This is a genomic window from Chryseobacterium sp. sg2396 (assembly GCF_042610505.1).
Classification (GTDB): Bacteria; Bacteroidota; Bacteroidia; order Flavobacteriales; family Weeksellaceae; genus Chryseobacterium.
This window is the reverse complement of sequence record NZ_JBHGAQ010000002.1, coordinates 230687-346029: the sequence shown is the minus strand read 5'-3', so window position 1 is coordinate 346029 and position 115343 is coordinate 230687. Positions and strand designations below refer to the sequence as shown.

Genomic DNA, 115343 nt, shown 5'->3' with positions numbered 1-115343 from the left:
GCACCAACGGCTCCAAGGGAAGCGGATATACTTCGCCGGCGGACGGAATTCCGGCAGGTGATAATTTCGACATTGATTACGTAGCGCATGAAATGGGCCACCAATTCGGAGGAAACCATACCTTCTCCATGAGCAACGAAGGAACTGGAGCCAATATGGAACCGGGATCCGGCTCAACGATCATGGGATATGCAGGGATTACCTCTCAGGATATCCAGCCACATTCGGATGCATTTTTCCATGCGATCAGTATTCAGCAGATTACCAATAACATCAAAGCAAAAACCTGCCCGGTAAGTACCAGCACAGGAAATTCGATTCCAACCGCCAATGCAGGCCTAGATTATACCATTCCGAAAGGAACACCTTTTATGCTGACGGGATCAGGAACAGATGCCAATGGAGATTCCCTGACCTATATCTGGGAACAGATGGACAATGCATCTTCTTCCCAAACAGGGGCAAGCTCTGCAGCAAGCGCCACGAAAGCATCAGGACCAACTTTCAGATCGTTTACACCACAGACCACGCCGGTGAGATACTTCCCAAGAATGGCTTCCGTATTGGCCGGAGCCACTACAACGGCAGGTTCAGAGATTACCGTGGAGGCTTTATCCAGCGTAGCAAGAACCTATAACTTCAGGTTTACCGTCCGCGACAACAGAGCCGGCGGATCCGGGAACAATTCTGACGATGCGGTAATCACAGTGAACGGAACGGCCGGACCTTTCAGTGTAAGTTCACAAAATTCTGCAACCACCTATACCGGCGGAAGCAGCCAGACCGTAACATGGAATGTGGCCGGGACAACGGCTAATGGAGTCAACGCATCCAACGTAGACATCCTCTGGTCTGCAGATGGCGGAAATACATGGACTACCCTGCTTTCAGCAACACCAAATGACGGATCCCAGGCTGTGACGATTCCTAATTCATCCACTTCCACAGGACGGATTATGGTAAAAGGCTCCAATCATATTTTCTTTGATGTAAACAACGCCAACATTACGGTAAATGCAGGTTCTTCCACATCCGATACGGTTGCTCCGACTGCTCCTACCCTTGCCGCATCCGGAACTACTTCCACCAGCACCAACCTTTCATGGTCCGGTGCTACCGATAATGTAGGCGTAACAGGGTACGAAGTCTACCAGGGAAGCACAATGATCGGTACTACCTCCTCCGCTTCCTATACGGTAACGGGATTGACTCCTTCCACAACATACAGTTTCACCGTAAAAGCTAAAGATGCCGCAGGAAATACTTCGCCTTCCAGCAATACAGTTTCCGTAACGACATCTGCGGGAAGTACAGTAACTTACTGTTCGGCCTCTGCCACAAACACGGGTGACGAGAGAATCGGAAATGTGACATTCGGAAGTATTAATAATACTTCGACAGGAACAGCGGGATACGAAAACTTTACTTCAGTTTCAACCAATGTTACAAAAGGTTCGGCTTATACGATTTCCGTAACGCCTGTATGGACATCTACCAAATATAACGAAGCGTATGCCGTATACATCGATTACAATGGAGATGGTGACTTTGCAGACAGCGGAGAATTGGTTTGGTCCAGATCGGCTTCCACCACTTCCCCCGTAACCGGATCCGTAACGATTCCTTCCACAGCAAGTACCGGAAGTACAAGAATGAGAGTGATGATGCAGTACAATGCCATCCCTTCATCTTCCTGCGGATCTTATACTTACGGACAGGTTGAAGATTACACGGTAAATATCGTTTCTTCCGGAAGAGCGGATGTAACGGGTACAAAAGATCTGCTAACCGACATTAAATTGTATCCGAATCCGGCAAAAGATATTTTACATATTTCAAATTCGACGAACGAAGATTACAGAATCTTCGATATGGGTGGAAAACTAATCAATTCAGGAAAACTTGAAAGAGGCTCCGTGAATGTAAGCAGCCTTATTAAAGGTGCCTACATGATCCAGATCGGGGAGGTCTCCAGGAGATTCATCAAAAACTAATTTCTTCCTCAATTTAATCTTGTGATAAGGCTGCCCGCAAACGGGTGGCCTTTTTCATGAGCAATGGGTAATAAACGATAATTGATGAATGATAAGCAAAACAGTGCTGAATTGGGGTTTTATGAGAGTTTGTATGTTCTATTTTATAAAAAATTCAGGTAAAATTAAATTTTGTGCTTTCGAAAAACCTTTGTCCTGATTCCCGAATTGTAAAACCGAATTTTTATATTTGCCTAAATAAAAAATATTCATGGATAAAATTGACAGTCTGAACCAGGTAGCAGAATTCCACACCACTTTTAAAGCCCCTATTTTAGAAACCCCGCAAATTCCTTCCAAGGAAAGATGCAATTTGAGGGTTGAACTTTTACAGGAAGAGCTGAATGAGCTGAAACAGGCCATCGCCGATAACAATATCGTCGAAATCGCCGATGCTTTGTGTGACCTGCAGTACGTTTTGAGCGGTGCAGTGCTTGAGTTCGGACTTGGCAGCAAATTTGTAGAACTGTTCAACGAAGTTCAGCGGTCGAATATGTCCAAAGCCTGCGACAATGAAGAACAGGCACAGGAAACCGTTGAGTTTTATAAAGCGAAGGAGGTAGAATCCTTTTATGAAAAATCGGGTGAGAAATTCAATGTATATCGACAGGCAGATCATAAAGTCCTGAAAAATAAATACTACTCTCCCGCCGATTTAAAAACAATTATTGAGAAATAAAGCATGAAAAAAATTATTATAAATATTTTTGCCGTTTCGGCCCTGTTTCTTGAGGGTCAGCAGCTTTCCGCACAAAAAGCAGTGGTAGGCCGTGAGGTGGAAACAACGAACGACGGCAAGATGCTGTTGGGAATGCAGCTGAAAAGCAAATTTACGGAAGCCCCTTATTCGGAATGGTACACGAAAGAGCATGACGAATATGCCATGGATCAGAAAGCCGTAGGTGAACTGAAGAAGCGTAAAATCAACTCTTATAATATCGTGGTTTTCATCGGAACATGGTGTGAAGATTCCCACCGCGATTTTCCGAGGCTGATGAAAATTCTGGAAGAGGTAAATTACCCGGAAGGTAAAATGAAAATCATTGCCGTTAACCGGAAAAAAGAGTCTCCGAACGGTGAAGAAAGCCTTTATAACGTTCAGAAAGTCCCAACCATTATTGTACAGAAATACGGTAAGGAAATCGGAAGAATTATTGAAATGCCTACTACAGGATACATTGAAAGAGATCTTGTAGAAATTCTTAAAAAAGATGATAGCTCAGTAATTAAAGAAATTTTCAGCAAATAAAAAAGATTTGAGAAATATTAAAATTATAGTTCCGTTTCTGGCAGGAGTAATCGTAATGGTTATTCTGTTCTTCAGTTTCAGATCATGTTTAAACCCTGCTAAAAAAACAGAAAAATCAGATTATTATATTCTGACGAATCAGATTGCCAAAATGAATAAGATGGTGGTCCTGGAGCAGAATACATCATCTATCCAAAAGACCAAAATGGGCTATGAGTTTTTCGGCAAAGAAGTATCCAGCAACAGCATTATTACGTATACCAAAACCAATGCACAGGTTTCATACGATTTGAATAAGATGAAGATAAAAGTGGATTCCGTAAATAAAAAACTGCTGATTACCGAGTTGCCGGATGCGGATATCAGGATTACACCAAGCGTGGAAATCCAGTCGGTAGATGATTCTTTTTTTAACAGGATCTCTGAGAAAGACATTAAAAACGTCACCCAAAAAGCAAAAGATACCGCGCTGAAAACAATCGATCAGAATAAGTTAAGAACGGAAGGGCGTGAACAATTAATGGAAAATCTCAATAATATTTTTGTTTTGGCAAAAGCTTTGAATTATAGTATAGAAGACCAGACGGGTAAGCTGGGTATTTTAGGACTATAAAATTTAAGCTATGAACACACAGGACGACAACAAAAAAGGTAAAGAGTCCGCCAATCAAGCGGAAACCAAAAAGCAGAATGAAGATTTTCAGAATATTCCCGCTTCTTCTGAAAAAACAAATTCTTCGGATGTAGATAAAGAAGATGTACAGAAATCTTCAAAAAACAATATCTCAGGAAAAACCGATAACACGGAAGAATAGAGGTAAATAAAAAAGGTTCTGTCTCAGATGAGGCGGAACCTTTTTTCAGAAAAAAAATATACAAATAAAAATCAAACCATATTAAAAAGCAATTCGCTCCGCCAGTGAATTTTTTATGGACTATTGAATGTATCTAAATATAAGCGAAGCGAATTTTGCTATAATTATTTAAACAATAGTGGATTTCCCAAGTTTTACGTTTTCAAAATTATAATAGGACTTCTCGGAATAGGTAATGTAATCTGCAATAAAACTTCCTACTTCACCTGTAGAATATGGCTGTTCGCTGTTCAGGTCCACCGTTACATATTTATTTTCAATGGCATATTCAACGGACTGGCGCAGTTTTTCGGCCGCCTGGTCAAGCTGCAGGTAATCCAGCATCATCGCCGTGCTCAGGATGGAAGCGATCGGATTCGCAATCCCTTTCCCTTTTGCCTGCGGATAAGAGCCGTGGATAGGTTCAAAAAGCGCATTTTCATTTCCGATGGAAGCCGATGGCAAAAGTCCTATGGAACCACCGATAACACTTGCTTCATCCGAAATAATATCACCGAACATATTTTCAGTAACAATTACATCGAACTGCTTCGGATTCAGAATCAGCTGCATGGCAGCGTTGTCGACAAACATAAAATCGAGTTCAACATCAGGATATTCTTCAGCAATTTCTTTGCAAACCTTCCTCCATAATCTTGAAGTATCAAGAACATTCGCTTTATCAATTAAAGTTAACTTTTTTCTTCTTTTCTGTGCTTCCCGGAAAGCCATGTGAACGATCGGAGCGATTTCATCACGGTGATACTTACAGTTGTCGTAAGCATATCCTGCTTCTTCATCGGTAAATTTTTCCCCGAAATAAATACCACTTACCAGCTCCCTGAAGATCTGGATATCCGTTCCGTCGATGATTTCTTTTTTCAGCGGACTTTTCTCTACCAGTGAAGCATATGTTTTCAACGGGCGGATATTGGCGAAAAGGCCAAGTTCCTTACGAAGTTTCAGAAGGCCCTGTTCCGGACGTACTTTAGCATCAGGATTATTATCAAACGATGGATCCCCAATGGCTCCGAACAGTACCGCATCAGACTGCTTACAGATCTCCAGTGTTTCGCCCGGCAGAGGATTTCCCGTTTTGTAAATAGCTTCCGCACCCATCAGTCCATAGGTAAAATCAAACCGGTAATGGAAGGCTTCGGCTATGGCATTTAAAATCTTAATGCTTTCTTCCACGACTTCGGGCCCGATCCCGTCACCGGGAAGAACGGCAATATTAAAATCAGTTTTCATATACTTTTTGTGTTTTAAGTTCAAATTCCGTGATGGCCTGTTTTCTGCTGATGAGAAAATCAATGTCATCATACCCGTTCATCAGGCATATTTTTTTGTACGAATCAATTTCAAAGTTTTCCATTGTATTTCCGAAAGTGACGGTCTGCTTTTCCACATCCACGACAATTTCATTTTCAGGATTTTCCGTAATGCCATTTAAGATCTCCTGTAAAAACGGTTCGGAAACTTTTACCGGAAGCAATCCGTTATTTAAGGCGTTTCCTTTAAAAATATCCGCAAAGAAACTGGAAACAACAACTTTAAAACCATAGTCCGTCAGTGCCCAGGCAGCATGCTCACGGCTGCTTCCGCATCCGAAGTTGTTTCCGGCCACCAGAATTTCACCGCTGTATTTCGCATGGTTCAGCACAAAATCAGGATTAGGATTTCCGGTATGGACATCATACCGCCAATCCCTGAAGAGATTTTCTCCGAAGCCTTTTTTATCAATACTTTTTAAAAAGCGGGCCGGAATTATCTGATCCGTATCTATATTTTCCACCGGTAAAGGAATTGCGCGGGATGTTAGTTTTATTAATTTTTGCATTTTATTCAGTTTTTTAAAGGTCAATAGTCAATTCCTGTGGGTCAATGGTCAATTTAAACCATTTTAAAAATTCACTTGCGCAGCGACATTGACCATTCACTATTCATTTATCCCATCAGTTTTCAAAGACCGAAATTTTTCCTTCAACCGCTACTTTTGCAGCTGTAAGCGGACTTGCCAGGATCGTTCTTGCCCCCTGCCCCTGCCTGCCTTCAAAATTTCTGTTGGACGTGGATACGCAATATTCGCCTTCGGGAATTTTATCGTCATTCATTGCCAGGCAGGCCGAGCATCCCGGCTGACGGATCTGAAACCCGGCTTCATTGAAAATAGAATCCAGTCCTTCCTCATAAATCTGCTTCACCACCTGCTGGGATCCCGGAACAATAAGCGCCTGTACATGCTCCGACTTTCTTTTTCCTTTGATATAATTTGCCGCAGAACGAAAATCTTCAATTCTGGCATTGGTACAGCTGCCGATAAAAACGTAGTTTACTTTGATATCAGAAAGCGCCTGCCCTGCCGTTAGCCCCATGTATTTCAACGCTTTTTCTTCCGAATCGTTTTGAGGAGCCGGAATCTGCTGATGAATGGAAATTCCCATCCCCGGATTGGTTCCGTAAGTAACCATAGGATAAATATCTGCGGCATCAAAAGAAAATTCAGCATCAAAAACGGCTTCATCGTCAGTCTTCAGGGTTTTCCAGTATTCGAGTTTTTCTTCCCATTCTTCTCCTTTCGGTGCAAAGGTTCTGCCTTTTACATATTGGAAAGTTGTCTCATCCGGAGCGATCATACCGCCACGGGCACCCATTTCGATGCTCATATTGCAAATAGTCATTCTTCCTTCCATCGACATTTCTTCGAAGACACTTCCTGCATATTCACAGAAATAGCCTGTTCCGCCATCGGTCCCTACCTTTGAAATAATGTATAGAATCACATCCTTAGGTTGGACATTCTGATTTAATTTTCCGTTGACGGTGATTCTCATGGATTTCGGCTTATTCAGCAACAGGCACTGGCTGGCAAAAACCTGCGCCACCTGGCTTGTTCCAATTCCAAAGGCGATCGAGCCGAAAGCACCGTGCGTAGAGGTATGACTGTCGCCGCAAACAATGCTCATTCCAGGCTGGGTAACCCCCAGCTCCGGAGCTATGATGTGAACAATCCCCTGGTACTGATGTCCCAAACCATACAATTCGATATTGTTTTTCTTACAGTTTTCCGTCAGCTGCTGCACCTGATTTCGCGAAGATTCATCACGGATCGGTTGATCCTGATCCCATGTCGGAACATTGTGATCGGCAGTAGCCACAATCTGTTTCGGCCTGAAAATTTCCAGATTTCTGGATTCCAGTTCGGCAAACGCCTGAGGGCTTGTCACTTCGTGGATCAGGTGTTTATCAATGTATATAATCTGAGGTCCGTCGGGAATCGTTTCTACCACATGAGCATCCCAGACTTTATCAAAAAGTGTTTTCTTATCGTTCATTTCGGTTCTGTTACAATCAATGCTTCTATCCTATTTTCCTTGTTACCTTCTCGATGATCGCGCTGAGATCGTCATTATCGACTTCTTTCTTACGGTCGGCCACTTTCAGGAATTCTTCATACAGGAAATCAAGTTCGTTTTTGGTTACTTCAAATCCAATATGCTTGTACCGGTACGCCAATGCAGAACGTCCGCTGCGGGCTGTCAGAACAATCGTTGAAGCATTCACGCCCACTTCGGAAGGATCGATGATTTCGTATGTTTCCCGGTTTTTGATGACACCGTCTTGATGGATTCCGGAACTGTGCGCAAAAGCATTAGCTCCTACGATGGCCTTATTCGGCTGCACAGGCATTCCCATCAGTTCAGAAACCAAAAGACTCATTGGATTCAGCATTTTGGATTTAACACCGGTATACAGATTTAAATGCGGATGCTGTCTGAGAATCATCACCACTTCTTCCAATGCTGTATTTCCGGCTCTTTCACCAAGTCCGTTGATGGTGCATTCGATCTGCCTTGCCCCATTGATGACTCCTGAAATAGAATTTGCCGTAGCCATTCCCAAATCGTTGTGGCAGTGGCAGGAAAGAATGGCTTTTTCGATCCCCTTTACATTTTCTTTCAGATATTTTATTTTTTCGCCGTATTCTTCAGGAAGACAATAACCTGTCGTATCGGGAATATTCAATACCGTTGCTCCCGCTTTGATCACTTCCTCGCAGACTTTTGCCAGGTAATCGTTATCTGTCCTGCCGGCGTCTTCCGCATAAAATTCTACATCCTCTACAAAGGTTTTCGCATATTTTACAGCCTGTACTGCCCTTTCGATAATATCCTCACGGTTGGAGTTGAATTTAAATCTGATATGTGAATCCGAAGTTCCGATCCCTGTATGAATTCTTGGTCTTTTAGCAAAACGTAAAGCTTCTGCAGCCACTTCGATATCTTTTTGATTGGCTCTGGTCAATCCGCATACTTTTGCATTTTTTACCAGCTTTGAAATTTCCGAAACGGAATGAAAATCCCCGGGACTTGAAACCGGAAAACCGGCCTCGATAATATCTACTCCCAATTCGTCCAGCTTTTCGGCGATCATTAATTTCTGTTCCGTATTCAGCTTACAGCCAGGGACTTGTTCCCCATCCCGTAACGTGGTATCAAAAATTTCAATTTTTTCGGAATTCATAATGAAGTTTTTTACTTAATTTTGAATCAAAACTAGAAAGATGAAACGTTTAGTCGATCCCGTTTTTTACGAAAAATACAACATCCGAAATGTTGCATTTTAATTTTAACCGATTGATATTTAAATTATTAAATTTCAAAAATTTACAATGGCAGAATTGCATAAAGATTTTTTATTTATACTGATCAAATCCCTGACAACGTCAGAAAAACGGCAATTCAGGCTATACGTAAACCGTCTTGGCATTAATGTGGACGCCAAATTCCTCCTCCTTTTTTCCGAAATGGATAAGATGAATGAATATGATGAAAGCATTATTCTGACAAAGAAAATATCAACCAAGCAGCAACTGTCTAATCTCAAAGCCCATCTTTACAAGCAGATCCTTGTCAGTTTAAGACTGAACCCAAGCCATCAGAATTACCGGATCCAGCTGCGGGAACAACTGGATTTCGCCAATATTCTCTATCAGAAAGGCTTATATAAGCAAGCCCTGAAGATTCTCGATAAAACCAAGCAGTCGGCCCTTGAACTTGATGAGAAAACGATTGCTTCGGAGATTATCGACCTGGAAAAAGTAATTGAATCCCAATTTATTACACGGAGTATTGAAGGGCGCGCCGATGAACTGATCCGCCAGTCAAAAGAGGTCAGCACGCAGAATCACTACGCCACTGAATTATCCAATCTTTCCCTGAAGCTATACAGTGAAATGCTGACCCATGGCTATGTGAAAAATGATGAAGACCGGGCCGAAATCATGGATATTTTTAATGCCAAGATTCAGAAAATTAATTTTAAAAAGCTGAATTTTACTGAAAAGCTGTGGTACTTTAAAGCCCATGTCTGGAAAAACCAATTGCTTCAGGAGTATAAATACACCTTGAAATATGCTTTCCAGTGGGTAGACCTTTTTCATAAAAATCCCGAGATGATCGTCAGCCATCCCGTATGGTATATCAAAGGTAATACGTATCTGCTTAAAATACTCTTTCTCTATGGCAATATTGATATCCTGGAGAACAGTTTCCGGCAATTCAATGAAACGGTCCGATCTTCAAGCTTTGCTCAAAATGAAAATCTGCAATCGCTTATTTTCCTTACGTATTACAACACGTTAATGAATATTCACTTTGTAAAAGGGGAATTCTTTTCCGGCTCCAAACTGATCCCCGAAATCGAGCTGAAAATGGAAAAGCTCCGTGATAAAATAGACGAGCATCATTTCATGATCTTATACCTGAAAATGGCGGCTATGTTTTTCGGAAGCAAAAAGTTTGAAGAATCGGTGCAGTATTCATTAAAGATTATCGAATCCAAAGGAAACGTCCAGGAAGACCTTCTGTTCCATACCAGAATTTTGATTTTTATGGCCAAATACGAATCAGGGAACGACGAAGATTATGATGACTTTATTAAAGCGACCTTGAAGTTCGTCAAAAAAATGAAAAAGCCGGATGAGTTCCATTTAGAAAGTGTGGCTTTTTTTAAAAACCTGAATGATGTAATGCCTGACCGGCGATTAGAATCTTTTAAAAAATTCGATACTAAGCTGGAACTTTTTGCCAGTAACGAATATTACAGGAGATCTCTTTTATATATTGATATTCACGGGTGGGTAAAGTCTAAGGTGCGGAACGTGGATGTTATTGAGATCATCAAGGAAAAGGTACGGTATAAACGGCGAGATTGATTTAACTGATACTTTATAGATTTCACCCTTTCAGAGCTTGGGAAGTTTTTGGATTTTTAATTTTCAGATTAAATTTAATTTTAAATCACTCGATATAAAGCATTTAAATATTATAATTATTTTATGTAATAAAGGGAGTTATCAGATTTTATTCAAATAATGTAAACCTAAAAAAATAAATTTAGCTCCAATAATTTACAAATCCCTTTGAAAATAGCGTACTAAGTAAAATTTTCGTATTTTTGCGTCTTAAAATTTCTTAGTAAACAATGATAAAAATTACACTTCCAGACAATAGCGTCAAAGAATTCGAGGCGGGCGTAACTCCGCTTGACGTGGCAAAATCTATAAGCGAGGGATTGGCTAGAAATACCATTTCCGCAATTGTTAACGACAGACAAGTAGAGACGACCACGCCTATCACCACGGATTCTACGGTACAGCTGCTGACCTGGAATGACGATCTTGGAAAGAAAGCCTTCTGGCATTCGTCTGCCCACCTTCTGGCGCAGGCGATCCTTGAGTTTTATCCGAATGCTAAGTTAACCATCGGTCCGGCAATCGAAAGCGGGTTCTATTACGATGTGGATTTCGGTGACGAAAGCTTATCTGAAAAAGATTTTGAAAAGATCGAGAAAAAGGTATTGGAAAACGCAAAAAAAGGTTCGACGTTCTCTCTGTACCCTGTTTCCAAAGAAGAGGCTTTAAAGGTTTATGCTGATAATCCTTATAAAGTGGAGCTGATCTCGAATCTGAACGATGGTGAAATTACTTTTGTAACCCATGATGATTTCACGGATCTTTGCCGTGGAGGGCACATCCCGAATACAAGTATTGTAAAAGCGGTAAAGATTTTAAATGCCGCCGGAGCGTACTGGAGAGGAAACGAGAAAAATCCTCAGTTGACAAGGGTTTATGGGGTATCTTTCCCTAAACAGAAAGACCTTACCGAATATCTTGAAAGACTGGAGGAAGCCAAAAGAAGAGACCACAGAAAACTGGGTAAAGAGCTTGGTATTTTCGCTTTCTCTGAAAAAGTAGGTGCCGGTTTGCCGCTATGGCTTCCGAAAGGAACCGCTCTCAGAAGAAAACTGGAAAATTTCCTTTCTGCCGCCCAGAAAAAGGGTGGTTATGAATTCGTAATGTCTCCGCACATCGGAGCTAAAGAGTTGTATGTAACCTCAGGACACTGGGATAAATACGGAGCCGACAGTTTCCAGCCGATCAAAACGCCAAACGAAGGAGAGGAATTTATGCTGAAGCCGATGAACTGCCCGCACCACTGTGAAATCTACAAGACTTCACAATGGAGCTACAGGGATCTTCCTAAAAGATATGCCGAATTCGGAACGGTATACCGATATGAGCAGTCGGGAGAGCTTCACGGTTTAACCAGGGTGCGTGGGTTTACCCAGGATGATGCCCACCTGTTCTGTACTCCGGACCAGCTGTTGGGGGAATTTGAGGCAGTGATCGATCTTGTGTTGTACGTATTCAGATCATTGGGTTTTGAAGATTTTGTGACTCAGGTTTCTTTGAGGGATCCTGAAAACAGAGAAAAATATATAGGTTCCGATGAGAACTGGGAAAAAGCGGAAAATGCCATTATTACTGCAGCTAAAAACAAAAACCTGAAAACGGTAATTGAATATGGTGAAGCGGCATTCTACGGACCGAAGCTGGATTTCATGGTGAAAGATGCCTTAGGAAGAAAATGGCAGCTGGGAACCATCCAGGTAGATTATAACCTGCCGGAAAGATTTGACCTTCACTATATCGGAAACGACAATGAGAAGCACAGGCCGGTCATGATCCACAGAGCACCTTTCGGTTCGATGGAACGCTTTATAGCGATTCTTCTTGAGAATACGGCCGGAGATTTCCCGCTGTGGCTGAGCCCGGATCAGTTTATCATCCTTCCGATCAGTGAAAAGTATGCAGATTATGCTAAAAAAGTTTCAGAATTTTTAGAAAATCACGATATTAGCGGTCAGATTGACAACAGAAACGAAAAGACGGGTAAAAAGATCCGTGATGCGGAATTGAATAAAATCCCGTTCATGCTTGTGGTAGGGGAAAATGAGGAGAAAGATGGCACAATTTCTGTACGTAGACGTGGGGAAGGCGATCTTGGAGCGATGAATCTTGAAGATTTCGTTTCCTACTTCAAAAAAGAATCGGCGATCTAGGATCAAAGATCTGAAAATTCAGAAGAAGGATTTTAATATTCTCTTCTGAATAAAATTAAATTAGAATTAACCAATAAAATTATATTACAATAGCACAGAGATTTAACAACAGGGGCCCACAGAGACGTCCGGTACAGGAGGACTTACACTTGATCAACGATAAAATTCGTGTGAGAGAGCTTCGTTTAGTGGGCGATAACGTAGAGCCGGGAGTATATCCTACTGAAAAAGCAAAGCAGATTGCCCAGGAACAGGAACTGGATCTGGTAGTGATTTCCGACAAGGCTGAACCGTTTATTGCTAGGATACTGGACTATAAAAAGTTCTTGTACGAGCAAAAGAAGAAAACAAAGGAATTAAAAGCCAAGCAGGTAAAAGTGGTGGTAAAAGAGATCCGTTTCGGGCCTCAGACCGACGAACACGATTACGAATTCAAAAAGAAGCATGCTGAAAAATTCCTTGAAGAAGGTTCAAAATTAAAGACCTACGTATTTTTTAAGGGACGTTCGATTATCTTTAAAGACCAGGGAGAAATCCTGCTTCTGAAACTTGCCCAGGAACTTGAGCATGTAGGAAAAGTAGATCAGCTTCCCAAACTTGAAGGAAAAAGGATGATCATGATGATGAGTCCTAAAAAACCGGCTAAATAATCGATAGCATGGATCTTGTGATCCGATAAACATATCAACAAAACCGTCCCGTTATTGGGACGGTTTTCTTATACTGGTGTATTATGATGTGAACTTGAAAGAGAAGCTGGTTTAAAACACTGGATGCCGGAAATATCTTCTGTTGATATGTTGTTAAAGCTCTTATATGGTATATGATCTTTACATCTGTGAGAAAAACGATATATATACTAGTCCTATTTCTGCGTTCTTCCTTCAGATCATTTGGAACAAATTAAATAACGTGAATTCGATGGTATTTAGATTACTTTCAATGCTTTAAACTCGTTGATGTGCTTGTTCAGCCCTGAAGAGGCGATATCAATAGCCCCGGGGTTAAATGATTTATAGACTCAAGCCCTGCAAGGGCGTAATCATTAAACACAGATTGTTGTCCGGATCAGCCTGCGGTATTACCCCCCTTTCATTTCTATAAAAAGGTTTCGCCCCTTCAGGGCTTGGGCTGTCGTCCGCTTTTGTTAACCCCGGGTTTCACCCTGGGCTATGATTATGATGCCCCCCCGCTCGGGCAGATTTACTTGTTATTCCTTTCTACTATATTTATCCTGTTAATATTATCTTTTCTCCGAGTTCACGTTAAATAACATCAAAGTAACGTTCAAATTTTATTTCAATTCGAGCATCATCGGCAAAATGAAATGAATGGATTGCTGGTACTCCGGAAAAAGAAATATTTTCAGAAAGTCGGGAATTGCAACAGAAATATTAATATTTTTTTGTAATTTTGCACCCTATTATTTCCGTGAAATACCGGAACCCAAAAACAGATATTGATAACAAAACCATAAATAGCAAAACAATGCCAAAATTAAAAACGAAATCAGGTGCTAAGAAACGTTTTGCTCTTACCGGTTCAGGTAAGATCAAAAGAAAGAATGCTTACAAAAGCCACATCTTAACGAAGAAAGAAACGAAGCAGAAGAGAAATCTTACTTCAACTTCTTACGTTGCTGCGGTGGACGAGAAAAGCGTACTTCGTCAATTAGCCATTAAGTAGTTTTTATAAATCTATATCCGGTTTATAAGAATTCAAACAAATTCAACATTTTAACCCTGAAATGGAGCCTCTAAGAGTAATGAAACAATTACCGCACATTTCAAAAAAACAATTTAAATTATGCCAAGATCAGTAAATTCGGTAGCTTCAAGAGCTAGAAGAAAGAAAATTTTTAAGCACGCTAAAGGTTATTTCGGAAGAAGAAAGAACGTTTGGACAGTAGCTAAAAACGCGGTAGAAAAAGCAATGCAATATGCTTACCGTGGTAGAAAAGAGAAGAAAAGAAATTTCAGAGCGCTTTGGATTACCCGTATCAATGCAGGAGCCAGACAGCACGGAATGTCTTACTCTCAGTTTATGGGAGCTCTTAAAAAGAACAACATTGAGCTTAACAGAAAAGTTTTAGCCGATTTAGCAATGAATCACCCTGAAGCTTTCCAAGCAGTTGTAGATCAAGTAAAATAATGTAAAATTTTTGTTATCAATATAAATCCTGGGTTTTTTGCTCAGGATTTTTTTATTATCTACATTTGCTCATTATTAATTCTGTAAAATTTTCTTCACCCGTGAAAAAAATAACGACATTATTGCTTATTTCTTTATCAGCATACAGCCTGCAGGCACAAAGCTTTATCCAGGCTTATAAAAACAGAGCCGACCAGGTTTCACAGACCAACATTACTAATATTTTACAGGATTTCCAGAATCTCGGAATAAAGACAACAGGTTCTGTAGCTAACGCCAATACACTAAACTGGCTAAAAGCAAAGTATCAGGCGTATGGCTATACCGCCAGTCAGATTACGGAAGATCCTTTCATCTTCGGGAATAATGTAAGCTCAAAAAATTTGATTGTTACCAAAACGGGCACCCTTTATCCTAATATATATGTGATTATCTGCGGACATTACGATACCATCACGGGGCCGGGGGTAAGCGACAACGGCAGCGGAACGTCAATCATCCTGGAAGCGGCACGGATTTTAAAGGATATACCGACTGAATATTCCATCAAATTCATTCATTTTTCAGGAGAAGAACAAAACCTTCAGGGAAGCGCCCATTATGCAGATAATGTAGTATTTCAGAATAGCATCCGTCAGTTTGATATCAAAGTAGTTTTTAATATCGATCAGGTTGGTGGTAAAATTGGAAATAACAACAATGCCATTAAGTGCGAAAGCGACCAGGCAGGTCTGACTTCAAATAATGCGCAGTCACAGGCTTTCACTCAGCAGCTTGCCAACTGTACGACCCTCTACTCTCCTTTACAGACCGTGATATCGAACGCTTATTCTTCAGATTATATTCCTTTTGAACAGAACGGCGAAATTATTACCGGATTTTACGAAAATGTAAGAAGCTATAATGAACATACTGCGAACGATACTTTTGCCAACGTAGATCCGGTGTATGTATACAATGTCGGAAAAGCGGCAGTAGGTGCTTTACAGCATTTTGCAACAGCATCCTCCAGTCTGTTGGCTACAGATGAAGCAAAGCCGAGTTCTTTGGAATCGGTGAATGTATATCCGAACCCGGCCAAGGATTATCTGAACGTGGAACTTCCGAAACATATTAAAAATTTCAGACTTGAGATTGCAGATATGAACGGCCGTTTACTATCGAATCATGAAAATGAGACCAGGGTAAATGTTTCTGGATTATCCAACGGGGCCTATATGGTAACCGTGAAAGCGGACGGGAAAACGGCGGTAAGAAAAATTATCATTGGGAAATAATTAAAACGTTCTACTGCTAATACCATGAAAAAAACGATTACTACTGCTCTTCTCATGCTCTGGATATTGCCTTGCAAGGCTCAGAATTTCATTCAGAAGTATCAGGACAGGGTAAATCAGCTTTCTAAGGATAACATTACCGCTAACCTGAAGGCATTTGAGAAGCTGGGCGTCAAAACCACAGGATCCGTTGAGAACGATAGTGCTTTACAGTGGATCCGAAAACAATATCTTTCTTACGGCTATACTGAAAATCAGATGATGGAAGATCCTTTTTCCATAGGCCGGCTCAAATCCAAGAACCTGATTATTACGAAAAAAGGAACGGTCCACCCGGATCAGTACGTTATTATCTGCGGGCATTTTGACAGCATCAATGGTCCAGGTGTCAACGACAACGGAAGCGGAACATCGGTTATCCTTGAAGCCGCAAGAATTTTAAAAGATGTTCCCACCAACTATTCGATTAAATTCATTCATTTTTCGGGTGAAGAACAGGGACTTTACGGCAGCAGACATTATGTAAATGAGGTGGTTTATAATAAGAAACAACGAAACTTAGATATTAAAATGGTATTCAATCTGGATCAGGTTGGTGGCAAGAAAGGGATGTTCAACGATACGGTATTCTGTGACGAAGACCAGGACGGAAGTTCCAAAAATAATGCAGCTTCCACTAAAGCTACGCATGAGCTTATGAAATGTACGGCTTTGTATTCTCCTTTAAAAGCGGAGATCGATCCGGCAGAACACAGCGATTATATCTCTTTTGAGAAAAAAGGAGAAGTGATTACCGGATTTTTCGAATACCTGAGAAGCGAACTTCCGCATACCAAAGATGACACCTTTGCCAATACGGATGTAATGTATGTCTATAACATCGGAAAAGCTTCTTTAGGAGCTTTACAGCATTTTGCCGGCGCATCTGAAAAGTAGAAAAAAAATAAACAATAAAAGCCGGTCGTTTCCCGATTGGCTTTTACTTTGTTCTGCACCTGACTGCTTTTAAGCTTGTTTTATTACTGCAGCATTTTTAAATATAATACTGACTGAACAATTTTAGGTTTATAAATTTCTCTTTTACATTAATCAACTGATTTTCAATTTAATACCACAATTATTTTACCGGTTTCGGGATATCAGGATTTCTTCAATATCCTGTAACGAAAAATTTTTGGCTTTCAGTAAAATTAAAAAATGATACAACAGATCTGCAGCTTCATTTTTAAACAGATTATCATTGTTATCTTTAGCTTCGATTAAAAGTTCTACGGCTTCCTCTCCTACTTTCTGAGCCATTTTATTGATTCCTCTCTGAAATAAGGAATAAGTATAAGAACCTTCTGTTTTTTCGTCGATCCTACGGCTGATTTTGTCTTCCAGTTCATACAGAAAACCTTTGGAATCCTTATTTCCGAAACAGCTGAAGCTTCCGGTATGACAGACTATGTCTTTAGGAACAGCCTTAATTAAAATCGTATCCTGATCGCAATCGATGTTGATACTTTTTACCTTTAAGAAGTTTCCGGATTCCTCCCCTTTGGTCCAGAGCCTGTTTTTGGAACGGCTGAAAAAGGTGACGGTTCCTTCCTGTCTCGTCTTTTGCAGCGCTTCTTCGTTCATGTAGCCAAGCATCAGTACCTGCAACGTTCTGTCATCCTGAATGATGACCGGAACCAGTCCGTCCTGGCTTTTATTAAAATTTATATTCATCGTACGGCAATTTTTTTTGATTTTAAATTATTTTTCAGATCCTGGATTTTTACCTCCCCGAAATGGAAAATGCTCGCTGCCAAAGCGGCGGTTGCTTTTGTAAGGCTGAATACCTCTTCAAAATCTTCTGTTTTCCCGGCACCGCCTGAAGCAATCACCGGAATATTTACATTTTCGGAAATCAGTTTGGTAATTCTCAGGTCAAATCCGTTTTTTGTCCCGTCGCCATCCATCGAAGTCAGCAGGATCTCCCCTGCTCCTGATGCTTCGGCTTTCTTTGCCCAGTCAAGGGTTTTCAGATCCGTTTTTTCTCTTCCGCCTTTGATGTGTACATAATCGGAGCCAGCCACCAGTTTGGTGTCGATAGCCACGACTACACATTGGCTTCCGAATTCTTCAGCCAGGTCTGAAATCAGGGACGGATTTTTAACGGCAGAAGAATTGATGCTGATTTTATCGGCACCTGCCTGAAGAAGCTTCCTGACATCTTCAACCGTAGAAATACCACCGCCTACGGTAAAGGGAATGCTGATTTCCCGTGCAATATCCTGTACCAACTCGGCGAAGGTTTTCCGTTCTTCGATCGTAGCAGTAATATCCAGGAAAACCAGTTCATCCGCACCTTCCTGTTCGTATCTTTTAGCCAGTTCAATAGGATCGCCGGCATTCCGTAATCCCTCGAAATTGATTCCTTTAACGGTGGTTCCGTTTTTTATGTCCAGACAGGGGATGATTCTTTTTTTTAGCATTTTTTAAATGGTTCAAAGTTTTAGGGTTAAAGTTTAGGGTTATGATTCCGGATGATCTGTTTAATACATTTCCCACAGATGACACAGATTTTCACGGATGATTATGTTCAATAAGTTTTGGCTAAAGCCAATTTCTCGTTGTGTTTTATTTTAAACGGGTTAAACCCCGTTTCTATTGATAGTAATTCCCGGATGATCAAGTACAAAAATCTTTGATTTTCTTCTTATGTGATCTAAAATACGCTATGTAATTAACTAAGAATCTCATATGACTTATGTGTTTGAAAACTTTTTAGGTTAAGCTTTTTAGTATTTTTTAATTTAACCACAGATCTTCACGGATTTTCACAGATGATGTTTAATAAGTTTTGGCTAAAGCCAATTTTTTGTTGTGCTTCATTCTTAAACGGGTTAAACCCCGTTTCTATTGATAGTAATTCCCGGATGATCAGTTATGTAAAAGGGATCTACAGAAATTCACCTTAACATCGTAATAGAGATTCGCGTGGAAAGATTCACATTTGGATTCCCTGCGGGAATGACAAACGTTATGCATATTCTGGTACTCCAATAAAAATCTTTGATTTTCTTCTTTTGTGATCTAAAATATACGTCATTCTGATGACTAAAAATCTCATTTGACTCATGTGTTTCAAAAACTTTTGTGACTTTTGGAATTAAACAAACTCCTGCAATTGTTGCAACGAAATTTTCCCTTCGTAGATCGCTTTTCCGATAATGGTTCCAGAGCAGCCGATTGCCCTCATCTGATGCACATCTTCTATGCAGGAAATACCGCCGCTTGCCACTAAACTGATCTCAGTTCTGCTTAAAATTTCAGAGTAGAGTTCTCCGGAAGCGCCCTGCAGCATTCCATCTTTTGAAATATCTGTGCAAATGACGTTTTGTATCCCTTTTTTACGGTATTGAAGAATAAAATCTATAACATCAAGTGCACTTTCCTCCAGCCAACCTGAAGTTTTGATCTTCCTGTTCTCACAGTCTGCGCCCAGGATTATTTTTTCAGAACCGTATTTTTGAATCAGTTCAAGACAAAATGCAGGATCCTGAACGGCGATACTTCCGATGGTGATTTGTTTTGCGCCCGATTCAAAGGCTGTTTCAATATCTTCTATGGTTTTCAGCCCGCCGCCAAAATCTATTTCGAGAAACGTTTCGCTAGCAATAGATTCCAGTACTTTATGATTGACGATATGCTTTGACCTGGCGCCATCCAGGTCAACCAGGTGAAGATATTTAATACCATAGCCTTCAAATTCTTTAGCCACTTCCAGTGGATTTTCATTATATATCTTTTTCGTGCCGTAATCACCTTTTGAAAGGCGGACACATTTTCCGTCGATGATATCAATCGCAGGGATAATTTTCATGTTTACAATTTTAAAAAGTTTTCCAATAATCTGCTTCCCGCCTCTCCTGATTTTTCCGGGTGAAACTGCATCGCATAAAAATTACCTTTCTGCAGGGACGCACTGAACGGCAGAATATAATCACAAACGGAGGTCGTATATTCCGAAAGTTCACAATAATAGCTGTGGACAAAATAGACATCGGTATCATTCTCTATGTTTGAAAACAGAGGTGAATTTACCGCCGAAAGCGTATTCCATCCCATATGGGGAACAATATCTCCTGCAGGGAATTTTTTAACTTCAAGATCAAAGATTCCCATGCCGGCGGTGTTTCCTTCTTCATTGTTTCTGCACATCAGCTGCATGCCGAGGCAAATTCCCAAAACCGGTTGCTGCAGTGAAGGGATAAGAAGATCAAGTCCTTTTTCTTTCAGGTTTTTCATAGTGGAAGATGCTTCACCCACGCCGGGAAAGATAACTTTGTCGGCACTTCTTAAGGTATCGAAATCATCCGTAACTACCGATTCTACCTGTAAGCGGCTGAGGGCATTCTGTACGGAACTTACGTTTCCGCCGTTATATTTGATGATGGCTATCATTATAAGCTTCCTTTTGTGGATGGGAGGTTAAAATTCTGGTCAGACTGGTTCACTGCCATTTTTAAAGCTTTGGCAAATGCTTTAAAGATGGATTCGATCTTATGGTGCTCGTTTTCCCCTTCTGCTTTGATGTTCAGGTTGCATTTTGCAGCATCGGTAAATGATTTGAAGAAGTGATAAAACATCTCCGTTGGTACATCACCAATCTTTTCACGCTTGAAATCAGCCTCCCAAACGATCCACGGACGCCCTCCGAAATCCAACGCAGCCTGCGCCAGGCAATCGTCCATGGGAAGAAGGAAACCGTAGCGTTCAATACCTTTTTTCTTTCCTAAGGCTTTTAAAAATGCTCCCCCCAGAACGATTCCGGTATCTTCCATCGTGTGGTGCTCGTCAACCTGCAGATCGCCTTTCACCTGTATGTTTAAATCCATATTACCGTGTCTTGAGATCTGTTCAAGCATGTGGTCGAAAAAGTGAAGGCCGGTTGAGATTTCAGAAGTTCCGCTTCCGTCGAGATTAAGTTCAATGGCTATTTCGGTTTCATTGGTCTTTCTGGATACTTTTGCTTTTCTCGGGATGTGTTTCAGGTATTGGTAAATATCCTGCCAGCTGGTTGTTGTTAAATCCGCTTCCCCATTCTCAGAATTGCTGATAAATATAGCTTTTGTCCCCAGGTTTTTAGCCAGCCGGATGTCCGTAAAACGGTCTCCGATGACGAACGAATTTTCCAGATCGTAATTGCCGTAAATATATTTTCCGAGCATTCCGGTTCCCGGCTTTCTTGTCGGTAAATTTTCACTTTCAAAACTTCTGTCGATCAGAATATCACTGAAAACAATTCCTTCATTTTCAAACGCCTTCAACATCTTTTCCTGAGGTTTTGTAAAATCGTCTACCGGAAAACTTTCTGTTCCCAAACCATCCTGATTGGTAACCATGACCAGCTCAAAATCAAGTTCTTTTGCAATTCGGGAAAGATTCTGAAAAACACCGGGATAAAATTCCAGCTTTTCCAGGGAATCGACCTGATAATCCAATGGCGGCTCAATGATCAATGTTCCGTCACGATCAATAAACAATACTTTTTTCATAATTCCACAGTTTTTAACATTTCCACCAGACGTACATTTTCCTCCCGTCTTCCTACATTGATTCTGATACATCCCGGAATCTTCGGACTTCTTTTGCTGGTCAGGATTTCATTTTCCAATAACAGGTCATACACTTTTTCTGCATTTCTAAATTCCACTAAAAAGAAATTGGCATCGCTTGGGTATATTTTCTTAATACATTTCATGTCCTGCAATATGTTTTTCAACCAGTACATTTCATTTAAAGTATTTTTGACATTAACCATTATAAATTCTTTTTTATCAATCAGTTCAATAATTTTATTTAAACTTAGAGAATTTACATTGTAAGGGGCTTTAACACTGTTAATGAACCTGGTGATTTTTTTGGAAGAATATGCTGTTCCTACTCTGGCACCTGCCATTCCCCATGCCTTTGAAAACGTCTGCAGTACGATAAGATTGGAATATTTTTCCAGCAGGTCGATACAGGACTCTTTTTCTGAAAACTCAATATATGCTTCATCAACCACCACAATCCCATCAAAATTCTGAATATAGAATTCAATATCTTCCACCGAATTTCCGGTTGGGTTATTGGGTGAACAGAGGAAGAAAACTTTCGGTTGCTTTTCATTTGTTATTTTTAAAAATTCCTCTTTATCAATTTCAAAATTTTCATCCAGGTCAAGCAGTAGGACGTCGTTTCCATTCACCGAAGCATAGAATCCATACATTGCAAAGGAAGGATTCATCATCAATATCGAATCATTTTTTGGTTCACAGAAAACCTTTATGATCAGATCAATCAGTTCATCACTTCCGTTTCCTATGGCAATCTGATCTGCAGGAATACCCTTTAATCGGGATAATTTCTGCTTTAATTTTTTTTGGGTTGAATCCGGATAACGGTTCAACTCTCCGGCTGCACTTTCGTTGGCATCCAGGAATACAGGGTTTTTAAATTCGTTCAGGTCCCGGAAGCTGATGTAAGGCTGAAGCTCGAGGATGTTCTGACGTACTAGATTTCTGATATTAAATTCTTTCATTCTGTTGCTTTTAATCTGATACTTACTGCATTTCTGTGAGCGGACAATCCTTCTGCTTCGGCCATCACTTCAATGGTTTTTCCTAAATTTTTCAATCCCTCTTCCGATAAATTCTGAAATGTGATCTTTTTTACGAAACTGTCCAGGGAAACCCCACTGTAATTTTTAGCAAAACCATTGGTCGGAAGGGTGTGGTTGGTCCCGCTCGCATAATCTCCGGCACTTTCGCAGGAATAATTGCCCAAGAAAACAGAACCTGCATTCTCTATTCCGGAAATGTACTGTTCCGCATTTTCCATGGCTAAAATCAAGTGTTCCGGAGCGTATTGGTTGCTGAATTCCAATGCTTCTTCAAGGGTTTTCATCAGGATAAAGTGGCTGTTTCTTAAAGCTTCTGCCGCCATTTCATTTCTGGGAAGAACGGCCAGTTGCTTTTCCGTTTCTCTTACCGTTTCTTCCAGGACCTTTTCATCGGTTGTCAGGAAAACCACCTGGCTGTCGCTGCCGTGTTCCGCCTGGGAAAGCAGGTCGGCCGCACAGAATGCCGGAACTGCCTCTCCGTCGGCAATAATCAGCACTTCGCTGGGTCCGGCTGGCATATCGATGGCTACTTTATAATTCTGGGCAAATTCTTTCGCAGCAACCACATACTGATTGCCGGGACCGAAAATTTTATACACCGCAGGAATACTTTCCGTTCCTAAGGTCATGGCTGCAATGGCCTGTGCACCACCGGTCCTGAATATTTCAGTAACTCCGCAAAGCTTTGCTGCATATAAAATGGCAGGATTGATCTTTCCTTCTTTATCGGGAGGGGTACACAGGACAATTTCTTTACAACCCGCCAGCTGAGCCGGTACCGCCAGCATCAAAACCGTAGAAAACAACGGTGCCGTACCTCCCGGGATATAAATTCCCACTTTCCCAATCGCCCTGTTTTCACGCCAGCAAACGACACCTTTTACCGTTTCAATCTTTTCCGTCTGCGGAACCTGTGAGGCGTGGAATCTGGCAATATTCTCTCTTGCTTGCTGAATCGCTGATTTTAATGCATCGCCAACCAAACTTTCGGCTTCAACTACTTCTTTCTGGGAAACTTTGATGTCTTTTATTTCAGCGGAATCAAATTTTCTAGCGAAATCAATCAGAGCCCGATCTCCGTTGTTCTTCACTTCATCGAAGATTCCGGCAACCGTTTCGGTTAGCTGTTCTCTTTTTATAGCAGGTCTTTTGGTTAATTCAGACCATTTTTCCTTTTCAGGATATCTGTTTACTAGCATATCAAATCACCATTTTATCGATTGGAATAATGAGAATATCCTGCGCTCCCTTATCTTTCAGCTCATCAATTACTTCCCAAAAGCGCGCTTCGTTAATTACAGAATGAATACTGCTCCAGCCTTCTTCCGCTAAAGGAATTACAGTCGGGCTTTTAAGAACAGGAAGTGCTTTGGAGACTTCGCCAATCTTGTCGTTCGGAACGTTCATCAGAATATATTTTGAATTTTTTGCTTTAAGAACAGCTTTAATTCTGAAGAGGAATTTTTCGAGAATCCCGGTTTTTTCTTTATCCAGTTTAAATGTTTTTGCCAGAACAGCTTCAGAAGTAAGAATCGTAACGGTTTCTCTTAATCCGTTTTTGAAAAGGGTACTTCCTGAACTTACAATATCGCAGATTCCGTCGGCAAGACCAATATTAGGAGCGATTTCCACGGAGCCTGAAATGATGTGAATATCTGCGGAAATATTGTTTTTATCCAAAAAGCTTTTAAGGGTATTCGGATAGGAAGTGGCAATTTTTTTTCCCTGAAAATAACTGATCTCATCAGTCTCGATTTCCTTCGGAACCGCCAAAGAAACTCTGCATTTTGAAAATCCCAAAGGCTGGACCACCTCAATATTTTTCTGCTTTTCAGCCAGAAGATTTTCACCGACAATGGCTATATCTACAACCCCGTCTTCGAGGTATTGCGGAATATCGGAATTACGCAGATACATGATCTCCATCGGGAAATTGTCTACGGAAACTTTGAGCTGATCCTTTCCGTTATTGATGAAGATGCCACAGTCTTTCAGCAGCTGAAGAGATTCATCGTACAGCCTTCCGCTTTTCTGTATGGCTATTTTTAATTTACTCATGATTTCACTTTTGCTGTGCCTGAGTAAGTCAAATGGAATTGATGAAACAAATTGCCCGGGAAGAATTTGGAAACAAAAAAACCGCCTGTTTACTCAGACGGTTTTTATTATTTTGATTTTTAACATAGTAATCTATCAATCAATTCCGTCTTAGCAGAGATGATGATGATAATGATGTACTGTTAAAAAATTGGGTTTCATTGTTGAAAATTATGGTACAAATGTAGGACTTATTTTTAAACCTGCAAGAATTTTACGAAATAATTTTTTCATAAAGATTCATCAGTTCGTTTGCAATAAGTTCATCATTAAACTTCTGAACAAAGAGAAAACCCTTATCAGCACGGCGTTTACGCTCGGCTTCGTTATTCCATAAAAATTTAATTTTTGCCTTTATGTCATGAGGATTTTCCGGATCAACATATACGGAATCCGGCCCGCCTGCTTCGGGAAGGCAGCTGGTATTGCTGGTGATGACTACCGTTTTGGAGAACAAAGATTCAATCACCGGGATACCAAAGCCTTCAAAAAGGCTCGGATAAATAAAGGTCTCCGCCAGTTTATAAATAACAGCGAGCTCATCCATGGAAACCCCTTCCAGAAAATAGGCCTCGATTTTATTTTCCTGAATGAACCGATCTACTTTTTTAAAATATTTTGTTTTTTTACCAACCACCACGATTGGGATCCCGGTATCTTTTAATGCCTTCACCACATTCAGCAGGTTTTTGCGCTCTTCAATGGTTCCGACATTCAGGATGAATTTTTCGGGAAGATTAAATTTTTCTTTTGTACTTCTGATAAATTCTTCGGACTGCTGTTCCTTAAATGCCTTGTGGCAGCCCTGATAAATGACTTCCACTTTTGTTTCAGGAACTTTTAAAAACCGGATCATATCCCGTTTGGTCTGTTCTGAAATGGCAATAATTTGATCAGCCGATTGCGCTGCTTTTTTAAATTTCCAAAGATGGATCTTACGGTCGAAAAATGAGTAGTACTGAGGATACCGTAGAAAAATGAGATCGTGAATGGTAACTATTTTTTTGATCGGTTTTTTATCCCATTTCAGCGGGAGCTCACCGGACAGTCCATGAAAGATATCCGCTCCTGCTTTCTGGGCGTCTTTGCCCATTTTAAACTGCCTGGACATGTTCCCCTTGGAAGTCTCTACAAAACGGACATTGGAACGCTGCAGAATATCGCTGCCCCGCTCCGATTTGTTTTTGTTTAAAAGAACATATTCATTTTCCGGAAAATACTGAGACAATATCCTCACAAGATCCCGGGAATAATTTCCCAGCCCGGACGTATTGTGGAAAAACCTTTTGGCATCGTAAGCTATCTTCATGATTCGATCTGTTTTTGAAATTCCTGAAAGGTGCCAAAGGTATGATTGTTATTTTTTAACCAGGAAACGAGTGCATCGAAACGCATCACCATGTCCTGTCCTGAATTTTTTACGGTAAAACCGGGTAATTTAAAGGCTTCATCCTTAATCTCCGCAAATTCCCAGGGATGAAAATAGATGTTGAGATAGCGGTCTTTTTTAAAGGCGTCTGAAGCGATTTTTTTATACAAACCAAGCGGAAAATTATGAAAGCTGAGCCAGAACAGGGGTATTCTGAAAATTGGAGAAACCGAAGCCGGAATCTGCGTCACTTTTCCTTCTTTGAAAAAGGTTCTCGAAACTTTCAGGTTATTGTATCTGCCGGGAAGAAAGGTAGGATTAACCGATGAATTATAAGCATATCCCGCATCTTCAACCGCATTTTTACTTACCGGCATCATTCTGGGCATCCGTAATCCGGTGACCTTTGTAGAAAACAGTTCTTCCAGGCGGTCCTTCGATTCCTTCAAATGCTTTTCTTCAAAATCGGAATGAAACCAGGTATGGGAAGCCAGCTCATGGCCTTCATTCAGCAATCTTTCGATCAGATGCCTGCTATTTTCTGCAAACACCACGGTTGAGAAAAACGTCGCTTTTGCCTGATGTTTTTTAAGAATATTTAAAATCCGTTCAAGGCCGGTCTGCGAAATTGAAATCTGACGATCGAACGGAATTTCCCCTTTGTATTCTAAAGGCATATCGAATTCTTCGATGTCAAAGCTTAATAAAACCATTTAAAAGTTTTTGTTTTTGATGATATAATTGGGCCTGTCCTTCACCTGTTTGAATATCTTTCCTAAATAGATCCCGATGATTCCCAAGATAATAAGCTGCAATCCTCCGAAAAAGACGATGGTCATGATCAGGGAAGCCCAACCGGATATTTCCGTTTTGGCAATAAATGAATACATGACATAGATCCCGTAACCCAATACGGAGAATCCTGAAAAAAGGAAGCCAAGATAAGCAGCGATATACAGAGGTTTTACACTGAAGGCGGTAATCCCGGTAAAAGCAAAAGTAATCATCTTTTTGATATTGTAGCTGCTTTCTCCCGAAAGTCTTTCGTTGGCGGTAAATTCAATGCCTGTCTGTTTAAAGCCCATCCAACTGGTAAGACCGCGCAGGAAAAGGTCGTCCTCATTCAGGTTTCGCATCACTTCCACCGCATTAGCATCCATCAGCCTGAAATCCGAGCCCCCACCTTTGGTTAAATTCACATCGGAAAGACTGGACAGGATTTTGTAAAAGAAATCGGATGTTTTTCTTTTAAAGTAAGAAATCTGCTTGGGGTATTTCCGGATGGTGAGCACAATATCATATCCTTCCTCCCATTTCCGGATCATTTCCGGGATCATTTCAGGAGGATGTTGAAGGTCGCCATCCATGGAGATCACGGCATTTCCGTAAGCAAGATCCATTCCCGCTTTTACAGCGGGCTGATGCCCGAAATTCCTGGAGAATTCGATGAATTTTACTTCCTTATATTTTGCGGAAAGTTCTTCGAGTCTTTGCTGTGTATTATCCCGGCTGCCGTCATTCACAAAAATAATTTCAAAATCATAATTGCTTAAACCATCAAAAACTTCTTTAATCTTCTGATGAACAAGTGCAACATTACCCTCTTCATTATGGGCGGGAATTACAATTGAAATTTTTTTCATGCAATCAGTTTATGCTGTAATCATTTTCAAAATCCTTTGTCAAGAGCTCATAAATTACCCTGAACCAGACTACAATGCAAGGTACGGCTTTTAGAGAATATTTGATGATATAGTTTTCTCTTACAAATTTCGGGAATAAATCCGAAGTTGAAAAGCAGGTAAGAATAATGACAAAAACCAATAGCCCGATAGTATAAGGGGTTCTCTCTTTCTGAAGGAAAAACCAGACCATCACTCCTACGACGGCTATAATATAAGTAGGTGATTCCGAACTTGAACTGAACAGTACCAGGAACAGCAACGTTGAAGCCATAATCATCAGCTGGAATGCATAATTCTTATACTGTCTGATGCGGATATATGGAAGGGCAAAAACCGGTAAGCCAAAGGCAAAAAATGTAAGATTGGAAATCGACGCATCACCAACAATCCTTCTTACAAACCCCATTAGCGAAATATCCTGATAGGAAGTCAATCCCTGATTCTGTCCGTTTTTTTCTGCTAACGAATGAAACCAGTCTGCATAGCTCTGTACAACAAAGCCAGGGCTGGAATACATCATCGGAATGGCGAAGAACAGAATTGCAATGATCACTGCAGACAGAATATACTTCACTTTATTTTTAATGAAGAAAAACTGGGTAAGTCCCAAAATGCCATAAATTTTGACAAAAAAACCTACCATCATTGCAGCAGCAGCGTTTTTTTCTTTATTCTCATAGATGTAAACGGCGCTCAGCACAAGAAGAGCCACCAACGCAATATTAAACTGAAAATACAGCGATGAAGTAATATATTCCTGCAAGCAGAATAAAGCAAACAAGGCTTTTTTAGGATCTGAAAAAGGCAGTTTATAGATGGCGTAGAGGAAGACTGAAGTGTTGGCAACATTCCAGAGACAGATTCCCAGCCAGTCCGGCATTACTGCAAAAGGTGCAATCAGAAGGCTGAAAAAGATCCCGTAATGGTTTGAATCCTGGTAAAGATCCGGATACTGCAGATAAAGATTTCTTTCATGAATGGTATTAAAAAATACATTCTTAAAGATAAGGTAATTATTGATGGAATTTCCTCTCAGGTATTTGGAAACGGCTGTTACCACAGCGATAATCAAATAAACCCCAAAAATATATTTGGGGTTTAAAAGTATTTTAAGAAATTTTTCTTTCAAGATGTGAGGTTTTAGTTTAAAATAATCATCTTAAACAGCAACATTATTCTCTCTTAGCGCATCATTCAAAGACGTTTTTTTGTCTGTGGATTCCTTTCTTTTTCCGATAATTAATGCACATGGAACCTGGTATTCTCCTGCAGGGAAAGTTTTGGTATAGCTTCCGGGAATCACTACCGATCTTGCCGGCACTCTTCCTTTGATCTCTACCGGAGTATCGCCTGTCACGTCAATAATTTTTGTAGATGCCGTCAACACTACATTCGCGCCCAAAACCGCCTCTCTTTCTACATGTACTCCCTCTACTACGATACATCTTGAACCTACGAAACAGTCGTCTTCGATAATCACTGGAGCAGCCTGAAGCGGTTCCAAGACACCACCGATACCAACGCCACCGCTTAAGTGAACATTTTTACCGATCTGTGCACAGCTACCCACGGTTGCCCAGGTATCCACCATCGTCCCTGAATCTACATAAGCACCGATGTTTACGTAAGATGGCATCATAATTACGCCAGGAGCAATATATGCGCCTTCTCTTGCCACAGCGTGCGGTACAACCCTAACTCCCTTCTCAGCGTAGTTTCTCTTCAAAGGCATTTTATCATGAAATTCAAACGGGCCTACTTCAATGGTTTCCATTTTCTGGATCGGGAAATACATTACGACGGCCTTCTTCACCCATTCGTTGACCTGCCATCCGTTTTCCGTGGGCTCAGCGGTACGTAGCTCTCCTTTATCAACCAGTGAAATTACTTCTCTGATCGCCTTCTGGCTGTCTTCATTCTGCAATAGGTCTCTGTTGTCCCAGATATTTTCAATAGTTTGTTGTAACGACATGTTTCTCTTTTAAAATTATTCGCGCCAAAGATACAAAAGTTTAGGCGAAGATGAAGGCTCAGCTTAAGATTAAGAGTGATGAAGTGTTGACAGGCTGGAAGTTGGAAGTTACTTTCATCAATGGATATAACAGGGAGACCGCGGTTATCAAAAAGAATTGTTTGTTATGCTTTTAATTACAACCACTAAGATTTAGTTAAGCTGAACTTCGCTTTAAGAAATCCGCTGAATAAATCTTCATTCTTATCAATGTTGCAAACTGCATTCACTTGGCTCCTTTTACTTTTCACCTAACTCTTCCTGCTTACAGTACCCTTTTAGCATGCAGATAGGCTTTGTTCCAGTAGCTTTCGTTTAAAGATGAAATGATAACGCCTTTGCTGGTGGAAGCATGAATAAATCTCACTTCTCCATCATTTCCAATATCATGAACAATCCCCACATGGGAAACCTTTGTTCCTCCCGCCGTGGCAAAAAATAAAAGATCTCCGGGCCTTACTTCTCTGATGTCAATTGCACTTCCGGTTTCAGCCTGGTCTGCCGATCTTCTTGGAAGCTTATAGCTGTTTTCTTCAAAAACCTTTACGGCAAACCCGGAGCAATCAAATCCTGAAGAAGTACTTCCCCCGAACTTATAGGGCGCACCGAGATATTTTTCAGCATCTTTAAGGAGTTCGGAAATCGATTTGGAAACTTTGCCGTCGAAACGCGAATCCAGTTTACGAAGACTTTCAGCTTTTGCAACACTTTTATTGGCAGTGACTTTTTTGGATGAAACATTTTTTGAACTTCCGCACGAGAGTACAAAAAGGGAGAATGCGGACATGATCACTAAATTTCGGATCTGTGAATTGCTGCAAAAGGTTCTTTCCTTCATATTCCTTTAATTTTACACTGCTAACAAATATAAGGAAATTATGTTTTTGTGGGAGCAGATTTTCAGAAATCAGATTATACTTATGAAATGAAAAATGGTTTAAAATTAAAAACAAAAAAGACCATCCGAAACGGACAGCCTGTATTTTTTTGTGAAAATCTTTTTACTTTGACGTTTTAGCGCCTTTCCATGTTCCGGATCTTACCGTTGCCGGAACAGCGTTAGTCCATGTACCACTGGCTTTTTTGTCTTCTCTTGTCAGCGTTCCTTTGAAACTTCCGTCGTCCGGAGAACCGATGGTCGCATTTAATTCGCCAGACTCGCTAAGATATCCTGAAATATAATAGTTTTCGGTCGTCTGATCTGAATGCATGGTTCCTGTCACTTTTCCGTCGGTTGCTACGACGATGTTCCAGTTTCCTTTTTCAGTTCCTTCATATGTCCCGGCCCAGGTTCCGATGAAATCGTAGATCGTATCGTCATCTTTGCTGCAGCCAATGAATAAAAAAGCTGTCAAAAAAAGTAAAAATATTTTCTTCATAGTTTTTATAGTCGTTTTTATCCTTTGACAAATGTAGTGGAGGATACGGGGATCGAACCCGTCACCTTTAGACTGCCAGTCTAACGCTCTAGCCAGATGAGCTAATCCCCCATTTTTACTTTGGTCTCTGTTTCTGAGCGGTACAAAAGTAAGTATTTAATTCACATATACAAACTTTTTATTGCATTTAATTTAATAATAGCTGATAATCACGTATTTATTTTTTACTTTTCTATAAATTTCTTTAAGTTAAACAAAAAACACATGCAGTTTTTGCATGTGTTTTTTGTTTGTAAGGTATCGGAAATTATTTCCAACCGCCTCCGAGAGCCTGATAAAGCTCAACGCCGGCCCTCATTTTATTGTATTCCGCATTAGCGATATTTAATTCTGCATTCAGCGCGTTAACACTTGCGTTCAGTACTTCAAGGTAATTGGCCATCCCGTAATTTACCAGTTCCTGAGAGTAATTTACAGATTTCTTATAAGAATCAAGCTCTTTCCGTTTAAGGTCGATGTAAGAATCCTGCACCGAATAGACACGGATTGCATCAGAAACTTCCTTTCCTGCATTGAGGATCGTTTTCCTGAAATTCAGGTAAGCATTTTCCTGATTGATCAGGCTTACTTCATAATTGGTCCTGATTGTTCTTCTGTTAAGGATCGGCTGGGCCAATCCGGACACCACATTGGCAAACAGTGAATTTACACTGAAAAGATGATCGATGTCCACCGACTGTATTCCTCCACTTCCTGTAAGTTTTAATGTCGGGTAAAACTGGGCTTTAGCAGAATTCGTCAATTCAAAGGTATTGATCAGGTTATACTCGGCTCTTTTTACATCGGGCCTGTTGGCGAGCAGTTGTGCCGGATATCCTAATTTCAGATTCACAGGCATGTTCTGGCTTTCCAGTGTCGAGCGTTCAATAGCGCGGGAAGGTTCTCCCAACAACAGGCTCATGGTGTTTTCCAGCAGCTGAATCTGCGTTTCAACGTCTATCAGTAAAGATTTTGCGTTATATACCAAAGCTTCACTCTGCTGAACCGCTACTTCCGTTAAGGTTCCTGCTGTTTTTAAAGCTCTTGTGGTTTCAAGATTCTGCTCTCTTAGTTTAATGGTTTCCTCGATGACCCTCTTCTGAGTATCATATGTCAGCAATTGATAGTAAGAAGATGCAACAGAGGCGATCAGATCGCTTTTTACCGCTTTATGCGCTTCCACAGTTCCCAGATAGGTGGCCAGCTGTGCCTTTTCCTGTGATTTTAGTTTACCCCAGAGATCCACTTCCCATCCGATATTTGCTGTAATATCAAACTGGTTGACGTACCGTCTTTCCCCGAGGATCTGCCCGAACTGGGTATTGATCGACTGGGTCTGAAAGGTATAATTCGGGCCAACTGATAACGTAGGCTGATAGGCTGATTTCGTCTGTTTCAAGTAAGCCTCTGCCGAATATATATTCTGCAGAGCCATCCGGATATCCAGGTTATTTTCCAGTGCTTTGGTAATGTGTCCCTGCAATATCGGATCTGTAAAAATTTCTTTCCAGGATACATTCGCGAGATTGGTACTGTCAGCGGGAAGCATATCCGTGCGATACAGCTTTTCGTCAACCACATTGTCCGGCCGGTGATATTCTTTTCTTGCCATACACGATGATGCGGCTACAAGAACGGCAACTGAAAATGTGATTCCTTTTATACTATTTAAAATACTCTTCATTATTTGAATGTAAGGTTTAAAGCTCAGGATTCCGTTTGGTTTTTGTCCCTTACAAACCCTAAGCTGACTTAATTTATTCTGCTAAATTGATTTCTTTTTCTTTGATAGGTTTCACTTTTTCCTGGAGGTATTCGAAAATAACATATAAAACAGGAATCACAAAAAGCCCCAGAATCGTACCGATCAGCAATCCGATGGCTGCTCCCGTCGCAATGGAACGGTTACCCACTGCGCCGATTCCGCTTGCCAGCACCAACGGCAAGAGACCGAATATGAAAGCAAATGAAGTCATCAGGATCGGTCGCAATCTTGCTTTTGCTGCATTAATGGCAGACATGACGATGGTTTCACCGTGGTGCCTTCTCTGAACAGCAAACTCAACAATCAAAATCGCATTTTTCGCCAGTAATCCAACCAGCATGATGAGTGCAATCTGGAAGTAAATATTGTTTTCCAGTCCCATGATTTTTTGTCCGAAATAAGCTCCCATTACCCCAAGAGGAAGTGAAATCACAACGATCAGAGGGAGGATGTAACTTTCATACTGTGCGGATAGAATAAAGTAAACAAAAATAAGACTTAAAGCAAAAATCAGAATGGTCTGAGACCCGGAATTTAATTCTTCTCTGGTCAGTCCGGTAAATTCGACATCATAGTTTTGGTTTAATGTTTCTTTGGCTACCTGCTGTACGGCCGTAATCGCATCTCCGGAACTGAATCCTGCTGAGTTGGCTCCCGTGATCTTCACCGAAGTAAATAAGTTATAACGGCTTACCGACTGTGGACCATATGCTTTTTTCAGACTTACAAACTGTGAGATCGGAGACATTACGCCTGAACCCGTTTTCACATACAGTTCATTCAGATTGTCAATATTTTGTCTGTTTTCAGGAAGGGCCTGAACCATTACCCGGAACTGCTTTCCGTATTTGGTAAAGTCAGCCGTATAGATCCCTCCGATATATCCCTGCATGGTAGAAAGGATGTCACTTACCGAAACACCAAGCTGCTTTGCCAACGGGACATTGATCTGCATTTCGTACTGCGGATATTTTGTATTGAATGAAGTCTGTGCAAACTCAATTTCCGGTCTTTGCATCAGCTTTCCGATGAATTCATTCGTCTTATTGTCAAGGTCCGCATATTCACCACCCGATTTATCTAAAAGAACCATCTCGAAACCGGCGCTGCTACCAAAACCGGGTACACTCGGCGGCTGGAAGAATACTACTTTTGCATCAGGAACCGCTCCCGATATCCCAAATAAACTCTTGGTAATATCTTCTGAGGTCTGACCGTCTTTTTTTCTTTCGTCAAATGGCTTTAGCTTAATGAATGCAAGACCGTTGTTACTTCCGTTTCCTGAGAGGAATCCTCTGCCGGTGGATATCGTTACATTTTGCACTCCCGGAACCTTCATCGCTTTAGCCTGAAGTGTTTTAAGAGCGTTGTACGTTCTCTCCATTGAGGCTCCCGGAGGAAGCTGAACATCGGTAAAGATAATCCCTCTGTCTTCCGTAGGAACGAATCCTTTTTTCATAGTAGTACTTGCCCAATATAAAATTCCACCTGTAATCGCGAATATGATCAGGGTAACCCATTTATGCCTTAGCAAGAATACAAATCCTCTTCCGTAACGGTCTGTTGTCGTTTTGAAAGCAATATTGAACTTATAGAAAAACTTCTGAATGAAATTTAAATTTTTATATTCTGCATGATGAGCATCGTGAGGTTTTAAGAACAATGAGCACAAAACCGGACTTAATGTCAAAGCATTAATCGCAGAAATAATGATCGCCACAATCAGCGTGATCCCGAACTGCTGGTAGAAGACCCCTGTAGGACCAGTAATAAAGGTTACCGGGATAAATACGGATGCCATTACGAGAGTAATTGAGATGATCGCTCCGGTAATCTCGTCCATCGCTTCTACCGTCGCCTTTTTTGCATCGGAAATTCCGTGTTCCATCTTGGCGTGAACGGCCTCGACGACGACAATGGCATCATCCACTACAATACCGATCGCCAAAACCAAAGCAAAAAGGGTTAAAAGGTTTAATGAATATCCGAATAAATTCAGGAAGAAAAACGCTCCTACGATCGAAACCGGAACTGCAATAGCAGGGATGAGTGTAGATCTGAAGTCCTGAAGGAAGATATATACCACGATAAATACCAGGATAAAAGCTTCGATGAGAGTATGAACTACTTTGTCGATAGACGCTTCAAGGAATTCGTTCGTATCGAAGTTGAAGGTGTACTTAATCCCTTCGGGAAAACTTCCCTCCGCTGATTTCAGATAGGCTTTAATATTTTTAATAATTTCCTGGGCATTTGAACCTGGCGTCTGGAAAATCCCCATACTGATTGCCGGATTGTTTCCGTTTTCCCCGATACCTGTATAAGACTGTCCTGCAAGTTCTACTTTGGCAACATCTTTCAGCATTAGATTTTGTCCGTCACCCAGAGACTTGATGATAATATTATCGTATTGTTCCTTATCATTAAATTTTCCTACATATTTAATAATGTATTCGAAAGAGCTCCCGCTGTTCTGTCCGATAGAACCGGCTGCTGCTTCTCTACTCTGCTCGTTGATCGCATTGGTAACATCTGTGGGGGTTATTCCGTAGGCAGCCATCTTTGCAGGATCAAGCCATACCCTCATGGAATAGTTTTTTCCACCGAAAACGTTGGCATCACCTACTCCATTGATCCTTTTTAAGCTCGGAATAACATTGATATTCAGGAAGTTCTGAAGATAAACGTCATCAAGGTCCTTATTTTCAGAATAGAAAGACATGTACATCAAAGCACTGGTCTGCTGTTTCTGCGTTACCACCCCGGAACGGGTTACTTCACTCGGTAATAATGGGGTAGCTCTGGTTACACGGTTCTGAACGTTTACCGCTGCTATATCAGGATCAATCCCCTGTTTGAAGAATACCTGAATGTTGGCTGAACCGTCATTTCCCGCACTGGAAGTAATGTAATCCATCCCTTCCACCCCGTTGATCTGTTCTTCTAAGGGAACCACCACACTTTTCATGACTGTTTCGGCATTTGCCCCAGTGTAATTTGCCGTGACACTTACTGTGGGGGGCGCAATGTCCGGATATTGTGTAACCGGCAGGGCGATAAGTCCCAATACCCCGAGAATCACGATGAGAATTGAGATTACCGTAGATAAAACCGGTCTGTTTATAAAATTTTTAATCATTTTTTAGAATTTCGGTTTTATTGATTGAACGAGACTATCCATTTTCACAGGCTGCTTTTTAACGGCAGTTCCGGGCTTCAATCCTCCGATTCCTGCTGCAATTACAGTTTCGCCTTTATTGACTCCGGACTTAATTAAAGCCATATTGTCGATTCTGTCGATCACATTGATGACAACATTTCTTGCCGTATCGCTTTTGTCTACTTTATATACATAAACGATTCCCTGTTGTTCGTATGTTGCACTTTCCGGAACTACGAGTACGTTGTCGTAATGTTGAGGGAATCTTATGGTTCCACTGTTACCATTGCTTAAAAGCTTCTGTGCATTGCTGAAAGCAACTCTGAACTGGATGGTTCCCGTCGTAGGGTCGATCTGTCCGGTAATGGCTTGGATTCTTCCTTTTTCAGGATAAAGGCTGCCGTTGGCCAGCTGCAATTCGACCATAGGAAGATTTTTAATTTTTTCAGATATGTTCGCGCCTGGAGATTTCTCAAGGAAATTGAAATATTCTTTTTCATTCATTGAAAAATACGCGTAGATTTCGGAAGTATCGGAAATGGTCGTCAGAGGGGTCTGATCGCTTGGTCCCACTAGACTTCCGACCTTCAGGGGAAGTTTTCCAATTACTCCTGAAATCGGCGCCCTGATCACTGAATATTCGATATTGGCTTCTACACCTTTATAATTGGCCACTGCCTGGCTTTTGGATGCCTGCGCCTGCTTAAGTTGTGCCTGCGCCTGTGCAAGATTTGCCTGTGCAGTCTGTAATTGTACGTTGCTGATAATATTTTTCTGAACCAGGGGTCTGAGTTTGTTTACTTCAACATTAGCGGCCGATACAGCTGCCTGTGCCGCTGCAATGTTGGATTCTGCTGCGTTGATTCCCGCTTTGGAAGCAGCTGCCGTTTCGTTCAGAATATTGGTTTCCAACCGGAAAAGCGGTTGCCCTTTGGTGACATACTGCCCTTCATCTACCAGGACCTGGGTGATATATCCCTGTATTTTAGCCCGTACGTCATTGTTCACCCTCCCTTGAATGGTAGCCGGAAATGTTTGGTAGCCGGTGACATTTTTGGTCTCCACATTTACCACAGGATATGGTTTCGGGCCGTCCTGCTTAGGAGCTTCTTTTTTGCAGGCCACCAGAGAAAGGGCTGCAGCAGAAAGTATAAGTAGCTTATTATTCATTTTATAGTTTATTAAGAGATTCCTGAATTTGTATTATATTTTTGGTCAACAGTGCTTTATAAGCCTCGGTTTTTTCATTGTAATTATTATGATTTTTCTTAAAACGATCTAAATCATCCAGCAGTTTCAATTCGTCTTTCAATTTTTGAACTATTTTTTCAAATCTTATCTTCTTGTAGCCATCATTGATGAAAAAATACCGTTTCCGCTCATCCATCCTGTTATGATCCGTGATAAGTTCCGAATTCAGCAAAAGGGAAATGCTGGTAGAAACCGAACTTTTGCTTGCAGAAAAAACTTCCACAAACTCATCAAAAGTAATGCCCACTTTGTCATAATCGAAAAGAAGATATGCATAAATCTTTGATGCTAAGGGTGGTAAACTGAAAACGGACCCATAAAACTTTATGGCATCCTGAAAAATTTTATCATCAATTTCTATACTCTTATGCATGGTATATAAATTTTGACACAAAAGTAAAAAATTAGTTCTGAACTAAACGAACAAATATGATAGAGTTTATGAATGTACAGTGTTTTAAAAATTCAATGATTATAGACTTAACTTTTCAATTAAATAATAATCTTCTCGAATGCTTTACGCACACCACCGGCCAGGAATACCTCCCCGCAGTAACTGTACCCTTTGCTTTCCAGGATTCTGAGCATTGCCGTATTGTCAAAGTTCGTATCTACTTTAACACTTCGTATGCCATGCGAACAGGTGAATTCTTCGATATGGTCGAAAAGTATCTTTACCATTCCCTTCCCTGCAAATTTTGCATCCACGGCTACGCGGTGTACGACAACAAATTCGCCGTTACTCAGCCAGGCACCTTCAATAGTACTGTAAGCAGGCTCGTCATTCAGAATCAGTGCTGCATAGACGGCAATCTCATCATTTACAGTCAGTACATATCCAAAACCCTTTGAAATATCGCTTTCTACCGTATCTGCATTGGGATATCCCTGCTGCCATTGGGAGCTGCCATCCTGTCTCCGTCTTTCGATGGCCTGCTGCAGAATGTTCCAGATCTTTTCTTTTTCATCAATTTGTGCTTTTCTTAATCTGATTTCTGAATTCATTGCTGAGAATTTAATTATATATAAAATTGGGTTCAGTTAATAAACCCTGTTAAAAGTAAAAAACCGAAAACTAATTAAAATTAATTTTCGGTTCGAAGTAGTAAAATTTAAAATTATGAAATTGTTTTTATTGATTTTCATTTTGCTGGAGATAAGCGTCAATAACGTCGAAGGCTTTCTTTTCATCTTCCAGTTTCACCATTACTTTCAAAGAGGTTGCCGTAGGCGTTGTTGTAAAAGTAAGGTAATTGTTTTCTACTGAATTTCTTATTTGTGCATCATCCAGTTTAGACTTAATTAACTGAATCTCTGCAGGTTTGTCACTTTCAAAAACTGATACTCTTGTACTTCTTTCCATAATACGTTTTCGTTTGAGTATCTAAATATATAACGTTTTTTTGAAAATTACAAATTTCGGAATTTAAATTTTATTAATATTATTTTCAATTTTATCCAGCGCCAGCTGAATTTCCTCTTTTGTGACGTTTAAGTGCGGTCGGAAACGCAGCGACTGTTCTCCGCAGGACAGAATAATCATTCCGTCGTTCCAGAGTTCATCCCGTAAATGATTTCTCTGCTCAGAAGTGGAAAGGTCAATGGCACACATCAGGCCTCTTCCTCTGGCATTGGACAGTTTTTCAGGATATTTTTGCTGTAAATTCTGAAGGCCTTCCAACAGGAATTCACCCACCACTCTTGCATTTTCCACCAGTTTTTCTTTTTCGATCACTTCCATCACCAGCTGGAAACGGAGCATATCAATAAAATTTCCTCCGAACGTGGAATTGATCCTGGAGCTTTCCCTGAACACATTATTGGGAACTTCATCGAATTTTTCTTTATTGGCCAGGATTCCGCAAACCTGTGTTTTTTTACCGAAAGAAATAATGTCGGGCTTTGCCGTAAAATGTTCGAATGCCCACATTTTTCCCGTAATTCCGATACCGGTCTGTACTTCGTCAAAGATCAGAAGGATTTCGTGCTGGTCGCAGATTTTGCGCAATCCCATCAGGAATTCGTCCCGGAAATGGTTGTCACCGCCTTCCGCCTGGATCGGTTCGATGATGATGCATGCTACCTTATTAGGGTTCATCAGAATAGCCTCTTCAATATTCAATAAAGCCAGCCTCTCATTTTTTATGGTTTCCTCCAGATTCTCTTCGGTGATCGGGAAAGTAAGTTTAGGATTCAGGATTCTTGGCCAGTTGAACATCGGGAAATACTGGTATTTTCTCGGGTCGGCTGTATTGGTAAGGCTTAAGGTATAGCCGCTTCTTCCGTGGAATGCCTGTCTGAAGTGGATACAAATTCCTGCTTCCAGATCAAGACCTTTCTCGAAATTTTTTCTTGTTTTCCAGTCGAAACAGGCTTTCATTGCATTTTCAACGGCAAGCGCACCCCCTTCAATGAAGAAAGCATACTGCAGTTCCTGAGGAATAGCAACTCTTTCAAAAACTTCCAGGAACTGAGCATATTCTTCGGAATATACATCAGCCAGGGTCGGCTTATTCACCGCCATTTTTCCTAGCCATGCCGATTTTTCAAGAAGATAAGGATGATTGTACCCGACGGATGCTGAAGCAAACATCGAAAACATATCCAGGTATTCGCGGTTTGTAAGTTTATCGTAAAGCCATGAGCCGTGGGATTTTTCAATATCCATCACGAAATCGAATCCGTCTGCCAGCACGTGCCTGCCTACGGTTTCCTTTACTTTGTTTGTTTGTATATCAATAGTTGTTTGCATATTAAATAAAATCTTAGGGTTGATTAGAATTTAATAATCAGAAATCGGGATTTATATCATAACGCAGATCGTGCGGTTTTTTGCATCCCGGTTTCTATATTAGTTTTTTAAAGGTCAAACTTAATGCCTTGTGCCAATGGCAGGCTGGCGGTATAATTGATGGTATTCGTCTGTCTTCTCATATAATATTTCCAGACATCCGATCCCGATTCCCTGCCGCCGCCGGTTTCTTTTTCACCGCCGAAAGCACCGCCGATTTCTGCGCCTGATGTTCCGATATTCACATTGGCAATTCCGCAGTCCGAACCTGCATGGGAAAGGAATAACTCCGCCTCTCTAAGGTTCTGGGTCATAATCGCAGACGATAATCCCTGCGGAACATCATTCTGGATGGAAATGGCCTCGTCGAGCGTACTGTATTTAATTAAATATAAAATAGGAGCAAAGGTCTCATGCTGAACGATTTCATAAGAATTTTTCACTTCAGCAATACATGGCTTTACGTAGCAGCCGGATTCATAGCCTTTTCCTTTCAGGACTTCTCCTTCCACGATAAATTTCGCTCCTTCTTTTTTTCCTTTTTTAATGGCTTCCTGATACATATTTACCGCATCTTTATCAATCAGCGGCCCGACATGATTGGCCTCGTCCAGAGGATTTCCTATTTTTAACTGTCCGTAAGCTTTTACCAGCCTGTTTTTTACTTCATCGTATACGCTTTCGTGAATGATCAGCCTTCTCGTTGAGGTACATCTCTGCCCTGCCGTTCCTACTGCTCCGAAAACCGCTCCGATGATTGACATATCGATATCGGCATCTTTGGAAATAATGATCGCGTTGTTTCCGCCCAGTTCAAGGATAGATTTTCCGAATCTCTGTGCCACATTCGCGGAGACCATTCTTCCGACTCTTGTAGATCCCGTGAAGGAAACGAGTGCGATTCTTTTATCGTCCACCAGACGCTGTCCGATCTCGTGATCTGCCACCAGCACACTTGAAATTCCTTCCGGAAGGTTATTTTCTTTTAATACTTCATTAATAATATTCTGGCACGCAACAGCACAAAGCGGTGTTTTTTCCGAAGGCTTCCAGATCGTTACATTTCCGCAGATCCATGCCAGCGCTGTATTCCAGGACCATACGGCTACCGGGAAGTTGAACGCAGTAATAATCCCTACGATTCCCAAAGGATGATACTGCTCATACATTCTGTGTCCGGGTCTTTCAGAATGCATGGTATACCCGTGAAGCTGTCTTGAAACCCCAACGGCAAAATCACAGATGTCGATCATTTCCTGAACTTCACCCAAACCTTCCTGTAAGGATTTACCCATTTCATACGAAACAAGTTTCCCCAGATCGTCTTTGTATTGTCTTAGTTTCTGGCCGAGCTGCCTTACGATTTCCCCTCTTTTAGGGGCTGGAATAAGCCTGAATTCTTTAAAAGCCTTCTCCGCCGTTTCGATTACCTTATCGTAATCCGATGCTCCGGAAGTTTTCACTTTTGCAATCAGGTTGCCGTCCACCGGAGAGTAACTTTCTAAGGTTTTCCCTGATGCAAAGTATTTTCCGCCTGTTGAAGTTCCCTTATTCTCATCTTTAATTCCCAGATTTTTGAGCGTTTTTTCAATCCCAAAATCCTTTACTTTTTTAGACATAAAAATTTTACTTTTCGTTTCCTCTAAAGATAAAAATATTATGCGAACCGCAAAATTTTAATTTTTTAACATGTTTTTTATTTGGACTAATTATAAACATACTTATCTTTGTAAGGCAATCATTTGAATTTCAGAAATGGAAAATAACAGGATTAAAAACGAATCTGCTGCAGAGGAAAAAAAACCGTCCCGCTGGAAAAGCCTGCTGAAAAAATTCGGGATTGGCGGCATTATATTTTTTACGGTGAAGGGGATCATCACGTCCACGCTGATCTACTTCCTGGGGAAAAATGCATGGAGCATTATTGCAGGCTACTTTACAGGAATATTTGATTAATTGATTGAAATAAAATATGAAAAAAAGCTGAGATTTTTCTCAGCTTTTTTTATTATAATTGTTAATTGGACTTAAAAATCATTCTTTCTTTTTCCTTCCCGATTCCATCAGCTTTTGATGCAGCAAATACTCAATCTGCCCATTAACGCTGCGGAATTCATCGTTCGCCCATTTCTCCAGAAGCTTATAGGTAGACTCATCGATCCGGAGAACAAAGGATTTTTTGCCTTTGCCTGGGGAAGTATTCTGGGCTTTTTCAGATTTCATTTTATTGATTCTTTTCTAATGCTACGTAAAGCTGACCTTCTATGTTTACGTGTTATTTGTATTAATTGTAGAGTGTTCCGGCATTCAGGATCGGAGTGGCTGCTTTTTCACCGCACAGCACAACCATTAAATTGCTTACCATCGCTGCTTTTCTTTCATCATCCAGTTCTACAATATTTTCTTCGGAAAGCTTTCTTAGGGCTAAATCCACCATTCCCACGGCGCCTTCTACAATTTTAGTCCTTGCGGCTACAATGGCTGTTGCCTGCTGACGCTGAAGCATGGCACCGGCAATTTCCGATGCATAGGCAAGATGTGAAATCCTCGCTTCCTGAATGACAATCCCGGCTTTTGAAAGTCTTTCTGTGAGTTCTTCTTCGAGGATGGCATTAATCTTATCTCCACCTTCCCTTAACGTAATCGGAGCATGGTCATCTTCCAGGTTGTCATACGGAAAGCTCATGGCCAGATGACGTACTGCTGCTTCACTCTGCATTTTGACAAAATCCGAATAGCGTTCTACATCAAAAGCCGCTTTATAAGTATCTCCCACTTTCCAGACAATGACAACGGCAATTTCGATAGGATTTCCCATTTTGTCGTTTACCTTTAAGGTTTGTCCCTGAAGGTTTTCCGAGCGCAAACTGATCCTTTGGGATGAATACAGGGGATTGATGAAGAACAGTCCGTTATCCTTTACGGTTCCTACATATTTTCCAAAAAAATTTAACACCCGTGAGTGGTTCGGCTGGATGATCATCAGTCCTTTCAGGAAAAAGCAGAAAAGAATAAAGGTTAAAAAGCCCAGCACTACAAGAGTAATACTGCTATCGACTCCCATCGCAAAAAAATAAATTGAAGCCACAAACAATCCGAGACAGATCACCAAAGTTAGGTATCCGGACATCGGTTTTAAGATTTTTTCCATGATATTGATTTTTAAATTTGATATTATTTTAATATCATAAAGATATATCTAATTATTGAAATTCCAAGTATGAATTTTAATATTTAACAAATCTTAAATTTAATGACAGACTAAAAGTTATAAAACAAATAAAAATCCCGGAAGCAACAACTTCCGGGATTTCATTTATAAGAGATCAAATTTTATTTCTTTGTCAAAATTCTGAACTTTACATAAGAGGCAATGGCTAAAGCCAGCATCGTTCCAAGTCCGATGTACACCCACGCCGGAACCGGAACCGGATCACCTGCTGCATATGAGTGAAGCCCGCTGAGGTAATAATTTACCCCAAAATAGGTCATTACCATCGAACAGAATGCAAACATCGTCGCTACGTGGAATGCCCATCTGCTTCGTAATCCCGGAACCAGTCTCATGTGCAGAACAAAAGCATAGACCATGATGGAAATGAAAGCCCACGTTTCTTTCGGGTCCCAGCTCCAGTATCTTCCCCAAGATTCGTTAGCCCAGATTCCTCCTAGGAAATTTCCTACTGTTAAGGCAAACAGACCGATGGTTAAAGACATTTCCGAAACGATAGCCAGTTCCTTCAATGTGGTGTCGTGATGTATCTTATATGTTTCTTTTTGTGAAATAATATAGAAGATCAGGCTGATGACCGCAATGATCATTGACAAGGCGAAGAATCCGTAGCTGGAGGTGATAATCGCTACGTGAACGATCAGCCAGTAAGATTTCAATACCGGAACCAGCGGCGTAATCTGAGGGTCCAGCGCGGAGCCTCCATGGGCAAATCCCATCATAATAACCGCTACCATAAATCCGGCTGCCGGAATTAAAGCATTGGAATTTCTATACAGTAAAAGCCCGGCCGTAATCCCCACCCATGAGATGAAAATGATCGCTTCATATCCGTTACTCCAGGGTGCGTGCCCCGAAATATACCATCTGGCTACCAATCCCAGGAAATGGAAAGCGTATCCGATAATGCCTATTACGATGATTGCTTTGATCGCCTTATTTAAAATTTTATTCGGCTTGAATAGTTCTACGAAGCCTAAGATCAGCAATAATCCTCCGATCAGGGTGTAGAAAATCAAGAGTTTGAAGTTGATGTTCAGTTTATTCATGAAGACTTCAAGATCCACTTTCGATTTTGCAGGAACGACCGCTTTGCCCCATTTCTGCTGATATACCGAAAGCTTTGCCAGTTCTGCATCGGCTTTGCTCCAGTTACCGGTTTGCTGTGCTTTCAGTACTTCAGCGAAATAAGGACCCATTACCTGCTGGGATTCCATGTCCGGTTCCATTTTCTGGTCCAGCCACGAATGCCAGGTGTGGTTGGCATCATTCTTTACCGGGACAATTCGCATAAACTGACCGCTAAAAAATTCGTTGAAGATCTGCACCCTCTCGTTTACGGCAATAACTTCTTTGTCATAATTGGTCTGCTCGGCCGGTTTTTTACGGAATGCCGTATTATAATCGCTTTCAAGAATATATTTTAGATTTCCGTTGGCATCTGCCGGGAACAGATTCATCAGGGAAGTATACCCGTCTTCATCTGCTTTTGTTTTGTTCTTTAATTCATCACCCCCCTTCGTTCCTACTTTGATCATCGGAACCATCGTCCAGCTCGGTGTGTCGATATTCACTGATAAAAACCATTGGTTTGCTGTTAGAGATTTTCCGTCTGTTCCTTTAAACTCGTCTTTTTTATAAAGCTTTCTTAAAACATCCAAGGCTTCGGTATTGATCGGCACGATACGACCTTCAAAATTCTGTACCAACAGATATCCGAATTTATCGGCATGCTCAGTACTGATTTTATTTCTGGCAATGATTTCGTCTGCCGTTACCACCTTCATTTTCGTAAACGGCTTCGGCCCTTGTGGCTGAGCGGTTTCAGGTGCCGGAGCATGGTTGTGGTTTTCACCTTCTACATGCATATGCTCCCTGCTTCCGTCGGTAGTCCCATGCGTTTCAATTTTCTGGGCATTCAGGCCAAAGCTTAACAGCAGTAAAAGTACGGTTGCCGCTTTCTTTTTATTGACATCTTTCAGCATTTTATTCAGTTTCCAGAAGTGGGTTCCTTTCCAGAAGAACATAAAGAACATTCCTCCGAATAAAAAAGTGTATCCGATGTAAGAGATCAGCGTTCCCCAGAAATCGTGGTTTACGGAAAGTACGGTTCCCATTCGGTCCGGATCGAAACTCGACTGGAAGAAACGGTATCCTTTGTGGTTCAATACATGGTTCATATAGATTTTGAAAGGGGTCTGTTTTCCTTCATCGATAATTTTAATGTGGCTTTCATAAGCGCTCGGAGAAGAACTTCCCGGGTAAGTTTCCATCACGAAGTCATCCAGCTTTAAAGAGAATGGCGTATTGTACACCTTCGGCCCGAAACCGATCATGATGTTTAGTCCGTCCATGGTTACCTGCTTATAGGCATTGGGATTTCCTTTTTCTACGGAAAGATCGACCAATTGCTTTGTTTTCGGCCCCTGAAGTTCTACCGTCAGCATATCCGGAACATTCTGGTCCTTTTTACGGTCGCCTTCAATGGATATTAATTTCCCTTTTCTTAAACCTTCGGGAACCACCAATTTCAATTCGTTGATGGAATATAAACTTCTCAGGGCCAAAGGCTGGAATTCATCTTTTTTGGTTGTTCCGGTAGCCTGCGTGGCCATGGTCATATAATTGGCATCAACCGGCGTCTTGATAAACAGTTGTCCGCCTTCATTTTTAAATTCCACCGCACCGTCGATCGCCCTGTTGAAGGTAACGAGCGTTCCGTTGACGGATTTGGTTTCACCCGGTTTGATGAAAATATTCTGTCTTCCCGTTTGCCCGGTAGATACTAAATGTAAATATTCCGATCCATTCGGATTGGCCACAAGGCTGTCTTTTTTTCGCTGAACATACTCTTTGGCCACTACTTTTACCTGTTTTCCACGGAAATCATAAGTAGCTTCAAGATTTTTGTGAAGCGGGGACATCAGGTAAGGAATATCCTGGTAATTGAGAACATCTCCTTTTTCTTCGATCTGGATCTTAAGGAAATTCTTATCGGTTACGATTTCATTGGTCGTTTCACCTTCCCTGATGTGCATCATGCCTTCAAAACTGATGTAGCGGGTAATGGCACCGCCGATAAAGATCAGTACAAAAGCAAGGTGGAACACCAGCACCGGCCATTTGTCCCTTTTCCAAAGCCTGTATCTTCCGATATTGCCGATAAAATTAAGGATTAAAAGGAGCATGATTAATTCAAACCACCATGCTTCGTAGATTAATGCTTTGGCTGTGGGGGTTCCGTAATCGTTTTCTAAGAACGTTGCATAGGCCATCGCGAATGCATACCCCAATAGCAGCACTGCCATTGTTCTGGTTGAGATCAAAATATCCTGGATCTTCTTCATATGTATATACTTGACATGCAAAAATAAGGATGATAAACCATAAAGCCGTTAAAAAAAGCTGTTTTTTATCACTTTGAAAGCACGAAACGTTATTTTGAATCATTCTTAATAACCCATACATTATTGCCGAAAATCCAAAGACTTCAAGTGGAATTATTTTTCTTCTTTTTTCCCATAAAAAAATTTTGATCACACATTTGTGCTTAATTCATTTTATTTTAAATATTTTTAATGTCCGGTAAACAAAACGATGTGGAAAATTCCTTTTTTAACCGGAAAGAATTAAATTTCTTTTCACGGAAAAGCATATTGTTTAATGTTGAAAAATATTAAATTTGCCAATTGACATTATGAATAAAAACACGCAACAAAAACCTACGGAATCGCCTGACAAGGGCAAATTTTTATCAAAACCCCGGGTATTTTTCGGGCTTACGTTTATCCTTTTCTCTGTGGTGCTTACCTTTTCATTCGTTTCATATCTGATGAACTGGAAGGCAGACCAGAGCCAGGCAGGAACCATGCTGGACAAGAGCATAAAATCCTCCAATCTTTTCGGAAAACTTGGCGACTGGCTGGGAAATATTTTTATATTCGAAAGTATCGGGGTGGCTTCTTTTATCATTGCCTTTTTGTTTCTGGTTTTCGGAACGGTGATCCTGAAAAAGAAAATGTTCAAACCATGGAAAACTATTGGGCATTCCCTGTTCTTTATCTGCTGGCTGCCGATTTTATTTGGAGCGGTTACCAAAGGGCAAGGCGTGTTGAGCGGCGTTTACGGCTACCAGATCATGGATTCGCTGAATGCCATCATCGGAACAGTCGGTCTCTGGCTGGTTCTGATATCCAGTATTGCGCTGTATTTTATTCTTGAATTCAATCTCCGCCCGAGTTCTATCAAATCGAAGCTTAACGATATTAATGAAAATACCATTGGCAAAGTAAAGTCGATGATGCCGAGTTCTGATGAAAATTTTGAAGCGGATGAAGAACTGATCGAAGAATTGGAAGCCCATAAGGAGGAAGAGACTCCATCAAAGGTTATTGTAACCGAAGCTGTAGAAAAGTCTGCTGCAAAAATAAAAGAACCTGAACCGGTAAGCATCCCGAAAGGATTCCCTGAAGTTCCGGTTTCTCCCGGCCTGGATACGATCGTTACCCCGAACAATACCTCTTTTGAGGAAGAGATTAAAACCGATTTCTCTTCATCCATCAATTTAAATCTCGATACAAAGCCAAAGGTTCCGACTTCAACGCCGGAGCAGGCTTTTGACGTTAAACCTTCTGTACCTGTAACCCGTACAGCGACTGCTGTTGCATCTCAGGAAGATATTAAATTCAATGTGGAAATCGCACCGGTAATTGATATTCTGGACGATGACGATGTTAAATCCCAGGAATTGGTCGACAAACACGGCCTTTACGATCATAAACTTGACCTTGCCAAATTCCAGATGCCTCCGGTGGAACTTTTAAAAGATTACGGAAACGAGGAAATCTCCATTAATAAAGACGAATTAGAAGAAAATAAAAATAAGATCGTCGGACTGCTGAAAAACTTTAACGTAGGTATCGCCGAGATTAAAGCGACGATCGGACCTACAGTAACGCTGTATGAAATAGTTCCGGAAGCAGGAATCCGGGTAGCGGCCATTAAAAAACTGCAGGATGATATTGCGCTGAACTTATCAGCATTGGGAATCCGGATTATTGCACCAATGCCGGGTAAAGGTACCATCGGAATCGAGGTTCCGAGAAAAAACCCTACCATGGTCTCCATGCGTTCGGTAATCGCTTCACAGAAATTCCAGAATACGGATATGGATCTTCCTGTGGTATTTGGAAAGACCATTTCCAATGAAATTTTTATGGCGGATCTTTCCAAAATGCCCCACCTGCTGATGGCGGGTGCTACAGGACAGGGTAAATCAGTTGGTATTAACGCCATTCTTACTTCCCTACTCTACAAGAAGCACCCAAGCGAACTGAAATTCGTGATGGTGGATCCTAAAAAAGTGGAACTTTCTTTATATTCAAAAATCGAAAGGCACTATCTGGCTAAACTACCTGATGCGGAAGAAGCAATCATCACCGATACCAATAAAGTGATCAATACGCTGAATTCCCTTTGTATTGAAATGGATACGAGATATGATCTTCTTAAAAATGCGTTCTGTAAAAATTTAAAGGAATACAATAAAAAATTTGTCGAAAGAAAGCTAAATCCGGAAAACGGACATCGCTATCTTCCGTATATCGTACTTGTTGTAGACGAATTCGCGGATCTGATCATGACGGCCGGGAAAGAAGTGGAATTGCCGATTGCCCGTCTTGCCCAGCTTGCAAGAGCGGTAGGAATTCACTTAATTGTAGCTACACAGAGACCGTCGGTAAATGTAATTACCGGTATGATTAAAGCCAATTTCCCGGCAAGGGCTGCTTTCCGTGTAATTTCAAGTGTAGATTCAAGGACCATCCTGGATTCTCCGGGTGCTGATCAGCTGATCGGGAAAGGAGATATGCTTTATTTTAACGGAAACGAAATTTTAAGGCTTCAGTGTGCTTTCGTGGATACTCCGGAAGTGGAAAGACTGGCCGAGTTTATCGGGGAACAGAAAGGTTACGCTTCGGCATTTATTCTTCCGGAATATGTTTCCGAAGATTCCACAAGTACCGTCGGCGCATTTGATCCGAATGAAAAAGATGCTCTGTTTGAAGAAGCCGCACGAATTATCGTATCCACCCAACAGGGTTCAACATCTATGCTTCAGAGACAATTAAAATTAGGCTATAACAGAGCGGGAAGAATCATGGATCAGTTGGAAGCAAGCGGGATTGTAGGCGGATTTAACGGGGCAAAAGCAAGAGAAGTCCTCATCAGCGACCTGCATTCTTTGGAACAGTTTTTGGAAGATCTGCGCAGTTAAAACAAAAAATTCAGAGTTTTAACTTTTAGCTAAAAAGAAAGTCTAAAATTCAAGTAAGATTTAAGAAAATGAAAAATATTATTTCAAAAGTTGTAATCAGCAGCCTGGTGATCGGAGCCGTAGGATTTACAAACGCACAGAAAATCGATGCCAAGGCAAAAAAAATCCTTGATGATATTACAGCCAATTACAAATCGAAGAAAAATACCTACTTCAAATTTTCCTTTGGCAGCGGTACCAACGGAAAGGTGGATAAGAACGAGCCGGGTATTTACTACGCTGCAGGCGATAAATATAAGCTGAAAATCATGGAAACGGAACAGATTTTCGATGGCAGCAAAATTTACAATATCAATACGGAAGACATGGAGGTTACGGTAGCCAAACCGAATGGAAGCAGCTCGATGTTCTCCCCTATCAACTATCTTACCTCATACAGAAATGATTATAATGTAACCTATGAAGGAAAGAAAAATGTAAATGGGGTAAACGCAGACTTTATCAAATTAACTCCCGTCAAATCCAATGGCATCCAGGCGGTTTATCTTTTTGTAGACGCAGCCAAAAAGCAGATGATAAAACTTGAACAGCACGGAAACAACAAAGATCTTGCGGTAATTGCCATTACCCAATACAAGGAGAACCAGACCCTGGATCCGGGAATGTTCGTATTCGACAAAAATAAATATAAAAACTACCTGGTTACGGAACTCTAATGTCCGTTCTAATAAAATTTCATAAAATATAAGAGCTGCAAAGGAAACTTTGCAGCTTTTTGATTAATTTTGGCGCATGTTAAAAATACTAGACCGCTATATCATAAAAACTTTCTTCGGACCGTTTTTTTTTATATTCAGCGTATTGTTTTTTATCTTCATTGTAAACATTATCTGGATCCAGCTGGGACAGTTTATGGGGAAAGGATTAAGCTATTGGCAGATCATGAAGCTTCTTTTCTATCTTGGGGTAAGCGTTATCAGTATGGTATTGCCGCTGACGATCCTGTTGGCAAGCATTATGTCTTTCGGTGAATTTGGGGAACGGTACGAGCTTGCCGCCATGAAAGCTGCAGGGATTTCGCTGACACGGGTAATGATGCCGCTGCTAGGAGTTACCGTCATAATGTCGATCATCCTCTATTTTTTTTCAAACAATATCATCCCCGATTTCCAGAGGAAAGCGAGAAATATGCTTTATAATATCGCCCAGACAAAACCGGCCCTTAATTTTACACCCGGCCAGTTTATCGACCAGATTCCAGGAAATATGGTGAAATTTGATAAACTTTCCGGCAAAAACGATGAGAATATCGAAGGGGTTTTCGTACATAAAAAAGCAAGTTCTTATGAAAATCAGCAGACGATTGTTGCAAAAAGAGGGAAATTCATTCCTGCAGCCAACAAAAATTACCTGAAGCTTGTTCTGTATGATGGTTACGTATATGATGATAATTTTGCCGGAAAAGGGGAAAATGTAAGGCTTAAACAGCCGGACCAGGCCATTAAGTTCGATTCACTGACTTCTCATTTTGACGTAAGTGAGATTATCAATAAGGCAATTGAAGAAGAAAAGATTACAGAGGATTACCGTTTTCAGACATTTAACGAAATTAATAAAACTATTGATAAAGCCAAAAGCGATAACGACCGTTTTTTTACAAACGTTAACAATGACGTGCTGAACCAGACCAATTCGGTGATCAGCTATATGGATTCCAAGCAGAACCGTTCAAAAGCAAAACCTAAGCAGATGATCAAATTGGATACGGTAAAAAAAGAAAAGAAACTGGAGATCATCAAGAACGCATACGATAGGCTGGAAAGTCTGAAAAGTACGCTTGAAGCCAAAAACAATGAGCTTGATCCGGGCATAAAATATTACAATAAAGTGGTTATTTATCAGCAGCGGATCGTTACGTATTCATTTACCTGTATTATCTTTTTCCTGATCGGTTCCAGTCTTGGTTCAATCATCAGAAAAGGAGGAATGGGTCTTCCGGTTATTATTGCAATCGTGATTTTCATTATATTCTACGTCATCAACGTAGGCTTTGAAAACATGGCCTGGGCAGGTAAAATTAATCCTTATCTGGCTGCCTGGATTCCGAATATTGTCCTTTTTCCTTTCGGAGTATGGATGACCTACAAAGCCCTAACCGATTCCCAATTGTTTGACGCTGAAAAATATAAAGCGGCTTTAAAACCAATTACGAAACTATTTGTGAAAAAAGAAGAACATAAACGTTATCAATAATTAAAAATATTTCAAATACAAAAAGATCCGGAATTTTTCCGGATCTTTTTGTATTTAATTGATTAAGCAAAAGTTGAATGCAATAACTCGAAATACAGTTTAATCATTAAAAGAAAACTTCCAGCATCCAACACCCGTTTTCCAGCCTTTAACGATTTCTCTCTGTTTTTATATTAAATTTAAATTCATTTTAGCAATAAAAAATTATCTTTGCCGGAATTAAAAGTTTTTAGCTATGAAAAAATTATTATTCATGGGTTTGCTGAGCCTGGCTTCATTCAATGTTTATGCACAGGACGACACGACCGAATATGAAATGAGAAACGGTGAAAAGCCAGGTTACATCATTGATAAAGGCGGAAAGAAAATCGAAGGTATTGTAAGGCTTGCCGGAAATGAAATGAGCCCATGGACCAATCAGAAAAAAGTAAAATTTATCGCTTTAACGGATATTGATGCTTCCAAAAAAAGACAGAAATTCAAAACATATGATGTGGATGATCTTAAAGGATACATGGCCGTTGATAATGATTCGCAAAGGGTATTTGAAAACATCAAATATACAAATGTAAAAGAGGCTTACAATACGCAGAACGGAGGACTAAGCGGTAATCTGAAGGCATTCAACAACCTTACAAAAAGCAACCAGTTTGCCGAGCTGGTGGCAGACGGAAAAATTAAAGTGTATAAAGTATATGGTTTTCCTACGACCTTCTCAGCGGGCGGACAGGTTGCCGTTGCGGAAGCGGAAAATAAAAGAATGAGAGAAAACCCGTCTTACGTCTATTCCAAGAAAGGCGGAAAGCCTGAAGAACTTACCGCAGTAAAGGCTAAGATGATCATTGCCGACTGTCCGGTCGTAAGAACAAAGGCATCGAAAGGCGAATATGCTTCTCTCAAAAATGATACGAAGCAACGTTCCGGTTTAGGAAAATTCATCAGGAATGAAGTCGGGAATGCCATGGCCGACAATAAGGCTATCGTGGATGAAGTAATCGTTGATTATAACGAAAATTGTAAATAATCAACTTAGTCATAGAATAAGAAAAAGCAGTTTCAGATTGAGACTGCTTTTTGTTTGGTCTGATTTTTTGTATTATTGAACCAGCCAAATTAATCATATGAAAAGCATCATCACTGCCGTTTGCCTTACCCTTCTTTTTTCGTGTAATAAGCAGAAAGGAAACATTGTCGGTCATAACCAGTCAAAAGATCCTGCTGTACTGAAAGAAGACAGTATTCCACCAGACAAAATTCCACAAACTATCGATGAAATCAGGAAAGAATTTGCAGTACTCAATGAAAAACTGTTATCCAAAAAATTGGATTCCAATAGTTTCAGCTATACCTGTGATGAAATTGAAGGTAAAGCAGACTTTTACTATGAAAAAAAGGACCTGAGGATGGTAAAGCACTTTTTTGCGGACAGTCATTTTTCATCAGTAACCAATTATTACGTGAAAAGCGACAAAGTATTTTTCATTTTTAAAGAAGAAACGGTGTGGCAGTTCGACGGCGGAACTCCCGAAAAGCCCATCACCAAAGACAGCATCAGCCAGCAGAGAATTTATTTAAAAAACGGAAAACCCATCCAGTGTCTGGAAAAGCACTTCACGATAAGGTCTACCGATAAAAATATAAATCCAGAAACGATTCCTAATAAAAAGGGGAATTGTGATGTGAAAGAATTGATGGATGTATACCGTAAAATACTGAACAACAAAGACACGAAGAATAAACCATTATGCCTCTAGATTGTACAGCAAATAATTTGCCCCACCCATTTCACTAGTTTCTTCTTACTTTTTAAATGGCTCTTTAATAGATGGTTTAATCTCCATTATTTTATACCATTTAAAACAAAAGCGGCTTCAAAAAATGAAACCGCTTTTTATATTTTCGATACTAAAAATTATACTTTCATAATTTCAGCTTCTTTCACTTTAAGGTGCTCGTCGCAAGCTTTTACATACTTATCAGTAAGTGTCTGGATATCGGCTTCTACACCTTTAATGATATCTTCGGAAACACCGTCCAGCTTTTTAAGCTCCTTCAGACCGTTCTGTCGTGCATTCCTCACCACTACTTTCGTATCTTCAGCTTCGCCTTTAGCCTGCTTGGCCAGCTCCCTTCTTCTTTCTTCCGTCAATGGCGGAACATTAAGGATGATATTGATCCCGTTATTGGAAGGCGCAAAACCTAAATTTGAATTGATGATCGCCTTTTCAATATCATTGATCGCTTTGGAATCCCAGGGTTGAATAGAAATCGTCATCGCATCCGGAACAGAAACATTCGCTACCTGATTGATAGGAGTCAATGCTCCGTAATATTCTACCATTACATCCTGAACCATCGCCGTGGACGCACGTCCCGCTCTGATTCTCTGAAATGCATGATCCAGGTGCTTAATAGCGGCTTCCATGTCGTGCTGTACAGACTCTACTATAAGATCTATTTCTTCCATTATATAATAAAAATTTGATAAATTACACATTTTAATAATCGATTAGTAATGAATAACGGGTAATGAACGATTTTAAAATATTACCCCGAAATACCGATTACAGATCAACTAAAGTACCAACATTCTCACCATCCACGATTTTTTCCAGGTTGCCGTCTTTATTCATATCAAATACGATGATCGGCAGCTTGTTTTCGTGGCTTAAAGTGAATGCCGTCATATCCATTACTTTCAGGTTCTTGGCATAAACTTCGTCGAAAGATAGTGAATTATATTTTACCGCATCAGCATTTTTTTCAGGATCGCTGTCGTAGATTCCGTCTACCCTTGTCCCTTTCAAAATAACGTCCGCATCAATTTCAATAGCCCTTAGTGTTGCTGCAGTATCGGTAGTAAAATACGGGTTTCCGGTTCCGGCTCCGAAGATCACCACTCTGCCCTTCTCAAGATGTCTCACCGCTCTTCTTTTGATGAAAGGCTCGGCTACTTTATCCATTTCGATAGCAGATTGAAGCCTGGTTTTGATTCCTGCATCTTCCAGGGCACCCTGTAAGGCCATCCCGTTAATAACCGTAGCCAGCATTCCCATATAGTCGCCCTGCACCCGGTCCATTCCTTTGGCAGCTCCGGCCACCCCACGGAAAATATTCCCTCCTCCGATGACGATGGCAACTTCACAGCCTTTCTCCACTACTTTTTTTATTTCCGCTGCATATTCCTGTAGCCTTTCGTTGTCGATACCGTACTGTCTGTTCCCCATTAAGGCTTCACCGCTCAGTTTTAGAAGGATTCTTTTATATTTCATTTCTTGTATAAATAACTTTTTTCCGTTAGGTTGATTGTCTGAAATTTGACACTGCAAATATAATCATTAATAAGGTTGATTTTTAATTCTGCATTAAATTTTTAAATCTTCGACCCAAAGCCGTTTCCCGGAACTTTTCGTGGAAATGGCAGCATTTTTCTCAGGAGCTTTTTCCCGCTTTCCGCTGTATCTTTTTTGCCAATGCTTTTGCCAGCACAAAAAAGGATGCCGCTGCAATCGGGGCTAATTAATCAGACCGCTGATAAATCCTCTATCTGAAAAGTCGCTCTATTTAAAATAAGCCACTGCTTTTGCGAAAAATATATATTTACGCATAAATAATGTGAGAAATATTTTGAAAAGTACGAAAAAGGATTATTTTTGCATTACTAATAAACTGAATTGAAGAAAATTGTCATTCTTTCATTATTTCTCTCAGGAATTGTTTCTTATGCACAAACGGGAACAAACGTTTTTCCGTTCTTAAACCTTCCGGTTTCTGCAAGGCAGGCTGCACTGGGTGGTGACGCAATTTCCGTAAGAGATCAAGATGTTTCCTTTGCTATTGCAAACCCTTCTCTACTCAATAAAGACTCGGATAATCAGCTCTCCGTAAATGCCACGGCTTATCTTGCGGATTCCAAGTATGGAACTATTGCTTACGCCAAAGATTTTGATAACGGCCATATGGCAACCATCAATGCCCGGTACATGAGCTACGGAAGTATCCCGAGAACCGACGACAGCGGTTTTGAAAACGGGACCTTTACGGCTTCCGATGTTGCTGTCGGAGCCGGGTACGCCTATCAGTTTGAGGAAGACTGGACCATTGGGGGCGGACTGAATTTCATCACTTCAAAAATCGATAATTATTCTTCTTCCGCAATTTCCGGAAATGCCGGGATTACCTATCACAATAAAAAGAACAAGGAAACGGCTTCAGTGGTTTTCAGAAATTTCGGGTATCAGTTCAAATCATTCAACGGGACGCGGGAAAATCTTCCGTTCAGAGTGGATATCGGATACACCAGGACTTTAAAAGCGATTCCTTTAGCGGTTACTATTACCGCACACGATGTACAGCAGTTCGATATTTCTTCACAGTATAATGTAAACGGACAGGAAGTGAATATCGGAAGAAAAATTGCAGACCATTTTTCCCTGGGAGCCGAACTGTTTCCGGAGAAAAGCTTCAACATTAGGTTAGGATACAATGTAAAAAGAGGAAACGAACTTGCTGTGGCAGACCAAAGAAATTTCTCAGGGATTTCAGCAGGCTTTGGGGTGAAGCTTTCCCGGTTCAGGATCGATTATGCTCATATAAGATACCATAATGCCTCGAATGTCAACCAGATAGGCATTTCAGTAGATCTTACCAGCCATGCAGGATATTAGATAAGATAAAAGCAAAGCATAAAAATAAAAAGAAACCTTAAGAAATTCTCTTAAGGTTTCTTGATTTTTAAGAAAAAATCTGGAAATTTGCGGTATGAAAAAACCTGTAATTGCAATCGACGGGTACTCGTCTACCGGAAAAAGTTCCATCTCAAAAATCATTGCCCAAAAACTGGGGATCATTCATATGGATACCGGAGCCCTGTACCGGGGTGTAACCTGGTTTGCCCTTCAGAACTGCATCGGAGAAAACGGATCCATTGATCTCAAGATGCTGTTTTCATCCTTCAGCGAAATCGAGCTTGAATTCAAAAATTTCGAAGGCGAACTTATTCTTTTCCTTAATCATATTGATATATCAAAAGCCATCCGTACCAATGAGGTTTCCGACAATGTAAGCTTTGTGGCAAAACAAAAGGAAGTCCGGGATTTCCTTCTTCAATCCCAGCGTTCCCAGGCGGAAAAGGGAGGCATCATTATGGACGGACGCGACATAGGAACAGTAGTACTGCCGGATGCAGATTACAAGTTCTTCCTTACTGCTAGCATTGATGAACGAACCAGAAGAAGATATCAGGAACTGATTTCTCTGGGCATTGAAGCTGATAAACAACAAGTAAAGGAAAACCTGATTGAACGTGACCGAATAGACAGTGAACGTGAGATCGCTCCGCTGAAGCAGGCCGAAGATGCTATTGTCATAGACAATACCTTCCTGAATAAGCAGGAAACAATTGATGCAATTTTATCTCACATCGAAAAGATTTAACATTTTTTAATAGCTCGTTTTGCCCTTTGGTATGTAAATTGTACAATTTAACACAAGTAAAAAGCTGATATTTATTAACTATTAAAAAAAACGAAAATGTCTAAAAAGAACAATACAGCGGGTATTTTGGCAGGACTTCTTGCAGGTGCTGCAGCAGGTGTTATCTTAGGAATGCTTTATGCTCCTGAGGAAGGAAAAGAAACAAGAAAAAAAATTAAAACGAAAGCGAACGATATAAAAGATCAGGCTAAAAATAAATATGACGAAGTGTCTGAAAAGGTAAAAGACCAGTATGGTAATATTTCGTCTACTTTTAAAGAAACAGCCAGTAGCGTAGCACATACCGTAAAAGACGGATATGATAAATATAAAGATCAGATTGTTTCCAAAACGGCGGATGTTGTAAAAAACGTGGAGTCGGAACTCAATGATCTAAAAAATTAAACGATTTATTTTTTTAGATAAATTATGAAAAGGAACTTTATAAATGAAAGTTCCTTTTTTTATAACTTCAAATAAAAAACAATGATAGAAACTATTAAAGAATATGCGTCTAAAAGGATTGATCTTCTGAAGATAGAGGCAACAGAAAAATCTTCTCTTTCTGCAGGAGTCATTACCTATTTTGTGATTATGCTTGTTGCTTTTGGTTTTTTCATTATTCTGTTCAATTTTGGGATTGCTTTTCTCATCGGTGAGGCATTGGGGAATCAGTCATACGGATTTCTGATAGTAGCAGGGTTTTATCTTCTGGCCATGATACTTATTATGCTATTTAAAAAGAAAATCGTAAATTCTGTGGCAGATCAGGTCATTAAATTTTTAAATCATTAAGCTATGGGCAGAAATTATGAAAATATTGAAGAACTCAGAAGGAAGAAAAAATTACTGAAGCAGGAAATTGAAGGTATTGAAGATCTTCTTACCTTTAAAAATACCAAAGAAAGTCTGAGTGCGTTTACGAATGGTTTAACCGACCAGTACTTGCAGGAGAAAGTAGATGAGGATGGGGATGAGAAAGTCGTGCTTCGTAAAGATGTAATTGCCAAACAGATTACCAGTGAAATAAAGGATGCCTTCATCAGCAAAAATGCAGCTCTCGGAATTGCAGGTTCTGCATTCAAAGGTGATGCGATGGATATTATGATAAATCTCGCAGTAACGACCATTGTCGGGAACTATGCCCGCAAAAACTTTAAAAGTTCTAACTGGAAGAAAAAACTGATTGGTGCAGCCATGATTTACCTTGCTCCTGCTGCTTTGCGGTTTGTGAGAAAAAAACTGGAAACCTACCAGAAAAACAAAAGCGTATCCAGTATGGAACAGCTTATATGAGTTTGAGAGTGGGAGTATTTATTACTAAATATTTAGGACTAAGGTTTCGATAAAGCTCCCACACTCGAGCTCTGCTTCTCTATTTTCTTTCACTAAAGAGTTGCCCTAAAATAATTCCTGCTGCCATTGAGACATTAAGGCTTTCTGTGGACTGTGACTTTCCGAATCTCGGAACCATAACATTTTTATGAATTAGTTTTTCCGTTTCCGGACGCATGCCGTTTCCTTCATTTCCTAAAATGAGATTCAGCTTCTCCGGTTTTTTGAAACTGTAAATATTTTCACCTTCCATATCGGTTCCGATATTAATATTCTCCGTTCCGGATAAATATTCGGTAAGATCCGTATACACCACATTTACTCTGGTAAAAGAACCCATTGTGGCCATAATCACCTTTGGATTATATACGTCTACCGTATCTTCGCTGCAGATAATCTGCTCAATCCCGAACCAGTCGGCCAGACGTATAATGGTTCCCAGATTTCCCGGATCCTGTATACCGTCCAATACCAGCTGGATCTCCCTGTCTTTCCAGTCTTCCTGCGGTTCAATATAGCATACGGCTACAGAATCTTTCGGATGCTGCAGCATACTTATTTTTTTCAGCTCATTTTCAGATATATGAGTGACATGCAGATCCGGACGGTCCAGTTTTTGCGGATCGGTAGAAAATATTTCTTTAATTTTAACTTTAGAATTAAAAAGTTCACAAATGATTTTATTACCTTCAACCAAAAACAAATTGTATTTTTGCCTGAACTTCTTTTTATCCAAAGACTGTAAAACTTTTATTGTATGAGCTGTAAGCATTATAAGAATTCTCCCCAAAAGTATTATAAAATTATCTCATTTGCAACATTTGTTGGTCTCTTGTACGCCTGCAGCACTACTAAAAAAGTTCCGGACGGCGAATACCTGCTGGTAAAAAACAATTTTGAGTTTGAAGACAAAAAAGAACCTTTCGACAGCGAACTGAAAAGTTATGTTCAGCAAAAACCCAATAAAAGGCAGTTTCTTTTTATGCCCCTTAGTTTATGGCTTTATAATGCTGCCAGTCCAAAATATGATACGCTCCTTAATGAATACATGACCTATCCTGATGAAATGAGAAATCAGAAGCTTCGGGATTCTCTTTTCATTAAATACAATATGAATAATGATATCGGGAAAAGTCTTTTCCTGGACAGGCTCTACCATAAGTGGGGTTCTGCACCGGTTATTCTCGATCAGACCAGAACTGAAAAGAGTGCGGAGTCAGTACAGAAAAGACTGACGTACAGAGGATACTGGGATGCTGAAGTTAAATATAAACAGGCTCTTGATTCCGCAGCTAAAAAAGCGGCCGTTACGTATTTTATTACGCATAAAGATCCTACTTATATTAAAAACTACTATTATAACATCACTGATCACGAGGTAAAAAATATCTATCAGCAACATATAAGGGAAAGCCTTATCAGAAAAGGACAGATTTTAGACCAGACCATACTTGAAAAAGAGGTAAACCGAATTAATGACTTGATGAGGGAATACGGCTACTACCGATTTAATGCGCTTGGCGATGAAGTGGGCTTTGTGGCTGATTCTTTACAAAGTACCAAGCAGGTTCCTCTTGTGATGGAAGTTCATAAAGACTCTCTGGACAGCCCTTATAAAAAATCCACCATCGGAAATATTGATGTTGCTATCGTGGACGATGTAAAGGATTTTCCTTCCCGTACAAAGAAAGACAGTTTAAGGGGAATCCGTTTTCATAAAACGGAAAACACCTATGATTCCCGTGCGATATGGAGAGCCATCATCGTAGCAAACAAGCAGGTGTATGATCAGAAAAAGCTTGATCTTACCAAAAGAAACCTTCTAGCAATGAACAATTTCAGCATCCTGAAGGCCAGAGATTCACTGAGAAGGGGTGGCGGTACCAGCCCGAATGACAGTATTGTAGACGTAACCTATATTTTAAAGCCGTTACCGAAATATGATCTGAAAGTGGGATTGGATTTAAATTATTCTGAAGTGCTTAATTTCGGGATCTCCCCTTCTGTAGATCTTATTACCAGAAACGTCTTTGGCGGTGCGGAAAACCTTTCAACAAGCGTTTCCGGAACTTTCGGACGTATTGTAGACCCTAAAGATATCAACCGAAGAATTCTGGCTTATGAAGTATCAGCTCAGGCTTCCCTAAGTTTTCCAAGGTTGCTGTTGCCGTTTAATTATTATAAGCTCATACCAAAGCGGTACAGCCCGACTTCATCTATTGTACTGGGCGTTTCCGATCAGAACAATATTGGCTTGGGAAGGCTGAACTTCAATACAGGACTGAATTATCTCGCTACGGTAAATGAAAAAGTAACCCATAGGCTAACCCTTTTTAATACACAGCTCAGTTTAACCAAGAATAAAGACGCTTATTACAGCTATTTCACCAGTGACAATGCCATTCGGGAAGAATTTTTCAATGATTATTTTGTATCTCATCCCGATATTGCCCAGAAATTTACTTCCGGACAACTGAGCATCGACCAGGTTTCTCAGCAGATCATCAATGATACAAGCTATATTCAGGGACTGAATCAACAGGGACAGGACCGGTACACGGCATTCGTAGGAACGCTCGTCAACAAAGACCGACAGACACAGGACGTCCTGATTTCTTCCATGATTTATAATTTCATTTATAATGAAATCGGAAAAAAAGATTATCCGAATGCTTTTTATTTCAGCGGGAAAGTGGAACTGGCGGGAAATATTTTCAGCATTTTTAACCAGAAAAGGAATGAGGGAGGAATTACCACCAGCCCTGAACGAACAATTTTCAATATCCCTTACGCCCAGTTTGTAAAATTTGATTTTGATATCAGAAAATATTTTAAATTCGGTGACAATACATTGGCATTACGACAGTTTATCGGTATAGGGATTCCCTACGGAAACTCTTCCAATATGCCGGTCATCCGGTCTTATTTTAACGGAGGACCAAATGATATCAGAGCCTGGGTGCCTTTCGGAGGGTTAGGACCGGCAGATTCGCAGGTTGATGCAAGGGTTCGTACTTATATGACGGATAATATAAAGCTAACAACGAATGTTGAATTCAGAGTTCCTTTTAATGATACCTATGAAGGCGCTGTTTTTACAGACATCGGTAACATCTGGAGCCTAAAAAACTATAACAATGGCTACGGTGATGGTGACGAATTTAAATTTAACAGATTTTTAAAACAGGTAGGAGTCGGAAGCGGTGTCGGATTAAGGCTGAATATCGCTTACATCAAAGTAAGGCTGGATCTTGCTTACAAAATGTACGAGCCAAACCGTCCGGATGGAGAAAGATGGCGATTTAAATATTTCCAGCCGTTTAAGCCCACGCTTAATATCGCCTTTGGATATCCTTTCTAATCGTAAAATTTTGTGGTTAATTGATCGAAACGCTGATCACAACGGAAAGGGTATCATTTAAATTTCAGATTAATAATAATCTTTAGCAGATGAAATTTCATCTGCTAAATTTTTATCCTTGAATTCAAAAAATAAGATTGGATTGACTGCCGCTTAAACGATCGTTCGGCAAACCCTGCAATATGTCTGTATTTAATTTTAGGAAATTTACTCACAAGAACCTGTATCAATCAGACTTATAATAGCCTAAAGATCATCAAAAGGAATTATTTTAATCCGGCGAAATTCCTAATGCAAAATACACAACGGCTACCGTTCGTGCAAGTATTTCCCGGAATTGATTCCGGTAATAGCTCTCAGGTTTCATCACATCCTGAGCATCAAAACCTAACGCATTCATGTTATTATTTCTTGCAAAGAGAAGTGCCCGGAGGTTATGAAATCCCTGTGAGACAATGATTACATTATCTTTATGGTATACATCCTTGCAGCGCAGAATACTCTGATAGGTGTTAAAACCTCGTGGATCTTCCATAATAATCTCTTCAGGAACTCCTTCCTGGTAGATGAGGTATTTCTTCATAGCAGCTGGTTCATCATACCCTTTGCTTTTCTCACCACTTACCAGGATTTTACGGATTTTTCCGTGATGATATAACAAAGCTGCCGCATCCATCCTTTTTGTAAAATAAGGATTGGAGACCCCGGATCTCATTTTGGGAGAAGTTCCCAGTACAAGGGCAACTTCGCGCGGAGGTATTTTAGAAATTTTCGTATAAGTTCTGCCGTCAGTGAGGGCAAAAACCCAGGCATTGGCCAGGCATATCAACAGAATTACCATTTCTATTGATATGAAGATAAGATTGAATATGTTTTTTATTATTCTCAACTAAGATCAAAGTTAAGCTTTATTTTCCTGCTTTTCGCAATTGACATACAAGCTAAAATATGTCCTTTCTGCTCTTCTTTTTCGGTTAAATACTCATTTTCCAGCAATTCTGTTTCGCCTTCTTCCAAAATACATTCGCAGCTTCCGCAGATCCCGGATTTGCAGGAATAAGGTACAGGAAATTTTTGGATTAAAAGCTGCTGAAGAATTTTTTCTTTGTTATCCAGCAGTGTGGCAGAATATTTTTTTCCAGACAAAGTGAATTCCACTTCTATATTTTCAATGAACGGGAATTTTTTTTCAACCGGATAAATATCATCATTAAATGCTTCAAACAGTTCAAAATGAATATTTTTCTTTGGAATTCCATGATGGTGGCAGGCATTTGCCAGTGTTTTGATCATCTCCCCTTTTCCGCAGATCAGGACTTCATCCACTGCATCCCAGATGGTAGATTCTTCGTCGGTATCATCAAGATGAAGAATCTGGTTGATGATGAGGCTCAGTTTTTTATCATCCAGCCTTCCGTGAAAGAAGGTGTTAGATGTCTTTTCCTGAGAGTAGAAATAAAAAATCTGCAGGCGGTCATTATATTTCCTGGCAAGATGATCAAGTTCATCTCTAAAGATCAATTCATCCGAATTTTTATTTCCGAAAAAAAGAAAAAGCCTCGTCCTCGGTTCGTTGTAAAGGATATTTTTAAAATGGCTCAGAATCGGAGTGATCCCAATTCCGGCAGCAAATCCTACAATGGTTCTAAACTCACTCGGTTTTGCAATCAGCGTAAATCTTCCCGACGGTTCACTTACCCAGAGTTCATCACCTTCCCGGTAGTTTTCAAAAAGCTGTAGCGCAGCACCTCTGGGAGAATTTACTTTAATGCCTAAAGCTATCTTCTCTTCATACGGCGCGGAAGTCATTGAATAATCGTTAATTACTTCTGTACTGCCGGCCTGAAACTTTATACTGACAAACTGCCCCGCTTCAAACGCAAAGTTCTTTTTAAGGTGATGCGGAATCTCAAATTCTACAGAAAAAGTATTTTTGGTAAGTTCTTCCTTTTTCGCTATTTTTAACCGGTGAAACTGCGTCAGTTTCCCTTTATAGATGTGTTGTTCCATAACTTCAACTCAAAAATAGATAAAAAAATAATTATGAAGAAGATAATTTTGTCCACGCTTGTTCTTTTTGCATTGGCAAGCTGTAAAAAAGAAAGCCGAGCAGCGGGAGAAAACTCAGGATCAACAGATTCAACAGCAGTTTCTCAAAAGACCGAAGCTCCCAAGGTGGATCTTAAAGAAATTTCCCAGCAGGAGCTGGTGAGTCATTTATCTACAAAGAATGATACTTTATACGTTACCAATTTCTTCGCTACCTGGTGCGGCCCCTGTATGATGGAAATCCCGCATTTCAAGAAAAAAATTGAAGAACTGAAAGGCAAACCGGTGAAATTTACCTTCGTCGATATTCTTGATAAAACTGCATGGAAAGATAAAGTTCCGGCGTTTGCCAAAGAAAACGGATTGGAAAACCATATCGTGCTGGTAGATGAATCTAAATTTGACAATACCTTCTTTTCCAATTTTGAGACCTGGAAAGGCAACGGAATTCCCTTTACTTATTTTCGGAAAGGCGATAAAACCGGAGAAATCGAAGGTTCCATGTCTGAAGAAATGCTGAATGAAAAAATTAATTCGTTCCTAAAATAATCTGTGTACTGTTCGGGAAATGTCAGATAAATTCAAGGTCCTGTGTTTATTTTTACTGATTGCGATAGCAGTAATGGCAGTCATTAATCTGAACACAGGGTTTTTAAGTTTAAACAGCAATGATTTTTGGAGTGAAACTTCCAACAGCCAGATTGCAGAGATCCGTATCAATCGGGTAATGGTTATGCTGCTTGCAGGAATATCCATCCCGACCTCCGGGTTTCTGATGCAGGAATATTTTCAGAATCCTCTGGCCGGGCCGGATATTCTGGGAATAACCTCGGTAGCCAGCCTGACGGTTGCATTCTATATTTTTTTTTCGCATGATGTTCTTCTGCCGGAATTTCTCCAGAACAGCTTTCTGAGTTTGTCGGCCATTGCCGGAAGCTTACTGCTGATGCTGGTTCTGCTTTCGATATCAAAGCGGTTCCAGGATAAGTCCTATCTGGTTATTTTCGGCTTCCTGATTTCGGCATTTGCCGGCGCTATCGTTTCGCTGCTCCAGTTTTATGCTGAAAATCAAAGCCTTAAAAATTATATCCTCTGGTCTTTCGGAGCAAACAATATGGTTTCCCGGAATCAGATCTATGTTCTATCCGTTTTGATTGCCGCCGGATTATGGGTCTGTTTCAATATGATCAAACCGCTGATTGGTAATTCTTTGGGAACTTCTTATGCTCAGAGCCTGGGCGTCAACCTGAACCGGCTGAAGATAGGTATTATCGTTGCTTCTTCCCTGCTTTCAGCTTCCGTGACTGCTTTTTTAGGTCCGATTCTTTTCATCGGCATTATCGTACCGCATTTCTCCCGCTTAATCTATAATCCTTCCCGGCTTTGGCAACAATGGATTCTCAATATGCTTATGGGAATGCTGATGATGCTCCTGTTCTCCGTGATTGCGGAAAAAACGCAGATCCCTCTGAATGTCATCAGTTCGGTTTTCGGAATCCCGGTGATCTTGGTGATGTTATTGAAACAGAATAAGGCTTAATTATCTCTCGCAGATTTTTGAGAGTATTTTAATTTTGGTCCTTAAAATTATAAACATTTAGTTTGTCATTCCGGTAGGAATCCGGGCTTATTTTGTAAAGATATTTTAAGCAAAGCACTTGAAAGGAAAAATAGAATCGTCAAAAAAATAATGATGAGTATAAAAACAACACAGGAACAATTAATTATTGCAAACATCATGTTGTTTGTAGTAAGCTTTTTGTTTTTAGAATATTCAAAAATGTTCAGAATGGATCAGGAAAAACATTGGATCTATTCATGCGGTCATAACTGGTGGTTCATGGCAGCAATACCTTCAGCATTCTGGGGATCATTAGTTTCAGGAGGATATAGCTTATGGAAAACCAGGAATTATAAATTTCTTTATTTTATTTTTAGTATGGTTCCTCTTGTAATTTTTATTCTAATCGTTTTCATTTAAATATGCATTTAAAAATCCAACAAGCAGACCTCGGCTACAACACCACTCTAGTTTCAAATGCAAACACGCATCTGAATTTAGGAGAAGTATGCCTGCTGATTGGAAACAACGGTGTAGGAAAAACCACGCTGATCAAATCTATCCTGCATCAGATTCCTTTGCTAAAGGGAGACATTTTTATTAAAGACAAAAACATCCGGCATTTTTCCGTTAAGGAAATTGCAGAACAGATTGCCGTTGTTTTTTCAAGCGCGCCGGTTCCGCAGAACCATACTGTTGAAGACCTGATCTCGTTGGGAAAATATATCTATTATCCTTTTTATTTCGAACTTAAAAAAGCAGACCGCGAAGAAGTTCTTCATATCATCGAAGAACTGAATCTGTTGCAGTATCAGCATACCCAGCTGAAAAATCTTTCGGACGGAAACCTGCAGAAAGCCTTTATCGGAAGAGCCATTACCCAAAATTCCCCAATCATTATTTTGGATGAACCTACAACCCATCTTGATGAAAAGAATAAAATCACCATCCTTAAAACACTCAGGAAACTGGCCAAAGAGCAAAACAAACTCATTCTTTTCTCTTCTCATGACTGGCGGCTGGCCAAAGAATTTGCTGATAAAATCTGGTATGTAAAGGAAGGCTCCTTATATTCAGGGATTGTAGAAGATCTATTATTAAAGCATGATGAACTGCTCAATCCTACCCTTTTTGAAATCAACGAAAAATTTATCGCTCCCAAAATTACCGCGCCGGATACATATAAAGAAATGTTGTACTCCCTGCTTCAGAAAAACTTTCAGAAAGACCTTTCTTCTTTTCACTTTGAATTTCAGCATAATTCCTGGCTGATAACCGTTGGTTCTTCAACAGAACAATGCGAATCCTTTGAAGAAATCATCAGATTCGTGAAAACCATTCATTAACAGAATGTTTTCTTTGAATAACTCACATATTATGCATGCATAGTATTATGCTTGTCATATAATTTAACTTTCTCATTTTCATTTTGTTAACAAATTTTAACGTAAATAAATACTATGCATGCATAATATTTGCTACATTTGGATAAACCCTTTCAGCAAAGAATGATGGATAACAATAAAGAAAAAATAGAGAACGTAGATTTAATCTTAAAGCAGACGTGGCTGGCTGTTTCTAAAATGTACACGGAGCTTGCTCAGGAACATGACTCTACTGCGGTACAGGCACTCACCCTTTTAAAAATAGATCCGAAGGAAGGAACTAGAAGCACAAATCTGGGGCCTAAAATGGCAATAGAACCCACTTCTCTTACCCGAATTATCAAACTTCTTGAAGACAACGGCTACATTTATAAAGAAAAGACCACTACCGATAAACGTGAAGTCATCATCAAACTAACGGACAAAGGTTTGAATTCCAGGAATATGTCCAAAGAAGTCGTGGTTAACTTCAACAAAAAGGTAATGGAGAAGATTTCTCCCGAAAGACTGGAGACGTTCAAGGAAGTCATGAGTGAAATCATGAAAATTGCGTCGGATATCAATAACAGAAAATAAGTTTGTCATTCCGTATCATATTATACATTATTGAACAGGCATACTGTATTTTACAGATAATAACTAAAATAAATATTAATGAAAAGAAGAATCAAACACGTGACCGTTCTTGGTTCAGGGATTATGGGCAGCGGTATTGCAGCACACTTTGCCAATATCGGCGTGCAGGTTTCGCTGTTGGACATTGTTCCTTTTGAACTGACGGAAGCAGAGCAGAAGAAAGGTCTGACCAAAGATAATAAAGCGGTACGCAACAGGATCGCTTCCGAAAACTTTGAAAAACTGAAGAAAGCCAGTCCGGCGCTACTCTACTCTCCGAAATTTGCAGAAAGAATAACCGTCGGAAACTTTGACGATGATTTACCTAAAATAAAAAATACAGACTGGATCATTGAAGTGGTGGTTGAAAAACTGGACATCAAAAAATCCGTTTACGAAAAAATAGAACAGTTCAGAAAACCGGGAACATTAATTTCTTCCAATACCTCCGGAATTCCTATTCATTTCCTAACCGAAGGAAGAAGTGAAGACTTCAAACAGTATTTTGCAGGAACCCATTTTTTTAATCCGGTAAGATACCTTCCTCTTTTAGAGATCATTCCGACAAATGATACGCTGCCTGAAGTTATTGATTTCTACATAAACTATGGAGCAAAATTCCTCGGGAAAACAACCGTTCTGGCAAAAGATACGCCTGCGTTCATTGCCAACAGGATCGGTGTGTTTTCAATGATGGATCTGCTTCACAATGTACAGAAATTAGGATTAACGGTTTCAGAAGTTGATAAACTGACGGGTCCGGTGATCGGCCGGCCGAAATCGGCGACGTTCAGGACAGCAGATGTTGTCGGTCTCGATACTTTGGTGATGGTAGCCAACGGCGTACGCCAGAGCGGAGCAGAAGCCAATAATTTTAACGATGTATTTGCCCTTCCGGGGTACGTCCAGAAAATGGTAGATAACAAATGGCTCGGTTCCAAAACACAGCAGGGCTTTTATAAGAAAGTGAAAAATGCAGACGGTAAATCCGAAATCCACGGACTAAACCTTGATACCCTGGAATATGAGCTGCAGGGCAAATCTTCCTTCCCGACCCTGGAACTCACGAAAAATATAGATAAGCCGATCGATCGTTTCAAAGTGCTGATCGGCGGAAAAGATAAAGCCGGAGAACTTTACAGAAAATCACTGGGCGCATTGTTTGCTTACGTTTCCCATAAAGTACCTGAAATCTCTGATGAGGTTTATAAGATCGATGATGCCATGAAGGCCGGTTTCGGCTGGGAAAACGGACCTTTTGAAATCTGGGATGCCGTTGGCGTTCAGAAAGGTATCGAACTTGCTCAGGATGCCGGCTACGAAGTATCCGACTGGGTGAAAAATGTAGAAACGTTCTATAAAGTGAATGAAGACGGACAAAGCATTTATGTCGATAAAAACTCCGGCGAATACAGCAAGATTCCGGGTCAGGATTCATTCATCATTTTAGACAATATCCGTAAAAACAAAACCCTTTGGAGTAATTCCGGAGCAGCAATTGAGGATCTGGGTGATGGAATCATCAACTTTGAAATCCGTTCTAAAATGAATTCTTTAGGTGGCGAAGTACTGGACGGGCTGAACAGAGCTATCGACCTTGCGGAAAAAGAATACGATGGTTTGGTTATTGGAAACCAGGGAACCAACTTTTCAGTAGGAGCCAATCTGGCTATGATTCTAATGATGGCTATCGAACAGGATTGGGATGATCTGAATATGGCAATTGCTTATTTCCAGAAATCCATGATGAGGGTTCGTTATTCTTCCATTCCTGTTGTAGTAGCACCTCATGGAATGACGCTGGGCGGAGGCTGTGAAATGACCATGCACGCCGACCGCGTAGTTGCCGCAGCAGAAACTTATATCGGATTGGTTGAAACCGGAGTTGGAGTAATTCCTGGTGGTGGCGGTACCAAAGAACTTACCCTGAGGACATCGAGGGAATTCCATAAAGATGACGTGAAAAACAACCGCCTTCGTGAAGCCTTTATGAATATCGCCATGGGTAAAGTGGCCACTTCAGCTTACGAAGCCTACGATATGGGAATTCTTGAGCATGGAAAAGACATCGTTTCCGTACATAAAAGAAGTCAGATCATGACGGCGAAAATGCTGGCGAAAAGTCTTGCCGAGCACGGCTACACCCAACCTATCGAACAAAGGGTTAAGGTTTTGGGTAAAGATGCACTCGGAATGTTCTATGTGGGAACCGACCAGATGCTGACCGGAAACTATATTTCCGAGCACGACAAAAAGATTGCCGATAAACTGGCCAACGTAATGGTCGGCGGAAATCTTTCCGAAGAAACGGTCGTTACCGAGCAGTATTTACTGAATCTCGAAAGAGAAACATTCTTACAGCTTTGTGGTGAAAGAAAAACCCTGGAAAGAATCCAATACATGTTACAGAATGGAAAACCGTTGAGAAACTAAAAGCTCCGGAGGAGTTATCTGTTAGTAGTTAAGATTTTCGAATTTTAATAAGCCCCGTAGGGGCGACCTGTTATTCATGGCTAATACGTACACTCAGATTTATATTCAGATTGTTTTTACTGTTAAAGGAAGACAAAATGTGATTCTGAAAGAAAACAGAGAAGAATTGCACAAATTTATAACAGGTATTGTTAATAATAGAAATCAAAAGTTATTGGCAGTGTTTGCGATGCCGGATCACGTTCATTTGCTGGTAAGTATAAGCCCCACCATTTCTATATCTGATCTGGTAAGAGATATAAAAGCAGGCTCGTCCAAGTTTATTAACGAAAAAGGATGGACTACCGGAAGGTTTAGCTGGCAGGAAGGATACGGCGCATTTTCCTATTCAAAAAGCAGTTTAGATGCCGTGGTAAAATACATTTTAAACCAGGAAGAACATCATAAAAAGAGGATATTTAAAGAAGAATATTTGGAATTCCTACAAAAATTTGAAATTCAATATGATCCACAGTATTTGTTCGACTGGATTGATGATTAACAGGTCACTCCTACGGAGCTCTGCAAATGATAAATGATAAAAGCTATTAACACTTTGCCTCGATGAGGCAATTAATTCTCAAAAACAATTTTATTTAAATAAAATATGAAAACAGCATATATAGTAAAAGGGTTCAGAACGGCCGTTGGAAAAGCACCAAAAGGAAGTTTACGATTTACAAGACCCGATGTGATGGCAGCCACCGTGATTGAAAAATTAATGGCTGAGCTGCCACAACTTGATAAAAACAGAATCGATGACCTGATCGTAGGGAATGCAATGCCGGAAGCAGAACAGGGACTTAACGTTGCCCGTCTCATTTCCCTGATGGGGCTGAACACCGATAAAGTACCGGGGGTAACCGTTAACCGTTACTGTGCCTCCGGAAGTGAAGCAATTGCCATTGCTTCCGCAAAAATTCAGGCCGGAATGGCAGATTGCATCATCGCCGGCGGTACAGAGTCTATGTCGTACATTCCGATGGGAGGATACAAACCGGTTCCGGAAACGGACATTGCCAAAACAAACCCGGATTATTACTGGGGAATGGGCTACACCGCTGAAGAGGTTGCTAAACAGTACAAGATTAGCCGGGAGGAACAGGACCAGTTTGCTTTTGAATCACACCGGAAAGCTTTAAAAGCCAATCAGGAAGGCCGTTTTGCCAGCCAGATCGTTCCGATCCCGGTAGAATATAATTTCCTGGATGAAAATCAGAAGATACAGACCAAGAAATTCGACTTTGCCATAGATGAAGGCCCAAGAGCAGATACTTCTCTGGAAGGTCTTGCGAAATTAAAGCCGGTTTTTGCCAACGGCGGGAGCGTAACGGCCGGAAACTCGTCGCAAATGAGTGACGGAGCTGCTTTTGTTATTGTGATGAGTGAAGAAATGGTAAAAGAACTCGGCTTACAGCCGGAAGCGCGACTTGTTTCCTACGCAGCAGCAGGCCTTGAACCGAGAATTATGGGAATGGGTCCTGTTTATGCGATTCCAAAAGCCCTGAAGCAGGCCGGACTGGAGCTAAAAGATATTGAGCTGATCGAAATGAATGAAGCTTTCGCCTCTCAATCGGTTGCCATTAAAAAAGAACTGGATTTAAATCCTGATATTTTAAATGTGAACGGAGGAGCCATCGCTCTAGGCCACCCACTGGGATGTACCGGAACCAAACTAACCGTGCAGTTGCTTGACGAAATGAGAAAACGCGGCAACAGATACGGTTTGGTAACGATGTGTGTGGGAACCGGACAGGGAGCGGCCAGTGTTTTTGAGTTGCTTTAAAAAAAATAAACAGATTAAATGCAGTAATAATCATCCAACTTTTATTGTGGATTAAAAGTCGATTTTCACTGCATCTACAATTAGAATTAAAAATAAAAACAGTATTAAATGGGAAATATAGTAAAAGGCGGCGAATTCCTGATCAAGGAAATTCCTGCAGACGAAATCTTCAGTCTTGAAGAACTAAACGAAGAGCAGAAAATGCTTCGCGATTCTGCGAAGGAATTTATAGACCGTGAAGTGGTTCCGCAGAAAGAACGTTTCGAGAAAAAAGATTATGCACTTACGGAAGAAGTAATGCGAAAGCTCGGCGAAATGGGAATGTTGGGAATCGCCGTTCCGGAACAATACGGAGGCCTGGGAATGGGATTCGTGACCACCATGCTGGCCTGCGACTACATTTCAGGGGTTACCGGGTCTTTGGCGACAGCTTACGGAGCTCATACCGGAATCGGAACCCTTCCGATTGTACTTTACGGAACGGAAGCCCAAAAACAGAAATACCTTCCTGATCTGGCAGCCGGAACAAAATTCGGAGCGTATTGTTTAACGGAACCTGATGCCGGTTCTGATGCCAATTCGGGTAAGACAAGAGCTAAATTATCTGAAGACGGAAAACACTACATCATCAACGGACAAAAGATGTGGATTTCCAATGCAGGATTTGCAGACACTTTTACTTTATTTGCTAAAATAGACGATGATAAAAACATTACCGGATTTGTCATCAACCGTTCCGAGCTTGAAAATCCGGAAAGCCTGACTTTTGGTGAAGAAGAACATAAATTGGGAATCAGAGCCTCTTCTACCCGACAGGTTTTCTTTAACGATATGAAAGTTCCTGTTGAAAACCTTTTAGGCGAAAGAAACAACGGTTTCAAGATCGCATTGAATGCGCTGAATGTAGGCCGTATCAAACTGGCAGCAGCCTGTCTTGATGCACAGAGAAGAATTTTAAACCATTCCATTCAGTACTCAAATGAGAGGAAACAGTTTGGGGTTTCCATTTCCACTTTCGGAGCGATCAGAAAGAAAATTGCTGAAATGGCGACCGGTGTTTATGTAAGTGAGGCCGGTTCTTACAGAGCGGCAAAAAATATCCAGGATAAAATTGATGAGCTGGTAGCGGGCGGAATGGACCACCAGGCGGCAGAGCTGAAGGGCGTTGAAGAATTCGCGGTAGAATGTTCTATCCTTAAAGTTTTTGTTTCCGATCTTGCACAGCATACTGCGGATGAAGGAATCCAGGTGTACGGCGGAATGGGATTCTCTGAAGATACCCCGATGGAAGCAGCATGGAGAGATTCAAGAATTTCAAGAATCTATGAAGGAACCAATGAAATTAACCGGCTTTTGGCGGTAGGAATGTTGATTAAGAGAGCGATGAAAGGAGAATTGGATTTATTATCTCCGGCCATGGCCATTGGCAAAGAGCTGATGGGAATTCCTTCTTTCGATGTTCCGGATTATTCCGCTTTCATGAGTGAAGAAAAAGCCATTATCGCCAATCTGAAAAAAGTATTCTTAATGGTTTCCGGTGCAGCGCTTCAGAAATACATGATGGATATTGAAAAACAGCAGCATCTGTTGCTGAATGCTTCAGAAATCCTTAATCAGATTTACATGGCGGAATCGGCAGTTTTAAGAGCCGAAAAACATTTTGCTCCTGATTCCGTAGAAGCAGCAATGGCTCAGCTGAACTTATATAAGGCCGTTGAAAAAATCATCACTGCGGCAAAAGAGGGAATTGTTTCTTTTGCAGAAGGCGATGAGCAGCGAATGATGCTTTCCGGACTGAGAAGATTTACCAAATATACAAATCATCCGAACGTAGTGGCATTAACTGAAAAGATTGCGGCACACTATATCGAGAAAGGAGCTTATTAGTCTTTTATATATAAATTTGATTTCAAAGCGTTCCGATTTCTTGTCGGGACGTTTTTTTTACCCTGTTGCATCATTTTTTTTCCGGATAAAGATAATTTAATGATGTAATAGTATCGCCCTCTTAATTGTCTTTATGATAAGTATAATTGCATTAAATTTTTTATGATGAAAATAGTATCATTATCATTTATAATGTTTTCAGTAGTGGTTTCAGCACAGCAAAAAGACAAGAAAAATAGATTGCCTAAAATAGATTCGGCAGACGTTCGTTCAGAAGATTCCATTCAGAATATAAAACAGAAGGATTTATATAAAATGTCTTTCCTGAAGCCTGATGCATCAAAATATTCCAGCCTTAAAGACAAAAGGAAAGATCCTACAGATTATAAAATACTTAATGCCATGATTCCTGAAAAAAGGGAAGACGATAAATAATTGATATTATCTGAAGTTCCGGTAACCATACAAAATTATTATTAAAAATTGTCTCAGATGTTGAGGCATTTTTTATTTTTGTACTCTACTTATTTTACGATGACAAAAGAAGAACTGCTCAACAGAGCCATAAAAATAGCCGATAAAGCACATAAAGGACAAACCGATAAATATCACGCTCCCTATATAGCCCATGTGATGCGGGTCATGGAATATGGCAAAACCATGGACGAAAAAATCGTGGGTGTTTTACACGATGTCGTAGAAGACCATCCCAATGAATTCAGCCTGGATTATCTGAGAGGCGAAGGTTTTCCGGAATATATCATTTTTGCCATCAGTTGCCTTACCAAATTCGATCCGGAGGAAGAATATGACGACTTTGTGAAAAGGACTGAAAGATCGCCACTTGCCGTGGCTGTAAAACTGAATGACCTGCGCGACAATATGGATCTCAGAAGGGTAACCCGGGAACTGACACCAAAAGATATCAAGAGATTCAACAAATATCTGAAAGCTTACCATTATTTGATTGAAAAATATTAAAAATAAAGAGGGTGTCCTAAAAGTCATACATCTCTTGAGAATAGAATCTTTGAATATACCACCTGTATAGGTGTACGAACAAAATCAACAAAATAAGAGGCTGTCCAAAATTTTAGGACAGCCTCTTTTGTTATTGTATGAAATTATTTGAATTAATCCGCACCCGGGAAATGATATGTTTTTACCGGCGGATTGGTATCGTCAATATTGATGTTTAAGGCAAGATACACAAAATGGAAATTTTTGTTTCCCTTCGCTTCAAATTCCCTCTGCATCAGGTAACCGCCCAATACCCCGAAATGTTCATCAATCTGGTAGCCTAAACCACCGTAAATCCGGTTTCTTGCAAATGCAGGCTTGTTAGGAGAAACAATAAAGATCTCGTCATACACATTGGCAAAAAGGGTTTTCGGGCCGATCTTCTTTGCGTTCAGCGGAACGGATACATTGAGACGGTAACGGTAACGCATCCTCTCAGAGCTTTTATCCGCCTGCGGTTCATAAAACCACGATTTTTCGACCCGGAAACGGTTTTCAAATTTTACGATTCCCGCTTTGAAGTCGATCACATCCTGCAGCCAAACCCTGAACTCTTCCTTGTTGATGGCATGTTCCTTATAGGTTGCATATCTTCCCAAACCCACAAAAGGCTTGTGGTTCTTCGTAAGATTGTATCCCAATCCACCTTTTATTTCATAGTAATCGGGATACGTATATTCTTCGATTCCCCTGGACTGGCCTTCCAGATATAGGAAAAATTTTGGATGAAATTTATAAGTTATCGTCAGTGCGTTGAAGCTGGAAATATGTTCCTGTGCTTTGAAAAATGTCATGCCTAAAAGCAGACTCAAACTTACAAATACTTTCATTAAAAAATTTTTGCAAATGTAGACGAATTAACAATTTCGTAATATTAACTTTAATTCATTATTAATTAACATTTACTTAATATTGATATTATACGAAAAACCTAGATGGAACCATCTTTGAGGCATTTGAACTCCAAAAGTCTCTGTATAATAAGTATTTGTAATATTATTAATCAGAACATATACAGAAAAATCTCTTTTAACGAAACTTAATTTTTCATCCACCAGATTGTAGCTTCCGTTATTCAGCCGCTGATTATAGCGGTATGAGATTTCGTTTGTAAAATTTTTAAGGAACTTTGTTTCCAGCTTGGCAATAAATTGATGCTTTAAATTATCCAGAGTATAACGCGCCAAAAAATCGGATGGCTGGTTTAACTTATTATCCAGATAGGTATAACCCAAGGTGTATCTCAGCCAGTCATTCAGGCGGTGATTCAATTCTGCTTCAATACCTTTAATGGTCGTGTTTCCGATATTCCGGGCAGACCAGAAAGTATCGCTTTCATTTACTTTGGTCCAGTCGATGGCATTATGGGTATCCCTTACAAATCCACTTACTTTAGCCAGGACATTTTTTGTCTGGTATTGGTATCCTACTTCAGCATACACCGCATTTTCAGGCTGAAGATCGGGGTTTCCTCGCTCGGTTTTGCTGGTATAATAAAGATCGGTGAACGTCGGCACACGATGTACTTTGGCAATGTTTCCGTAGATCTTATGATTTTGGTTAAAGGTAAATCCTACATCTAAGCCGGGATAGAAAAAATTTCCTTCTTTAGAATAATTGGCCCATGAAATTCCCGGACTGATGTTTAATTTTTTATCCAAAAGTGAAAAATGATGTTCAAAAAATACTTGTGAGACGAAGCGGTTTCTGTCGCCAAGGTTATTGCTGACCAGAAATTCCTTTCTCAGTTCTACCCCAATTCCGGTAGTGCCAAGTCCCCATTCGTAAGCCGAATTAACTTCGCCTCCTACATTGTTTCCAATATGCATGTTTCGGTAAATCCCAGGACTTTCCCTGTTGTAAAGATACATATCCTGACCTCTCCTCCAATATACATTTGAGCTCAGTTTTAGCTTTCCGAATTTCTGTTGGTGCGCCAGACTTACCACCGAAGCCTGGGTTTCCTCATACTGTTCGGTTGCTGATTTCGATGCATAAAAACCGTTGGCTCCGAATTTTTTCTCCGAAAATCCGGCCTGCAGCCTGATATCTCCGTCTTTGATATTCAATCTGCTTTGATAAAATACGTTTCGGATCTCGTAATCCGTATTATAAATATAGCCTTGCGAACTGGAAGAATTAGCCTGTAAGGAATTGGAAAATTTCTCATTGCCCAGCTGAGCATTCAGCCCAAAGCCATAGGTTTCAAAATCCCCGGCTTCAGCACTTACTTTTACTTTTTTCCCGGGATAGGTTTTTGTAATGACATTAATGACACCGGCATAGGCATTTTGTCCGAAACGTCTTGCTGCAGGACCTTTAATTACCTCGATCCTTTCCACATCCTCGAGGTCAACCGGAAGATTCATGGAATTATGTCCGGTCTGAGAATCGTTCATCCTGATTCCGTTCAACAGCAAAAGTACCTGCTCGAACGAACTCCCTCTGAAGCCCAGATCGCTTTGTACCCCGTTAGCTCCTCTCCTCCTGATGTCCATCCCCGGAACCAGCTGAAGAATCTCATCAATACTTTTTGCAGGAGAGTTCAGAATATCCTCTCTGGTAATGATGGTGATATTTTGGTTAGCTGTTTTGTAAGTCGTGGAAAAAAGTTTTCCCTGAACCTCAATGGTTTCAATATCAGTGGATTTATCCTGCGCGTGTGCGAAAAATAAAGCTCCCAGGAAAATGATGCTGCCTGCTTTTTTAATCATAATTTCGGATTTACTCTCAGTTAGTTTTGCGATCCCAAAAGTAATGGAGTTCCTGAAGACAGGCAAATGATAGTTGTCATAAAAAAAGGATGCGGCTAAAAGCGCATCCCGGCAATTATGGTTTTTATCTTTTTCTCATTAAATGTGTAACCAGATCTCTGAACAATTTTCTCATTTCTAAATTACATATTTGTTAATACAATTTTAATACATTTTACATTACTAAACAATATTTTATTATTAAAAATCAGCAGAATCTTTTTATAATTCCATTTTCATTCTACATCATTAAAGTTTAATCTTTTTTCAGAATCCAGAATTTTAGCCATGTATAATAGACGAATATTACAGAATCAATAAAATTGTATAAAATTTAATTCTGATTTTAAACGAATGATGACATAGAAAACCGGTTAAAATATTATTTTTTAGACTTAAAAATATTCTTTATCGCATGATCGAAATCGGATAAAGAGCTTACATATTCGGCTTTTATATATCCGGCTTTTTTCACAACAATAATTTTACTGGCATCAATTTTCAAATCCGGATGATTCTTTTTGATATCAGCTGTATCAAAGTACTCTTCATTTTTTATAAGAATACTTTTTATCTTTTTTTCTTTTAATATATCAGGTAACATTTTCAACTGTTAAAGTAGTCATATTTATGCTAAACTGAAAGAAATAATTATTTCTTTTTCAGATTTTTAAAAGCACAAAAACAAAGAATCACAAATTAAGCAATTTCAGAAAACAAATTTATTAATATGCTGTCGCATTCTTGCTTTATATAGTGATTCTTAGATACCACAAAAATAATGCTGCTGCCGATGTATTATCTTCTATTGAATTGCTTGTACTATTGGAGTTCTACAGAATGAGACTTTTGTATTTGGTTCTGACTTTACTTTTTCTCAGCAGATAAACGAATTTGGTATGATCCGGAGTGCTTCTCAGATTGAACCGGTACAGGAATTCATTTACATAACGTTGAAGATGTTTTCTGGAAACGGCATTATATATCCCGTAAATAGAATTTTTAAGTATTTTCCAGCATCCCTCAATGCTGTTTGTATGTATCGTTTTATCTTTAGCGTTAACATATTCTTTTTTTGAGTGATCAACGACAACATGGCGATAGGATTTGTTCAACCCTTTGTAGCCGGACCATTCATCGCTGATCAGCCTGGTGTTTTTTGAAATGATATAACGTCTGACCAGAGGCTGGATATTGCTTTTACCGGTATTGTCAATAACGAACGCGTTCATTTTACCACCCCGCTGCAGCATTCCCATCACCGGAACTTTATCCGGAAAATTGCGTCCTCCGGAATATTTTGCTTTTTTATTGGCATGCCTGTTTTTATTTTTACCTCCGATGAAGGTTTCATCACATTCGACATCGCCTTCAAGGGTATTGTTGTTTTCAATTCCGAAACACTCACGGATGCGGTGGGATAAAAACCAGGCAGTTTTCTGGGTGACACCGATATCCTTTGCCAGCTGTATGGAGCTTATTCCTTTTTTGCCGCAGGTAAGAAGCCAGATCGCCAAGAACCATTTCTGAAGGCTGATTTTCGTATTTTCGAACATCGTGCCGGTTTTCACATTGAAATATTTGCCGGTATTCTTACATCGGTAACGGTTGTTACTGCACTTATATATTTTTGACTCCGGATCGAACGGACTCTCAACAACTCCGCTCCATCTCATTTGCTCTAGATAGTCTATACATACCTGCTCAGAAGAGAAAGTCTTAATTAATTCCAGTACAGACTTGAAATTTGTGTTAATCATGGTATTGCAATATTAGCAATTATTTGAACGGATAGTTTTGCGCCATATTATTAAATTTTAGTTAAAATTTCCATATTTTTCTAAAAATCGGGACTTAACAGCTACCGGACAGGACTTATTTCAAAACACATTGATTAAAAGTATCACTTTAAATAATTTCAGCTAGTGTAGAAATGTAAGTAACTGCCTAATAGCCGTACTTTAACAGGTTTCTAAAGATTTATCAGGAAGAAAAAACTATGATAAAAAAACCAAACATGGATATTGTGTAATACTGAGTTTTTTTAACAGTGTAGATTTGTAAATAGTTGCCAAAACATATACCTGAACTTCCGTCAAAAATTCGTAATTTTGTTAGTCTTAATTGCACTATGGCTACTAAAACAGATATAGATATTAAAAAACAGATTTTCGTTAAGAATGCACACCTTAACAATCTGAAACACATTGATGTTCTCATCCCCAAAAATAAACTAATCGTCATTACGGGAGTTTCCGGAAGCGGAAAATCCTCACTGGCTTTTGATACGATTTATGCGGAAGGACAGCGAAGATACGTTGAGAGTTTAAGCTCTTACGCACGGCAGTTTTTGGGAAAGCTGGAAAAACCGAAAGTTGATGATATAAAGGGCCTGGCTCCTTCGATTGCCATCCAGCAGAAAGTAATTTCTTCCAATCCGAGATCTACGGTAGGAACTTCTACGGAAATTTACGACTACATGAAGCTACTCTTTGCACGGATCGGGAAAACATTTTCCCCGGTTTCCGGTGAAGAAGTAAAGAAGGATTCCGTTTCTGACGTAATTGATTTTATAAAGACTTCCAAAAAAGATACTTCTTTTTTACTGACAGCTCCTTATGCTTATGATGCCGCGAATTTCGGCGAGAACCTGAATGTCTTAAAACTTGCAGGCTTTACCAGACTTGAAATCAACGATAATGTTGCCGGCATCGAAGATTTGGAAAGCTTTGGCTTTACGCCTGAAAAAGGAATGGAAATCAATCTGGTGATCGACCGTTTTGCTTATGAAGAGGATGAAAGTTTTCTCCAGCGTCTGGCAGACTCCATTCAGATGGCGTTTTATGAAGGCCGAGGCTATTGTTCATTAAAGAACATGGATACGGGAAAAGTTAAAGAATTTTCCAATAAATTTGAGCTTGATGGCATCGAATTTCTGGAACCGAACGTTCATTTCTTCAGCTTTAATAATCCATATGGTGCCTGCCCGACTTGCGAAGGATACGGTAAAGTAATCGGTATTGATGAAGACCTCGTGATCCCGAATAAAACCCTGTCTGTTTTTGAAGATGCAGTGGCCTCATGGAGAGGAGAAAGCATGAGCGAATGGAAAAAGGATTTCATTAAGAAAGCAAAAGACTTTCCGATTCATAAACCTTACCATCAATTAACCAAAGAACAGAAAAAATATCTGTGGAAAGGCGACGGAAAGAGTACTTTTCCTTCCATCGATAATTTCTTCCGGATGCTGGAGGAAAATTTATATAAGATCCAGTACCGGGTAATGCTTTCCCGTTACCGGGGAAAAACACTCTGCCCGACCTGCGAAGGCCTGAGGCTGCGTGAAGAAACAAGCTGGGTAAAAATTGACGGCCATAACATTCAGTCGATGATCGAGCTGCCTCTGGATGAGCTGTTTCCATTAATTAAGGCATTGAAATTATCCGAGCATGATCAGGAAATTGCCAAAAGACTATTGTACGAAATCACGACGCGTTTAGAATTTTTATTGAAAGTCGGTTTGGGCTATTTGACCCTGAACCGAACCTCAAATACTCTTTCCGGCGGTGAAAGTCAGCGGATCAACCTGGCAACGAGCTTAGGGAGTTCTTTGGTAGGTTCCATTTACATTCTGGATGAACCCTCCATCGGGTTACATTCAAGAGATACCGAAAATCTAATTGAAGTCCTGCATAACCTTCGTGATCTTGGCAATACCGTTATTGTGGTGGAACACGATGAAGATGTAATGAAAGCTGCGGATTATATTATTGATATCGGTCCGGAAGCCGGATATTTAGGAGGTGAACTTGTATTTGCAGGAGATTATAATAAGTTGAAAAATGCAGATACCTTAACCTCTAAATACCTTACCGGAAGACTGGAAATCGAGATTCCGAAAAAAAGAAGAAAAGCAAAAGAATGGATCCACATTAAAGGAGCCCGCCAGAATAACCTGAAAAATATAGACGTTGATATTCCATTGGAAAGTCTCGCCGTAATTTCAGGGATTTCAGGAAGCGGAAAATCTACCCTGATGAAGGAAATCCTCACCAACGACATTCAGATTCAACTGGGTATGGGCGGTAAAAAGGGGGATTATGACTCCGTTGATTTCCCTGCCAAGCTTATTAAAAATATTGAACTGATCGACCAGAACCCGATCGGGAAATCTTCACGATCCAATCCTGTAACGTACCTGAAAGCTTACGATGACATCCGGGATTTATTTGCCAAGCAGAAAATGGCTAAAATGATGGGCTATAAGCCGAAACATTTTTCCTTTAACGTAGATGGAGGACGATGCGACGAATGTAAAGGTGAAGGGGTAATCAATGTCTCCATGCAGTTTATGGCTGACATCGAGCTGGAATGCGAAGTATGTAAAGGAACCCGCTTCAAAAATGAAATTCTGGAAGTAAAGTACGACGAGAAGAACATCTCGGATATTCTTCACATGACTGTTGACGAAGCACTGGAGTTCTTCAGTGATAATAAAGAAGAGAAAATCGTGACCAAGCTAAGACCTTTACAGGACGTCGGCTTAGGATATCTGCAGCTCGGGCAAAGCTCTTCTACCCTTTCCGGCGGTGAAGCACAGCGTGTAAAGCTCGCCTCATTCCTGGTAAAAGGCGTAACGACGGACAAAACGCTGTTTATTTTCGATGAACCGTCTACGGGGCTTCATTTCCATGATATCCAGAAACTGCTGAAGTCTTTACAGGCTCTGATCGACCTGGGTCATTCCGTAATTGTGATCGAGCATCAGCCGGATATTATTAAGTCGGCAGATTACATTATCGATATCGGACCGGAAGCCGGAAAGCATGGCGGTGAAGTGGTTTTCACAGGAACACCGGAAGAACTGGCAAAAAATAAAAAATCCCATACAGCAAAATACATCAAAGAAAAGCTGGAAAATTAATCATAAAAGGCTGTCCGGAAAAGGCCGCTTTTTTATAAGTACAAACATTCCGGTATAAATAAAAAACATCACAGGCTCAAAACCTGTGATGTTTTTATATCAGAATATTTCTGTTTGGTAGTCCCACCAAGAATCGAACTTGGATCTAAAGTTTAGGAAACTTCTATTCTATCCGTTGAACTATGGGACCCTCTTGGTGCACCAAAGATACTAATTTTTTTACGATTTGAAAAGAAAAGAATCCGCTCTTTAGGAGCGAATTCAGTAGATAAAAACATCTCATTTTTTTAATTAGACAACAATAAAAAAGCACAGCCGACGGTGCTGTGCTTAAATTTTTATAAATTTAATTGCGATTTCAGGACTGAAAAAAGCAAAATATGTTTCCACTTCAGTTGTATTTCTCTAGTAAATATAGGAATAAATTCTATGCCAAACAATGAACTGAATGTTAAATTCGCAGTTTATCTATGAATATTTTAAATAAAAATTTTCCACCAATATGATCTAAGGATAAGCCACAGCCTTTTCCAGATTAATCGGGTTGTTGTATCTTTTGATATTTGCTTTCAGACGGTCATTGATTTCCCTTGAGTTTGCAGCATTAACCATCGTTCCGTCATTAAGATAAAACTGATCCCTGTTGGAAGCATTTTTAAGAAAATTCACAGGAGATTCGTAATAGGTAAGCTTGGTCTTTTTATACTTTTCCCACTCTACCGGAACGCTCATCTGTCTGGACATTTCAATAAATTGATTTTTCTGCATTCCGGCTATTTTTACGGATTTTACCAGCTCAAATCGGTAATTGTCCTTGTCATCATAGAGTTCAATAATAAGTCCCGGAAGGCCATGAAAAGTATAGGGTCCTTCCTGAAATGGAATTTCTTTTGTGAACCAGGCCGTCCAGTTTCTTCCGCCATAGGTAGTAATTGCTTTTTGCAGTGTCAGGTTTTTTACTTTCCTGCTTTCCTTGGTCAGTTTCCAGTTTTGCGATTCTGCAGACTGGAGTTTGAGAATAGTGCTGCCTTCCAGAAGATCAAATTCTTCGAATTGATCATTTCCTTTTTTATGAAAAATAATGGATGAAGTATTTAATTTAGCACCATCCGGAAACTTCAGGTTATTGCTGATCAGCGAATCTGCAACGAAAAAATCCCTTGTGTAATAGGTAACATTTTCATTTTCAACATCCAGATGGTAATTTTCCTTGGTCCGGACCGTTGAGGCCGAATCTTTTTTATACGTGACATCATAGATAAAACGTTGGGTTTGGGATTTCATAAAAGATCCGGCAACCAAAAAAGTAAAAAACAGTTTGTTCATGTTATTTTTCATTTAACAGGTTTTAGTAAGTTTATTAAAAATATCAGGAGTTCAAATATGCTGGTTTCTTAAAAACCAATAGGTAATCCGCTTTATTTTCAGGCAAAATACGGGTAATTTATCCTCTGGTAAAGAATTAAAAACGATAAAATTTGATAATTTTTAAGACGTGTCTGTTAAAACTTTAATTCTGTTTTTTAACATTTGAAATACGAAAGATATTTTTAGTTAAATATCTATTAAATGCCGGATTTAAAAAGTGTGATCAGAAATTATGGTGTTGTTATTTAAGCCGTAAACATATAGAACTTTGAGAATAAAATTCAATTTTATTTCTGCATTGTCAGTCGACAAAAACCGGAATGATTTTTTCAATAACAAAAAACCGGAGACTCATAAGAATCTCCGGAAAAAATTTGCTAAATATTAATAGAAATTAATTCGATTTCAGGGTCCACAGTGAACCGTTTTTTGTGGTGAGCTTATCAAGATTTCCCTTTGCAGAAAGATCGTTCAGCAATTGCTCACTTTCTCTTCGCGGCGTTCCGGATAATTCCGAATATTCTTTTGCCGTCAGCGAACTGTATTTGGCAAAAAGATTTTCCCAGTTTTTGGAATATTCAGACTTTTTGGTCTCCGGATTTACTTTTAAGATGGCAGTTTCATAAAATGCATAAGGCTTCGATCCGTATACGATCTCTTTATTGCCCGCATCGTTGGTAAAGAACATGGTAGGAAATCCCCGTACGCCCATTTCTCTGGCCAGTTTAAGATCTTCCTGGAAAAGTTCTTTTCCTTTTCCGTCAAAATCTTTTTTCAGCTGCTCTGTATCAAGGCCTGTTTTTTTTGCGGCGGCAGCAATATGTTCCCACTTTGCAATATTCTTTTTCTTTAAAAATACCATTTCACGAAGCTCCCGCATGAACTCAATCGCTTTCTTTTTATCCTGCATCTGAGCTGCCTTGAAAGCGATGGATGGCGGATAGGAAGAATCCAGCGGATCCTGAAGCCATACATCTCCGTCAATCGGCATATCGTAATATAAACTTACTTCGTCCCAGTGATGCGCCACGTCGGACGGCTTGCTGATGCCTCCGCTGTTGTAGCTCCAGTCCGGAAGAAGACCGCCCATTCTGTATTCTACCTCTACGTTGTTTCCGTATTCCAGTTTAAGTTTTCTCAGCTGTGGTTCGATTCCCCAGCAAGAAGAACAGATAGGATCTGTGAAATAAATGACTTTTACCGGTTTTTCATTAACTTTTACACTGATGTTCCCGATTTCGGTTTTTTCTCCTCCCGGAACTTCACAAATTCCTGTGGCAGGATCGCATAACAGCGGATTCGTTGATTTATTCTCCATTTTCTTACTTCTAGCATTCTGTCCGTTACAGCTGCTTAGCGCAGCTGTTATGAACAAAAAGGTTAGTATTCTGCAATTCAGCATGTATGATGTTAAGATTTGATGTCTTTTTTACTGTATCACAAAGCTATGATTTAATCCCTGTATCCTGGTAATGGATTTCCTTTTGGAAACCGGTTTCTTCTATGAAACCAACTAACCGGAATTCACTATCTTTGCACTTTAACAGATCAGCTATGAAAAAGGAAGCGAACTTCAATACGTCTTCGGTATGTAAAAACAGGATGAATGCGATCAAGGATTCAATGGAAATTTTATCCGGCAAATGGAAGTTTCATATTTTGGGTACCTTGATGCAGGGCGGGAAAATGCGGTTTATGGATTTGCTTCGGGAGATCGATGGCATTGCAGCCAAAATGCTTTCAAAAGAACTGCAGGATATGGAGATCAACCACCTTATTACACGTACCGTTCTGGATACAAAACCCGTAACCGTAGAATATGAAGTAACGGAATACGGCAAAACAATCGAGCCGATTATCGATGAAATTGCAAAATGGGGCATCGAATACAGAAAATCTCTTTATCAAAAATAAAAAAACCGGCCATAAACTGCCGGTTCGAAAAAACAAAAATTGATATGGATATGATTGTTTGTGTTTTTTATTACTACAAATTTATATTTATTTAGAATTAATAAAAATAATAATTAACTGATATTTATCACTTATTGAAGATTTTTTTTCTGCCGGGTTTAATAGGTCTGTAGAATCAGGAACATGGGCTTAAGTGATGATTGAAACACTTTCAGATGACCTTTCTCCGATTAATTTGATTCTAATTCATTTCTCGTCAATTGGTCCAGCTTTTTCAGCAACGTCGGGATTCTGAAACTGCCGTGCATTTGCTCCAGTTTCTCTTTTACCTCATCAACGTCTATTCCTTTTGATGTAATGAAAAGCGGCGCTCTGCTTTCACCACGGTAAACGGTTCTTCTTTCAGGATCATTGCTTTTGAAACCGTTTTTGGCAATGCCAATTACAGGAAATTTCCGATCCAAAGCCTCGTAAAGATAGCCGCCAAGACCCATCTTCCCGTTTTCATCCAGGGTAACATAGCCGTCGACAATAATCAGATCACCCTGCCGGAGATCGATTTTATTTAAAAGGCTTATAATACAGGGTAATTCCCTCTTGTAAAAAGCACCGCTTTCGTAATCCGAAGAAATGGTGGTTTTTTCGCTGAAAACTTCCGATTCATGCTCGGAAGTCCAATCCGGAAATGCCAAACAGATCGTATTGGCGTAATCGTCGTAATAATAGGTATCGAAGGCGTAGATCATGTAAAAATTAAATATTTCTGAAGATTCTTGGAATTGTTGTTAAAAAAATTCTCCGAAGTGCCATAAAACCCCGCTCGGATCATGAACAAAACATTCTTTTCCCCAAGTCATGGTTCTTACTGGAGATAATTTTGCGTTAGTGTATTTTTCAGTAAGATTTAAATTTACAAGCTGTTGGAAAAATTGATCTGTATCGTCTACTTCCATAAAAACCATGGTATTATCAATCCAGTCTTTAACATACGCATTCTGAAGATAAAATGCGTTGTCATTCCATCTGAATAATGACATATTCGGATTGATCACCACCTCTTCAAATCCCAGATCCCGGTAAAAGCTTCTGCTGATTTCAAAATTTTCCGCACCGATAAAAGGCCGTATTGATTTTACTTTTTGTTTCATAATTGATGTAATGCATTTTTAAATTAAAAAATAAAAAGGCAAACCGCAACAGCAGATTTGCCTTTCGTTTTATTACGTACAGATTATTTTTTGTCTACGGTGATCCTTTCAGGTCTGTTTGCCAGTTCCCAGGCCGTGGCAAAAACCAGCTGCGTTCTTTTCGCCAACAGTTTATAGTCGATTTTCTCCACATCGTCAGTCGGTTTGTGATAATCTTCATGGATCCCGTCAAAGAAAAACGCTACCGGAATATTGTTTTTGGCAAAATTGTAATGGTCTGAACGGTAATACAGACGCTCCGTATCATTCGGATCATCATATCTGTAATTCAGTTCCAGATTGTTCGTCATTTTATTCGCTGCTTCATTGATGACTTTAAGCTGGGAGCTCAGCATTTCCGAACCTATCACGTAAACATACTGCTTTCCTCTGTTTTCCGGATCGTCGCGCCCGATCATATCAATGTTCAAATCAACCACTGTATTGGCCAGGGGGAAAACCGGATGATCGGTGTAATATTCTGACCCGAATAATCCGTGCTCCTCTCCCGTTACATGAAGAAAAAGGATGGATCTTTTCGGTCCGTTCCCTGCTTTTTTGGCCGCCTGGAACGCTTTTGCAATTTCCATAACAGCTACCGTTCCGCTGCCATCGTCATCCGCACCGTTGTATACCACGCCGTTTCTTGTTCCGACATGATCGTAATGCCCGGAAATTACCACAATTTCCTGAGGTTTCTCAGAACCTTCAATAAAGGCTAAAATATTTTCGGAGTCTGGAAGATTTCCCCCACCTCTTTTCTTCATAAAATCTGCAGGAACCTTCTGATAGTAGGAACCCAGTGCTTTCGGATAGGAAATACCCAGGCTTTTATAATAATTTACCATATATTCTCCCGCTCTTTTCTGTCCGGGGCTTCCCGTATCTCTTCCTTCCATTTCGTCAGAAGCAATAACATACAGATTCTTCTTTAAATCTTCCGCTTTAATTTCTTTGTAGGCAGAGACAAAAGCTTTACTTCCCTTCACAACTGTAGAAGACTGTGCAGTTTCCATACCGGAAGTTTTTTTTGCCGTACCGCAACTCACCAGTACCGCGACTGAAAATAATGGAATGAATAATTTTCTCATTGATGAATAATTTGCTTAAAAATAGGAAAATTTATTTAATCCCAGACGGAATGGTATTTTTCATATATTTGAATGAAATGCACATAATATGGAGAATATTTACGGATTCAATCATTACTCCTTTTTTTCGGAAATGTCTGAACTGGCTGTTAAGAACAACAGTTTCGATCTTTCACTGGGGTTACCGGATTTTAGCATCGACAGCCGTCTCCGGGAATTCCTGAAAGAAGCAGCTGATATGGGTAATCATAATTATGAGCCGCTTGCCGGAAATCCCCTGCTTATCCAGAATGTTATGACGTTTAATATAAACAGGAAACACAGCATCGGTCTGAAAGAAAATGAAGTAACCATTGTCCCGTGTGCTACTTTTGCTTTGTATACTTCGCTCCGCTGTATTTTGAACCAAGGTGATGAAGTCATAGTCATTCAGCCTTCGTACTATACTTACGGACCGTCTGTTTTCCTCAACGGCGGTATTCCCGTCTACTACGATCTTGACAATGATTTCTCGATAAACTGGGAAAAGCTGCAAAACTGTATTTCCGGAAAAACCAAAGCCATTATTGTCAATTCGCCTCAGAATCCTACCGGAAAAATATGGTCCCGTGAAGAATGGTACCAGCTGTATACGCTGATTAAAGATCGGGAAATCTACCTCATCTCTGAAGAGATTTACGATACTTACTGTTTCGACGGAACGGAACATTACAGTGCTTTTATGCATCCCGGGCTGAGAAAAAGGACATTCGGAATTTTTTCATTCGGGAAAATGTTCCATTCCACAGGCTGGAAAGTGGGTTATCTTCTGGCTCCCGAAGAACTGACCGCCAAATTCCGGTGCCACCAGCAATATATTTCTTATGGTGCCAGTGCGCCCTGCCAGTATGCAATCGCTAAATATCTTGAAGTTTTTGATCCTTCTGCCAATCAATTGCTTATGCAGAAAAAACGTGATCTTTTTTATGAACTTATCAATAAAACACCGCTAACGGCCGGGCAGAGAGCTGAAGGTGCGGTTTTCCAGATTGCCAATTTCAGAGCGGTTTCCAAAACCATGACTGATGTGGAATTCGCAAAGTGGCTGACGGTTGAAAAAAAAGTTGCCTGCTTACCGCTTTCCGCATTTTACAATTCGAAACAGAATTCCGATTATATCCGGTTCAGCTTTGCAAAGAACGATGACCTGATTACGGATGCACTGGAACATTTGAGAAAGGTGCTCTGACTTGTTTAAAAGTAGGAAGCCGGATGATTGATGCTGGAAGTTTCTTTTGTTAGCATCACTCTCTAAGGTATCCGTTATTTAAGTAAATAAGTTTGGATGAAACCGCATTTTTAACTGCTATTATTACATCGGGCTAAAACCTGACGCTATTGCAAGATAAATAAGGGTTTAAATTCCAAAGGGTTTAAATTTATTTTTATATTGAATTCGCTTGGAGAAAAGTCTTCATATTATTCTGATGTTAAAGCTTTCAATTAAAAAAGCACTGCTTTCGGCAGTGCTTTCAATAATGTTTTCAATTCGGATTAAAAGGACAGTACCCTTACATCGATTCTCCTGTTTTTTGCCATACACTCTTCGGTGTCATTGGCTGCACATACCGGATACTGGGAACCATAACCTTCTGCTTCTACCCTGTCTCCTCCTACGCCAAGCTCCAGTAATTTAAGCTTTACAGTCTGAGCTCTCAGGTTGGAAAGCTTCTGGTTGCTTTCTTCGTTTCCGATATTATCAGTGTAGCCGCCCAGCTTTATTTTCATGGTCGGGTACGCATTCAACAGCTCTACCAGATTCAGCAGCTGTGCATCGGAACCCGGTCTCAGATCACTCGACCCGCTTTCAAAATACAGATTTTCTATGGTGTACCATTTAGTGGGGTCAAGAACACCCTGGTCATTATTCTTAACGGCATTGTACAGCTGATACAGCTGGCTACCCTCTCCGATTTTTATTTTCTTTCCGTCTTTCAGCTCTACTTCTTTTATGGCTCCTGTATCATAAACAAAATCTCCGCTCTCATTCAGATAGCCTTTTATCTGTGACATCATCACGGTTCCGGTACCGTTAACACCAGTAGCAGTTGAATTAGCTGCTGTAAGACCTGCAGTCCCCATTAAAGCTTCCAGTTTTGCTTTTCTATTAGCCTCGATTTTATCTTTGTGCATCACCGCTAAGGTAGGTGCGATTACCAATGATACAATTGACATCAATTTGATCAGAATATTCATGGAAGGTCCTGAAGTATCTTTAAACGGGTCTCCTACCGTATCACCCGTTACCGATGCCTTATGCGGTTCAGAACCTTTGTAATAGGTTTCTCCATTGATATTTACCCCTTTCTCAAAAGATTTTTTGGCGTTATCCCACGCACCGCCGGCATTGTTCTGGAACATTCCCATCAGCACGCCGCTTACGGTAGCTCCTGCTAAAAATCCGCCCAGTACCTCAGGTCCGAAAATAAATCCGATCAATAAAGGTGAAATAATGGCAATGGCTCCCGGCAACATCATTTTCCTGATAGAAGCATCGGTAGAAATGGCTACACATTTTTCGTATTCCGGCTGTGCTTTTCCTTCCAGTATTCCCGGAATTTCCCGGAACTGCCTTCTTACCTCTTCCACCATGGCCATAGCTGCCTGTCCAACCGCCGTAATGGCTAAAGATGAAAAAATGAAGGGAATCATTCCCCCGATAAATAATCCGGCTAATACATCTGCCCGGTAAATATCGATCCCGTCGATTCCTGCAATTCCTACGAATGCAGCAAACAGAGCTAAAGCGGTTAATGCTGCGGAAGCAATGGCAAATCCTTTTCCTGTGGCTGCCGTTGTATTTCCTACGGCATCCAGGATATCTGTTTTTTCACGGACTTCTTTCGGCAGTTCGCACATTTCAGCAATTCCACCTGCGTTATCTGCAATAGGACCGAATGCATCGATGGCAAGCTGCATGGCTGTTGTCGCCATCATTCCTGCAGCCGCAATAGCCACGCCGTAAAGCCCGGCACAAAGATAAGAACCGTAAATTCCGCCTGCCAGAACAATAATCGGAAGCAAAGTTGACTCCATCCCTACGGAAAGACCGCCGATGATGTTCGTGGCATGTCCGGTGGAAGACTGCCTTACAATACTTGACACCGGCCTTTTTCCTATGGCTGTATAATATTCCGTAATAATACTCATTAGTGTTCCGACAACCAACCCTACCATAATGGCTCCGAAAACACCCATTTTTGAAAATTCATGACCTCTCAGCACCATTTTGTCCGGAAGAATATAGGTCACCAAAAAATAAGAAGCGATGGCAGTAATCACAATACTTCCCCAATTTCCCAGATTAAGAGCATTCTGCACGCTGGATGTAGATGAATCTTCGTTATCGTTGATTCTCACAAAAAAGGTCCCGACCATCGAGAAAATAATCCCCGTCCCGGCAATCAGCATCGGTAAAAGAATCGGCGCAAAACCGCCGAATGAATCCTGAGAAACCGTTTCTCTACCCAACACCATGGTTGCCAGCACCGTCGCTACATAAGACCCGAACAAGTCCGCTCCCATCCCGGCAACATCCCCCACGTTATCTCCTACATTATCTGCAATTGTGGCGGGATTTCGTGGATCGTCTTCCGGAATTCCCGCTTCCACTTTTCCTACTAAATCCGCTCCTACATCTGCAGCTTTCGTATAAATTCCTCCGCCTACCCTTGCAAAAAGTGCAATGGATTCAGCACCTAAAGAAAACCCCGTAAGAATTTCGATGGTCCTTTCCATTTCGTGGGAATCTACCGGTGAATTGGGAGCAAAGATCTGTCTGATGATTAAAAACAAGGCACCCAATCCTAACACCGCCAATCCGGCTACGCCCATTCCCATTACTGATCCTCCGGAAAAAGAAACTTTTAAAGCTTGTGAAAGAGAAGTTTTGGCAGCCTGAGCAGTCCGTACATTGGCTTTGGTAGCAATTTTCATCCCAATAAAGCCGGCTGAGGCAGAAAATACAGCCCCGAAAATAAAAGCAATCCCGATGGTCCAGTGCGAATTGGCATTGCTCATGCCCATGACTGCGAGGAGGATGGCAACGATTAAGACAAAATAAGTTAAAATCCTGTACTCGGCTTTGAGAAAAGCCATGGCACCGTCAGCAATATGTCCGCTGATAAGTTTCATTTTTTCATTTCCGGCATCCTGCTTATTGACCCAATTGCTCTGGAGGTACGTATATACCAAGGCAATCACCCCAAAAATGGGTACTAATACAAATAGATCCATAGTTTAATATTTTTTTGGTAACAGATTATTAAATATAATCATTTTATCGTTATGAATCCATTAAAAGATCATCCCGGTTTAAGGTATTTATTTTAATTAATGATTGCGCTTTTCTTTCCTCCAAATAATTATTAATTTTGCCGTATGGATTTAAGAGACCAACTGAAAAACCTTTTTCCTGATCATGAAGAGAAGGATTTTGAAATGCCTGAAGAACAGTTTAAGCAGAAAGAGCCATTGGTGTGCAAGTTTGAAAAGAAAGGTAGAAACGGAAAGCCTGTAACGATTGTCGAAGGCTGGGAAGGTACTGAGGAAGAGCTTAAAAAAATTTCAAAAAAGATAAAAACCACTTTAGGTATCGGCGGCTCTGAAAAAGACGGCACCATTATCATCCAAGGTGATAACCGTGATAAGATCATGGCAATCCTTAAAGACCTGGGCTATAAAACAAAAAGAGTCGGCGGATGATAAGGTGAATGGTGAATTTTGTTTCACAAGTCAATTTTGCTGTGCAAGTGAATTTACAGCGGTTAATACAATTGATTATTGATCCGCCGGAATGGAAAAAGGTAAATGAAAATTCTGCTGTCCGATCAGTATACTTCACCGTGAGTTTACCTATTGATGAGATTGGCCAGTAATCGGCAACATTAATTCCATTTTAAAATATCAAAAAGATAGAACTCCTACAGAGTTGCTATGCCGTAAGCCTATGACTGATCTAAACAGATATTACTCCTTTGGAACAAAATCAGCCGACTTATTAAATTTGAATTAAAGAATTTTCATGTTTAAACTGATTTAATATGCAAGAGGATATACCATATAATTTTTTTTATTAATTTTAAACCCCGAAATCACATTCATTACTAAAAACGGCCTATTCTACATAGGCTTTTCTTTTTAAATAATGAGGAAGGATATAGCGGAAGATTTTAGTAAATCACAATTTTCATTTATAAACGATAAAAAAATAATTATGCTCAATAAACTTGCAGCTTCAGAATTAGTGCTGAACGAAGACGGAAGTGTTTATCACCTTAACCTTTTGCCGGAAGATATTGCTGAAAAAATAATACTTGTAGGCGATCCTGACCGTGTGGCAAAGGTTTCAAAATATTTCGACACGGTAGAAATCAGAAAAAACAAAAGGGAATTTTATACGCATACGGGAACTCTGCGTGGCGAGAGAATTACGGTAATGTCAACAGGAATCGGTACGGAAAATATCGACATCGTGATGAACGAACTGGATGCGCTGGTCAATATCGACCTTCAGCAGAAAGAATTCAAAACTGAACATACGGCACTGCAGCTGTTCCGGATGGGAACCTGCGGAAGTGTAAATCCTGAGGTGCAGGTGGATAATATGCTGGTGACCCAAAATGTTGTAGGGCTGGACGGACTAATGCATTTTTACCAGGACTACCAATTTGAAAACGAATTTTCGAAAAACTTTACAGAGAAGTTCCCATACGAAAAAATTAAGCCCATGCTGTATTTTTCAGAATGGTCTGAAGAGCTGGGAAATCTTTATAAAGATGCAAAATATCACGGCAACACGGCAACTTTCCCGGGGTTTTATGCTCCACAGGGCAGACAGTTGCGTTTAAAAGCGTTGGATGACCAGTTCCTGGAAACATTAAACGATCTTGGCATAACGAATTTTGAAATGGAAACTTCGGCCATTTATGCGTTATCAAAACTCCTGGGTCACAAAGCCATTACGGTAAACAACGTAATCGCCAACAGAAGACGCGGAGAATTCTCAGCCGACCATCATGCTTCCGAAAAGAACCTGATTGAGTGGGTGCTGGAACGGATTATTAAATAAAATGAGCTACTATATAACGTGCCTCATTATAAAGGACAATATTGAAATTGACGACAATATTGATTTTATAAAATTGGATGGATTAATATTTTTCGTGCTTGATGATAACTTTAAACTGTTCATTAAAAATGCAGGAGACTTTGTAAGTTTAACCATTTATTTTGACTATTTGAAATCGAGAGATGATTTTGAAGACAAATCGTCAATTGCGAAACTTATAACAATAATCGAAGATCATAATATTGATCACTTTATTCTAGAACATTATTTTGAATTTGGAGATATCCCTGCCGATCATTTTTTCATGATGGCTTGTGATGGCATTATTATCAATGATTCTCTTGTCTTTGATGAAGATAATGAATTCTCAGAGAAAAATTATGCCCGCATGAAACATTATAAAAAAGATTTCGGACTTAATGAATATTGGTTTTCCAGAACGGATTTATTTTAGATAATAATCAGTGGTAACATAAAAAGGATTTCAAAAATGAAATCCTTTTTTAGTTTTAATTTACATGTCGATCTTATCGCTGCATTTAATGATTTTTGCCACGCAAAGTTTTATTTAATCAAAACTCTGTAATGGTAATATAAAAATGCGAAGAATATAGACTTTCCGTGTTTGCAGAGATATTGGTAAGATTTACGGTAATGTTGGAAGTGGAAGTCATTCTCGGGTTTGAGATGGCAAATGTTGAATTTCCTGCAAAATCTGCTGCCGGTGTTACGGTAATTGTGGCTTTTGTTGAGGACGGAAGCATAGAGGCAGGAATAGCAATATTCATCGTAGTAGATTTACTGCACGGAAGATTATGTATGGAAACTGCGGGCCAGACTTCAAAGCTGATCTGGTTTTTATGGACCGTTCCCTGGTTTCCCATTTTATACGCTCCGCTTACATCCAGCCTTGCGGTTGTATTTGGCGTAGAGGTTCCAATCCCAACGTTTGCGTTGTTATTTCCTAAAACAATCGAATTCGCCTGTAAAGCGGAAGCATTGTACCCGATTGCGGTAGAATACTGGCCTACAGCGGAAGCTCCCGAACCAATAGCTGTGGAATTCTGTCCTCCGGTTGCTGCATAAAATCCTACGGCCGTTTCACTGTTGGAATTTGTTTTGGCACTATACCCCAATGCCACCGACTGAAATCCTGCCGCTTCGGAATTATTTCCCAATGCAGAAGATTCGTTGGCTGTAGTTTTGGCATTATAACCGATAGCGGTAGACTGGAATCCGTCGGCCAGAGAATTATTGCCCAGCGCAGTCGATTCATTTTTATTGGTTTTCGCATTATATCCGACGGCGTTGGACTTATAGGCTGCAGCGACAGCTTTATTTCCCAATGCAAGCCCGTCATTTGCCGTTACGGAAGCCTCATTTCCAACCGAGACTCCCTGGTAGGCAGAACCGGATATTCCTATAGCAATACCGTTCTGGCCTGCGTTTGCCCCGGCTCCGAGGCTTATAGAGTTATCTGTTCCTAATCTGCCTGATTTTACCGAATTTACTTTAAAGATCAAATCATCATAAGTATTGGTTCCTAATGAGAGATGGGTATTGCCTCCGGTATTGTTTCCGCTGTTGGTGGCAGAATTATTCCACGCATTTCCGGAACTGCTCGAAAAAATAGTATTGGACGTATTGGCAACAGAAATTTTATTCCACTTCTGGCTGTTCCAGTAATACAGTCCGGTATCAGCAAGTCCGCCTGCCCCATTGTTCCAGATGACGAGTCCGTTTGCCGGAGAAAGCACCGTTATATTATCCGTAAGCGATGTGATGGCGATGCTGGGAAGCAGAACCCCTTTATTTGTCGATTTAATGTCGAGGATGGATGAAGGATCAGGCGAAGTAGTACCTATTCCAACCTGACTGAATGAAAAATTAAAATAGAACATTAGTAAGACCGTCACCACGATCTTAGATTTAAATGGTGTGTACATGTTTATGTATTTTATGGTTAAAGTTTCCGATGTCAAATATATAAATTATTTAATAAAAAACCAATTTTATTAAACAATCATCACAACAAATATAAAACACATGAAATTAATCAAAAACAATTGTTTTACAAACACTTAAGACAATATAAAAATAATTACAATTATAAATAACCTCAATTAAAAACATTAAACATCTTATTTTCAAATTTTAATTTTAAATTATATTTAATTAAAATATAATTTAATTAAATTATTCTCAATTTTTAACCTGACTAATCCAGATTGTTTGCTATTTTTTACAACTGCTACCATCAGGTATAAATATGAATATTATACAATCATAATGATTTATAAAAACAAATCGTTTATTATTAAGCAATTATGCAAACAGGTTTCTTATTTCAACTTTGAATGGAATTAAATATTGTCTCAAAAAGACAGAAAGAACAATCATTGTGGATTCAATAAAAGCCGCATACCGATATTTATGAAAATTTTAACAATACCTGGGATTTTTAGGAATAGTTATTGTTTAATGTATTACAACACAAACAAAATATCAACATTATGAACAATTCGGAATACAACAAAGCAGAAAACGCAGTAGACAACACAGAAAATTCATTAAAGAATGCTGCAGACAACGCAAAATGGAAAATCGAAGAGCTTTCTGACAAAGCCAAGGATTATATCAATGAAAAAAGAGCAAATGATGAAGAAGCAACTCATGAAGACTGGCTGGACAGAGTAAAAAACAATGCTTCCGATGCATGGGATGACATCAAAGATAAAGCTAACGACGCATGGGAAAAAACCAAAGATGCTGCTGAAGATGTAAAAGCAGAATGGAACAAGAAAACCAATTAAAATTTCAGTCATATAAATATTTTCAAGAAAAACGGAGTCTTTTTACAGAAGGCTCCGTTTTTTATGATGCTCTGAATATAAATTATTGCTACATTTGTATCTTATATAAACATTAAAAAATTATGTCATACGGTTTACTTAAAGGCAAAAAGGGAATTATTTTTGGAGCCCTTAATGAACAATCGATTGCATGGAAAGTTGCAGAAAGATGTCATGAAGAAGGTGCTGAATTTATTTTGTCCAACGCTCCTATCGCACTGAGAATGGGAGAACTTAACGGCTTAGCGGAAAAAACGGGTTCTGAAGTAATCGGTGCAGATGCTACTTCTCTGGAAGATCTTGAAAAGCTTTTTGATGCTGCTGTTGCCAAATTCGGTAAAATCGATTTTATCCTTCACTCTATCGGAATGTCCATCAACGTAAGAAAAGGAAAACATTATACAGAGATGAACTACGACTGGTTGGAGAAAGGCTGGGATATTTCCGCAGTTTCTTTCCACAAAGTAATGAGGGTAGCTTACGAAAAGGACTGTATAAACGAATGGGGAAGCATCCTGGCGCTTACTTATATTGCAGCCCAGAGAACATTCCCGGATTATAACGATATGTCGGACAATAAAGCGTATCTGGAAAGCATTGCCAGAACATTCGGAAACTATTGGGGAGAAAGAAAAGTACGGGTAAATACGGTTTCCCAGTCTCCTACTCCTACAACGGCAGGAAGCGGTGTAAAAGGATTCGGCGGTTTCCTTGGCTACGCGGAAGATATGTCTCCTCTTGGAAATGCAACGGCTCTTGAGTGCGCCGATTATTGTGTAACTCTATTCTCCGATCTTACCAAAAAAGTAACCATGCAGAATCTTTTCCATGACGGAGGTTTCAGCAGCTCAGGGGTTACGCAGAAAGTGATCAGTAAATATGATGCTGAGTAATTTTAGAAATCATTTATTAGCAATATAAACCAAAGTATAATCTGCTTTGGTTTTTTTATGGCCCTTATTTAAAAGATGAAAAAAAATCATGTTACTCTTTTCTTTTTTGTAATCGTTACTTTTGGCTGTAACAGAAAAAATGATATTCCACAAGCTTTTAACAAGCAAACAATACATGATGCAATCCGGAAAAATAGGGAAATCAGGAAACGGGATGCGCCTGTAAATACCGGATTTGTTGTTCTGAAAAAAGAGAACAGCGGAATCATCATTCTTTATAACGAGGATTTATCGGTTTGGAAAACTTTTCTACTGGATGATTATCCCGTCCTTGCGGCGCTTGACCCATTCATTTTGAAACCGGAAGATGCCCTGATTGCATTTGAATTGACAGGGAGAAAAGGCGATTTTTATAAAGTGAGTTGTCGATAAGGAAAAAAAATTGGCAAAGTACATAAAAGTTTCCGACCGGAATAGACGGTTCCCGAGTACATAATGCACATCTTCTCTGTAGGCTTCGATCAGTCAAAAAACCCGCTGCGTGCCGAACCTGAGGATTCATCGAAGATATTTCCTGCTAATGAAGATTATTTTTACTCTCCTAAAAAGATTAAAAATGATTGGCTTATGGTTGAGGACGAAGACGGGAATTTGTTCTGGATTAAATGGTATGATGAAGATCCTTGAACTGTACTACAACGCATAAAAAACCGGCAGAAACAAAGGTTCCGCCGGTTCCTAAAAAATAAATGTTAACATGAAGTGAGTCTTATAAAATCACCGTCTGTATCGAATGGGCCGGTGCCTTTAACTTAGCCGCCATTCCTTCGATCCACAGGTTGGTATCGATATCGTTATCCGAATCGTTCATGATCACGGTAACCAATTGTCCGTTCTGGTTCATGAAAGTTGTGGCGGTTAACGCTACCCTGTTTGATGAGCTTCCTATTCTTACCGCATTCGGCTTGATGAATCTGGAGACATGCCCGATGTAATAATATTCGTAGGTATAATGAATTTCGCCTGTTTTGGTGTTGGCAATGATTGGGGCAAAGCAGAAATTTCCAACATGATTCGGGCCGCCGGTTTCGTCAAGCAGTACGTTCCAGTCAGTCCATAAAGCGGTTCCTTTATTGAAGTCGTTCAGCATATTCCTTCCGTACAGCTCGCCCAGTTTTACATCATAAATTTTTGACAGATCAAACTGTTCTTTACAGCCTTCGGTGAAAGCCAGGAACTTATCCGGAAAAGCCCGCTGCGTTTCTTCCAGGTTATCAAAAAGCGGGGTTTTATTATTCCATGTTTCGTACCAATGGTAACCGATTCCTGACGCATATTTTGAAGTTTCGGGATCACTTAAAGTGGTGGTTGCCCTCTGATAGATCAGATCGCGGTTGTGATCCCAGATCATTACTTTTTTATCTTTGAAACCGTTCTTCCAAAGTGTAGGTCCTAAATTACTTTTCAGGAACTCCCCTTCTTCCTGCGCCGTATAAATGCAGGATTCCCAGGTCTGTGTGGCCATCGGCTCGTTCTGCACCGTCAGTCCCCAGACATTAATGCCTCTTTTCTCATATTCTTTAATAAACTTAATATAATAATCTGCCCAGGTCTGGTAAAAATCGTTTTCCAGTCTTCCCCCTTTTACCATGCTTTTATTTGATTTCATCCATGCGGGTGGGCTCCATGGAGAAAAATAAAAGGTAAAGTCTTTCCCGACCAATTGCTTTGCTTCTTTAATCATCGGAATTTTATATTTTTCGTCGTGGGCTATGTTAAATGATTTCAGCGACTTATCGTTGTCCTCGACATAGGTATAGGAATCACTTGAAAAATCACAGGAATTCATATTGGTGCGGACGACGGTATATCTCAATCCGTTTTTTCCATAATACGCCTCGATAATTTCTTTCTGCTTCGCTTTCGGCATTTTGTAAAATGTTTCTGCAGATGCATCTGTAATCGCCCCTCCGATTCCGATTAACTTCTGATATTTAAAATCCGGATCTACAAAAATACAGGCATCCGTTTCTTTAGGCTGGTCCATTTTCTCGAATTTCACCGTCCCTTTATCCACCATTTTTTCATTGGTTTTGGAATCGGTAAGGATTACCTTTGCCGTCTTTCCGGCATTTTTTTTCCAGTATTGCTGTGCCTGTATATTAAAAGTCATTCCCATGACCAGGCAGCTTACCACTAATCTCTTCATTATGTCATTTCTAATTTTATTAATGTTGATCATTTCCCAAAAATACTTTCAGGAGATATTTTTATCTGTTCTGATATACCCTTACATAATCGACAACCAATTTCTGTGGAAAGATCTGGTCATCAATTCCCTCTTTTCCGCCCCAGAATCCGCCGACGGCCAGATTCAAAATAATAAAGTAAGGCTCATCAAAAGGCCATGTACCATAGGTCTTTTCTTTATTTTCGTAAGTGAAAAATTTGATATCATCCACGTATACATCAATTTTCTCCGGTGCCCAGTCGGCTTTGTATACATGAAACTTTTCGCTGGCGTCCTTTACAAATAAAGTATCGGTTTTCTGGGTCTGCAGGATATGATTGTACTTTTGGGTGTGTACAGAAGCATGAATATAACCCTGATGATAGCCTACATGTTCCATAATATCCAATTCGCCGTCATCCGGCCATTTTTTCATATTTTCGCTCATCATCCAAATCGCAGGCCAGGTGCCCCTTCCTTTGGGAAGTTTTGCCCGTACTTCCACCGTTCCGTACCGGAAAGAAAATTTTCCTTTTGTCAATAATCTGGCTGATGTGTAGTTACTTTTTTCCCAGTTTTCCTTTTTGGCTTCAATAATAAGTTTACCGTTTTCAACGCGTGCATTTTCCAGACGTTCTTTGGTGTAAAACTGAGATTCTTCATTTCCAAAGCCGTGTCCGCCAATGTCGTAATTCCATTTTGAAGCATCCGGAAGACCATCTTTGCTGAATTCGTCATTCCATATCAGTTTTCTTTCTGCTGCCGTTTTACTGGAAACGCAGCCCGAAACAGAAAACAAAAGGATTCCGCCGATAATTAACTGAACAACAGGTTGGAATTTCATCAATACATTCGGGATTTAAAATTCAAAATCAGGGTTGACGCTTTTACCGCCAAAAGCGGGTTTCATCCCGCTTTCAGTAAGTAAAATCTGTATTTATTTTAACCAATTGATTCTTTTGGTCTGAACATTCTGAGAATCGGTACCGACCATGATGTCGAATTCCCCGCCTTCCCAATCATAGTTCAGCTGATCATCATAAAACTTCAGGTTTTCAGGTGTTAGGGTAAAAGTGACTGTTCTGGTTTCCCCTTTTTTAATAAAAACCTTTTCAAAGCCCTTCAATTCTTTTACCGGCCTTACTACTTTTCCAAAAAGATCCCTGATATACAGCTGTACGACTTCTTCCCCGTCATACTTTCCGGTATTGGAGACATTCACACTGATTTTTAAAGTCTGGTTTCCTTTAAGATCCGTTGCACTTAGATTCATATCGGAATATTTGAACTGAGTATAGCTTAATCCATATCCAAAAGGAAATTTGGGATCGTTGTCCAGATCGATGTATGCTGAGACGTAATTTCTGTCGGTATTGTTTTTCGCCGGTCTTCCGGTATTGTAATGGTTGTAATACACCGGAATCTGACCTTCGGTCCTCGGGAAAGTCATCGGCAGTTTTCCACCCGGATTTACCGCCCCAAACAGAACATCGGCGATGGAATTTCCTGCTTCAGTTCCCAGCCACCAGGTATAAAGGATGGTAGGAATATTATCTGCCGCCCAATCGAAAACCAACGGTCTTCCCGCATTGATCATCAGTACAATCGGTTTTCCGGTTTTCGCAATCTCTTTCAAAAGCTCTTCCTGCACCCCTGAAAAATGAATATTGCTTCGGCTTTTTGCTTCACCGCTCATCGCATGGCCTTCCCCCAGGGTCATGATCACCACATCCGCTTTCTTAGCCGTTTCTACTGCTTCGGCAAACATGGATTTATCCTGATCGTCAGCATTACAGCCTTTTGCGTATAACAAAATGGAACTTTTATCCAACTGATTTTTAATTCCTTCAAACTGTGTTACGATTCGCTGGTTATCATCTTTAAAGGCGACCGACCAGAACCCGTGATTGGCAGAAGTCTCCTTTCCGAAAGGTCCGATCAGAGCGACTGTTTTTACAGACTTTGAAAGCGGTAAAAGGTTCTTCTCGTTTTTCAGCAGAACAATACTTTTTGAACCGAATTCCCTTCCGAATTTCCTGTTTTCGTTATTATTTGTCTGTTCCTGTTGTCTTTTCTCGCTGCTGAACCGGTAAGGGTCGTCAAACAACCCCATTTCAAATTTTTTAACCAGAATTCTTTTGGCCGCATCATCGATAAGTTTAGGATCTACTTTTCCTTCCTTCACAAGCTTTGGAAGCTCAGCCATATAAGCACGGCTTTCCATATCCATATCGCTTCCGGCCAGGATGGCTTTCTCCGCTGCTTCTTTATTGTCTTTAGCGTATCCGTGGGAAACCATTTCTCCAATGCTTCCCCAGTCTGAAACCACAAATCCCCGATAGTTCCACTTCCCTTTCAGCAAATCTCTCAGAATATATTTGTTGGCCGTAGCCGGAATCCCGTTGATGTCATTAAAAGAATTCATAAAAGTAGCGACTCCTGCTTCCGCAGCCGCTTTAAACGGTGGCAGATAGGTTTCATTCAGCTGTCTTAAACTCATATCTACTGAGTTGTAATCTCTTCCGCCAACTGCGGCTCCATATGCTGCAAAATGTTTAGCACAGGCCATAATGGCATCCAGATTTCCAAGTCCTTTACCCTGAAATCCACGGATTCTTGCCAGGCCGATCCGGGTTCCCAGATAAGTATCTTCACCGGACCCTTCCATTACCCTGCCCCATCTCGGATCCCTTGCGATGTCGACCATCGGTGCAAAAGTCCAGTGGATGCCGTATGCCGAAGCTTCGGTAGCTGCTATTCTTTCGGATCTCTCTATTAATTTAAGATCCCAGCTTGCCGCCTGTCCGAGGTTTACCGGAAAGGTTGTTCTGTACCCATGGATCACGTCCTGGCCGAACAATAAAGGAATTTTTAACCTGGAATGTAAAGCCAGCTCCTGAAATTTCTGGGTTTCCGCCGCTCCCGATACGTTCAGCATCGAGCCGACCTTTCCCTGTTTTATTTCATTTAAGACATTGGCGGAGTTGGAATTCTGAGGGCCGGTAGCATATTCAAAACCGCTGTACTGAACCAGCTGGCCGATTTTTTCTTCCAGCGTCATTTTAGACAATAGATCAGCAACTTTCTGATCGATGGTCTTCTGCCCGAATGCATTGAATCCCAGTGCTGCCACTGTCAGTAAGAAATAAATTCTTTTCATAGTGTAAAATTAAAAAATACAGGTTGCTGTAGAAACTCCCGGAATGCTTACGGAAGCTGTTTTCTGATTGTATTTAATGGTAAACGTTTTATCCGATGTATTGCTGTTCTGAACGATCAGTACCGTTTTCCCGGCCGGTGTCTTAAAGGCTACCGTCGAGAGGTTATCGCCCTGCGTGGAAGCAATCCTCTGAGAATTTGCAGGAACAAACTTCGAGGCATGGGCGATGATGTAATAAGCTACATTTTTATCATAGCTCCCCGCACCGTTTACAGTAACAGCTCCTTTACATTGCGTGCATCCTCCGGGCGTGTGCGGTCCGAACGAGGCATCGTTTGCCACATTCCATTCCAATGCCGTCCTGCTCCAGTTTCTCATGGATCCAATAATAACGTTTTTTACGTGCCAATCCAAATCTCCTGAAAAATTTCCTGTAGAGCTTGTCCACTGTTCGGTAAAGTAAACATTTTTATTCGGGAATAAATTATGAAGTGTACCCAACGCCGAAATATCTCCGGCATAGAGATGGAAAGCGGAACCATCTACATAAGCGTTCGCTGCAGGATCATTAAGAATGGCTAAAGGATAAGCCGGATTGTCGCAGTTGTGATCGTAAGCAATAATTTTTGTATTAATATTTGCTGCCTGGAAGACCGGACCTAAATTCGCTTTAATAAAAGTGGCCTGGTCACCTGCTGTCATATACATGCTCGGATTGTTGCCGGGATGCAAGGGTTCATTTTGAGGCGTAACTGCATCAATCTTAATTCCCTGGGCCTGCATCGCCTGGATGTATTTCACAAAATACTGGGCATAAACACCATAGTATTCAGGTTTTAAACTTCCTCCCATCGTATTTCCGTTATCTTTCATCCAGACCGGAGGCGACCATGGCGTTGCCAGAATTTTAATGTTCGGATTGATGGCCAGGATGTCTTTCAGCATCTGGATGACCGCCTGATCTTTGGTAAGGCTGAATTGAGCCAAGGTTGGATCGGTTTGCCCTGCCGGAATATCATCATAAGAGAAAACTTCGTTGTTCAGATCCGAAGCGCCAATGCTGATTCTGAGATAACTGATGCCGATTCCCGAGCTGCTGAACAGATCATTCAGCAATTCCTGCTTCTTGGCGGCACTTAGCTGGTTGATCACCTGAACACTGCCACCGGTAAGGGTATACCCGAAGCCGTCAATCGTCTGGAAAACCTGTGCCGGATCGATCTCAATGGTTGTTCCAGAGCCAGAGGCTACTGAAAAGTAAGCCGTTCCCTGTTGCTGTAGTTTCACCGACTGATCTCCTTTTGTAAGCCACACCTGTACGGGATCTCCGGTGGGAGTTCCACCGTTGCCGTTCCCCGCATTGTCGCCGTTACCGGCCAGATCCGAAGACGTACTGCTGCAGTTTAAAAAAGAAAGAAGCGCTACACCGCAGAGTGCAGCACTTCTAAGTACGAAACTATATGAATGTTGTGATTTCATATCATTTTGAATGTTGGAAAATTAGATTGCTAAAGGTTTTTGAGTATCTCCTTTCTCATTTTCACGTTTTTAGACCATACTGTTCATCTTGTTATGATAACGATACGCTTTTAACCTAAATCATTCTCTTAATTATATCCAGGATTTTGTTTTAAGATCGTTCCGGTAAGCTCAGGATAAGGTATCGGTAAAATTTCATTTTTTCCGGCAACAAATCCTTTGAAAGCTAATTTTGATGAGGCTTCTCCCCACCTTACAAGATCAAAAAAGCGATGACCTTCACCGATAAGTTCTCTCCTCCTTTCATCCTTAACAGCCTGTAAGTTTACTGTTACAGAGGGAAGTCCCGCTCTTGTTCTAACAGCATCCAACAATGCCTGTGCTCTCGCTCCCGTACCATTTAATGCTTCCGCTTCCATGAGATAAGTATCTGCCAGTCTTATAAGAATATAATTCTGACGGTAATTCAGTTCCGAAGCACCGGGCAGGGTTGTCTTTTCGTCTTGGGTAGGCATATATTTATTTAAGAAATATCCGGAATCCATATAAGCCGGAGAATAATCTGCCTTACCTTGTTGTTTCAAAGCTTTCAGATTAAGTATTGATGCGTTCATTCTCGGATCTCCTTGCATAAAGGTAAAGAGATCGTTTGTAACTGTATTAAATGCCCAGCCAGCAACAATATCCGGTGCATCAGAAGATATTTTACTGTATCCTCTTGGAGATGTCATTATACAGATTGAATTCCCTTCATCCCTTCCCTGTCCCCAGAAGCTCCAATCTGAGCTCCCCTGATTGGTATGCATCACTTCAATAATCGATTCCGAAGTAAATTTATTATCTGTAACCCACAGATCGGCAAAATTAGAAACCAGCTTATAGCCGTATTGATTAGCTCCTCCAGGTGTGCCATTAACATCTGCTAACTGAGCCGCAGCTTCAGCCTTTTTGTTTTGAAATAAATATACTTTTCCCAGTAAAGCTTTTGCAGCACCCTGAGTAAGTCTTCCTCTTTCGGTCCCACTAACGGTCTGAGGAAGATTAGGAATAGCCGCTAATAAATCCGATTCGATCTGAGCATAAACCTCAGTCGGAGAAACTTGAGGAATGTTATAATAATCATCTGAAGCTTTGATTTCTTTTGTGATTAAAGGAATATTTTTAAACATTCTTACAAGATCGAAATAATATAAAGCTCTCAGGGTTTTTGCTTCTGCCGTAAATCTATTTTTTATGGCATCATTCATATTGGCCTGAGGAATTTTCTCAATAAGTACATTTGCTCTGGCAATTCCCTGATAGTAGTCTCTCCAGTAACTAGCCGGCATAATATTCGGATTAATCTGAAAGTTGGAAAATCCCTGAATGCCCGCACCGTCTGTGGAACTTCCGCCCCCTGCGTAAAAATCATCCGAACCGGCATTGAAGAAAGTAACCATATTTTCAAATCCTCCGGCATATTTTCGTAAAACATCATAGGTTCCTACTAAAGCAAAGAAACACTCCTGTTCATTTCTAAAGAAATTGTTGGTATCAAAAGCTCCTTTATATTCTACATCTTCAAGATTGGAATCATTACAAGAAATATTTGCAATACCGGATCCTAAGATTAATGCTGCAGCTATCGTTATTTTATAGATTTTGTTTTTCATTTTAAAAGTTTTAGAAAGTTATATTAGCACCAAAGATGAATGTTCTTGCCTGAGGATAATAAGCTCTGTCTATACCAAAGCTGTCTCCAGCAGCAATTTCAGGATCGTAACCCGTATATTTGGTAAATGTAAAAAGGTTTTCACCGGTTACATAAAATCTTAATTTACTTACACCGAAATTTTGTGTTACAGACTGCGGAAGGGTGTAACCTAATTGTACCAGCTTTATTCTCAGATAATCACCTTTTTGCAGATAATAATTAGACATCCATGTATAATTGTGATTTGTATCATTAACCGTAAGTCTAGGAGTTGTATTCGATGTTCCTTCTCCTGTCCATCTATCCAATATGGTTGTTTGATAATTTGCATTTAAAAGATCCAGCCTTCGAAGACCCTGGAAAATTTTGTTGCCAGCCTGTCCCTGAGCGAAAATCATAAAATCTAAATTTTTATAGTTTAGATTTATCGTCATTCCAAAGGTAAATTTTGGAATAGAATTTCCTAAGTTCACTTTATCTGCATCTGTTATCGCTCCGTCACCATTCGTATCGGCCCATATAAAGTCTCCAGGCTTAGCGTTTGGAAGGATCATTTGGCCATTAGCATTTACATATGAATTTATTTGTGCTTGATTTTGGAATATTCCAAGTGTATTGTACCCGTAGAATGAGCCATAAGATTCTCCAACCTGAATTCTGGAAACCGATCCCATCGACTGGAAGCCTGGTCCGTCAATATAATCTCTACCTTTTTCTAATTTGGTAACCGTATTTTTAAGGTAAGCAAAATTTCCATTTACGGATATTCCCCAGTCAGACCAGTTCTTTTTATAACCAAGTTCTACCTCTACCCCTTCATTTTCCATATCTCCAATATTTGCAGTGGGAGCGTTGGTTACCCCAACATATCCAGGAATGAATATCTTTCTTAAAATATCCGAGGTTTTTTTCTTGTAATAATCAACGGTTAAATTAAAATTTGTAAAAAGTTTAAGATCTGCTGCAAAGTTAAGCTGTGATGTGGTTTCCCATTTTAGATCAGGATTAGCCAGCGTATTTGGATAATATCCGGGTAAAACAACTTCATTTCCTGCATTATTGAATCCAGGATAATTAGCTCCTGACACATAAAAACTTGCAAATTGGAAATCATCGATACCATCATTTCCCAAAATACCATATCCTCCTCTAAGTTTTAAGGTATTGATAATTTTATTTTCCGGCCAAAAGGATTCATTATTCACATTCCAGCCAAGAGAGAATGCCGGGAAAGTTCCCCAATGCTGATTTGCACCGAACTTTGAAGAACCGTCTCTTCTTATCGTTCCTGTAAATAAGTATTTGTTGTCATAATCGTAAACAACTCTTCCAAAATAGGAAACTTTGTGGGTATTAATATAATCCCATGCACTTACAGTTTGATTGGCCCTGCCTACATCAAAATTAAAGGATGCGTCTTCCCAACTGGAAATAGGCAAATTACTGTGTGTTACACTTTGACCAAACCCAATATTATACTCGTAATAACCATTACCGGCAAGTAAATTAAAGTTATGCTTTCCGAATCTTTTTTGGTACGTAAGGGTATTTTCTAAACTCCATTCAAATTTTTCCTGAGTTGATCTTGAAAGGCTGTTTACCCCAAGATTACTGTAATTTGCATTAAGATAATACAGCGGCGTATAGTTCCAGCTTCCCCAATAAGCCTTTTTGCCGTTAATTGATGATTTAAAAGTAAGGTCTTTAATAATTTTAACTTCAGCAAAGACATTGCCTATAAAATCATTAGACCATCCGTTATTTCCAAGTTGAGTATATTTAAATGCCAAGGGATTGGACATTTCATTTTGCACAAGACTTGATATACCATAAGGTATTCCATTAGCATCCCGTATTACATAAGGTCTAGCTGCAGCCGGTATAGCGGACAGATCAGGATTTAAAATAGGTGTTGTAGGATCCAGATTTACAGCCGAACTTAGCGGGCCACCGAATTCTCCATTTGAATTGATCCCTTGAGATTTTGTATTTGTATATGCAAAAGTCTGTCCTAAGGTTAACCAATCGGTAACTTTATGGGTAGAGTTTAATCTTGCATTTAATCTTTTATAATACGAAATATCGCTCATTACAATACCTGTTTGATCGTAATAACCGAAAGATCCATAAAAGGTAGACTTTTCGTTTCCACCATTAACACTGACTTCATGGCTTGACCTTTCTCCGGTGTTAAAAATTACATCCTGCCAATCGGTTCCTGCACCTAATGATTGTGGATTGGAAAACTTAGGAGCCTGGCCCGCATTTACATAAGCCTCGTTAAGAATTGTTGCATATTGCGTTGCATTAAGCAAGTCGAGTTTTTTCGAAGCATGCCCAAATCCGTAAAATCCATTGTAACTTAGATTTAATCTTCCCTTTTTACCTTTTTTTGTCGTTACAAGAATAACTCCTCTTGCAGCGGATACGCCGTAAATTGCAGATGAAGCACCATCCTTTAAAACTTCAATGTTTTCAATATCGGATTGATTTAACCAACCAATTCCATCTACCACAATACCGTCTACTACCCATAGAGGATCATTACTTGCGCCGAAACTCGTAATACCCCGTACTCTGATCGTGGCATTAGATCCCGGCTGTCCGGAATTGGTAATCACGTTAACCCCCGCAGCTCTACCCTGCAATACCTGCTCCGGTTTTCCGGCCGGGATGTTTTCAATATCGCTGGCCTTAATACTGGAGATTGCTCCGGTAACATTACTCTTTTTCTGGGTACCGTAACCGATCATCACGACTTCCTCGATTTTCTGCTCTTTCGGAAGCGTGTCGTTTTTTGTGTTCTGGGCACTGAAGCTGGCAGTAAAATACAGCACAGCCACTACCCCTAAATTCCTAGATATTCTTACGTTCATATACAGTTAGTTTTTTAATTCTCAAATTGAGACAATAAAAATATATTTTTTTTTAAATAATTAACATTTTATTAATAACTATTTTAATATTTCCAGTATTTTTGGGGGTTTCAAGGCATAAATTTTATCTTGTAAAGCATAAATAATTTTAAAAATCCCATAAAAAACTTCCCCAAAATGACCGCCAAGCTCTCGAAATTTTCCCTTCCTCTTAAGCTTACCTTTCTTATTTTCTCCATGGTGCTAAACTGCATGGGCATTGTAATCCTTCAACTTTCGGAAGCAAAAATCACCTATGATAAGCTGGGTTTTCTGGAGTCTTTTAAGGATCTTCCGATCGCTTTTATTTCACTTTTTGCCGTAAATTTTATTAGCAAAACCGGAACTAAAAATTCCCTGATCCTGGCTTTAACAATTGTTGGGATTTGCTCGCTGATTTTACCTTTTGTGGAAGTTTTCTGGTTCTACAAGTTGTGGTTTGCGATTATCGGGACCTGTTTTGCGATCGGGAAAATCTGTGTATTCGGAATGATCCGTAATAATGTTTCGGATGAGAAGTCATTGGCAAAAATCATGAACAGTGTGGAAGCATCATTCATGATCGGAATCTTTGTGGTGAATACCGGTTTTGGCTGGCTGATTTCCAGCCGGTTTTCAGAATTCTGGAAATTCGGGTTTTTATCGATCTCGGTTCTGTCGGCAGTTGCGATATTTTTATTTTCAAGGCTGGAGATTTCGGAACCTGCAAAGACGGATCAAAGCAATGTTTTTAAAGAAGTTTCAGGCATGATCAACCCGCTGATGGTTATATTCTTAGCTGTTATCTTTTCTATTCTTTTTGTTGAGCAGAGCTTTAACTCTTGGCTGCCTTCATTTTATAAAAACCATTTGAAGGTGGATTCTTTTTTTGCCCTTCAGGCATCATCATTTCTGGCCCTCTTCTCTTACATCGGGAGAATCGTTACAGCGAATATCATCCAGAGATTTTCATTATCAAAATATTATATCCTTTGTATCTCTATAATCATCTTATTACTGATCTTAATTATCGGGATCCAGTTTGCGGATACGGATGATTCAAGGATTTTACTTTTTTTATTTCCGGTTATCGGGCTCTTCCTGTCACCTCTTTATCCGGTAATCAATTCAAATATGATTGTCAGAATCGATAAGTCAAAAGCTAATCTCCTTACTTCGCTGATCGTTATTTTTTCCTCCCTGGGCAGCTCTGTAAGCTCGATGACAATGGCCGTATTGTTCGGGAACCAGCTCCTTAATTTTTATCCATTCTATATTTTGTGTGCCGTCTCCCTGCTATTTATTATTAGCTTAATTTATTTTAGATTTGCAAATCAAAAAATTTAGAAAAAAATTTTATTTTTACCACCATGAAAATCAATAACGAAAAAAATAAGGAAACCCTTCAGGAACTCATTGATACAAAAGATTTTGTAGCACACGTATCTGTAGACTGCACTATATTTGGTTTTCATAACAATATTCTTAAAGTCCTTTTACTGAAGTATCACGACCTTGACCTGTGGTCTCTTCCGGGCGGTTTCGTTTTTAATGATGAGGATCTGCGTGAAGCGGCTGCCCGTGTTTTGTATGAAAGAACCCACCTTAAAGATATTTTCCTGAAACAGTTCCACACCTTCGGAAGAATCGATAGGACCGAAAACAATGTTCATCAGATCCTTCTTAAAAATAAAGGAGTTGAAGTGCCGAAAGACCACTGGATCTTTCAGCGGTTTATCACGGTCGGCTACTGCAGTCTTATTGATTTCTCAATGGCCAATACATTTCCGGATGCCTTCAATGAAAGTTGTGAATGGTTTGAGGTAGACAAGCTTCCCAGGATGGCATTCGATCATGACAGGATCATTGAAACCGGCCTGGAATACTTGAGAATGAACATCAACACCGAAGTCGCAGCAAGTAATCTGCTCCCGGAAAAGTTTACGATGAAAGATCTTCAGCTGCTGTACGAAACGATTCTCAGTGAAAAGTTCAGAAGAAACAATTTCCAACGTAAGATATTGAGTTTAAACATCCTGGAAAGACTGGAAAAGTTATATGACGGTTCAGCCAACAAGGCACCTTACCTGTATAAGTTTAAAAACAGAATTTACAATCCTACGAACCATTACCCTATTTCCAACAAAGAGGAAGATTGATTTTTAGGATCACCCTTACAAATACTGAATTTAACACACTAAAAATCAGTCGGTAAAAGAGATTTAAAAAAAATTTCCCTGAAATAATGAAAAGTCTTATTTTTAGGAAAATTAAAATATAATGTCATATTATTCCCTTACCAGCATCCCCGATTATTACGGGATCGATGCTTTACTTACCGAAGAACATAAGCTTATCCGGCAGTCTGTAAGAGACTGGGTGGAAAGTTTTGTAATGCCGCAGATCGACCATGCCGCCCAGAATCATACCGATATTCCCAATCTGATGAAGGAACTGGGGCAAATCGGTGCGCTAGGACCTTATATTCCTGTAGAATACGGAGGTTCCGGGCTTGACCAGATTTCTTACGGGCTGATTATGCAGGAGCTGGAAAGAGGTGATTCTGCCGTACGTTCTGCTGCTTCAGTGCAGAGTTCTCTGGTGATGTTCCCCATTAATGAATTCGGTTCTGAAGAACAGAAGAAAAAATATTTACCTCAGCTGGCAGCCGGCGAAATGATCGGATCTTTCGGGCTTACCGAACCCAATCATGGTTCCGATCCCGGTTCTATGGAAACGAATTTCAAAGATATGGGCGATCATTATCTGCTGAACGGCGCCAAAATGTGGATCACCAATTCCCCACTTTGCCATATGGCTGTGGTATGGGCCAAAAATGAGGAAGGCAAGGTTCAGGGACTTATCGTGGAAAGAGGAATGGAAGGCTTCACCACACCGGAAACCCACAACAAATGGAGCTTACGGGCTTCAAAAACAGGAGAGCTGGTTTTTAATAACGTAAAAGTTCCTAAAGAAAATTTACTTCCCGGAGTAACCGGGCTTAAAGGGCCTTTATCCTGTCTGAATTCCGCAAGATACGGGATTTCGTGGGGCGTTATCGGTGCGGCCATCGACTGCTACTGTACCGCTGTTCAGTATTCCAAAGAAAGAAAGCAGTTCGGGAAGCCAATCGGTTCCTACCAGTTGCAACAAAAAAAACTGGCTGAATTCTTAACGGAAATTACCAAGGCGCAATTGCTTTGCTTACAGCTCGGGAACCTTAAAAATGAACATAAAGCAACGCCTGCACAAATCTCTATGGCCAAAAGAAACAACGTAAAAATGGCGATCGATATTGCGCGGGAATCCCGCCAGATTTTAGGAGGAATGGGCATTATGGGAGAATTCCCGATGATGAGGCACGCCGCCAACCTGGAATCCGTGATCACCTATGAAGGAACGCATGATGTACACCTGCTGATCACCGGACTGGATATTACGGGAATTAATGCTTTCTAAACTTTTAAAATTCATCTTATATAAAAAAGAGCCTGATTTTCAGGCTCTTTTAATGCTTATTCTTACTGAAACCCCATAGGTTTTCTAAAACCTATGAGGTTTAATTTAATTATTGCTGTACGCTTTAATTTCCTCCACAAAATTAATACCGGGGTTTAATATTTCTTCGATAAGGCTTTTCACCGATTTCATAGCATCGTCGATATCCCCTCTTTCAAACTGCAGGGAAACGACGCCCTTTTTGGTTTCAGCGAAACTCCATATTCCCGTCTCAATCGGCATTCCCCAGAACTCAGGAAGGTTCTGGACCACATATTGGTAGATACAGAGCTGTAAGGCCTGTTTCCGGTCGTTGCTGTGAAAGTATTCATCAACATTGGCCTCATCAATTTTTACAATTAAATTCTTGATTTTTGCGGTTTTATAATCGATGATCCTTAGTGTACCGTTTAACAGGTCGATCCGGTCGATAAAGCCGAAGAAAGAAATTTTCCCCTGTTCGCCTAATGGGAAATCGACGCCTTCAAAACGTTTTTCAATATCTAAAATTTCCAGCGTATTTCCGCTCTTTACAAGTTCCAGATCATAGGTCAGAATGTTTTCAATTACTTTTTTTGCAATGGCTTTATGAATGAAGTTCATCCCTTTTTCATAAAACTCCGGCTGGTGTTTCAGCTTTTCAATTGCTTTTTCGATATACTGATCTATTGCTTTAACTGATTCTTTTAAATCACTTTCCTTTAACCGTTTACCTTTTGACACCTCATAAATTTCTTGAAGGGTATAATGCACCAGGTTACCGTAATTTTTTACGGACAGTTCTTCTTCGATCTCATCACTTTCCGAAGTATTCAGAATCTTGGAAAGGTAAAAATCAATCGGGTTATAAAGGTAACTCGTAAGGTGGGACGCGGAAACTTTTTCTTTCCATTTTTCAAGCCGCTGCATCACAATCTCTGTTTTTGAAATTTCGATCGGCTGGGTAACGATCGGCTCCGAAGAATTCTCAATAATTATGTGTTCGATCTTATGTGCACTTTCCATTTCAATCTGGGTAATGAACCGGCTTTTCTCTCCCGTATTGACGCCTGAACTTAATGCGTTAAACAACAGATGTACATTCTTTGCATCCTGGATCAGGCGGTAAAAATGATAGGCATAAATGCTGTCGTTCTCCAGAAAGGTATGAAGATCAAAAACCCTCCGGATATCAAACGGAATATACGTGTTCTGTGAATTACCGAGCGGAAGTTTCCCTTCATTTACAGAAAGCATAATCACGTTCTCAAAATTCAGGAGACGCGTTTCCAGCAATCCCATAATCTGAAGCCCGCGCAAAGGTTCTCCCTGAAAGTCGATGCTTTCGGAATTGATGTGCTGGTTGATCAGGATCTCAAGGGTTTCCATTTTGATTTCAAACTGATAGGGCAACAGTTGGTTTTTGATGATCCTGAAAGCATTCTCGAAGTGAGACACGTTTTCGTACTGAATGTCATCAATTTCCAGCCATTTGATCTGCCGGCAGAATTCGATCAGCGTATCGAGATAGATATGGGTTGATTCCGTCTTAATCAGTAAATTATAGTAAGAAAGACTGCCCAGGAGTTCCTGAAGAAGCTTTTTGGAGATATATACGATATTCCGTTCTTCTATTTTGGCCCTGAAATTATTGATAACGAGCTCGTCTTCTGCAGATTTCGGGAGCTCTTCCAGGATCGGGAAAATATCACGGTAGTAGTAAGAAGACTTGTTCTTTTCCAATTGCTTCTGAAGATAGAACAACTGTTTAACGGCATTTGAGAACGAGAGGTTCTTTAAAGGAAAACCCATCGTAATATTGAGGTTCCGGACACCATGCATCACGTCGAGACTGGCCGGAAGCAGGTTTTCATCCAGGAGAACCACCGCCGTATTGGAATACGTTTTATCTTCAATCCCCTCAAAGATTTCCGGTAAAATTTTCGTCTGGGTTACATTCCCGGAAACTTCGTAGACTTTTATATTTTTAGGCTGGTTGAAATCGTCTTCAATCCACTGAAAAGTACGGTGGTCGTCGAATTCCTTCCAGGTTTTATGGTTCCTGAGAAACTTACCGGCTTCCTGCCGTTCGTCGTCAAAATAATACCGGTCTGCCTGGAAGAAGCACTCTGCCTTATTCCACTGTAACAGGCTTCTCACCAGTTTTTCTTCAGCCGGCGTAAAAGCATTGAATCCGCAGAAAATAAATTGCTGTCTGGTACTTTTAGCAAAATCATTAATTTTCGCCTTTGCCGTTTCGTTGATCATTCCGGAAGTTGCCCATCCTTTTTCCTGCAGCTTCTTCTTTAAAACCGGAAGAAAGACGTTCATGTTTTTCCAGAAATTAAGAAACTTCTTTCGCGGCGCTTCATCGTCTTCTCCGAGATCCTGTGCCCATTCTTTGATGCGTTCTTCATCGAACATATACTGCAGAACGGCGGTATCGCTCTCGGAAAACTT

The 115343-nt window shown here is 40.2% G+C and carries 101 protein-coding genes and 2 tRNA genes (2 of these 103 running past the window's edge); 48 read left to right on the top strand and 55 right to left on the bottom strand.

Annotation, left to right across the window (positions count from 1 at the left end):
• From ACED20_RS03320 to ACED20_RS03300, 5 genes are all read left to right on the top strand, one after another.
• Positions 1–1994, top strand: the 3' portion of a protein-coding gene (locus ACED20_RS03320; protein WP_378103474.1) for a reprolysin-like metallopeptidase. Its footprint begins 937 nt before the window's first position; 1994 of the gene's 2931 nt are visible here — the last part of the coding sequence; its start codon lies off the left edge, out of view; its stop codon occupies positions 1992–1994.
• A 250-nt stretch (positions 1995–2244) separates the two neighbouring features.
• Positions 2245–2712, top strand: a complete 468-nt coding sequence (locus ACED20_RS03315; protein WP_294199612.1) for a nucleoside triphosphate pyrophosphohydrolase family protein — start codon at positions 2245–2247, stop codon at positions 2710–2712.
• Positions 2713–2715: 3 nt separating this feature from the next.
• Positions 2716–3282, top strand: coding sequence for a thioredoxin family protein (locus tag ACED20_RS03310; protein ID WP_294241571.1), 567 nt, complete (start codon positions 2716–2718; stop codon positions 3280–3282).
• A 7-nt stretch (positions 3283–3289) separates the two neighbouring features.
• Positions 3290–3895, top strand: a complete 606-nt coding sequence (locus tag ACED20_RS03305; protein ID WP_294219971.1) for a DUF4230 domain-containing protein — start codon at positions 3290–3292, stop codon at positions 3893–3895.
• 10 nt (positions 3896–3905) lie between these two features.
• Positions 3906–4097 carry a hypothetical protein gene (locus tag ACED20_RS03300; protein WP_378103471.1) on the top strand — a complete coding sequence of 64 codons (192 nt, stop codon included), beginning with the start codon at positions 3906–3908 and terminating at the stop codon, positions 4095–4097.
• Between the two features lie 168 nt (positions 4098–4265).
• On the opposite strand, the gene leuB is transcribed toward ACED20_RS03300, so the two are convergent.
• From leuB to ACED20_RS03280, 4 genes are all read right to left on the bottom strand, one after another.
• Positions 4266–5387 carry a 3-isopropylmalate dehydrogenase gene (leuB, locus tag ACED20_RS03295; RefSeq protein ID WP_378103469.1) on the bottom strand — a complete coding sequence of 374 codons (1122 nt, stop codon included), beginning with the start codon at positions 5385–5387 and terminating at the stop codon, positions 4266–4268.
• Positions 5377–5976 carry a 3-isopropylmalate dehydratase small subunit gene (leuD, locus tag ACED20_RS03290; RefSeq protein WP_294263133.1) on the bottom strand — a complete coding sequence of 200 codons (600 nt, stop codon included), beginning with the start codon at positions 5974–5976 and terminating at the stop codon, positions 5377–5379. The genes leuB and leuD overlap by 11 nt, the downstream gene beginning before the upstream one ends.
• 115 nt (positions 5977–6091) lie before the next feature.
• Positions 6092–7471, bottom strand: a complete 1380-nt coding sequence (gene leuC / locus ACED20_RS03285; RefSeq protein ID WP_294241562.1) for a 3-isopropylmalate dehydratase large subunit — start codon at positions 7469–7471, stop codon at positions 6092–6094.
• A 25-nt stretch (positions 7472–7496) separates the two neighbouring features.
• Entirely contained in the window at positions 7497–8660 is a 1164-nt protein-coding gene (locus tag ACED20_RS03280) for a 2-isopropylmalate synthase (RefSeq protein ID WP_294219995.1), read from the bottom strand.
• A 148-nt stretch (positions 8661–8808) separates the two neighbouring features.
• Here ACED20_RS03280 and ACED20_RS03275 point away from each other — a divergent pair, with 148 nt between their 5' ends.
• The 7 genes from ACED20_RS03275 to ACED20_RS03245 all read left to right on the top strand — a co-directional run bounded on the left by ACED20_RS03275 (position 8809) and on the right by ACED20_RS03245 (position 16906).
• Positions 8809–10353, top strand: coding sequence for a hypothetical protein (locus tag ACED20_RS03275; protein WP_378103466.1), 1545 nt, complete (start codon positions 8809–8811; stop codon positions 10351–10353).
• A gap of 269 nt (positions 10354–10622) precedes the next feature.
• The gene (gene thrS, locus ACED20_RS03270; RefSeq protein ID WP_294234896.1) at positions 10623–12542 is read left to right on the top strand and encodes a threonine--tRNA ligase; all 1920 of its coding nucleotides are present in this window, start codon (positions 10623–10625) and stop codon (positions 12540–12542) included.
• A 149-nt stretch (positions 12543–12691) separates the two neighbouring features.
• Complete coding sequence (gene infC, locus ACED20_RS03265; protein WP_294197649.1) at positions 12692–13192, top strand: translation initiation factor IF-3; 501 nt, start codon at positions 12692–12694, stop codon at positions 13190–13192.
• 838 nt (positions 13193–14030) lie between these two features.
• Positions 14031–14228: a 50S ribosomal protein L35 gene (rpmI, locus tag ACED20_RS03260; protein WP_294197647.1), complete on the top strand. Its 198-nt coding sequence runs from the start codon at positions 14031–14033 to the stop codon at positions 14226–14228.
• A gap of 120 nt (positions 14229–14348) precedes the next feature.
• Complete coding sequence (gene rplT / locus ACED20_RS03255) at positions 14349–14693, top strand: 50S ribosomal protein L20 (RefSeq protein ID WP_146939398.1); 345 nt, start codon at positions 14349–14351, stop codon at positions 14691–14693.
• 101 nt (positions 14694–14794) lie between these two features.
• Positions 14795–15970, top strand: coding sequence for a M28 family peptidase (locus ACED20_RS03250; protein ID WP_294241556.1), 1176 nt, complete (start codon positions 14795–14797; stop codon positions 15968–15970).
• A gap of 24 nt (positions 15971–15994) precedes the next feature.
• Positions 15995–16906: a M28 family metallopeptidase gene (locus ACED20_RS03245; protein ID WP_378103462.1), complete on the top strand. Its 912-nt coding sequence runs from the start codon at positions 15995–15997 to the stop codon at positions 16904–16906.
• A 186-nt stretch (positions 16907–17092) separates the two neighbouring features.
• On the opposite strand, the gene hisIE is transcribed toward ACED20_RS03245, so the two are convergent.
• The 24 genes from hisIE to ACED20_RS03125 form a co-directional block, all read right to left on the bottom strand.
• Positions 17093–17683 (bottom strand): bifunctional phosphoribosyl-AMP cyclohydrolase/phosphoribosyl-ATP diphosphatase HisIE, encoded by a 591-nt coding sequence (hisIE, locus tag ACED20_RS03240; protein ID WP_378103460.1) that lies wholly within the window; start codon positions 17681–17683, stop codon positions 17093–17095.
• Complete coding sequence (gene hisF, locus ACED20_RS03235; RefSeq protein WP_294228634.1) at positions 17680–18432, bottom strand: imidazole glycerol phosphate synthase subunit HisF; 753 nt, start codon at positions 18430–18432, stop codon at positions 17680–17682. Before hisF ends, hisIE begins: the two co-directional genes overlap by 4 nt.
• Before the next feature lie 677 nt (positions 18433–19109).
• Positions 19110–19823: a 1-(5-phosphoribosyl)-5-[(5-phosphoribosylamino)methylideneamino]imidazole-4-carboxamide isomerase gene (gene hisA, locus ACED20_RS03230; protein WP_378103458.1), complete on the bottom strand. Its 714-nt coding sequence runs from the start codon at positions 19821–19823 to the stop codon at positions 19110–19112.
• A gap of 2 nt (positions 19824–19825) precedes the next feature.
• Positions 19826–20404, bottom strand: a complete 579-nt coding sequence (hisH, locus tag ACED20_RS03225; protein WP_378103457.1) for an imidazole glycerol phosphate synthase subunit HisH — start codon at positions 20402–20404, stop codon at positions 19826–19828.
• Complete coding sequence (gene hisB / locus ACED20_RS03220; protein ID WP_378103456.1) at positions 20404–21498, bottom strand: bifunctional histidinol-phosphatase/imidazoleglycerol-phosphate dehydratase HisB; 1095 nt, start codon at positions 21496–21498, stop codon at positions 20404–20406. Before hisB ends, hisH begins: the two co-directional genes overlap by 1 nt.
• Positions 21495–22526, bottom strand: a complete 1032-nt coding sequence (hisC, locus tag ACED20_RS03215; RefSeq protein WP_378103455.1) for a histidinol-phosphate transaminase — start codon at positions 22524–22526, stop codon at positions 21495–21497. The genes hisB and hisC overlap by 4 nt, the downstream gene beginning before the upstream one ends.
• On the bottom strand, positions 22523–23806 hold the full coding sequence (hisD, locus tag ACED20_RS03210) for a histidinol dehydrogenase (protein WP_378103453.1): 1284 nt from the start codon (positions 23804–23806) through the stop codon (positions 22523–22525). Before hisD ends, hisC begins: the two co-directional genes overlap by 4 nt.
• A 1-nt stretch (position 23807) precedes the next feature.
• Positions 23808–24665, bottom strand: coding sequence for an ATP phosphoribosyltransferase (gene hisG / locus ACED20_RS03205; protein WP_378103451.1), 858 nt, complete (start codon positions 24663–24665; stop codon positions 23808–23810).
• 253 nt (positions 24666–24918) lie between these two features.
• On the bottom strand, positions 24919–26013 hold the full coding sequence (locus ACED20_RS03200) for a glycosyltransferase family 1 protein (RefSeq protein ID WP_295220081.1): 1095 nt from the start codon (positions 26011–26013) through the stop codon (positions 24919–24921).
• A complete protein-coding gene (locus ACED20_RS03195; protein WP_378103449.1) occupies positions 26010–26786 on the bottom strand; it encodes a polysaccharide deacetylase family protein in 777 nt (258 codons plus the stop codon). Before ACED20_RS03195 ends, ACED20_RS03200 begins: the two co-directional genes overlap by 4 nt.
• Positions 26787–27716 carry a glycosyltransferase family 2 protein gene (locus ACED20_RS03190; protein WP_294308599.1) on the bottom strand — a complete coding sequence of 310 codons (930 nt, stop codon included), beginning with the start codon at positions 27714–27716 and terminating at the stop codon, positions 26787–26789.
• Between the two features lie 4 nt (positions 27717–27720).
• The gene (locus ACED20_RS03185; protein WP_295212277.1) at positions 27721–28887 is read right to left on the bottom strand and encodes a glycosyltransferase family 87 protein; all 1167 of its coding nucleotides are present in this window, start codon (positions 28885–28887) and stop codon (positions 27721–27723) included.
• Positions 28888–28917: 30 nt separating this feature from the next.
• Positions 28918–29730 carry a 2,3,4,5-tetrahydropyridine-2,6-dicarboxylate N-succinyltransferase gene (locus tag ACED20_RS03180; protein ID WP_294203522.1) on the bottom strand — a complete coding sequence of 271 codons (813 nt, stop codon included), beginning with the start codon at positions 29728–29730 and terminating at the stop codon, positions 28918–28920.
• Between the two features lie 304 nt (positions 29731–30034).
• Complete coding sequence (locus ACED20_RS03175; RefSeq protein ID WP_294312881.1) at positions 30035–30607, bottom strand: C40 family peptidase; 573 nt, start codon at positions 30605–30607, stop codon at positions 30035–30037.
• A gap of 163 nt (positions 30608–30770) precedes the next feature.
• Positions 30771–31148, bottom strand: a complete 378-nt coding sequence (locus ACED20_RS03170; RefSeq protein WP_294203525.1) for a hypothetical protein — start codon at positions 31146–31148, stop codon at positions 30771–30773.
• 37 nt (positions 31149–31185) lie between these two features.
• A tRNA-Ala gene (locus tag ACED20_RS03165) sits at positions 31186–31259 on the bottom strand.
• Between the two features lie 196 nt (positions 31260–31455).
• On the bottom strand, positions 31456–32871 hold the full coding sequence (locus ACED20_RS03160) for an efflux transporter outer membrane subunit (RefSeq protein ID WP_294225640.1): 1416 nt from the start codon (positions 32869–32871) through the stop codon (positions 31456–31458).
• A gap of 73 nt (positions 32872–32944) precedes the next feature.
• Positions 32945–36091 carry an efflux RND transporter permease subunit gene (locus ACED20_RS03155; RefSeq protein ID WP_294233090.1) on the bottom strand — a complete coding sequence of 1049 codons (3147 nt, stop codon included), beginning with the start codon at positions 36089–36091 and terminating at the stop codon, positions 32945–32947.
• A gap of 3 nt (positions 36092–36094) precedes the next feature.
• Positions 36095–37282, bottom strand: coding sequence for an efflux RND transporter periplasmic adaptor subunit (locus tag ACED20_RS03150; RefSeq protein ID WP_294263103.1), 1188 nt, complete (start codon positions 37280–37282; stop codon positions 36095–36097).
• A 1-nt stretch (position 37283) separates the two neighbouring features.
• Positions 37284–37736: a transcriptional regulator gene (locus tag ACED20_RS03145; RefSeq protein ID WP_294203533.1), complete on the bottom strand. Its 453-nt coding sequence runs from the start codon at positions 37734–37736 to the stop codon at positions 37284–37286.
• A 119-nt stretch (positions 37737–37855) separates the two neighbouring features.
• Positions 37856–38368 (bottom strand): GNAT family N-acetyltransferase, encoded by a 513-nt coding sequence (locus tag ACED20_RS03140; protein WP_294203535.1) that lies wholly within the window; start codon positions 38366–38368, stop codon positions 37856–37858.
• Positions 38369–38495: 127 nt separating this feature from the next.
• Positions 38496–38726: a DUF2007 domain-containing protein gene (locus ACED20_RS03135; protein WP_294203536.1), complete on the bottom strand. Its 231-nt coding sequence runs from the start codon at positions 38724–38726 to the stop codon at positions 38496–38498.
• A gap of 63 nt (positions 38727–38789) precedes the next feature.
• Positions 38790–40115: an L-lysine 6-transaminase gene (gene lat / locus ACED20_RS03130; RefSeq protein WP_378103446.1), complete on the bottom strand. Its 1326-nt coding sequence runs from the start codon at positions 40113–40115 to the stop codon at positions 38790–38792.
• 107 nt (positions 40116–40222) lie between these two features.
• Positions 40223–41773 (bottom strand): aldehyde dehydrogenase family protein, encoded by a 1551-nt coding sequence (locus ACED20_RS03125; protein ID WP_378103445.1) that lies wholly within the window; start codon positions 41771–41773, stop codon positions 40223–40225.
• Between the two features lie 136 nt (positions 41774–41909).
• On the opposite strand from ACED20_RS03125, the gene ACED20_RS03120 reads away from it, so the two are divergent.
• Positions 41910–42110 carry a hypothetical protein gene (locus tag ACED20_RS03120; RefSeq protein ID WP_294203540.1) on the top strand — a complete coding sequence of 67 codons (201 nt, stop codon included), beginning with the start codon at positions 41910–41912 and terminating at the stop codon, positions 42108–42110.
• A 78-nt stretch (positions 42111–42188) separates the two neighbouring features.
• Here ACED20_RS03120 and ACED20_RS03115 read toward each other — a convergent pair whose 3' ends face one another.
• The 3 genes from ACED20_RS03115 to ccsA form a co-directional block, all read right to left on the bottom strand.
• Positions 42189–42377 (bottom strand): Arc family DNA binding domain-containing protein, encoded by a 189-nt coding sequence (locus tag ACED20_RS03115; protein ID WP_294199280.1) that lies wholly within the window; start codon positions 42375–42377, stop codon positions 42189–42191.
• Between the two features lie 61 nt (positions 42378–42438).
• Complete coding sequence (locus ACED20_RS03110) at positions 42439–43305, bottom strand: SPFH domain-containing protein (RefSeq protein WP_294219888.1); 867 nt, start codon at positions 43303–43305, stop codon at positions 42439–42441.
• Positions 43306–43487: 182 nt separating this feature from the next.
• The gene (ccsA, locus tag ACED20_RS03105) at positions 43488–46733 is read right to left on the bottom strand and encodes a cytochrome c biogenesis protein (protein ID WP_294241525.1); all 3246 of its coding nucleotides are present in this window, start codon (positions 46731–46733) and stop codon (positions 43488–43490) included.
• 350 nt (positions 46734–47083) lie between these two features.
• Here ccsA and ACED20_RS03100 point away from each other — a divergent pair, with 350 nt between their 5' ends.
• From ACED20_RS03100 to ACED20_RS03080, 5 genes are all read left to right on the top strand, one after another.
• On the top strand, positions 47084–49660 hold the full coding sequence (locus ACED20_RS03100) for a DNA translocase FtsK (protein ID WP_294241522.1): 2577 nt from the start codon (positions 47084–47086) through the stop codon (positions 49658–49660).
• A gap of 68 nt (positions 49661–49728) precedes the next feature.
• The gene (locus tag ACED20_RS03095; RefSeq protein ID WP_294197500.1) at positions 49729–50376 is read left to right on the top strand and encodes an outer membrane lipoprotein carrier protein LolA; all 648 of its coding nucleotides are present in this window, start codon (positions 49729–49731) and stop codon (positions 50374–50376) included.
• Between the two features lie 76 nt (positions 50377–50452).
• Positions 50453–51913, top strand: a complete 1461-nt coding sequence (locus ACED20_RS03090; RefSeq protein ID WP_294232354.1) for an LptF/LptG family permease — start codon at positions 50453–50455, stop codon at positions 51911–51913.
• A gap of 235 nt (positions 51914–52148) precedes the next feature.
• Positions 52149–52937, top strand: a complete 789-nt coding sequence (locus tag ACED20_RS03085) for a hypothetical protein (protein ID WP_294232352.1) — start codon at positions 52149–52151, stop codon at positions 52935–52937.
• A 97-nt stretch (positions 52938–53034) separates the two neighbouring features.
• Entirely contained in the window at positions 53035–53667 is a 633-nt protein-coding gene (locus ACED20_RS03080) for a hypothetical protein (protein WP_294241519.1), read from the top strand.
• 158 nt (positions 53668–53825) lie between these two features.
• Here ACED20_RS03080 and frr read toward each other — a convergent pair whose 3' ends face one another.
• Together frr and pyrH are read right to left on the bottom strand one after the other, a co-directional pair.
• On the bottom strand, positions 53826–54380 hold the full coding sequence (gene frr / locus ACED20_RS03075; protein WP_294198994.1) for a ribosome recycling factor: 555 nt from the start codon (positions 54378–54380) through the stop codon (positions 53826–53828).
• Positions 54381–54477: 97 nt separating this feature from the next.
• Entirely contained in the window at positions 54478–55185 is a 708-nt protein-coding gene (pyrH, locus tag ACED20_RS03070) for a UMP kinase (RefSeq protein WP_294198995.1), read from the bottom strand.
• 402 nt (positions 55186–55587) lie between these two features.
• Between pyrH and porQ the strand changes: the two genes are divergently transcribed.
• The 5 genes from porQ to ACED20_RS03045 all read left to right on the top strand — a co-directional run bounded on the left by porQ (position 55588) and on the right by ACED20_RS03045 (position 58684).
• Positions 55588–56580 (top strand): type IX secretion system protein PorQ, encoded by a 993-nt coding sequence (porQ, locus tag ACED20_RS03065; RefSeq protein WP_294241516.1) that lies wholly within the window; start codon positions 55588–55590, stop codon positions 56578–56580.
• A 94-nt stretch (positions 56581–56674) separates the two neighbouring features.
• Positions 56675–57349, top strand: a complete 675-nt coding sequence (cmk, locus tag ACED20_RS03060) for a (d)CMP kinase (RefSeq protein WP_294241513.1) — start codon at positions 56675–56677, stop codon at positions 57347–57349.
• 96 nt (positions 57350–57445) lie between these two features.
• Positions 57446–57793 (top strand): YtxH domain-containing protein, encoded by a 348-nt coding sequence (locus ACED20_RS03055; RefSeq protein ID WP_294241510.1) that lies wholly within the window; start codon positions 57446–57448, stop codon positions 57791–57793.
• An 81-nt stretch (positions 57794–57874) separates the two neighbouring features.
• Complete coding sequence (locus ACED20_RS03050) at positions 57875–58183, top strand: phage holin family protein (protein WP_294198999.1); 309 nt, start codon at positions 57875–57877, stop codon at positions 58181–58183.
• A gap of 3 nt (positions 58184–58186) precedes the next feature.
• Entirely contained in the window at positions 58187–58684 is a 498-nt protein-coding gene (locus ACED20_RS03045) for a phosphoribosyl-ATP pyrophosphatase (RefSeq protein ID WP_294199000.1), read from the top strand.
• 79 nt (positions 58685–58763) lie between these two features.
• Here ACED20_RS03045 and ACED20_RS03040 read toward each other — a convergent pair whose 3' ends face one another.
• A complete protein-coding gene (locus ACED20_RS03040; protein WP_294241508.1) occupies positions 58764–59495 on the bottom strand; it encodes an RNA methyltransferase in 732 nt (243 codons plus the stop codon).
• Between ACED20_RS03040 and ACED20_RS03035 the strand changes: the two genes are divergently transcribed.
• Positions 59481–62084, top strand: a complete 2604-nt coding sequence (locus tag ACED20_RS03035; protein ID WP_294292096.1) for a BamA/TamA family outer membrane protein — start codon at positions 59481–59483, stop codon at positions 62082–62084. The two genes, ACED20_RS03040 and ACED20_RS03035, sit on opposite strands and share 15 nt — an antisense overlap.
• Before the next feature lie 271 nt (positions 62085–62355).
• Here the strand turns inward: ACED20_RS03035 and ACED20_RS03030 are convergent, their stop codons facing one another.
• Together ACED20_RS03030 and ACED20_RS03025 are read right to left on the bottom strand one after the other, a co-directional pair.
• Positions 62356–62973: a vancomycin high temperature exclusion protein gene (locus ACED20_RS03030; protein WP_294199003.1), complete on the bottom strand. Its 618-nt coding sequence runs from the start codon at positions 62971–62973 to the stop codon at positions 62356–62358.
• On the bottom strand, positions 62970–64094 hold the full coding sequence (locus ACED20_RS03025) for a ferredoxin--NADP reductase (protein WP_294292099.1): 1125 nt from the start codon (positions 64092–64094) through the stop codon (positions 62970–62972). The genes ACED20_RS03030 and ACED20_RS03025 overlap by 4 nt, the downstream gene beginning before the upstream one ends.
• A gap of 33 nt (positions 64095–64127) precedes the next feature.
• Between ACED20_RS03025 and ACED20_RS03020 the strand changes: the two genes are divergently transcribed.
• The 11 genes from ACED20_RS03020 (at position 64128) to ACED20_RS02970 (ending at position 74820) form a co-directional block, all read left to right on the top strand.
• Positions 64128–64682 (top strand): TlpA disulfide reductase family protein, encoded by a 555-nt coding sequence (locus ACED20_RS03020; protein WP_294222107.1) that lies wholly within the window; start codon positions 64128–64130, stop codon positions 64680–64682.
• Between the two features lie 19 nt (positions 64683–64701).
• Positions 64702–65673: an iron chelate uptake ABC transporter family permease subunit gene (locus tag ACED20_RS03015; protein ID WP_378103441.1), complete on the top strand. Its 972-nt coding sequence runs from the start codon at positions 64702–64704 to the stop codon at positions 65671–65673.
• A gap of 150 nt (positions 65674–65823) precedes the next feature.
• Positions 65824–66114 carry a hypothetical protein gene (locus tag ACED20_RS03010; RefSeq protein ID WP_378103439.1) on the top strand — a complete coding sequence of 97 codons (291 nt, stop codon included), beginning with the start codon at positions 65824–65826 and terminating at the stop codon, positions 66112–66114.
• A gap of 2 nt (positions 66115–66116) precedes the next feature.
• Positions 66117–67040, top strand: coding sequence for an ABC transporter ATP-binding protein (locus tag ACED20_RS03005; protein ID WP_294232333.1), 924 nt, complete (start codon positions 66117–66119; stop codon positions 67038–67040).
• A gap of 165 nt (positions 67041–67205) precedes the next feature.
• Complete coding sequence (locus ACED20_RS03000) at positions 67206–67655, top strand: MarR family winged helix-turn-helix transcriptional regulator (protein WP_294199014.1); 450 nt, start codon at positions 67206–67208, stop codon at positions 67653–67655.
• A 78-nt stretch (positions 67656–67733) separates the two neighbouring features.
• Entirely contained in the window at positions 67734–70127 is a 2394-nt protein-coding gene (locus tag ACED20_RS02995; RefSeq protein WP_378103437.1) for a 3-hydroxyacyl-CoA dehydrogenase/enoyl-CoA hydratase family protein, read from the top strand.
• Positions 70128–70203: 76 nt separating this feature from the next.
• Complete coding sequence (tnpA, locus tag ACED20_RS02990) at positions 70204–70668, top strand: IS200/IS605 family transposase (RefSeq protein WP_378103434.1); 465 nt, start codon at positions 70204–70206, stop codon at positions 70666–70668.
• A gap of 105 nt (positions 70669–70773) precedes the next feature.
• Positions 70774–71952 carry an acetyl-CoA C-acyltransferase gene (locus ACED20_RS02985; protein WP_378103432.1) on the top strand — a complete coding sequence of 393 codons (1179 nt, stop codon included), beginning with the start codon at positions 70774–70776 and terminating at the stop codon, positions 71950–71952.
• A gap of 108 nt (positions 71953–72060) precedes the next feature.
• Positions 72061–73839: an acyl-CoA dehydrogenase family protein gene (locus ACED20_RS02980; protein WP_294308617.1), complete on the top strand. Its 1779-nt coding sequence runs from the start codon at positions 72061–72063 to the stop codon at positions 73837–73839.
• A gap of 162 nt (positions 73840–74001) precedes the next feature.
• Positions 74002–74274, top strand: a complete 273-nt coding sequence (locus tag ACED20_RS02975; RefSeq protein WP_294292115.1) for a hypothetical protein — start codon at positions 74002–74004, stop codon at positions 74272–74274.
• 99 nt (positions 74275–74373) lie between these two features.
• Positions 74374–74820, top strand: a complete 447-nt coding sequence (locus ACED20_RS02970; RefSeq protein WP_294199015.1) for a phosphohydrolase — start codon at positions 74374–74376, stop codon at positions 74818–74820.
• Positions 74821–74972: 152 nt separating this feature from the next.
• Here ACED20_RS02970 and ACED20_RS02965 read toward each other — a convergent pair whose 3' ends face one another.
• From ACED20_RS02965 to ACED20_RS02950, 4 genes are all read right to left on the bottom strand, one after another.
• Entirely contained in the window at positions 74973–75689 is a 717-nt protein-coding gene (locus tag ACED20_RS02965; RefSeq protein ID WP_294232324.1) for a DUF2490 domain-containing protein, read from the bottom strand.
• A gap of 72 nt (positions 75690–75761) precedes the next feature.
• Complete coding sequence (locus tag ACED20_RS02960) at positions 75762–77573, bottom strand: TonB-dependent receptor plug domain-containing protein (RefSeq protein WP_378103429.1); 1812 nt, start codon at positions 77571–77573, stop codon at positions 75762–75764.
• Between the two features lie 421 nt (positions 77574–77994).
• The gene (locus ACED20_RS02955; protein ID WP_294202935.1) at positions 77995–78216 is read right to left on the bottom strand and encodes a hypothetical protein; all 222 of its coding nucleotides are present in this window, start codon (positions 78214–78216) and stop codon (positions 77995–77997) included.
• A gap of 229 nt (positions 78217–78445) precedes the next feature.
• Positions 78446–79372, bottom strand: coding sequence for an IS1595 family transposase (locus tag ACED20_RS02950; protein ID WP_345765622.1), 927 nt, complete (start codon positions 79370–79372; stop codon positions 78446–78448).
• 371 nt (positions 79373–79743) lie between these two features.
• Here ACED20_RS02950 and uvrA point away from each other — a divergent pair, with 371 nt between their 5' ends.
• The gene (uvrA, locus tag ACED20_RS02945) at positions 79744–82536 is read left to right on the top strand and encodes an excinuclease ABC subunit UvrA (protein ID WP_378103427.1); all 2793 of its coding nucleotides are present in this window, start codon (positions 79744–79746) and stop codon (positions 82534–82536) included.
• A gap of 115 nt (positions 82537–82651) precedes the next feature.
• Here uvrA and ACED20_RS02940 read toward each other — a convergent pair.
• The 3 genes from ACED20_RS02940 to ACED20_RS02930 form a co-directional block, all read right to left on the bottom strand.
• Positions 82652–82726, bottom strand: a tRNA-Arg gene (locus tag ACED20_RS02940).
• Between the two features lie 317 nt (positions 82727–83043).
• Positions 83044–83874: a GLPGLI family protein gene (locus tag ACED20_RS02935; RefSeq protein WP_294202941.1), complete on the bottom strand. Its 831-nt coding sequence runs from the start codon at positions 83872–83874 to the stop codon at positions 83044–83046.
• Between the two features lie 424 nt (positions 83875–84298).
• The gene (locus ACED20_RS02930; protein WP_378103426.1) at positions 84299–85222 is read right to left on the bottom strand and encodes a ClpXP adapter SpxH family protein; all 924 of its coding nucleotides are present in this window, start codon (positions 85220–85222) and stop codon (positions 84299–84301) included.
• 236 nt (positions 85223–85458) lie between these two features.
• Between ACED20_RS02930 and ACED20_RS02925 the strand changes: the two genes are divergently transcribed.
• A complete protein-coding gene (locus tag ACED20_RS02925; protein WP_294202945.1) occupies positions 85459–85818 on the top strand; it encodes a helix-turn-helix domain-containing protein in 360 nt (119 codons plus the stop codon).
• 230 nt (positions 85819–86048) lie between these two features.
• On the opposite strand, the gene ACED20_RS02920 is transcribed toward ACED20_RS02925, so the two are convergent.
• The 3 genes from ACED20_RS02920 to ACED20_RS02910 all read right to left on the bottom strand — a co-directional run bounded on the left by ACED20_RS02920 (position 86049) and on the right by ACED20_RS02910 (position 88096).
• Positions 86049–86564 carry an endonuclease V gene (locus tag ACED20_RS02920; protein ID WP_294241474.1) on the bottom strand — a complete coding sequence of 172 codons (516 nt, stop codon included), beginning with the start codon at positions 86562–86564 and terminating at the stop codon, positions 86049–86051.
• Positions 86565–86603: 39 nt separating this feature from the next.
• Positions 86604–86966 (bottom strand): glyoxalase, encoded by a 363-nt coding sequence (locus ACED20_RS02915; RefSeq protein WP_294202949.1) that lies wholly within the window; start codon positions 86964–86966, stop codon positions 86604–86606.
• 83 nt (positions 86967–87049) lie between these two features.
• Positions 87050–88096: a M28 family metallopeptidase gene (locus ACED20_RS02910; protein WP_294241472.1), complete on the bottom strand. Its 1047-nt coding sequence runs from the start codon at positions 88094–88096 to the stop codon at positions 87050–87052.
• A gap of 88 nt (positions 88097–88184) precedes the next feature.
• Between ACED20_RS02910 and ACED20_RS02905 the strand changes: the two genes are divergently transcribed.
• Entirely contained in the window at positions 88185–89324 is a 1140-nt protein-coding gene (locus ACED20_RS02905) for an aminotransferase class I/II-fold pyridoxal phosphate-dependent enzyme (protein ID WP_378103424.1), read from the top strand.
• 305 nt (positions 89325–89629) lie between these two features.
• On the opposite strand, the gene ACED20_RS02900 is transcribed toward ACED20_RS02905, so the two are convergent.
• On the bottom strand, positions 89630–92371 hold the full coding sequence (locus ACED20_RS02900; protein ID WP_378103423.1) for a sodium-translocating pyrophosphatase: 2742 nt from the start codon (positions 92369–92371) through the stop codon (positions 89630–89632).
• Between the two features lie 144 nt (positions 92372–92515).
• On the opposite strand from ACED20_RS02900, the gene ACED20_RS02895 reads away from it, so the two are divergent.
• The 3 genes from ACED20_RS02895 to ACED20_RS02885 all read left to right on the top strand — a co-directional run bounded on the left by ACED20_RS02895 (position 92516) and on the right by ACED20_RS02885 (position 94659).
• Positions 92516–92839, top strand: a complete 324-nt coding sequence (locus tag ACED20_RS02895; protein ID WP_294314511.1) for a translation initiation factor — start codon at positions 92516–92518, stop codon at positions 92837–92839.
• Between the two features lie 511 nt (positions 92840–93350).
• The gene (locus ACED20_RS02890; protein ID WP_294308638.1) at positions 93351–94205 is read left to right on the top strand and encodes a nucleoside phosphorylase; all 855 of its coding nucleotides are present in this window, start codon (positions 93351–93353) and stop codon (positions 94203–94205) included.
• A gap of 1 nt (position 94206) precedes the next feature.
• A complete protein-coding gene (locus ACED20_RS02885; protein ID WP_378103421.1) occupies positions 94207–94659 on the top strand; it encodes a hypothetical protein in 453 nt (150 codons plus the stop codon).
• Between the two features lie 118 nt (positions 94660–94777).
• On the opposite strand, the gene ACED20_RS02880 is transcribed toward ACED20_RS02885, so the two are convergent.
• Positions 94778–96151: a hypothetical protein gene (locus tag ACED20_RS02880; RefSeq protein ID WP_378103420.1), complete on the bottom strand. Its 1374-nt coding sequence runs from the start codon at positions 96149–96151 to the stop codon at positions 94778–94780.
• 567 nt (positions 96152–96718) lie between these two features.
• On the opposite strand from ACED20_RS02880, the gene ACED20_RS02875 reads away from it, so the two are divergent.
• The 4 genes from ACED20_RS02875 (at position 96719) to ACED20_RS02860 (ending at position 98637) form a co-directional block, all read left to right on the top strand.
• Positions 96719–97018 carry a hypothetical protein gene (locus tag ACED20_RS02875; protein WP_294202960.1) on the top strand — a complete coding sequence of 100 codons (300 nt, stop codon included), beginning with the start codon at positions 96719–96721 and terminating at the stop codon, positions 97016–97018.
• Between the two features lie 122 nt (positions 97019–97140).
• Entirely contained in the window at positions 97141–97950 is an 810-nt protein-coding gene (locus ACED20_RS02870) for an enoyl-ACP reductase (protein ID WP_294202962.1), read from the top strand.
• A 75-nt stretch (positions 97951–98025) separates the two neighbouring features.
• A complete protein-coding gene (locus ACED20_RS02865; protein ID WP_378103418.1) occupies positions 98026–98382 on the top strand; it encodes a hypothetical protein in 357 nt (118 codons plus the stop codon).
• Positions 98383–98445: 63 nt separating this feature from the next.
• Positions 98446–98637, top strand: a complete 192-nt coding sequence (locus ACED20_RS02860) for a hypothetical protein (protein ID WP_294308648.1) — start codon at positions 98446–98448, stop codon at positions 98635–98637.
• Positions 98638–98719: 82 nt separating this feature from the next.
• Here ACED20_RS02860 and ACED20_RS02855 read toward each other — a convergent pair whose 3' ends face one another.
• The 6 genes from ACED20_RS02855 to ACED20_RS02830 form a co-directional block, all read right to left on the bottom strand.
• The gene (locus ACED20_RS02855; RefSeq protein ID WP_294239678.1) at positions 98720–100159 is read right to left on the bottom strand and encodes a glycoside hydrolase family 30 protein; all 1440 of its coding nucleotides are present in this window, start codon (positions 100157–100159) and stop codon (positions 98720–98722) included.
• A 61-nt stretch (positions 100160–100220) separates the two neighbouring features.
• Entirely contained in the window at positions 100221–101024 is an 804-nt protein-coding gene (locus ACED20_RS02850; RefSeq protein ID WP_294292710.1) for a glycoside hydrolase family 16 protein, read from the bottom strand.
• A 93-nt stretch (positions 101025–101117) separates the two neighbouring features.
• The gene (locus ACED20_RS02845; RefSeq protein ID WP_378103417.1) at positions 101118–103340 is read right to left on the bottom strand and encodes a glycoside hydrolase family 3 N-terminal domain-containing protein; all 2223 of its coding nucleotides are present in this window, start codon (positions 103338–103340) and stop codon (positions 101118–101120) included.
• 9 nt (positions 103341–103349) lie between these two features.
• Positions 103350–104819: a glycoside hydrolase family 30 beta sandwich domain-containing protein gene (locus ACED20_RS02840; protein WP_294308656.1), complete on the bottom strand. Its 1470-nt coding sequence runs from the start codon at positions 104817–104819 to the stop codon at positions 103350–103352.
• A 128-nt stretch (positions 104820–104947) separates the two neighbouring features.
• Positions 104948–106471 carry a RagB/SusD family nutrient uptake outer membrane protein gene (locus ACED20_RS02835; RefSeq protein WP_294224954.1) on the bottom strand — a complete coding sequence of 508 codons (1524 nt, stop codon included), beginning with the start codon at positions 106469–106471 and terminating at the stop codon, positions 104948–104950.
• Between the two features lie 10 nt (positions 106472–106481).
• Positions 106482–109388, bottom strand: coding sequence for a TonB-dependent receptor (locus tag ACED20_RS02830; RefSeq protein WP_294233333.1), 2907 nt, complete (start codon positions 109386–109388; stop codon positions 106482–106484).
• A 177-nt stretch (positions 109389–109565) separates the two neighbouring features.
• Here ACED20_RS02830 and ACED20_RS02825 point away from each other — a divergent pair, with 177 nt between their 5' ends.
• The 3 genes from ACED20_RS02825 (at position 109566) to ACED20_RS02815 (ending at position 112865) form a co-directional block, all read left to right on the top strand.
• Positions 109566–110753, top strand: a complete 1188-nt coding sequence (locus ACED20_RS02825) for a sugar MFS transporter (protein WP_294233330.1) — start codon at positions 109566–109568, stop codon at positions 110751–110753.
• Positions 110754–110776: 23 nt separating this feature from the next.
• Complete coding sequence (locus ACED20_RS02820) at positions 110777–111565, top strand: NUDIX domain-containing protein (RefSeq protein ID WP_294200313.1); 789 nt, start codon at positions 110777–110779, stop codon at positions 111563–111565.
• Positions 111566–111686: 121 nt separating this feature from the next.
• The gene (locus ACED20_RS02815; protein ID WP_294200312.1) at positions 111687–112865 is read left to right on the top strand and encodes an acyl-CoA dehydrogenase family protein; all 1179 of its coding nucleotides are present in this window, start codon (positions 111687–111689) and stop codon (positions 112863–112865) included.
• A 105-nt stretch (positions 112866–112970) separates the two neighbouring features.
• Here ACED20_RS02815 and ACED20_RS02810 read toward each other — a convergent pair whose 3' ends face one another.
• Positions 112971–115343: the 3' portion of a PD-(D/E)XK nuclease family protein gene (locus tag ACED20_RS02810; protein ID WP_378103415.1), read on the bottom strand. Its footprint extends 324 nt past the window's final position; the window shows 2373 of its 2697 coding nt (coding positions 325–2697); its start codon lies beyond the right edge, outside the window; the stop codon is at positions 112971–112973.

What these genes read in the sequence shown, in the direction of transcription:
- ACED20_RS03315 (WP_294199612.1), top strand. Translation starts at nt 2,245, where the DNA reads ATGGATAAAATTGACAGTCTGAACCAGGTAGCAGAATTCCACACCACT.
- ACED20_RS03310 (WP_294241571.1), top strand. Translation starts at nt 2,716, where the DNA reads ATGAAAAAAATTATTATAAATATTTTTGCCGTTTCGGCCCTGTTTCTT.
- ACED20_RS03300 (WP_378103471.1), top strand. Translation starts at nt 3,906, where the DNA reads ATGAACACACAGGACGACAACAAAAAAGGTAAAGAGTCCGCCAATCAA.
- leuB (WP_378103469.1), bottom strand. Translation starts at nt 5,387, where the DNA reads ATGAAAACTGATTTTAATATTGCCGTTCTTCCCGGTGACGGGATCGGG.
- leuD (WP_294263133.1), bottom strand. Translation starts at nt 5,976, where the DNA reads ATGCAAAAATTAATAAAACTAACATCCCGCGCAATTCCTTTACCGGTG.
- leuC (WP_294241562.1), bottom strand. Translation starts at nt 7,471, where the DNA reads ATGAACGATAAGAAAACACTTTTTGATAAAGTCTGGGATGCTCATGTG.
- ACED20_RS03280 (WP_294219995.1), bottom strand. Translation starts at nt 8,660, where the DNA reads ATGAATTCCGAAAAAATTGAAATTTTTGATACCACGTTACGGGATGGG.
- ACED20_RS03275 (WP_378103466.1), top strand. Translation starts at nt 8,809, where the DNA reads ATGGCAGAATTGCATAAAGATTTTTTATTTATACTGATCAAATCCCTG.
- thrS (WP_294234896.1), top strand. Translation starts at nt 10,623, where the DNA reads ATGATAAAAATTACACTTCCAGACAATAGCGTCAAAGAATTCGAGGCG.
- rpmI (WP_294197647.1), top strand. Translation starts at nt 14,031, where the DNA reads ATGCCAAAATTAAAAACGAAATCAGGTGCTAAGAAACGTTTTGCTCTT.
- rplT (WP_146939398.1), top strand. Translation starts at nt 14,349, where the DNA reads ATGCCAAGATCAGTAAATTCGGTAGCTTCAAGAGCTAGAAGAAAGAAA.
- ACED20_RS03245 (WP_378103462.1), top strand. Translation starts at nt 15,995, where the DNA reads ATGAAAAAAACGATTACTACTGCTCTTCTCATGCTCTGGATATTGCCT.
- hisIE (WP_378103460.1), bottom strand. Translation starts at nt 17,683, where the DNA reads ATGAATATAAATTTTAATAAAAGCCAGGACGGACTGGTTCCGGTCATC.
- hisF (WP_294228634.1), bottom strand. Translation starts at nt 18,432, where the DNA reads ATGCTAAAAAAAAGAATCATCCCCTGTCTGGACATAAAAAACGGAACC.
- hisA (WP_378103458.1), bottom strand. Translation starts at nt 19,823, where the DNA reads ATGAAAATTATCCCTGCGATTGATATCATCGACGGAAAATGTGTCCGC.
- hisH (WP_378103457.1), bottom strand. Translation starts at nt 20,404, where the DNA reads ATGATAGCCATCATCAAATATAACGGCGGAAACGTAAGTTCCGTACAG.
- hisB (WP_378103456.1), bottom strand. Translation starts at nt 21,498, where the DNA reads ATGAAAAAAGTATTGTTTATTGATCGTGACGGAACATTGATCATTGAG.
- hisC (WP_378103455.1), bottom strand. Translation starts at nt 22,526, where the DNA reads ATGAAAGAATTTAATATCAGAAATCTAGTACGTCAGAACATCCTCGAG.
- hisD (WP_378103453.1), bottom strand. Translation starts at nt 23,806, where the DNA reads ATGCTAGTAAACAGATATCCTGAAAAGGAAAAATGGTCTGAATTAACC.
- hisG (WP_378103451.1), bottom strand. Translation starts at nt 24,665, where the DNA reads ATGAGTAAATTAAAAATAGCCATACAGAAAAGCGGAAGGCTGTACGAT.
- ACED20_RS03200 (WP_295220081.1), bottom strand. Translation starts at nt 26,013, where the DNA reads ATGAAGATAGCTTACGATGCCAAAAGGTTTTTCCACAATACGTCCGGG.
- ACED20_RS03195 (WP_378103449.1), bottom strand. Translation starts at nt 26,786, where the DNA reads ATGGTTTTATTAAGCTTTGACATCGAAGAATTCGATATGCCTTTAGAA.
- ACED20_RS03190 (WP_294308599.1), bottom strand. Translation starts at nt 27,716, where the DNA reads ATGAAAAAAATTTCAATTGTAATTCCCGCCCATAATGAAGAGGGTAAT.
- ACED20_RS03180 (WP_294203522.1), bottom strand. Translation starts at nt 29,730, where the DNA reads ATGTCGTTACAACAAACTATTGAAAATATCTGGGACAACAGAGACCTA.
- ACED20_RS03175 (WP_294312881.1), bottom strand. Translation starts at nt 30,607, where the DNA reads ATGAAGGAAAGAACCTTTTGCAGCAATTCACAGATCCGAAATTTAGTG.
- ACED20_RS03170 (WP_294203525.1), bottom strand. Translation starts at nt 31,148, where the DNA reads ATGAAGAAAATATTTTTACTTTTTTTGACAGCTTTTTTATTCATTGGC.
- ACED20_RS03160 (WP_294225640.1), bottom strand. Translation starts at nt 32,871, where the DNA reads ATGAAGAGTATTTTAAATAGTATAAAAGGAATCACATTTTCAGTTGCC.
- ACED20_RS03155 (WP_294233090.1), bottom strand. Translation starts at nt 36,091, where the DNA reads ATGATTAAAAATTTTATAAACAGACCGGTTTTATCTACGGTAATCTCA.
- ACED20_RS03150 (WP_294263103.1), bottom strand. Translation starts at nt 37,282, where the DNA reads ATGAATAATAAGCTACTTATACTTTCTGCTGCAGCCCTTTCTCTGGTG.
- ACED20_RS03145 (WP_294203533.1), bottom strand. Translation starts at nt 37,736, where the DNA reads ATGCATAAGAGTATAGAAATTGATGATAAAATTTTTCAGGATGCCATA.
- ACED20_RS03140 (WP_294203535.1), bottom strand. Translation starts at nt 38,368, where the DNA reads ATGAATTCAGAAATCAGATTAAGAAAAGCACAAATTGATGAAAAAGAA.
- ACED20_RS03135 (WP_294203536.1), bottom strand. Translation starts at nt 38,726, where the DNA reads ATGGAAAGAAGTACAAGAGTATCAGTTTTTGAAAGTGACAAACCTGCA.
- lat (WP_378103446.1), bottom strand. Translation starts at nt 40,115, where the DNA reads ATGCAAACAACTATTGATATACAAACAAACAAAGTAAAGGAAACCGTA.
- ACED20_RS03125 (WP_378103445.1), bottom strand. Translation starts at nt 41,773, where the DNA reads ATGTCTAAAAAAGTAAAGGATTTTGGGATTGAAAAAACGCTCAAAAAT.
- ACED20_RS03120 (WP_294203540.1), top strand. Translation starts at nt 41,910, where the DNA reads ATGGAAAATAACAGGATTAAAAACGAATCTGCTGCAGAGGAAAAAAAA.
- ACED20_RS03115 (WP_294199280.1), bottom strand. Translation starts at nt 42,377, where the DNA reads ATGAAATCTGAAAAAGCCCAGAATACTTCCCCAGGCAAAGGCAAAAAA.
- ACED20_RS03110 (WP_294219888.1), bottom strand. Translation starts at nt 43,305, where the DNA reads ATGGAAAAAATCTTAAAACCGATGTCCGGATACCTAACTTTGGTGATC.
- ccsA (WP_294241525.1), bottom strand. Translation starts at nt 46,733, where the DNA reads ATGAAGAAGATCCAGGATATTTTGATCTCAACCAGAACAATGGCAGTG.
- ACED20_RS03100 (WP_294241522.1), top strand. Translation starts at nt 47,084, where the DNA reads ATGAATAAAAACACGCAACAAAAACCTACGGAATCGCCTGACAAGGGC.
- ACED20_RS03095 (WP_294197500.1), top strand. Translation starts at nt 49,729, where the DNA reads ATGAAAAATATTATTTCAAAAGTTGTAATCAGCAGCCTGGTGATCGGA.
- ACED20_RS03090 (WP_294232354.1), top strand. Translation starts at nt 50,453, where the DNA reads ATGTTAAAAATACTAGACCGCTATATCATAAAAACTTTCTTCGGACCG.
- ACED20_RS03085 (WP_294232352.1), top strand. Translation starts at nt 52,149, where the DNA reads ATGAAAAAATTATTATTCATGGGTTTGCTGAGCCTGGCTTCATTCAAT.
- ACED20_RS03080 (WP_294241519.1), top strand. Translation starts at nt 53,035, where the DNA reads ATGAAAAGCATCATCACTGCCGTTTGCCTTACCCTTCTTTTTTCGTGT.
- frr (WP_294198994.1), bottom strand. Translation starts at nt 54,380, where the DNA reads ATGGAAGAAATAGATCTTATAGTAGAGTCTGTACAGCACGACATGGAA.
- pyrH (WP_294198995.1), bottom strand. Translation starts at nt 55,185, where the DNA reads ATGAAATATAAAAGAATCCTTCTAAAACTGAGCGGTGAAGCCTTAATG.
- cmk (WP_294241513.1), top strand. Translation starts at nt 56,675, where the DNA reads ATGAAAAAACCTGTAATTGCAATCGACGGGTACTCGTCTACCGGAAAA.
- ACED20_RS03055 (WP_294241510.1), top strand. Translation starts at nt 57,446, where the DNA reads ATGTCTAAAAAGAACAATACAGCGGGTATTTTGGCAGGACTTCTTGCA.
- ACED20_RS03050 (WP_294198999.1), top strand. Translation starts at nt 57,875, where the DNA reads ATGATAGAAACTATTAAAGAATATGCGTCTAAAAGGATTGATCTTCTG.
- ACED20_RS03045 (WP_294199000.1), top strand. Translation starts at nt 58,187, where the DNA reads ATGGGCAGAAATTATGAAAATATTGAAGAACTCAGAAGGAAGAAAAAA.
- ACED20_RS03035 (WP_294292096.1), top strand. Translation starts at nt 59,481, where the DNA reads ATGAGCTGTAAGCATTATAAGAATTCTCCCCAAAAGTATTATAAAATT.
- ACED20_RS03040 (WP_294241508.1), bottom strand. Translation starts at nt 59,495, where the DNA reads ATGCTTACAGCTCATACAATAAAAGTTTTACAGTCTTTGGATAAAAAG.
- ACED20_RS03025 (WP_294292099.1), bottom strand. Translation starts at nt 64,094, where the DNA reads ATGGAACAACACATCTATAAAGGGAAACTGACGCAGTTTCACCGGTTA.
- ACED20_RS03020 (WP_294222107.1), top strand. Translation starts at nt 64,128, where the DNA reads ATGAAGAAGATAATTTTGTCCACGCTTGTTCTTTTTGCATTGGCAAGC.
- ACED20_RS03015 (WP_378103441.1), top strand. Translation starts at nt 64,702, where the DNA reads ATGTCAGATAAATTCAAGGTCCTGTGTTTATTTTTACTGATTGCGATA.
- ACED20_RS03010 (WP_378103439.1), top strand. Translation starts at nt 65,824, where the DNA reads ATGATGAGTATAAAAACAACACAGGAACAATTAATTATTGCAAACATC.
- ACED20_RS03005 (WP_294232333.1), top strand. Translation starts at nt 66,117, where the DNA reads ATGCATTTAAAAATCCAACAAGCAGACCTCGGCTACAACACCACTCTA.
- ACED20_RS03000 (WP_294199014.1), top strand. Translation starts at nt 67,206, where the DNA reads ATGGATAACAATAAAGAAAAAATAGAGAACGTAGATTTAATCTTAAAG.
- ACED20_RS02995 (WP_378103437.1), top strand. Translation starts at nt 67,734, where the DNA reads ATGAAAAGAAGAATCAAACACGTGACCGTTCTTGGTTCAGGGATTATG.
- tnpA (WP_378103434.1), top strand. Translation starts at nt 70,204, where the DNA reads ATGGCTAATACGTACACTCAGATTTATATTCAGATTGTTTTTACTGTT.
- ACED20_RS02985 (WP_378103432.1), top strand. Translation starts at nt 70,774, where the DNA reads ATGAAAACAGCATATATAGTAAAAGGGTTCAGAACGGCCGTTGGAAAA.
- ACED20_RS02980 (WP_294308617.1), top strand. Translation starts at nt 72,061, where the DNA reads ATGGGAAATATAGTAAAAGGCGGCGAATTCCTGATCAAGGAAATTCCT.
- ACED20_RS02975 (WP_294292115.1), top strand. Translation starts at nt 74,002, where the DNA reads ATGATGAAAATAGTATCATTATCATTTATAATGTTTTCAGTAGTGGTT.
- ACED20_RS02970 (WP_294199015.1), top strand. Translation starts at nt 74,374, where the DNA reads ATGACAAAAGAAGAACTGCTCAACAGAGCCATAAAAATAGCCGATAAA.
- ACED20_RS02965 (WP_294232324.1), bottom strand. Translation starts at nt 75,689, where the DNA reads ATGAAAGTATTTGTAAGTTTGAGTCTGCTTTTAGGCATGACATTTTTC.
- ACED20_RS02960 (WP_378103429.1), bottom strand. Translation starts at nt 77,573, where the DNA reads ATGATTAAAAAAGCAGGCAGCATCATTTTCCTGGGAGCTTTATTTTTC.
- ACED20_RS02955 (WP_294202935.1), bottom strand. Translation starts at nt 78,216, where the DNA reads ATGTTACCTGATATATTAAAAGAAAAAAAGATAAAAAGTATTCTTATA.
- ACED20_RS02950 (WP_345765622.1), bottom strand. Translation starts at nt 79,372, where the DNA reads ATGATTAACACAAATTTCAAGTCTGTACTGGAATTAATTAAGACTTTC.
- uvrA (WP_378103427.1), top strand. Translation starts at nt 79,744, where the DNA reads ATGGCTACTAAAACAGATATAGATATTAAAAAACAGATTTTCGTTAAG.
- ACED20_RS02935 (WP_294202941.1), bottom strand. Translation starts at nt 83,874, where the DNA reads ATGAAAAATAACATGAACAAACTGTTTTTTACTTTTTTGGTTGCCGGA.
- ACED20_RS02930 (WP_378103426.1), bottom strand. Translation starts at nt 85,222, where the DNA reads ATGGAGAATAAATCAACGAATCCGCTGTTATGCGATCCTGCCACAGGA.
- ACED20_RS02925 (WP_294202945.1), top strand. Translation starts at nt 85,459, where the DNA reads ATGAAAAAGGAAGCGAACTTCAATACGTCTTCGGTATGTAAAAACAGG.
- ACED20_RS02920 (WP_294241474.1), bottom strand. Translation starts at nt 86,564, where the DNA reads ATGATCTACGCCTTCGATACCTATTATTACGACGATTACGCCAATACG.
- ACED20_RS02915 (WP_294202949.1), bottom strand. Translation starts at nt 86,966, where the DNA reads ATGAAACAAAAAGTAAAATCAATACGGCCTTTTATCGGTGCGGAAAAT.
- ACED20_RS02910 (WP_294241472.1), bottom strand. Translation starts at nt 88,096, where the DNA reads ATGAGAAAATTATTCATTCCATTATTTTCAGTCGCGGTACTGGTGAGT.
- ACED20_RS02905 (WP_378103424.1), top strand. Translation starts at nt 88,185, where the DNA reads ATGGAGAATATTTACGGATTCAATCATTACTCCTTTTTTTCGGAAATG.
- ACED20_RS02900 (WP_378103423.1), bottom strand. Translation starts at nt 92,371, where the DNA reads ATGGATCTATTTGTATTAGTACCCATTTTTGGGGTGATTGCCTTGGTA.
- ACED20_RS02895 (WP_294314511.1), top strand. Translation starts at nt 92,516, where the DNA reads ATGGATTTAAGAGACCAACTGAAAAACCTTTTTCCTGATCATGAAGAG.
- ACED20_RS02890 (WP_294308638.1), top strand. Translation starts at nt 93,351, where the DNA reads ATGCTCAATAAACTTGCAGCTTCAGAATTAGTGCTGAACGAAGACGGA.
- ACED20_RS02885 (WP_378103421.1), top strand. Translation starts at nt 94,207, where the DNA reads ATGAGCTACTATATAACGTGCCTCATTATAAAGGACAATATTGAAATT.
- ACED20_RS02880 (WP_378103420.1), bottom strand. Translation starts at nt 96,151, where the DNA reads ATGTACACACCATTTAAATCTAAGATCGTGGTGACGGTCTTACTAATG.
- ACED20_RS02875 (WP_294202960.1), top strand. Translation starts at nt 96,719, where the DNA reads ATGAACAATTCGGAATACAACAAAGCAGAAAACGCAGTAGACAACACA.
- ACED20_RS02870 (WP_294202962.1), top strand. Translation starts at nt 97,141, where the DNA reads ATGTCATACGGTTTACTTAAAGGCAAAAAGGGAATTATTTTTGGAGCC.
- ACED20_RS02865 (WP_378103418.1), top strand. Translation starts at nt 98,026, where the DNA reads ATGAAAAAAAATCATGTTACTCTTTTCTTTTTTGTAATCGTTACTTTT.
- ACED20_RS02860 (WP_294308648.1), top strand. Translation starts at nt 98,446, where the DNA reads ATGCACATCTTCTCTGTAGGCTTCGATCAGTCAAAAAACCCGCTGCGT.
- ACED20_RS02855 (WP_294239678.1), bottom strand. Translation starts at nt 100,159, where the DNA reads ATGAAGAGATTAGTGGTAAGCTGCCTGGTCATGGGAATGACTTTTAAT.
- ACED20_RS02850 (WP_294292710.1), bottom strand. Translation starts at nt 101,024, where the DNA reads ATGAAATTCCAACCTGTTGTTCAGTTAATTATCGGCGGAATCCTTTTG.
- ACED20_RS02845 (WP_378103417.1), bottom strand. Translation starts at nt 103,340, where the DNA reads ATGAAAAGAATTTATTTCTTACTGACAGTGGCAGCACTGGGATTCAAT.
- ACED20_RS02840 (WP_294308656.1), bottom strand. Translation starts at nt 104,819, where the DNA reads ATGAAATCACAACATTCATATAGTTTCGTACTTAGAAGTGCTGCACTC.
- ACED20_RS02835 (WP_294224954.1), bottom strand. Translation starts at nt 106,471, where the DNA reads ATGAAAAACAAAATCTATAAAATAACGATAGCTGCAGCATTAATCTTA.
- ACED20_RS02830 (WP_294233333.1), bottom strand. Translation starts at nt 109,388, where the DNA reads ATGAACGTAAGAATATCTAGGAATTTAGGGGTAGTGGCTGTGCTGTAT.
- ACED20_RS02825 (WP_294233330.1), top strand. Translation starts at nt 109,566, where the DNA reads ATGACCGCCAAGCTCTCGAAATTTTCCCTTCCTCTTAAGCTTACCTTT.
- ACED20_RS02820 (WP_294200313.1), top strand. Translation starts at nt 110,777, where the DNA reads ATGAAAATCAATAACGAAAAAAATAAGGAAACCCTTCAGGAACTCATT.
- ACED20_RS02815 (WP_294200312.1), top strand. Translation starts at nt 111,687, where the DNA reads ATGTCATATTATTCCCTTACCAGCATCCCCGATTATTACGGGATCGAT.